Raw genomic sequence first — 115,343 nt, forward strand, 5'->3', positions numbered from 1 at the left:
GGAGGCTTCCGTGCCAGTTTTTCGATTAAAAAGGGCTGTCTTTGCCGAGCTCATTGCAAATCTCGACAATGGCAAGTGAGAGCCCTGACTTAATGATTTGTTGTTGACGTTGCAGTTGTAGCTGATAAAACTCAAGGTCGATGTCGTCATCTGGTTCGCTGACTTCCAGTTGTACCATGCCCATTTTCTTCACCAAGTGCAGTTTCTTAATTGGTTCTAGAATATTCGGGTCAGTGAATTCGTAATCTGAAGCGTCACTATTGAGTTGGTTTTTGAGTTTGATGATGTCTTCGATGTCGTGGTAAATGTCATCGGGGAGCACTCCCAAGCCAAACAATAACTTCAAACGAACAGACAGATCGCCCAGCGGTCCAGAGTCTTGTAGCAGCGGACCGACAACTGATTGAACAGCGAAGTTATCTTTACGAAAGATTCTTTGCACCAACCCGTCGATCGAATCGTTAAAAACGTCGACTGCTGCAATGAAAAAGCCTCGTACCGATGGTGCGCTGTTTAATCGCTCAATGATCTCGGTTTCGTTGATGTTATCTGCCATATACTGAATACATTTCTAATTATTAGCTATCCCAACTCTTCAAGCAGAGAAGGACATAGAAGGGGAGCCGAGCTCCCCTAGGTAAATCAAAGTTGGTTGTAAAGTGTCTCGATTTGAGCCACTTCATCGCTGTCTTCTGCAAGACCTGTGTATGTCGCTAGCGTCTTCTTCACTCCCACTTCTTTTAATGAGTTTTGTAGCTCTACGGCTTGTGGGTCAGTGTCGTTAGTGTACTTCAACGCAGCGGCAATGCCTTTCAAAAGTGTTTGATTTTCAGTGCCATACTCAATTGTACCGAGTAAAGGCTTCACTAATCTATCGTTTGCACCCAATTTTCGAATTGGTTGACGACCTACGCGATCCACCTCATCCACTAAGTATGGGTTGGCAAAGCGTCCTAAAATCTTCTCGATGTAGGCGTTGTGCATGTCACGGTCGAAGCCGTAGCGTTTGATCAGCACTTCACCACTCTCTTGCATCGCCTGTTTTACTTCAGCGTGAATGCTAGGGTCTTCAATTGCTTCACGAATGGTGCGATGGCCTTTCAAGCAACCTAGGTAAGCGGTAATGCAGTGGCCTGTATTGAGAGTGAATAGCTTGCGTTCTACGAATGCCATTAGGTTGTTGGTTCTTTCCATGCCAGCTATGTCAGGGATTTCGCCCTTGAATTGCTGCTCATCCACAATCCATTCGCTAAAGCTCTCTACCGTCACTTCTAGTGGGTCATCGTTCGCTGCTTCTGCTGGTGGCACGATGCGGTCTACCGCTGAATCGACAAAGCCAACCAATTCGTCTGCTTTCGCGTGCAATGATTCATCCAAGTGTTTGTACACTTCACCTTTTAGGTGTGTGGTGCCACGAACCATGTTTTCACACGCGATGATGTTCAATGGCTTATCGTTACCTACTGCAAAGCGCTTAGCAATGCCGGTAGCGATGGTTTTTGCAATGATGTCCAGTACGTTAGGGCCAACCGCTGTTGTGACCAAGTCGGTTTTTACAATGCGGTCAATGACATCTTTACTGGCTGAGTTTACCGCGGTGACGTGAGTTACTGTGTCGATTTGGCACTCAGTACCGACCACTTTTACTTTGTATTCTTGCTTGTGACTCAGTTGGTCGACGAGTGGAGCGTCAACGTCTGCAAATGTGACCTCGACTTCTGCATCTGCTAAGAGTTTTCCGATGAAGCCACGACCAATGTTACCTGCGCCAAAATGAACTGCGTTTTTCATAATTCTTACCTACCAATGTCTAAAATGTTGACTTACGAAACTAGGGGGAGGCCAACCGCATAGGGGGTGACAGCTGACCTCATTTGCCTCAGGAGCAAATTAAAGGGGTAATTAAGCCGCTTGTTGACCGCCAAGGATGTTTAGAATCTCTTCCACATCGTTGGTGCTGGTTAGCTTCTCAATTGCCTCCGGCTCATCGAGCGCGTTCGTAATGGTGGTGATCACCTGGATGTGCTCATCGTTCTTAGCGGCAATGCCGATAACCAGTTTCGCTACATCATCGTCGTCTTCAGTAAATTGGATACCCGATGGGTATTGGCAGATTACAATGCCGGTTTTCTTCACGCGGTCTTTCGCTTCTACCGTGCCGTGAGGCACTGCGATAGATTCGCCTAGGTAAGTTGGAACCAATGCTTCACGCTCAAACATCGCGTCTACGTATTCTGGTTCTGCGTAGCCAAGTTCGACCAACTTGTTGCCCGCGAAGCGAATCGCTTCTTCTTTGTTGGCAGCTTTCAAACCTAGGTGAATATTTTCACGCTGGATTTGGAACACCGACGTTTGCTGTGGTTCGAAGTTGTCGTCGTTTGCTGCCACGAGCGACACTTTTACCATTTGGTCGTCATTGGCTGCGGATTGGTTTTGTGCTGCTAGTAGTTTGGTGACTAGCTGGTTGTACATCTCGCTGTCTAGGAAGTTAGTCAATGAAATGTGGTGTGCGTTTGGAGCATGCTTACGTGCACGATCCGTTAAGTCTTTATGAGTAATCACGATATCTGCACTCTCTGGTAAGCTGTTAATGGCAAGGTTGGTTACGTGGATGTTCAGACCTGCGTCTTGAACCTTTTTGCGTAGCATGCTCGCGCCCATTGCACTCGAGCCCATGCCCGCATCACAAGCGACAATGATGCTTTGTACTGTCGCTAGGTCTACGTCACCTTTGCTTTGGTTGTTTACCACCGCATCGTTTTTAGATGCAGATTTCATGTCTTTCATTTGTGATGTTGCTTTTTCTAGTGCTGCTTCATCACCGTCTTCTTCTGTTGACGTTTGAGTCTTCATTAGCAGTGCTGCTACGGCGAATGACACGCCTGTTGCTGCTGCGATAGACGCTAGAACACCAACGATTGAGCCTTTCTGAGTCATCAACAAGATTGCAAAGATTGAACCTGGTGATGCTGGAGAAACGATACCTGCGTTAAACATTGTTAGAACGAATACGCCAGTCATACCACCTGCAATAGCTGCTAGGATTAGGCGAGGGTTCATTAGAATGTATGGGAAGTAAATTTCGTGGATACCGCCGAAGAAGTGGATGATTGATGCACCACCGGCAGTTTGACGAGCCGTTCCTTTACCAAACACCATGTAAGCCAGCAAGATACCTAGACCAGGACCTGGGTTCGCTTCGATTAGGAAGAAGATAGATTGACCTGTCTCAGACGCTTGTTGGATACCCAGTGGAGAGAAAATACCGTGGTTGATCGCATTGTTTAGGAACAGGATCTTCGCAGGTTCAACGAAGATTGAAGTCAGTGGTAGTAGGTGAGCAGAAACTAGGAAGTTAACGCCAGCCGCCAAGCCACCAGAAAGAATTTTTACGAATGGACCGATAAAGATGAAGGCAAGGATCGCACATAGCATGCCGATGATGCCCGCAGAGAAGTTGTTAACCAACATCTCGAAGCCACTTTTTACTTTACCATCGATGTAGTTATCGAATTTCTTGATAGCCCAGCCGCCCATTGGGCCGACCATCATTGCCCCCATAAACATTGGGATGTCTGTGCCGACAATCACACCCATTGTTGTGATTGCACCGACTACCGCACCACGATCGCCACCAACTAATTTACCACCGGTGTAACCGATAAGTAGTGGCAGCAAGTAGGTAATCATTGGGCCAACCATAGAGGCTAACGTTTCGTTTGGTAGCCATCCAGTTGGGATAAATAGAGCAGTGATAAAGCCCCACGCGATAAACGCGCCGATGTTTGGCATTACCATGTTTGACAGAAAACGACCAAAATTTTGTATCTTGATCTTGGCATCTGGTGATATCATAACAATTCCCCGTTCGATGTTCTGATGAATCTTGTTGTAGTAAACGGTTCGCCAAAACCGTTTGTTTGATTGCTTAGTACCCAATCAATTTACCACACATTTTCCAATTGGAACTGACAACGGGTTTTTTGTGATCTACGCCCGCATTTCTTAGGCTGAGAAACGGTTTTTAAGTGACCAAGTTCAACTTATTAACTTGTAACTTAATAACAAAAAACCACTTTCAAATCTGTCAATGAAAATCTTAGTGATCAATCCGATCTTCTGACAAATTTAAAATTAAAATACCTTGTGACTTTGATCGCTTTTAATTTTTTTTGAAATTCGAATTAAATACTTGTAATGATCAATGTCACGTTTTGTGTTGAGTTGTGGTGGATTTAAAGTGTGACTTGGATCTGTTTTTGTTTTTTGTGAAAGTTTGTGACGGAATTGGTGAGATAAATGCTATCTAGATCTTTCGATAGATTGTATCTATAAGATTCTTTTCGGCGCACTTCACGGAGTACGCCTAATTAGTTGATGAAAGAGTAAATAAAGAGAGTCGCCACACGGTTCTTCTTGTGATTCCCAACTCTCTACTTAATCACTGTTCTTAATCATCGTTGCTATTAGTATGATAGACGAGGTAGTCATGAGCTTGCTCGCGTCCCATATACCTTGCCAACGTCTTTTCTTGAACATCGCGCAAATCCACCATAATCAATCCATCTAGAGCGTTATTGAATGCAGGGTCGACGTTGAAGCATACCAGCTTGCCATTGAGGCTTAAGTACTGACGCAGCAAAACGGGCACTCCTTTCCCTTCATCGATTCTGGCAATGACACGTGACAATAGCTGTAAATCACCCAGAGCAGTGAGCATGCTGGTGTTCCAGTCACGGTGGTGCTCAGGAAGTGGGTTAGAAGGTGTGACGTACTCTGCGCAATTGTTGTCGTAGTGGTGCAGTGTCATTGATTGAGCCAGTAATTGACGTGCAGTATCGCTATAATCGTTGCTAATGCTTACCGGACCAAATAGGTGAGTGTAATCTGGGTTTTGATGAACGAACGTTGCGATGCCTTTCCACAGCAGCAGTAGCGCGCTCATGCTCTTTTGATATTGCTGTGCAATCACAGAGCGCCCCATCTCAATGGATTTACCCATTTGGTCGATAAAGCGTTGGTCATAGTTAAACAACGTTCGTGAATACAGACCTGCTACGCCGCGCTTTTCAATCAGTTGATCAACCAGACCTAAACGATACGCGCCCACCAAGCATTGATTCTCTCTGTCCCACACAAACAGATGCAGGTAATCATGATCGAAATGGTCAATGTCTATTGCTAGTCCCGTCCCTTCGCCAACTTGTCGGAAATTGAGCTCACGTAGGCGACCAATTTCATGCAGTAGGGAAGGGATATTCTGCGACTCCGCGCAGTAGACATCGAACTCACCACTTGTTAGCAGCTTGGACTCTTTTGGTAAGTTGTTCAGTTCTTCAAGCAATTCGCCTACGGGTAACCCTGCCGCTATTGGTGAGAGCCGTTCTGATGAGGAAGAGGGCTCCACCGATTGGATTTCACGATTGAGTAAGTAAGTGTTGAGCCGCAAATAGTTCACCACTTGATCATCGCTAAGTGTGTTCAGCTCTTTAAATTTTATCGCTTGGCCAAAGGATAAGTTGATGGTTTGCGCCTGTTTGTTCAGTAGCTCCCGCCCGAGCAGTAGGGTGCGCAAAAGTGGATGGATTTTCCCTGCCATATAGAAGCGTTTCGAGTTCTGACCACTGATGAATACTGGAACTGTCGTTGCTTTGTTTTTGCGGATTAGGCTACTTACGCTTCGACTCCACGCTTTATCTTCCAAGCGTTGCTGTTTGGCATCGACTAACTGGGAAACCTCACCGGCAGGAAAGACAAGCAATAAGCCGCCACTTGCTAGGTGTTTATTAGCCGCTCTGAGGGCCTTCATATTCGATTTGACGGCGTCTTTGCCTTCAAACACATCGACACCAATGAAGAGCTGATCTAACTCCGGCACGGTTTTCAGGTATTGATTGGCTAGAATTTGGATATCGTCTCGTACCATCAACAAGAGTTCGGCCAAGATGACGCCTTCCACACAACCAAGCGGGTGGTTCGCCACAATGACGGTAGCACCTTGTTTAGGTACTGAGTCGAGTGAACCATGAGTAATGCGATAATCGATACCTAAGATATCCAGCGTGAAGCGGAGAAAAGTTTTGGTATCGGCATTAACGGGGCGTTGGGCGTAGAACTTATCAAGTTGGTTTAAACCGGTTGCCCATTCAGCAACGTTTTCACCAATGCCAAACGGCGTTTTACGAGGGAGACGAAAAGGGGTTGAACTATCCATATTTACCTCAGCGTACAAGTTGCTGATTGGATAGTAGAAATTACAGATGACAGTTAAGAGGCAAAAGCATGAGCCTTTGGTGACAAACCAATGAAGCTTTATTGACTAAAGAAAACGGTATATCACTGTGCTATGAATCAAAACTCGCGTTATGTCTCCCTCTTAAAATAATAGATAGGCTATCTTATCTAGAACAAAGATTAAGCTAAGTTGATATTTATCAGGGGGAAATAATGGAACGAGTTTCCAATAAAGCAGCACTTTGGATTGGGCTAAGTTTGATACTTGGTCTTGGCATCCTTGGCTATTTTATGCAGCAGACGGCGGTGAAATACCGAGCCTATGAAAGAGTCGTGACAGTAAAAGGTTTGTCGGAGCGTGAGTATCCTGCTGATACGGTGATTTGGCCGATTCAATTTACTCTAGCGAGTAATGATATGGGGGCCATGTTTGATGAAATTGACCAGCAAACCCGTTTGATTTTGGACTTTCTAAGTGCCAAAGGGCTTCCTGAAACCAGCGTTTCCCTTTCTTCCCCAGCGGTCATTGACAGAAAAGCACAGCAATATGGGAGCGAGCAAGACATTGAGTATCGTTATTTGGCCTCGCGAACCGTTACGGTTTACAGCCAGAGTGTTGATGTTGTTCGAGCGGCAATCAATGAAATAGGTGAGCTAGGAAAACAAGGTGTTTTGCTTAACCAAGATCCTTATGCAAATCGTGTTGAGTACAGCTTTACTAAGCTGAATGATGTGAAGCCAGACATGATCGAAGAAGCGACTAAGAATGCGCGTGAAGTGGCTGAGAAATTTGCGAAAGACTCACAAAGTTCACTGGGTAAGATCAAACGTGCAACTCAAGGGCAGTTCTCGATTTATGACCGAGACAGCAACACGCCTTACATTAAGAAAGTACGAGTGGTATCGACGGTGCAATATTACCTTTCTGACTAAGTAAAAAGCCGCTCAGTACGAGCGGCTTTTTTAATGTGGTGACTTAAAGAATTGGATTAATGTCCTGAGTTGTCAGCTCTGCCTCGACAACATCAACTGGCGTGTAATGCTGGTAAATCAAGAAACCGTCTTCTGAAGTTTCATGAGCGTCTGGCGTATCAATATACGCAGTACATGTGTAGCCAATGCTGTAAGTACCCGGGCCGATGTAACCAAACTCGTAGCTGTAGGTTGTATTACCTTCTTCGTCTTGCGATTCATTCACGTTAGCTACCGCAACTGGCGCGTTGAGTGGATCTGTCGCACCCATATCGCCCATGGTTGAGCTATCCATTGAACCTGCATATAGGTAAACAGAGTGAACGGCAGGAACGTCATTTATTGCATTTGATGCTGCACTGTCTGCTTCACACGCTTGATACTGAATTTCACTGACTTCACCACTAATATGACCTGATTCTGATGCGTTTACTAAGCTTACCGCATTAGAGTTCATGTTCATGTAATCTTTGCCTGTTGGATCCGCCAGACCTTTGCGTAAGTCAAACTCGACAACATAGCTATTATGACCAGTATGAACTTTTACATACTGACCTTTTTGCGAAAACTTTAAGCGACCTTGATCGCTCGTATCTGGTTTAAAACCAAAACAGCTGCCTCGGCTAGGTACAACTAAGCCTTTGATATTGCCGTCTGTCTTCTCTACGTATGACAGTGTTGTATCGTTTAATTGTTTGCCGTCTTTAGCGTACACACACATAGCATAATCACCAGGAGCAATGTCCTGTTCGTGAATGATCGTTTTAGCGTTGCTTCCCTGATATTCCATTAGATCAACTTGGTGTAGTGCTCCATTGTCACTAGCATCTAACAGAATGTGTTCTCCAGTTTGCTCGCCAGTTTCAGGGTCAAATGGTACAAGGACAACATCTTGAAACGCTAAAACGACTTTGTTGGCATCGTCGACAGGAGCATCGGAAATGCTGAGAGAAAAAGTGGCTGCTTCTGTATCGGATGAAGAGTCGTCGCTACCGCAGCCCGTCAATAAAAGACCACCTGAGATAGCAAGTAAAGGATAGGTATATTTTTTCATTATGACCTCTTGTTTACACTGCTGATAAATGTAAAAGGCTAGTCTCAAAGTCGAGAAATGATGTCATTGTATTGTGATAGAGAGGTCAATCTTCAATGGTGCTATATACAAGTCCTTTTTTATAAAACTAAGTTCTTAACTGTGATGAGGGGAGTTTGATGATAGTCAAGCTGGCTTCTTTCTTATGAGCGTAAGTTAGTATGACTTATTGCTAGAAGGAATTAGTATCATGGCATACAAGCACTTTATTAGAGAACTACTGGGTTTAGCGATTGTTGTCTCTGTCGTCTTTGGCGTATTAGGCGTGATGTTAGAGCTCTTCGCACTGACGGCACTTTGGGAGCATCAGCAAACGATAGCCGATGTTTTCTTCCATGAATCTCTCTACTTCATCGTATTTTTAATCCCACCATACTTCCTCTGGAAGTTGATTAACCGTCCTGAGTTGGTTTCTGCTGACCAAGCTTATTTGGCAATGAAGTTAGAGGCTGAAAGTCGACAATGAGTCGATTTAGTGAGTAATGAAAAGAAGAGGCTATGAGAAAACATTAGCCTCTTTTCTATCTGATTCGTGGGCAAAGTATTCGCTGCTTTATTGATTAAAAAGCTGCTTCGATTGTGCCTTTGAAAGTGCGATCGAGATAATCACGAATCGCTTGAGATTGATAAATAGAAACGAACTTTTTATACGCTTCATTATTTTTGTCTGCGTCACGAGTGGCGATGACCATGACTGCTAATGGGGCGTCTTTTGCTTCAAGATAGATACTTTGTTTCTTCGGATCTAAACCAGAAGACATTACGTAGTTCATTGTAATCGCAGCCGCGTCCACATCATCTAATGTTCTTGGTAGCTGAGCGGCATCTACCTCGACAAATTCAAATGATTTTGCGTTTTTTGTGATATCAGTTAGGGCGGCTTTATGGCCAACACCCTGTTTCAGCTCAATTAAACCTGCATCGGCGAGTAGCAACAGACCACGACCACCGTTGGTAGGGTCATTTGGAAGCGCTATACGTGCATTGTTTGGAAGCTCTTGCAGTGAGCGATACTTATTGGAATAAAGCCCCATACGCATAAGAATGGACTGACCAATTGATACTAATTGGGCGTTATGGCTACTGTTGAAGTTGTCTAAAAATGGCTGGTGCTGATAGCTATTAATATCGATGCTACCATCGCTAAGAGCGGCATTAGGTGTCACGTAGTCAGAAAACTCAATGACTTCGACATTCAAACCTTGCTTTGCTGCCTCCTTCGCTACCGCCTCGACTACTTGTGCATGTGGTCCAACTGTCGCGCCCACTTTAATGACAGAGTCATCTTTTTCTCCACAAGCGCTTAAGCCGACTACTGCCGTGAGAATCAAAGCTAGTTTCTTTAAGTGACCAATACTTTTCATTGTAGCTCCATTTTTTGTTTTAGACGTCTATACGTTTGTATGTCCATCCTATCAGAAGTTGTCTGAGGGTCAATGGTTTAAATCACGAGCAGACATTTTGTTTCTATTGCTCGTATAGAGAGCCAGATAATAGTTAAAGAAGAGGGGAAGAGGAAAAGCTATTACGAGGTTAGTGACGAGTTACCGCAACTGTACCCAAAGATATAAGATACAAAAAAAGCGTAGTAGGTATTAACCTGCTACGCCTTTCGGAATATGGTGGCCCCTCGCAGACTTGAACTGCGGACCAATCGATTATGAGTCGACTGCTCTAACCACTGAGCTAAGGGGCCTTAATAGGACAACGATTATAGGGGAAGCGTTGCAAGGTGTCTAGATACCAACTAGGGCAATTGCGCTTAGTTTTTATCCACTTAGAACAGTAGATAATAAAAAAGGTGACCTAAAGTCACCTTTTTTGATTTCTAAAAGCTTGTATGCGCTGCGATTATTCGTCTAGGAAGCTGCGCAGAGTCTCTGAGCGGCTTGGGTGACGAAGTTTACGTAGTGCTTTTGCTTCGATCTGACGGATACGCTCACGAGTAACGTCGAACTGCTTACCAACTTCTTCTAGAGTATGGTCAGTGTTCATGTCGATACCAAAGCGCATACGAAGTACTTTCGCTTCACGTGGCGTTAGACCTGCAAGCACGTCTTTTGTTGCCACCTTAAGGCTAGTTGCAGTTGCAGAATCTAGCGGAAGTTCTAGCGTTGTATCTTCGATAAAATCACCTAGATGCGAATCTTCGTCGTCACCGATTGGTGTCTCCATTGAGATAGGCTCTTTAGCGATTTTTAGAACTTTACGAATCTTGTCTTCTGGCATTTGCATGCGCTCTGCCAGTTCTTCCGGTAGTGGCTCGCGACCCATCTCTTGCAACATTTGACGAGAAATACGGTTTAGCTTGTTGATCGTTTCGATCATGTGTACCGGGATACGGATCGTACGTGCTTGGTCCGCGATTGAACGAGTGATTGCCTGACGGATCCACCACGTTGCGTAAGTCGAGAACTTGTAACCACGACGATATTCGAACTTATCTACCGCTTTCATCAGACCGATGTTACCTTCCTGGATCAGATCCAAGAACTGTAGGCCACGGTTGGTGTATTTCTTCGCGATAGAAATTACAAGACGCAAGTTCGCTTCAACCATCTCTTTCTTCGCACGGCGAGCTTTTGCTTCACCGATAGACATACGACGGCTGATGTCTTTAATGTTCTGTACGTTTAGAGAAGTCTCTTCTTCAATCATTTTTAGCTTAGCGATTGAACGACGGATTTCTTCTTCGTTACGTTTGATCTTTTCAGCGTATGGCTTGTCTGAAGCAAGAACTTCATCCAGCCAAGCTTCACTTGATTCATTACCAGTGAACAGCGCGATGAATGATTTCTTCGGCATTTTGCCGTATTCAACCACTGACTTCATGATCAGACGCTCTTGAGTACGAACGCGATCCATAGCAGTACGCAGTTCATTCACTAGGTGATCAAACTGTTTAGGCGTTAGACGAAACTCGCGGAATACGTCTAGCATCATTTCATTAGCAACGGTTGCTTTCGGGCTGTTATAGCCGTACTCGTTGATTGCTAATTGAAGATTTTGATAGGTGCTGCGTAGTTGGTTGAATTTCTCTAGCGCTAATTCTGGATCGATACCTACATCTTCTTCAGAATCATCTGAATCGTCATCGCTATCTTCGTCGTCATCAACGTCTTCATCGTCTTCTTCTTCTAACTGAGATTCAGTCAGTTCAGAACCGATGTGTGTTGCCGTTGGTGCAGCGGTGTCGTCAGCATCTGGATCTACAAAACCTGAAATTAGGTCTGTAAGACGTAGTTCTTCAGCTTGAACTTTGTCAAATTGCTCAAGAATGTACGGAATTGTGCCTGGGTATTCAGCAACAGACGATTGAACTTGGTTAATACCTTCTTCAATACGTTTTGCGATGTCGATTTCGCCTTCGCGAGTTAGAAGTTCGACAGTACCCATCTCACGCATGTACATACGTACTGGGTCTGTTGTACGACCAATCTCACTCTCTACGCTAGAAAGTGCAGCGGCTGCAGCTTCGGCTGCATCTTCATCGGTAATATTTGTGTCATCGTTCAGTGCTAAATCATCAGCATCAGGAGCAGTTTCTACTACCTTAATGCCCATGTCGTTGATCATCTGAATGATGTCTTCTACCTGTTCTGAATCTACGATTTCAGCAGGTAGGTGGTCATTTACTTCGGCGTAGGTCAGATAGCCTTGTTCCTTGCCTTTAATAACAAGTGACTTTAGCTGTGACTGCGGATTGTGATCCATAGACGGTATCCAACTTCGTAATCTGGTGAAGGAATCAGTATGCGAAATGCAAACCACTTACTATAACAAATTAAATCGTTGCTGACTAATTAAACAGGGTTACGCTTTTAAATCTAGCATAAGTGCTAGCAGCTCCCTTTTCTCTTCGGCTGATAAACCGACACTTCTTGCTTTGGCCTGCAGGTTTTCAATTTGTTTTTCTACGCACTGGGCAATAATTTTATCCAGTGAGTCTAAAAAGATTTCTTCTTGGTTGTCCTCATCGAGTGGAATGTCCCAACTCGCGAGACGAGACAGAAGGGTCTCATTTTGGCTGTTTCGCCAATGCTCTAATAATTGGCCTGTGTTGATATGGGGATGCGCTTGGCATTTATCAAGTACATCAACAAATAAACTTAGACCAGGAATGGGCAAATCTCTAACGCTAGTTAGATCTGGCACCATACTTACGTATTGTGGGTTTTGAATCAGTAACGCGATCACTTCTCGCATCGGCGTTCGCTTGATTTCTTTATGAGGTTGAGGCCTTTTATCCTCTTTACCTTGTTTTGAAATTAGCTGCTGTAGTTGGCGTTCATCAACCAAACCCAAACGGCGGCCAAGCAATTCTCTCAAGTATAGTCTTAAAGTGCCGCCAGGGACTTTATCAATGAGAGGAACCGCAAGAGTACTCAGTTTTGCCATGCCTTCTTTCGTGCTCATATCGACTTGCTGAGTCAATGAGCTGAACATGAATTCAGACAAGGGCATCGCATTAGACACTTGCTGCTCAAATGCTTGTTTTCCGTTTTGTCGGATATAAGAGTCGGGATCTTCTCCATCCGGCAAAAACATGAATTTTAACTGGCGACCATCCGTTAGGTAAGGCAATGCATTTTCCATGGCACGCCACGCGGCTTCACGGCCTGCGCGGTCACCGTCATAACAACACACGACGGTGCTTGTTTGCCTGAATAACACTTGCAAGTGATCGCCCGTTGTCGAGGTTCCCAATGAGGCAACGGAATAATCTACGCCATATTGAGCAAGCGCGACAACATCCATATAGCCTTCAACCACTAAAATTTGTGGTGGCTCACGGTACGCTTGTAGTACTTCATAAAGGCCATACAACTCTTTACCTTTATGAAATATCGGGGTTTCGGGTGAGTTGAGATATTTTGGTGTCCCATCACCTAATACTCTACCACCAAAGCCTATTACTCGGCCGCGTCTGTCTCGAATAGGAAACATCACTCGACCACGGAATCGGTCGTAGCGATTGCCTTTATCGTTTTCAATCAACATGCCGCCAGTGACGAGCATGTCTTGGTTTTCTTTATTCTGGCCAAAGTTCTTACGAACTAAATCCCATTCATCAGCCACATAGCCGATGCCAAACTTCTGGACGATTTCACCAGACAGGCCGCGATCTTTTAGATACTCAATCGCCACCTTACTTGCTGGCTGTTTGAGTTGGTTACGATAAAATTGAGCAATGCTGCCCATTAAGTCGTATAGGTTACGTTTTTCACTGCTGCTTGCTTGTGGGCCTGACTGAAACGAACCATTACCGCCGCTACGTTGTTCGCGAGGAACATCTAAACCCAAGTATGAAGCGAGTTCTTCAATAGCTTCGACGAATTCTAGTCGGTCGAATTCCATCAAAAAATCGATGGCATTTCCATGCGCGCCACAACCAAAACAATGGTAGAACTGCTTTTCTTGACTGACACTGAATGAGGGTGTCTTTTCGTTGTGGAAAGGGCAGCATGCGCCGTAGTTTTTGCCTTTTTTCTTAAGTTTCACACGTGCGTCGATGATATCGACAATATCAAGTCGAGCTAGAAGGTCATCGATAAAACTGCGAGGGATGTGTCCAGCCATAAAACCTAACAAAAAAAGAAGATGATGAGTGGAGTGAATGCCTTAAAAGAATGAGCGTATTGCCCATTGATTTCATTCCATCCATCCAGATACAAACAAGCCGTGCGCTCCAAAGGATAGCACGGCTTGCTGCAATTGGGTGGGGTACCTTAAGCCAATTTAGAGCGAACTAAACCGCTTACTTTACCCATATCTGCACGCCCTTGAATTTGCGGTTTCAGAACGCCCATTACTTTGCCCATGTCTTGCATGCCAGCTGCGCCAGATTCAGCAATCGCGTTCTCGATGAGAGCCGCTACTTCTTCGTCTGTCAGTGGTTGAGGCATAAAGTCCTCAAGAACGGTAATTTCTGCTTGTTCCGCATCAGCAAGATCTTGACGACCCGCTGCTTCAAACTGCGCTACAGAGTCGCGACGTTGTTTAACCATCTTGGTCAATACTGCAAGAATGTCGTCATCGTTCAGAGTAATCTGTTCGTCAACTTCACGTTGCTTGATTGCTGATAGGGCTAAACGAATAGTACCAAGGCGTAATTTGTCCTTGGCTTTCATCGCTAATTTTTGCTCTTCTTTGAGTTGATCAATCAGAGCCATAACTAAATTCCTTTTGGAGCTCAGTTATTAGTACAGGCGAACGCGACGAGCGTTTTCGCGAGCTAGCTTCTTAGCGTGACGCTTTTGAGCTGCTGCTTTAGCGCGTTTGCGAACTGTAGTTGGTTTTTCGTAGTGCTCACGACGACGCACTTCAGAAAGGATACCTGCTTTTTCGCAAGAGCGCTTAAAACGACGTAGAGCAACGTCGAACGGTTCGTTTTCACGTACTTTAACTACTGGCATATGCCTTTCACCTCAGGGGTTATTCGTTAACGCTGGTATTCAACAGACCAAATCACAATTGTTAGGTCTCTTACCAGCTTGATCAAAAATGGTGCGGAATTTTAATCCGATCACAACTACTTTGTAAAGCCTTTTGTCGATTATTGTCTGTACAAAATTTGTTTGCAGCACCAAGGCAAGGTAATATGACGCCCAAATTTCCTCTATACAGAAAGCATACTGAGAAAACCATGCGCATTATTGGTATTGAAACCTCTTGTGACGAGACTGGCATCGCAATTTATGACGATGAAAACGGTCTCTTGTCACACAAGCTATACAGCCAAGTAAAACTGCACGCAGATTACGGCGGTGTGGTGCCTGAGTTGGCTTCACGTGACCACGTAAAGAAAACCATTCCTCTTATTAAAGAGGCACTAAAAGAAGCGAACTTAACTTCAAAAGACATCGATGGTGTCGCGTATACCGCGGGGCCTGGTCTTGTTGGGGCGCTATTAGTGGGTGCGACTATCGGTCGCAGTATTGCTTATGCTTGGGGAGTGCCAGCGGTACCTGTTCATCATATGGAAGGTCACCTATTGGCCCCAATGTTGGAAGATAACCCTCCACCGTTCCCGTTTGTGGCGGTATTAGTATCGGGCGGCCACTCTATGATGGTGGAAGTGAGAGGCATCGGTGAGTACAAAATTCTAGGTGAGTCGATTGATGATGCGGCGGGCGAAGCGTTTGATAAAACAGCGAAGCTAATGGGTTTGGATTACCCAGGCGGTCCACTATTATCTAAACTTGCGGAAAAAGGTACACCGGGCCGCTTTAAGTTCCCACGCCCAATGACGAATGTGCCAGGTTTGGACATGAGTTTCTCTGGTCTAAAAACCTTTACGGCTAACACGATTGCTGCAAACGGTGATGACGAGCAAACCCGCGCGGACATCGCATTGGCATTTGAAGAGGCTGTGTGTGCTACGTTGGCTATTAAATGTAAGCGCGCGCTTGAGCAAACAGGCATGAAACGCATTGTTATTGCTGGTGGTGTGAGTGCTAACCGTCGTTTGCGAGCTGAGTTAGAGAAGTTAGCGAAGAAAGTTGGCGGCGAAGTTTACTACCCACGTACTGAGTTCTGTACAGATAACGGTGCGATGATCGCTTACGCAGGCATGCAGCGCTTGAAGAATGGCGAAGTGGCTGATATGTCAGTAGAGGCTCGTCCACGTTGGCCAATTGATCAACTAACACCTGTCGCTTAATCAAATTTATGCGGTAAGTTTGAAACCGGTTCTGTGTAATAAAGGTCTCTGCTCCTCAGAGGCCTTTATTTTTAATTATTCAATGAACCGCCTCGTTTTACATTCTGACTGATGCGATCAGTTCGCTATTGTTTCAGTGCTAGGATGACGTGGAAGAATAAGAAATGGATATAACAATGAATAAGTTTGAAATTGAAGGTCAGCAACTTGCTTATCTAGATAAAGGTGAGGGCCCTGTGCTTCTATTTGGTCATAGTTACCTTTGGGATCGCCAAATGTGGGCGCCACAAGTTGAGGTTTTAAGCCAGTCATTCCGTTGTATTGTGCCAGATCTTTGGGCACATGGTGAATCGGACGCTGCACCTGCATCGACACAGTCATTGGCCGACTATGCACAACATATGTTGGCATTGATGGATCATTTAGATATCGAAGAGTTCTCGATAGTGGGCTTATCTGTTGGCGGCATGTGGGGAGCAGAGCTAACGGCTCAAGCGCCGCAACGTGTTAAGTCACTGGTATTGATGGATACCTTCATTGGCTGGGAGCCAGAAGTTACGTATAAGAAGTATTTTGCAATGCTTGATACCATCAGCCAAGTCCAAGCAGTGCCTGCGCCAATTATTGAAGCCGTTGTGCCATTGTTTTTTGCTGATAACGCTGAGCAGGTGAATCCTGAGTTGGTCGCTGCATTCAAACGCAGTTTAGAAGAGCTGAACGGTGAGCGTGCGGTGGAAGTAGCTCGCATAGGGCGCATGGTGTTTGGTCGCCGTGATGTGATTGAGGATTCGGAAAAATTTGCTCTGCCGACGTTAATTGCAGTGGGCTGTGAAGATAAACCCCGTCCAGTTTTTGAATCTTATTTAATGAAAGACTGTATCACAGGCAGTGAGTTGGTAGAAATTCCGCAAGCGGGACACATCAGTTGTTTAGAACAGCCGGAGTTCGTCAACCAGATGTTGTTGAACTTCCTGAATCGAGTTCATGCGTAACCAATACATCCTTCTTTAAACGAAAAACTCGGCATTAAGCCGAGTTTTTTTGTGTCAGTTTTTTCTCGCCGATTTTTGGCTCGTCGCCAGACAAAAGCCGACGAATATTTTGATGATGCTTAAATACGATTAAGCAGCACAGCATAGCAACAGGTAACGTGTATTGCGGTTTAAACATCCAAGTATAAAACGGAGTGACCAAAACCGTGACGAGAGCCGCTAAGGATGAATAGCGGAATAGCGCGGCTACTGACAGCCAAGTTAACATTACCAATCCTGTTAAGTCCAAACCAATCGGAGCGATAGCGCCAAGCGCGGTTGCGACACCTTTTCCGCCTTTAAAGTGGAAAAAGATGGGGTACATGTGGCCAAGACAGGCAGCAATGGCGATGACACCAAGAATGATAGGGTCGATACCAAGAAAGTATCCGCCCCACACGGGGATAGTGCCTTTGAGCATATCGCACAACAAGACTGAAACAGCGGCTCCTCGTCCGCCAATACGCAATACGTTCGTTGCTCCAGGATTGTTAGATCCCACACTGCGTGGGTCTGGCAGTTTTAAGAGTCGACAGATCAAAACCGCACTGGAAACCGAACCTAATAAATAGGCGGCCATTGTCATTATCAGTGCCAGTGCGTCCATAGAAGTCCTTGATGGATTGGAATTTAATGCTCGGTTCCCGCGTAGTTGCTATCATACCCCGAATTTACATAATGCAGAAATCCTCACTGTGATAGAGCTTGCATTATGTGATTTCTTGTATATAAAGATGCTTTCGCAGTTTATACCTAAGTAACATTGTGATGACCAAAGTAAATGTTACTTAGGTATAGAATACTACGATCAAATTACCCCTCACGGGTATCCGACCTCTGTAACAGAAGGACATAAGATGGCTCTGGATAAAGTTTTTATTGAACAGTTAGAAGTAATCACCACAATTGGCGTGTACGACTGGGAACAACAAATCAAACAAAAGTTGGTTCTAGATATTGAAATGGCACACGATAATAAACCTGCGGGCAAAAGTGATGATGTGCAAGATGCACTGGATTATTCGCAGGTGAGTGAGGCGGTACTTAACCACATTGAAAATGGTCGTTTCTTACTGGTCGAGCGCGTGGCTGAAGAAGTAGCAGAGCTTATCATGCAGCGTTTCTCTGTGCCTTGGGTGAAAATCCGCCTAGCGAAGCCTGGCGCCGTACCGCAAGCACGTGCTGTTGGTGTGGTGATTGAGCGAGGCCGAGCATGATCACCACTTATATCGGTGTTGGGACGAACGTAGAAAGAGAGCAACATGTGCTTGCTGCGTATCAGGAGCTGCAACGGCTTGGAGAAAATCTCCTCGTATCACCGATATATGAATGCGAACCTATTGGTTTTAGCAGCAAGAATTTCTACAACTTTGTCGTTGCAATGCGTACCGAGTTGTCATTAGAAGAGTTGAGCCATCAACTACGCGAGATTGAATTTAAGTGGGGACGCGAAGAAAACGCGCAAAAGTATCAGGATCGAACACTGGATCTCGATATAGTGTTGTTCGGTGAGCGCGTCTCCAAGAAAAAACCTGAGCTACCTCGCAGTGATATCTACAAATATCCTTTTGTCACAAAGCCGCTGTATGATCTCGAACCGCAATTAGTGATCCCAGGCGATGGACGCACAGTCGCAGACATTTGGCATGCTATGCAGCCAGTCGATTCGCTCAAACCCGTTTCCTTTCATTTTTAATTTGAGTTGTTTACATGAGTTATTTTGAAGCCTTTATTTTGGCTCTGATTCAGGGGCTGACAGAGTTTTTGCCTATCTCAAGCTCTGCCCATTTGATCCTGCCTTCCGCTATTTTAGGATGGGAAGACCAAGGTCTAGCCTTTGATGTTGCTGTTCACGTCGGTACATTAATGGCTGTCGTGATCTATTTTCGTCATGAAGTAATCACTTTGTTTCAAGCGTTATTTGCTTCGATCTTTAAAGGAGATCGCAGTAAAGAAGCTAAATTGGCTTGGATGATCGTGATTGCGACGATTCCAGCTTGTGTGTTCGGCCTATTGATGAAAGACATCATTGAAGTGTATCTACGTAGCGCTTACGTCATCGCGACTACCACGATCGTATTTGGCTTGTTGCTATGGTGGGTAGACAAAAACGCTGAACTCGTTGCCGATGAATACCAAACGGGTTGGAAGAAAGCTGTATTTATCGGTATTGCCCAAGCCTTAGCGATGATTCCTGGAACTTCACGTTCAGGGGCGACCATTACAGCAGCGCTTTACCTTGGCTTTACTCGAGAAGCGGCTGCCCGCTTTTCATTTTTAATGTCGATCCCAATCATTACATTAGCTGGTAGCTACTTAGGTATGAAGTTAGTGACCAGTGGTGAACCTGTCCATGTTGGTTTCTTACTGACTGGCATTATCACATCGTTTATCAGTGCGTACATCTGTATACACTTCTTCTTGAAGATGATTTCACGCATGGGCATGACACCGTTTGTGATTTACCGTCTGATTTTGGGCATCGGTTTGTTCGCTTTTCTATTAAGTTCATAATTGATGCTAACGAAAAACGCCCGCGAAATCCGCGGGCGTTTTTGTTTGTTCGTTACTTCTTAAGTGCTGCTTTCACTGCTTCAATACGTCGTTTTTCTTGCTCGTCACGAATCGCAGGGCCTTTAAAGCCCTCTTTGATTATGATTTGAACGTCAACTGCCGCTGCTGCTTGGTAGGCTTGCCTAAAAATATCCGCCTGTGGATATGGTTGCGTTTCCAGTCCTTTACGACCAGCATGATCCGCTTGACAGCAAAGCAAGATATCTTGCAGACGTTCGGACTTACGCCACACATCAAGCTTATTGAGTATTTTAATTATGGTTTGTGGTTTAAGTTCAGCCGCGCGATGAATATTGGAATGCTGTTCGCACACCATCAAGGCTAAATCACGAAACTCATTTGGTACCCGGACACGTTCGCACAGCTTTTTGATCAGTTTTAATCCTGTATGGCAATGCATTTTGTGGCTTGGCCATTCGCTCTCTGGCGTCACGCCTTTACCCAAGTCATGCACTTGGGCGGCAAACCTGACGGGGAGTGAGTTACTCAATTTTGCGGCTTGCTCTGCCACCATCAAAGTATGGATGCCAGTATCGATTTCTGGATGCCACTTCTCAGGTTGAGGTACGCCAAATAGTGCATCAATTTCAGGTAACACCACGGTTAATGCACCACAGTCTCGTAGAACCGATAAGAAAATATCAGGGCGAGGAGTAGAGAGAGATTTATGCCATTCTTGCCAAACACGCTCGGGAGTCAGTGTGCTCAGCTCTCCGGACTCTGCCATGTGACGCATTAACCGCATAGTTTCGTCGGCAACCGTAAAGTTTAGATCAGCAAGCTTTGCAGCGAAGCGAGCGACACGTAAAACGCGTAGAGGGTCTTCAATAAAGGCGTCTGATACATGGCGTAGCAGTTTATCGTTGAGATCTTGCTGGCCACCATATGGGTCATGGATCGTGCCATCACTCTCCATTGCCATCGCGTTAATGGTTAAATCACGACGTATCAAATCTTCTTCTAAGGTGACGTTTTGATCGAAGAAACATTCAAAACCAGTGTAACCAGAACCTGACTTTCTCTCTGTTCGTGCAAGGGCATGTTCTTCTTTACTTTTGGGATGCAGAAATACAGGAAAGTCTTTACCAACGGCGGTGTACCCTTGGGACAACATCATCTCAGGCGTCGCGCCTACGACCACCCAATCATTGTCATAATTATCAATTCCGAGCAATTTATCTCGAACTGCGCCACCTACTAAATAAACTTGCACGAATTACCTCTTAATTTATGGATATGCCGTTGGACATTGTAGCAAGCAATGGTACTTTTCTTTACTCCCGAGAGTAGATGCGGCTATGTTTATATTATATCTGACTATTCTCAGGTGGTTTTTTAGCTGGAGAGCCTAATGTATAAGGACTTTTTTGGGTTTGTCGAACAACCATTTTCGATTGTTCCAAACTCACGTTATTTGTATTTAAGCCAACGTCACAAAGAGGCAATCACACATCTCCAAGCTGGGCTAGGCGATGGCGGTGGCTTTGCTATGCTTACTGGCGAAGTAGGTACAGGCAAAACGACCGTCGCAAAAGCGATGCTGGCGAATTTGGGTGATAACACCAAAGCGGGTCTTATTCTCAATCCCACGTTTTCGAGTAGAGACTTGCTCGAAGCCATTTGTGATGAGTTCAAAATCACCTATCCGCCAGACGCAAACCTCAAACAGCTAAACCAGGTTATCCATCAATATTTGCTGCGTAATTATCGTTCAGGCTGGCAGACATTGCTGGTCATTGATGAGGCTCAACACCTTGCTGCCGACGTTTTAGAGCAGTTGCGCTTGTTGACTAACTTGGAAACCGATACCAGAAAACTGCTCAAAGTGTTGTTGGTCGGGCAGCCTGAATTGCAGCGGTTATTACAAACAACACAACTACGCCAACTTGCCCAGCGTATTACCGGGCGTTATCACCTGTTGCCGTTGGATGAAAAAGAGACAGAAGATTACATCGCATTTCGACTACATACAGCTGGTGGCGACCAGCAACTGTTTAATCGTGCTTCTTGTAAACTTATAGCCAAATACAGTCACGGTATACCGCGGCTCATCAACCTTATCTGTGACAAATCCCTCAACATCAGTTATCACCAGGGTAATGTGGTTGTGGATAAGCAAACCGTTCAGCAGGCCTGTGAAGAGGTGATGCAGTTTCAGGCAGATATTTATCAGCAAGATAAAAAAGAGCGCCGGACTTTCCGTTGGCCTGCTTGGGGCTCTGTCACGGTAGGCCTTATTGCTGCATTAAGTACGGGGTGGGCGATCGTGAATTATATGCCAGCTCAAGCGACGTCAGTGTTGACACAAGTGACGGAGCCAAGAGTAGAGCCAACACCAACCGTCGTCAGCCAACAGTTAACGGATGAGCAGCGTGCTTTATTGTTAACACAAAAACAGTCGAACCTCGCTGTAAATGATTTGTATCGTTTGTGGGGGTATCAAGCATCGGTTCGCGATAACCTTTGTTTGTCAGAACCGCAGTCGACTATGCGTTGTGAGCGTAAAATGGCGACTTGGCCGCTGTTGATGCAACAAAATCGCCCTGTGATCTTGGAGTTGAATTATCAAGGTGATGTTGGGTATGTCATTCTATATGCCGTCGGTAATGACCAAGCTGAAGTGCTCAATGGTAAGCAGCGTCTCCGTCTGCCAATTTCATGGTTAAAGCCGTTGTGGCAGGGCAATATTATCGAACTGTGGCATGCTCCGCTGAATGAAACATTACGTTTAGACATGGAAGGCCCTGCGATTGAAGTATTAGACCGATTATTAGCAGAAGCGGTGAGTGAGCCACTGCTTGAAACGTCTATTTTTGATGGTGCGATGAAAGAGCGAGTCGAGTTATTTCAACGCTGGCAAGGAATTGGTGTCGATGGTATTGCAGGTAAGCGAACGCTAGACCGACTTCAGCAAAATGTTCAGCCAGATGCGCCTCAACTGGCGAGAATAGAGAAGGAGGACGCATAATGTCAGCTGTGAAACATATAGGTCTGTTCTTGCTGCCAATCACTGCTTCTGCTATTGGAGTCGCTTGGTACTTAGATCTCTTTGCACCGAGTGTTGAAGTAGATACAACGTCCCCGATAGAAAAGGTCGAAGTGGTATCACCTTTCAAAGTATTAGACTATCCAGAGAACACCCAGTTGGCCCAATTGCCAAGAGAGTGGCCAAGTGCAGAGCTATCGCGTGATTTTGGTACATTTACCACCCCCGATGAATACACGAGCCATACACCAAGCAGAGATGAAACACGCAACTCAGCATCAACCCAAACGACTTCTGCTGCTGAAGAGGACCTCGGGTTGTCTTTGGATGATCTGGATTTATCCTCATTATCTCCTGATTTAGCTAGGAAGGTCGAAAATGCCTTATCCCGAGATGATGACAACTCTTCATCACAAACGGCACGCGTGAACGATTTAGAGCGCAACGCTCACCAGTGGCAAGGGCGTCTACCTGCGCTTAATTTGCAAACCCATATGTACGCTAGTGATGAAAATCGCCGTTGGGTGAAAATTAACAATGTTGAGTATCATCAAGGGGATGTCGTTGATGATCAGGTCACTCTAAGAGAAATACAACCGCAAGCTGTGATTGTTGAGTTCCAAGGTGAGCAAATTCGTATACCAGCGTTGTATGAGTGGAAAGGCTAACTCTTGTAGAAACACATCAAGCCAGCGAAATCATATCGCTGGCTTTTTATTTTTCAGAGCATCTTTTGCATCTATTCTGGTGATGATTTTTAGATACTCAAACAAGCAAAATATAGCTTTTCTCAGTCGTTTAAATAGCACCAATATCATTCATCTATTGATAGCGCGATTCCAGTCAGCGTTGTGTAAAAAGACACCATTTTCACGAACTTCGGAGTAATGACTTGGTCCACGTTAGACCCCATCACATAATAGGAGTCTAAACAGAGACACATGCGTATTCTGATTTTTTCTTTAAGCATTGTTGCATCGACAAGCTATGCAGCAAAGCCAGACCCATTCCCAGTTACACCAGATAGTCGCGGGCAAGATTTCATGGTCAGTGCGACGAATCCTTACGTGAGCAGTACCGGTTACTCAATATTGAAAGAAGGCGGTAACGCTGTTGATGCTATGGTCGCGATGCAGATGGTGATGTCTGTCGTTGAGCCAGATATGACCGGAATTGGCGGCGGGACTTTCGCGCTGTTTTATCAACATGACGAGAAAAAATTTCTGGCCCTTGATGGTCGAGATGAAGCGCCCTCTAGCGCGAACCCTGAAATGTTTGTTGAGAATGGGGAAGTACTCAGTCGCAACGAAATATTAGGCCCTCGTTCTGTTGCGGTTCCAGGCACGTTGCGGTTGCTTTACACCACTCATGAACAATACGGCAAGTTGCCATGGGCAGAGCTGATTAAGCCGGCGATTACATTGGCGAGCAATGGGTACGCGATGAACAGCTACACCTACGACATCGTAGTAAGAGAGCAAAGCCGACTTGAGCAAGATCCGGAAGTGAAAGCCTTGTATTGGCAAGGGGACGATATTAAGCCGACGGGAACCTTGATGAAGAACCCTAAGATGGCTGAGACGCTGAGGAAGATCGCGCAACAAGGCGATAGTTACCTTTATGGTGGTGAGCTTGGTCAGCACATCGTAGAGACGGTTAATAGTCGTATTGACGACCAACACGAGAAGTTGTCTTTAGAAGATTTTAAACATTACCAAGTGAAGCAGCGTGACATCATTGAGAGCGACTACCGTGGGAATAAAATCGTCTCTTTTGGTTACCCAGCTTCGGGCGGTGTGATGGTCGCTCAGAGTCTTGAACTGCTTGCACCCTATGACATTGCCCATATGGCGAAAACGGATGTGGAACCTTGGCGTCTCATGACTGAAGCGATGCGAATTGCAAAAGCCGATCGTATTGCGTATGCCGGAGATCCGGATTATGTGGAAGCGCCAGTTGAACAGTTGTTGTCTAAAGCCTATCTAGATCAGAGACGTGATTTAATCCCCGATAATGGCACTTCAAAAGAGGATCCAAAAGCAGGACAGATAACGCAAACTCAGTATGCGCAATATCAAGGCTTCGAGAGCAAAGATACAGGGCATATTTCTATCGTCGATAGAGATGGAAATGCAATAGCAATGACTAGTACGGTAGGAACAGGTATGGGCTCGGGTGTGATGGTCGATGGCGTTATCTTGAACGCGCAGATGGCTAACTTCTCACCTCTGCCAACGGTTAACGGCAAACCTACGCAAAACTCAATTGAAGCGGGCAAGCGTCCACGTTCGGCTATTACGCCATTAATGGTGATGGACAGTGATGATAATTTGCGTTTGGTGGTTGGGTCACCAGGTAGTTCACAAATCCCGGGGTATGTACTCAAAACCGTGGTTGGGGTGCTGGATTGGAACTTATCAGCGCAAGAGGCTATTGACTTACCAAACATCCAGTATGGCACTAAGATAGACCGCACCAAGTCTTATGACCCGACTGGTTTGCTGGTGGAAAAGAAAACGTTCGCAGAAATGTTGGTGCCTGAGTTTATGGAGCTTGGCTACCCAGTGCACGTTATTCCAGTGGTAAGCGGTTTGAATGCAATTGAGCTAAAAAATGGCAAGCTTTATGGCGCAACGGATCGTCGTCGAGCCTCTAGTTCAATGGGGGAGTAGTACTCACTTCTATCAAACGAAGCAAACTAAAAAGCCAGTCAATATCGACTGGCTTTTGCGTTCTTTTTAAAGATAAAAGCGTAAGGGTTTATGCCCAACCCGCAGGAGAGCGCTTTCTACGAGGCATGACATGCGGAAGAATCAAACCAAATAGTAAACCTAAACCTGCGACACCGCCGCCATAAGTGAAGTACTTAAGCAGCATGTCATCTTTTTGTGTATCCAGTTTTGCGCGTAGCTCGCGGTTTTCTGTTTCAACAGAAGTAAGCTGATCACTGATCTCAGAGTATTTATTTTCTAGATCTGAAATTTGTTGGTTACGTGTTTCGAGAGAGGTAACAAGACCGGCTTTCTCTGCATCAGAAGTTTGACGAGCATTAGCAAGCTGCTCTTTTACTTCGGCTAGCTCTTTCTCAATGCGAGGAAGGCGAATTGCCATGCTCTCTTGGTTTGTCACAAACTTGCTTTGTACCCAACCAGTGCGACCACGGTCATCACGAACTTGCGTGTAGCCAGTATCTCGGTTGGTTTTAATCAGTTGTACTTTAGAACCGGCGTTAACACTACCAATAATACGGTAGGTGTTATTTGGACCTGAGTGCATAAAAGTGAAGAGGTCATCAGAAATATAACGGTCTGCTGCTAGGGCCGCTGGCGCTGCTAGCAAAGTAAACAAAACCGTGATGATTAGTTTTTTCACAGTAAATCCCTTAACGATTTTTCTTGGAGACAGCGTTGGCACCGAATGATTGGAGCCGGAAATAGACGAATAGTATGCAGTTTCAAACCTCGGTGCAACAAAGAAGGGAGGCAAAGCCTCCCTTTCTGTGCGTTTGAGTCAATAATGACAAAGCGCTTACATTCTATTGACGAGTGTCTTAAGCGAACATCGCTTGAAGTCCGTAGAAGAATACTACGGCTAATAACGCACCCGCTGGTAGTGTAACGATCCATGATGCCACGATGTTACGAACTACGCCTAGGTTCAGTGCTGCGATACCACGAGCAAAGCCAACACCGAGAACCGCACCAACCAATGTTTGAGTGGTTGAAATTGGCAGGCCTGTACCAGACGCTAGAACTACCGTACATGCTGTTGCTAGCTGTGCTGCAAAACCGCGGCTAGGCGTTAGCTCAGTGATGCCTGTACCAACGGTTGCCATTACTTTGTGACCCAGTGTTGCAAGACCGACCACGATACCAATACCACCAAGAGGTAGAATCCACCAAGCGATGGTGCTTTTCGTGCTGATTTCGCCCATGTGTTCAACAGTCGATACGACAGCAGACAGTGGACCAATGGCGTTTGCAACGTCGTTTGAACCGTGTGCAAATGCCATCGCACAAGCGGTGATAACCATCAGAACGCTGAAGATACCTTCCACGCCAGAAAAGCTGCGGTCTTCTTCGCGATTAGCGAATTTTTTCTGGATGTATACGTAGCCGCCAATCATCACAAGTGCTGAAACTGCTGCTGCCCACATCCAGGCTTCACCATTGGTCAGGTGAAGACCAACGTGTTTTAGACCTTTTTTGATGGTTACAAGTGCAATCACCATTGTTGTGATGAACATGTAAACAGGTACAAAACGTTTCGCATTAAACAGAGGGTTCTCTGTATCAAAAATCAGGCGTTGTGCGCTGACAAAGATAACGTAAGCAAAGAAACCTGAAATCACTGGCGTAATAATCCAGCTACCAACAATGCCTTGAACGCTGCCCCAGTCAACCGCTTCAGTACCTACTGATACGCATGCAAAACCAATGATTGCACCGATGATTGAGTGAGTCGTTGATACTGGCCAGCCCATGTAAGAAGCAAGAAGCAGCCATGTACCTGCTGCTAAAAGCGCAGACATCATGCCGTAGACAAGAACATCTGGTTGACTAGCAAATAAAGAAGTTTCGATTACACCTTTACGGATAGTGTCGGTTACTTCACCGCCTGCAAGGTAAGCACCTGCAAATTCGAAGATCATCGCAATGATGATAGCTTGTTTTACAGTTAGCGCTTTTGAACCTACAGATGTACCCATCGCATTAGCAACGTCGTTCGCGCCAATACCAATCGCCATCATGAAACCAAAAATCGCTGCAACAATAATCAGGACAGTGCCGTAGTTCGCAAGGATATCCATCGTAATACCTAGTTGTTTTATAACAAGCGGAACAAAATTTTACGCGCGCCAAACCATAAGACGATGAAAATAGTCATCGTCCCTATGACACGTGTTAATTATGCTCTTCGTTATGTCGTTAACTTTATGTTTTAAGATCGAGATAGCATGACTTCCAAACGAGCACCTACGCGCTGCGCTTGGTCGGCAATACCACCTACCCATTCAAGAATCTTGTACAGGAACATGACATCGATAGGGTTCATGTCAGCTTCAATCACCATCAACTGTTGGCGAAGTTCAATCTGCATGGCATCGGTATCATCTTCGATAACGTCTAATTGATGAATCATTTCAGCGACGAGCGTCACTTCACGGCCTTTGAAGCCGGTTTCTAGCAATTCATCAAGTTCATTGATTACCTTTTGCGCCTGATCGGCAGCATCAAGACAACGTTGAACGTAAGCGAGGAAGTTTGGTTGGAGAGCCTCAGGGATGACAAGTTGACGACCATATACACGGCCAGCAATGTCTTTTGCCAGGTTTGCAAGTTTGTCCTGTTGAGTCAAAAGCTCAAGCATGTCAGTACGGTCGACTGGCATGAACAAACCGCGAGGCAGTTTTAGACGGATTTCACGTTTCAGCACATCCGCTTCTTTCTCTAAGTGAGAAATTTGTGCACGGATTTCTGCTGCTTTTTCCCAATCACCCTTTGAAGATACTTCAAAGAATTTCACCAAGTGTGAACAACATTCGTTGACACACACAACGTGGCGTTGCAAAGGCTTAATTGGGGACTTTGCAAATAACCCCATAATTGTATTTACTGGCATGGTCATTCAACCTAATAACTATAACCTTAAAAAAACATACACCATTTCTGAGTGCTTGGCGAAATGTTGAACGATGGCTATAAAGGCGCGCATGGTAACGCATTAAATCGCTCATTAAAACTGTTTTAGATCATCATTCCGGCGATATTTCTCTCTTGCCGTGTGAGAAATTACGCAATATCCTGTTTCTATCTGCTTTGAAAGGTATAGCTATGGAAACCGAAATAGAACTGAAGTTTTTTGTTTCTCCTGAATTTTCAGAAACTTTAAAAGAAAAAATTTCTGAGACAAAAGTACTTCAGCATAGTTGTCGTGACTTGGGTAACACCTATTTTGATACTGCCGATAAATGGCTTAGAAAGCACGACATTGGTTTAAGAATTCGCCGTTTTGATGATGTATTCGTCCAAACCGTAAAGACAGCAGGACGCGTCGTCGCAGGCTTACATCAAAGACCAGAATACAATGCTGAGCACACTAGCGACGAGCCTAATCTGTCGCTTCATCCTCTAGATATTTGGCCTCCAGGTAAAGATGCAGAAACGCTGCAATCCGAGCTTATGCCATTATTCTCGACCAACTTCACACGTGAACAATGGCTGATTGGCATGCCCGATGGCAGTCAGATTGAAGTTGCCTTTGACCAAGGCTTAGTTGTAGCCAAAGGTGAAGACGAAGAAGAGAAGCAAGAGCCGATTTGCGAAGTTGAACTGGAACTTAAGTCTGGCCAAACCGAAGCTTTATTCACGCTGGCACGCAGCTTTTGCGAGCAAGGCGGTATGCGTTTGGGTAACTTGAGCAAAGCGGCGAAAGGTTATCGACTTGCAAGCGGTTATGCGGGTGATGAAGTAAAATCATTGGCACTTGTGGACAGTAGTCCGACGGATACCGTTGAATTTTGCTTGATCAACTCTTTAGAGCACGCTTTGTCTCATTGGCATTATCACGAGCAAATTTATGCTGAGCGTGACAGCGTGGAAGCACTGCGTGAAATCAGTAATGCCATTCGTTTCATTCGTCAAACATTGACTATTTTTGGCGGGATTGTCCCTCGTCGCGCGAGTGCGATTCTGCGCCAAGAGCTTAAATGGTTGGAAGAAGAACTGAGTTGGTTAGATGAGCATGCACACCTTGAAGAGCTCTTAGATGACAAAGGCAATGTGCTGCGTAAGTTGGATGCGCGTAAGTTCTTAGTATCTGAGCTGACTCAGCAGTTACAAGAGTTGCCAAGCCGTGAAGAAGTGCTAGGGTTGCTCAATTCCGCGCGTTACACAGGGTTACTGCTGGATCTAAGCCGCTGGATCTTGGCGCGCGGTTGGCAGCCATTTCTTGATGAAAAAGCACGTGAAAAAATGGCAAGTAACATCATGCCGTTTTCAGTTACTCAGCTCGATCGCACTTGGGCTGAGCTAATGGAAGCTTTCCCAGCAGAGCGCGATTTGACGGCGCAAGAGTACGTTGATCAGCGTTATCGCTTATTGCGTAATCTCTATACCGGCATTGGTTTCGCGAGTTTGTATAACTCGGATGAGCGTAACAGCTTCCGTTTACCATGGGCGGATCTGGTGCATGGTATCGATGATCTGCTAATGCTGAACCACTTGCTCCCGTTGGTTGATATGCTGGAAGACGCAGAAAAAGAGCAGTTAGAACGCTGGTTGCACCGTCAAGAGCGCTCAATTTTGCATGCAATGGATCAAACCCGAGCGATCAGTGTGGAAGTACAGCCTTATTGGCGTGAATGATCGTTCTGGTGGTAACGACAAAAAAATAGGACCGCATGGTCCTATTTTTTTGTCTCTGTTTTACGTTGTTGTAGCTCTTTTTCCATGAAATCGAGTCGTTCTAGTATTTGCGCTTGTTGGGTTAGGAGCTGCTCGAGCATACGTTCTTTATTGATTGAACTGTGCGTCTGTTGTTTCGTTGGGGCAGTAAGGATAGAGGTGATAAGACCCGAGATCATACCAAAGATACCCACCCCGCAAACAATGATGATGACAGCCAAAAACTTTCCTATGGAGGTCACTGGATAATGATCGCCGTAACCAACCGTTGAGATCGTTACAAATACCCACCACAAAGCATCGGCGCCAGTGCGAATATTCGCTTCTGGGTTTTTCGCTTCGATAAACAGCATTGCACTAGAACCGAGCGTTATGAGGATAACCATCAATAGCAGTATAGAGGCGACCGTAGTTTCGCGGCGGTTTTCTTTGAGCTGATGCAAAATGAACTTTGACGAACGCAGTACTAATACCACTCGCATAATATGAAAAATACGCGCAAAGCGCAGGGGCTCTATCAATGGGATGCTCGCCACGAAATCTATCCAATGACGTTTAAGGAATAACCAGCGATCTGTGGACCGGATCAAATCAATGGTGAGCTGTAGTAGAAAAATACTACAGATTATGAAATCCAGACCGATAAGAACTTGACGGGTTTCGTGATCGATCGGGAAAAACAACAAGCCAGAGATCACAAATAGTGCCATAAAAGACAATATTAGTGACAACAGGCCCATCGGTCGTGTGCTGTCTTTGATATCATTGTTTTTCATACGAAGCTCAAAATAAATCGCGTAACCACGCAAAGCGCGAACATAACTATAAGTAATATAAAGATTATAGATAAAGACTATATAAGACTCGGTGGAGAACTGACAATGGAAAAGCTGGCATTTAAGCCATGGGAAAGGGTCATATCCGACATTCGACTGGTGCCTAAAATGGTCATGTTGATGGTCTTCAGTACTGTCCTGATCGTGGCAAAACAACTGTGGGACGCAAACACTTTTTACGACTCACTTTTAGCGGCGACACAAAACGCGCAAGTTGCCCAACAGCATTATGAAGCATACTTAACGCAAGTTGCTTGGCAAACCGCCTTATTGATAGTGGTTTTTGTCGTGCTCTTATTAGCGGCGGCTAGAGTGATGTTGCGTCAAACACAGTATCTGAGCGACGCGATCAAACTGATGGCGAGCAAGAACCTCTCTGTTCCATTTGGTATGGATTGTAAAGATGAATACGGAGACGTGGCACGTGAATTAGAAAAGACACGTCGACAATTGCACGATGTGATTCAAATGCAAATTAATGCGTCTGATGAATTATCAACGCTCACCGAAGTCATGACACTGAGCATGTCGGAAACGAAGGAATCGGCGCAAGAAGAGTTTAACGAAATTGATCAACTTGCTACGGCGATGAGTGAAATGTCGTCGACGGTCCAAACGGTTGCGGAACATGCCCAGACGGCATCTTCTCTGACAGAGCAAGCTTCCGCACAAGCAATTTCTGGTCAGCAGTTCTTGCAAAGTACAATGGCGAAAATGAGTGAACTTTCGTCGGATATCGCTTCATCGGCACAAGCGGTTAACCAAGTTGAAGAACGTGTTGAAGCCATTGGTAGCGTTGTAGGGACGATTCAAGGCATTTCTGAACAAACCAACCTGCTTGCACTGAATGCGGCGATTGAAGCGGCGCGAGCTGGCGAGGCTGGGCGGGGTTTTGCTGTGGTTGCAGATGAAGTTCGTAACCTTGCCCAACGTACACAACAAGCGACGGTAGAAATTCAAGAGATGATCGCACAGCTGCAAACCAGTGCTGAATCTGCGGTAGAACTCATGGAAAAAAGCGTTGTAGAAGCGGCAGATGGAAACGAGCTGGTTTCTAATGCTGGATCTGAGCTCGATGGTATTGTTGGGCAAGTGACGCAAATCAATGACATGAACTTCCAGATCGCGACGGCGTCTGGTCAGCAAAGCAGTGTTGCAGAAGAGATGAGCCAAAACCTCACCAATGTACGTGAGTTGGTGGAAGCCTCAGTTGTTGTTGTTACCGAGCTGCTAGAAACCTCTGAAATGATGCAAAATAACGCAGGTGAGCTAGACAAGAAGATCAAATCTTTCCAAGTTTAATATTCGATCCCGAACTTTTGATAAAACGCCCACAAACCTTTTGTGGGCGTTTTTATTTGCTTTCAGTCTGGTATAAAGAGTGAGTTACCGTGCTTTTCAAACAAGGAAGAAAAATGCAGCTGCCTTCGCCACTGATTTCTATCGCTGAATCTGCCGTACAAAACGCCCAAGACGCAGGTTATTTTCCCCTTTGGCCCGATGAGGTTGCGCAGCAATTTCGTTATGTGGCGGGCTTAAGCCAGTTTATAACTGAAGCCATTCATCGCGATGAAGTCCTAGCCCGTGAGTTGCCAAGTATGTTAACGCAGCCAAGTCGTCAGGAGTCTTACCGCTCACGCCTTGCTGAACTGTTGGAACAATGTCCTGATGAGATGTCTGGTCATCGCGTATTGCGTCAGTTTCGCAATCGAGAAATGGTGTACATTGCGTGGAAGGATTTCACGCATGCATGGTCTCTAGAGACGTCTTTAAGCCACTTATCTGAGTTGGCAGAAGCGATGATTTTTGAAACCTATCAATGGCAATATCAAGTGTGTTGTCAGGAGTGGGGCACGCCAACAAGTGAGGACGGTGAAGTGCAGCCGATGTTAATTATCGGCATGGGGAAACTGGGTGGTGGCGAGCTAAACTTTTCTTCCGATATTGATCTAATTTTCACGTACCCAGAGAATGGTGAAACCCAAGGCGCACGCCGAAGCATTGCCAATGCCCAGTTCTTTACTCGTCTTGGTCAACGCATCATCAAAGCGCTCGACCAACAAACCTTCGATGGTTTTTGCTACCGCGTCGACATGCGACTTCGCCCATTTGGAGAAAGTGGCCCCTTGGTAATGAGCTATGCCGCACTTGAAGATTATTACCAAGAGCAGGGGCGAGATTGGGAACGTTACGCGATGATCAAAGCTCGGGTGATGGGATGTGAGATGTACCCGCAGTATCAAGAGCTACGCCAAATGCTGCGCCCTTTTGTTTTTCGTCGTTATATTGATTTCAGTGCGATTCAATCTTTGCGTCGAATGAAGTCGATGATCAGTAGCGAGGTTCGCCGCCGAGGGTTGAATAACAACATTAAGCTAGGTGCGGGTGGCATTCGAGAAATTGAATTTATCGCTCAAGTTTTTCAATTGATTCGAGGTGGTCGAGAACCTTCTTTACGTAATCGAGGGCTGTTGGAAACGCTGCAAGGCATTGAAGAACTGGCATTGCTTACTCCACAAGAAGTCAGCGATCTAGAAGCCGCATACAAGTACTTGCGTCAATTAGAAAACTTGTTGCAAGCAATGGCGGATAAGCAAACCCAGACGCTGCCTGATTGCGAAACCGAACGCTTAAAGCTCGCCACCGCGATGAAAATGAGCTGTTGGGAGCAATTGATTGAGCAAACCCAGCAGCATATGGCAAATGTTCACCAAGTTTTTGAATCACTAATTGGTGATGATGAAGAAGACGAGGGGACTACCGTTGCTCGTCATTTTCATGAGCTATGGGATATGGCCGACAAACAAGACGTTCTTGAGCATATCTTGCAGCAGGATATTCAGATTGAAGACTTTGCTTCATGCGCGAAAACCATCATCAACTTTAAAACCGATCTGGCCAAAAAAACGTTAGGCCCACGTGGACGTGAAGTGCTCAACCGTTTGATGCCGAAAGTGTTTCATGCGGTCTTTGCCCATCCTGATGCACAGTTTGGTTTATCTCGTGTACTTCATTTGCTACACAACATCTGCACTCGCACAACTTACTTGGAATTATTGGATGAGCATCCAGCGGCTCTGGTGCAGCTCGTACGTTTGTGTACCGCAAGCCCAATGATTTCAGAGCAGCTGTCTCGTTATCCTATCTTGCTTGATGAGTTGATCGACCCTGCGCAGCTGTACAATCCCATTCCATTAGACAGTTACCGTACAGAGCTGCGTGATTATTTGGCACGTATTCCTGAAGATGATATGGAACAGCAAATGGAAGCGTTGCGTCAGTTTAAGCAAATTTGTATTTTGCGTATTGCAGCGGCAGATATTGCTGGCGCATTGCCAGTGATGAAAGTGAGTGACCATTTAACTTACTTAGCGGAAGCTATCGTGGATGCGGTGGTCAGTCAGGCTTGGTTGCAAGTGTCTGAAAAGTACGGCGAGCCAACGCATGTGAAAGATCGTGAAGGTAAAGGCTTTGCTGTAATTGGTTATGGTAAAGTCGGAGGGTGGGAGCTCGGCTATAACTCCGATTTGGATATTGTCTTCATGCATGACTGCCCCGTCAATGTCTACACTGACGGCAAAAAAGAGATTGATGGTCGTCAGTTCTACCTTCGTTTAGCACAGCGTATCATTCATATTTTCTCCACTCGCACCGCTTCCGGTATTTTATACGAGGTCGATACCCGATTGCGTCCGTCCGGTGCATCGGGTTTGTTGGTTAGCCCAACGGACGCGTTCGACGACTATCAACATCAAGACGCGTGGACATGGGAGCATCAAGCACTTGTCCGCGCGCGCATGATTTATGGTGATGAACCACTGGCAATTGCATTTCACAATACGCGGCATGATGTGCTGTGCAAAGCACGCGATCAAGCTGAACTGAAAAAAGACGTTGTCGAAATGAGAGAAAAAATGCGCGGTCATCTTGGGGGGAAAAAGCCAGGCCGCTTTATGCTCAAGCAAGATGTGGGTGGGATTACCGATATCGAATTTCTCGCTCAGTACCTAGTGCTCAACTATAGTCACGATAAGCCGAAATTGACGCGTTGGTGTGATAATGTGCGCATCTTTGAAACGCTCATTGCGCAAAATGTCATGGACGAAGACCAAGCAATGCAGTTGATACGTGCTTACACGACAATGCGCAACGAAATACACCGACGAAATCTACTCAATTTAGACGCTGATGTAGTGGAAGACAAGTTTGTTGCCGAAAGGGAGTGGGTAAAACAGGCTTGGAATCAGTGGTTCAGTTAAGACCATATATTTAGCCTCGATAAGGGCTGTGATAAACTCACTTCGATTTAATTTTTGGAGACCAACAATGAAACCAATTCTACCTGATTACAACAGCGCTGGTGTGCTCATCATCGGTGATGTCATGCTAGATCGTTACTGGTATGGCCCAACCGGGCGCATTTCTCCTGAAGCGCCGGTTCCTGTTGTAAAAGTAGAAAACAATGAAGAGCGTCCTGGTGGTGCTGCGAACGTTGCGATGAACATCGCATCACTAGGTGGCCATGCTCACATTGTTGGTCTAACTGGGGAAGATGAGCCTGCAAAAGTGCTGACGGAGACGCTGAGCTCACTCAATGTGAAGTGCGATTTCGTTGCACTGCCTGATTACCCAACGATTACGAAGCTTCGTGTAATGAGCCGTGGACAACAGCTTATTCGTCTCGACTTCGAAGACAAGTTTGAAAACACAGATTCTGCGCCAGTGTTATCTCGAATGGATGCCGCACTGCCAAACGTTAAAGCCGTGATTATGTCTGATTACGCAAAAGGTTCGTTAGAGCATGTTCAGGCATACATTCAAAAAGCGCGCGCAGCAAATATTCCGGTTTTCATTGACCCGAAAGGTGCGGATTTTGAACGCTACCGTGGCGCAACACTTCTTACGCCAAACATGAAAGAGTTCGAAGACGTTGTAGGTAAAGTGAAATCTGACCAAGAGCTAGTAGAGAAAGCACTGGCTTTGGTTGAAGAGTTTGAATTTGAAGCGCTTTTAGTGACACGCAGCGAAAACGGAATGACCTTGATTCGTCGTGGCCAGGAACCGTTCCACCTTCCAACTCAAGCGAAAGAAGTGTACGACGTGACAGGTGCGGGCGACACGGTTATCTCTGTATTGGCAGCGTCTGTTGCCGCAGGCAAATCATTTGAAGAAGCGTGTGCATTAGCAAACGCAGCGGCAGGTGTTGTGGTTGGTAAACTAGGCACGTCAACGCTTTCTGAGATTGAATTAGCAGAAGCGGTACATGGCAGCCAAGACACGGATTACGGTGTGATTTCAGAAAAAGCACTGATCGAAGCGGTGAAAAAAGCACGAGCTCGTGGCGAGAAAGTCGTTATGACAAATGGCTGCTTTGATATTCTGCACGCTGGGCATGTGTCTTACTTAAACCATGCTGCTGAACTGGGCGATCGCCTAATCGTTGCGGTAAATACCGATGAGTCAGTAAAACGCCTTAAAGGCCCTGGTCGTCCGGTAAACCCAACCGATCGCCGCATGGCGGTGTTGGCAGGTTTGGGCGCTGTGGATTGGGTTGTACCATTTAGTGAAGATACGCCGCAGCGTTTGATCTCAGAAGTTCTACCAAGCTTGCTAGTAAAAGGCGGTGACTACAAACCAGAAGAGATTGCTGGTGGTAAAGAAGTCATTGCGGCGGGTGGTGAAGTTCGTGTATTGAACTTTGAAGATGGCTGCTCGACCAGTGAGATCATTAATGCAATCAAAGGCGGTAAGGGCTAAGCCTGCTGTTTGTTAGCATTGAAATGCTATTTGCTCATAAAGGTCGCTAAGTGCGGCCTTTTTGATACTTGATGCTCAGAGACACTTTTAGGCTCTGAACTACAAGTAATAAAAAACGCCAGCTGATAACTCAACTGGCGTTTTTATTTATTAAGACCTGAAGTATTCAGTTAGCGGTTATTTTGCCGCTTTCAAACCTGCATCAACGTCCAAGATGTCTTGTTCGCTTAGCGTACCAACTGCTTGGCGTAGCTGAAGAACACTTAAAATGTAGTCGTAACGAGCGTTCGATAGGTTTTTGTTCGCATCGTATAGACGACGAGTCGCGTCCAGTACATCAACGATAGTACGAGTACCTACATCAAAGCCAGCTTCTGTTGCTTCTAGTGCAGAGCGTGCAGAAATAACCGCTTGCTCATACGCACGTAATGCGCCGATAGAGGCGTTAATGTTGTTGTTTTGTGCGCGAACATCTTTGACTACGCTACGGTACTGTGCTTCAAGATCTTCGCTTGCTGCCACGTATGCGTATTCAGCTTGTTTGGTTTGAGAGGTTACGTTACCACCTGTGTATAGCGGTACTGCAAGGTTCACACCAATATTGAAGTTGTCTGTCGTGTTGTCACGAGAGCTATGAGAAGTATCACCGTAGTTGTAACCACCGTCTAGAGAGAGCGTTGGTAGGTGGCCAGAGCTTGCTAGTGAAATATTGTCACGCGCAATGTCTTGAAGAATACGTGAAGATAGCAAGGTCAGGTTTTTGGTTTTTGCTTCATCAATGAGCGATTCAGCAGGTACGGTCGATGGGCTAGCAGTGAAGCGGCCAGTGTCCAAAATGTTGAGATCTTTGTGCTCTTGGCCTGTAATTTCACGCAGTGACTCGTAGCTATTAGTGAGCGCGTTTTCTGCCAACACTTCGTCCGCTAGCACTTGGTCGTACTGAGCTTGTGCGTCATGCACGTCAGTGATTGCAGACAAACCTACTTCAAAACGCTGTTTAGTTTGCTCAAGTTGACGGCCAACCGCGGCTTTTTCTGCACGTACGAAAACAAGATTATCTTGTGCGCGTAGAACTTCAAAATACGCTTGTGACACGCGAAGAATCAGTGCCTGTTGCGTCGCTGCGTAAGTTGCGTCTGCTTGGCGAGCACTTTTCTCAGCAGTATCTAGAGAGATCCAAGATGCGCGGTTGTAAAGTGCTTGTGAAAAGCTAACGCCAGCGGTTAGTGCGTTGCCATCGTTTGATACGTCGCTAATTAGATTTGAATCGTATTCAGTATCACCACGAGTTAAATTGTAACCCGCAGTAAGGTTAATTTGTGGTAATAGAGCACTACGGCTTGAGGTGATTGCTTCGAAAGCTTGGTCACGTTGTGCTGCTACACTGAGCAATTGTGGATCATTTTGTTTTGCCAAGTCGTAGATTTCAGCCAAAGAGTCTGCGAACGCAGACGTACTCATGCTACCTAGCGCTGCACTGATAAATAGTGGAAGCAATTTTTTCATTTTCTATTCCCGCGGTCCATAGATTGGTTAATTCTCAGTAGTTTAACTCAATTTGCACGATATTTACTCTAAAGTTTGCACTTTTTTACACGTAATTATCCACTTGTGCAATAAATTTTTAGCAAAGACTTAAATTAATTTGTAACTATTATACAAAAAGTTGAGCCAAGTCCTTTGAGCAAGCGAATAACAATGAGTAAACTACAGGATTCACTCAGAGAGGTGTTGAATGCAACAGCGTGACAAACAACAACAAGATTTTACTTCGCGAGATGTAAAAGTCATCTCGAAAGAAACCTTATTTGAAGGTTTTTTCAAAATGGTGAAATACCGCTTTCAGCATAGGCTATTTGCTGGTGGTTGGAGTGGAGTTGTCGAACGAGAAATGTTCGAGCGTGGTCACGCAGCAGCGATGCTTCCTTATGATCCAAAGACGGACCAGGTCGTAATCATTGAACAGATTCGTATTGGCGCGTTGGAACATGAACACCCTTGGCAGCTAGAAATTGTCGCCGGTATGATTGACCGCGATGAATCTGCTGAAGCCGTAATTCGTCGAGAGGCTGTCGAAGAAGCGGGGATTCAGGTGGGGCGCGTTGTACCTGTTACTTCCTATTATCCTTCGGCTGGTGGTTGCTCGGAAAAGCTAGACGTCTTTGTTGGTGAAGTGGATGCGTCTAAAGCGCACGGCATTCATGGTTTAGACTATGAGAATGAAGATATCCGCGTTCATGTCATGAGTCGTGAAACGGCGTATCAATGGGTGAAGGACGGAAAATTTGAAAATGGTGCGTCGATTATTGCGTTGCAATGGCTGCAATTACACCATCAAGAGTTAAAGTCAGAATGGGGACTATCCCAAACGGTGGAGAGTGAGTAATGGCACAATTGGCTGAAAAACAACAATATCATGTTGATTTAGCTGGTCTTATGAGAACGTATGAGACCAACTACGCTAAATTGAATGCCTTATTGCCTGCTTCTGCTGAAGTTGGGGATGTACGTTGCTACCAAGCGGCGAACATGGTTTACCAATTGACCGTGAATGAAATCACAAAATACACCACAGTTGTTGAGATATGTCAGAGTGATGAAACGCCAGTGTTTCCTTTACCGACGATGTCTGTCAGGCTTTATCATGATGCGAGAGTAGCCGAAGTATGCTCAAGCGGAGAGTTCTCTCGCATAAAAGCTAAGTATGATTATCCCAATGACCAACTGATGCAGAAAGATGAAAAGCATCAATTAAACACATTCCTCGGTGAATGGCTGACGTTTTGTTTACGAAGTGGTATCAGTAGAACACCACTTGCCTTCAATTGATCGTCACGTCACTAAAGGAAAATAACAAATAACGATATAGTGGACGAATCAGGTTTTCATTTTGCAATCATCTAGTGACAGCATCAAACTTTTACAAATTACGGATACTCATCTGTTTGCTGCCGATGAGGGAAGTTTGCTAAGCGTAAAAACAGTCGATAGCTTCAATGCTGTTGTTGCTGATGTTTTACGCCGCAACGTGGCGTTTGATTACATCTTGGCGACAGGCGATATTTCCCAAGACCATAGTGCAGAATCTTATCAGCGCTTTGCCAACGGCATTGAACCGCTAGAGAAAGACTGCTTTTGGCTACCTGGTAATCATGATTACAAGCCTAATATGGGCAGTGTTTTGCCTTCGCCACAAATCAAAGCCGCAGAGCATGTGTTGCTTGGCGAGCATTGGCAGTTAATTCTTTTAGACTCGCAAGTTGTTGGCGTTCCTCATGGGCGCTTGAGTGATCAGCAATTAACGCTACTCGAAGAAAAGCTAGCCGAACACCCAGAAAGACACACACTTGTTTTGTTGCATCATCACCCGTTACTGGTCGGAAGCGCGTGGCTTGATCAACATACTTTAAAAGATGCCGAAGCGTTTTGGCAGGTTGTCGAGCGTTTTGATAACGTGAAAGGCATTCTCTGTGGTCATGTTCATCAAGATATGAATGTGCTTTACAAGGGCATTCGAGTGATGGCAACACCCTCAACTTGTGTTCAGTTTAAGCCTAACTCGGATGATTTTGCCCTTGATACCACTTCGCCTGGTTGGCGGGAGCTGCAACTACACGCTTGTGGCGATATTACGACCCAAGTAGGTCGGCTTCCTGATGGCCAGTTCCAACCAGACTTCTCTTCTAACGGCTACTAACGCGCCCGAGCTCTCTGTTCGGGCTCGCTTTTTTGTGCGAGATATCTATGAGTAAACCTTCACTTCTTCTCTATATCCATGGCTTTAATAGCTCTCCACTCTCCATGAAAGCGAATGTGATGAGAGCCTACTGCGAGCAACATAGGCCTGATATTAAGGTGATTGTTCCCCAGTTACCTTGTTATCCTCAGCAAGCGGCGAAAATGTTGTTGGATATTATCGAGCAATATAAAGACGACTATAAAATTGGTCTAGTGGGCAGCTCATTAGGCGGTTTTATGTCAACGTGGCTAAATGACAAGTTTGGGTTTAAAGCGGTAGTGGTCAACCCCGCAGTCAAGCCTTATGAGTTGCTAGTAGATTATTTAGGTAAGCAAACTAACCCATATACGCATGAAACCTATACACTTGAAGCTTGTCATATTGACGAGTTAAAAGCTCTTGATGTACAAAGCATCGCGTCGCCACATTCTTTTTGGTTATTGCAACAAACAGAAGATGAGGTTTTAGACTATCGACAAGCGGTAGATAAGTTTGCAGACGCTAAGCAAACAGTAGAACAAGGCGGTGATCACAGTTTTGTAGGCTTTGAGCGTTATCCTGCACAGATTATCGAATTTCTAGAACTGTAATTCGAAAGCGATTGGAAAAGGCTCATAGTTTTTATTGATATATCCAACCGTTTCTTGACATGGGCGGTATGCTTTCCGACTATGTTTTGCCAAAAGATCTTAAGGGTCGAGGACCCTGGCTACTTTGTTATGCATCATGTTTACAAACTCTTAGTGATGTGAACAGGGTGGCTTTTTCGTTTCCTGAGTATGGGTACGCCCATTGGTGATACTCAGGCAACAAGTAAACTTTGAGAATAATTCCGTATTATGACTGAACAATATAATGCTGGTGCCATTGAAGTACTGAATGGCTTAGAGCCAGTACGTCGCCGACCAGGGATGTATACGGATACAGCGCGCCCAAACCATTTGGGCCAAGAAGTTATCGACAACAGTGTCGATGAAGCGCTAGCCGGACATGCCTCAAAAGTACAAGTCATCCTACATGCTGACCAATCACTCGAAGTGATCGATGATGGTCGAGGCATGCCTGTTGATATCCACCCAGAAGAGAAAGTATCAGGCGTAGAGCTAATTCTATGTAAGCTACATGCGGGTGGTAAGTTCTCTAACAAAAACTACCAATTCTCTGGTGGTTTGCACGGGGTAGGTATATCTGTAGTAAACGCGTTGTCAAAACGCGTTGAAGTAACAGTTCGTCGTGATGGTCAAGTGTATGAAATTGCATTTGAACACGGCGAGAAAGTGTCTGATCTGACCGTAACTGGCACATGTGGTCGTCGCAATCGCGGTACCAGCGTACATTTCTGGCCTGATGCGAAGTACTTCGATTCGGCTAACTTCTCTGTGACGCGCTTAGTCAACAACCTGCGCGCAAAAGCGGTTTTGTGTCCGGGCTTAGAAATCACATTAACCGACAAAGTTAATGACAAAGACTATAAGTGGTACTACGAAGATGGTTTGAAAGACTATCTTGCGGAAGGTGTAAAAGGCTATCCAGTTATTCCTGAAGAACCATTTACTGGTGAGTTCTTGGCGGATACTGAAGCGGCAAACTGGGCGGTAATTTGGCAGCCAGAAGGCGGTGAGATGATCACCGAAAGCTACGTTAACCTGATCCCAACCGCTCAAGGTGGTACACACGTTAATGGTTTACGCCAAGGCTTGTTGGAAGCGATGCGCGAATTCTGTGAGTTCCGTAATCTATTACCTCGTGGTGTGAAGCTAACGGGTGATGACGTTTTCGACCGCTGTTCTTACGTGCTGTCGGTTAAAATTCAAGATCCACAATTTGCAGGCCAGACCAAGGAACGTCTCTCTTCTCGTCAAACCGCGGCATTTGTCTCTGGCGTTGTAAAAGATGCGTTCAGTCTTTGGTTGAACGAAAAGCCTCAGCTCGCAGAGCAATTGGCAGAAGTCTGTATCGCTAACGCGCATCGTCGTATGCGAGCGGCGAAAAAAGTCGTACGTAAGAAAGTGGCTTCTGGCCCGGCACTGCCAGGTAAGTTGACCGACTGTTCTGCACAGGACTTAAGTCGCACGGAAATCTTCTTTGTGGAGGGTGACTCTGCGGGTGGCTCGGCAAAACAGGCACGTGACCGTGAATTCCAAGCCGTGATGCCACTGCGTGGTAAGATCTTGAACACTTGGGAAGTCTCTGCCGATCAAGTTCTTGCGTCTCAAGAAGTACACGATATCTCCGTTGCTTTGGGTATTGACCCAGATAGCGACAACCTCGAGAGTCTTCGTTACGGTAAGATCTGTATCCTTGCCGATGCGGACTCGGATGGTCTTCACATCGCAACGCTGCTTTGTGCTCTATTTACTCGTCACTTCCGCGCACTAGTGGAAGCGGGTCATATCTATGTGGCGATGCCGCCTCTGTATCGAATCGACTGCGGGAAAGAAGTGTTCTACGCCCTCGATGATGATGAAAAAGATGGCATTTTAGAGCGCTTGTCGAAGAAGAAAGCCAAAATCAACGTGCAACGATTCAAAGGTCTGGGTGAGATGAACCCACTTCAGTTGCGTGAAACCACCATGGATCCGAACACGCGTCGCTTAGTGCAGTTAACCATTGACGACTCTACGGCGACCATGGAAATGATGGACATGCTGCTAGGTAAAAAGCGTGCAGATGACCGTCGTTCTTGGCTACAAAACAACGGCGACTTGGCAGAGGTGTAACGGATGTCTACAGAAATTACCTACGATGGCGTCGAACAATTGCCAATGCGCAAGTTCACTGAAGACGCTTATCTGAACTACTCGATGTACGTAATCATGGACCGCGCCTTGCCATACATTGGTGATGGCTTAAAGCCGGTTCAACGACGCATCATTTATGCGATGTCAGAGCTTGGTCTCTCTGCATCAGCAAAATACAAAAAATCTGCACGTACCGTTGGTGACGTGCTAGGTAAATACCATCCGCACGGTGATTCAGCGTGTTACGAAGCGATGGTATTGATGGCTCAGCCATTCTCTTACCGCTATCCATTAGTGGATGGTCAAGGTAACTGGGGTGCGCCAGATGATCCGAAATCATTTGCGGCAATGCGTTATACCGAAGCAAAACTGTCTAAGTTTGCTGAAGTATTGCTTGGCGAACTTGGCCAGGGCACGGTTGAATGGCAACCTAACTTTGATGGCACAATGAAAGAGCCACAAATGTTGCCAGCACGTCTGCCTCACATCCTGCTTAACGGTGTAACCGGCATTGCCGTTGGTATGGCAACAGACATCCCACCGCACAACGTTCGTGAAATCGCAGATGCGACTATTCATTTGATCGACAACCCGAAAGCAGAACTGCCGGACGTGATGCAGTATGTCAAAGGTCCGGATTACCCAACAGAAGCAGAAATTATCTCGCCGCAAGCGGATATCGAGAAGATTTACCGCAACGGTCGTGGCAGCATCAAAATGCGCGCGGTTTGGCATAAAGAAGGTTCTGATATTGTTATCACTTCTTTGCCTCACCAAGTATCGGGTGCCAAACTGCTTGAGCAAATCGCTAACCAGATGCGTGCGAAGAAGCTGCCAATGGTTGACGATCTTCGTGACGAATCGGATCACGAGAACCCAACGCGTATCGTTGTGGTGCCTAAGTCAAACCGCGTCGATTGTGATTTGTTGATGAACCACTTGTTCGCATCAACGGATCTTGAGCGCAGTTACCGCGTTAACTTGAACATGATTGGTTTGGATAACCGTCCTCAAGTTAAAGGTCTGGTGCAAATTCTGTCTGAGTGGATCGAGTTTCGTCGTACGACTGTGCGTCGTCGTTTACAACACCGTCTAGACAAAGTAATGGCTCGTCTACACATCTTGGAAGGTTTGTTAGTTGCTTACCTCAACCTAGATGAAGTGATTGAGATCATCCGTACTGAAGACGAGCCAAAAGCGGTGCTGATGGAACGCTTTGGTATTACCGATATCCAAGCGGATGCAATTTTAGATACCAAACTTCGTCATCTAGCGAAACTAGAAGAGATGAAGATCCGTGGTGAGCAAGACGAGCTAGAGAAAGAGCGTGAGAAGCTAGAACAGCTACTCGGTTCTGAGCGTCGTCTGAATACACTACTGAAAAAAGAAATCAAAGCAGACGCAGAGAAATACGGTGATGACCGTCGCTCTCCAATGGTTGAGCGTGCAGAAGCAAAAGCGCTGACTGAACGTGACCTCGTACCAAGTGAGCCAATCACGGTTGTGCTTTCTGAGAAAGGTTGGATTCGTCACGCGAAAGGCCATGACGTGGATGCCGAAGGCTTAAACTATAAGTCGGGTGATAAGTATTTAGCGCATGCTCGAGGTAAGAGTAATCAGCCTGCGGTATTCCTAGGTAGTGACGGTCGAAGTTACTCTCTGGAATCGCACTCACTGCCTTCTGCTCGTAGTCAAGGTGAGCCGATTACCGGTCGCTTGAATATTACGGCTGGTAGCAGTATTCGCCAAGTCATCATGAGTGAAGAAGATCAGCTGTGGCTGGTGGGTTCAGATGCAGGTTACGGCTTTGTATGTAAAGGCGCGGACTTGCTGTCTAAAAACCGCAGTGGTAAAGCGCTCGTCACTTTACCTGCCAACTCTGAGATCATGACGCCAAAAGAGATTGAAGATTTAGACTCTGATGAAATCTTAGCAATCACTAACCAAGGTCGCATGCTGCTGTTCCCAATCAAAGACTTGCCACAACTGGCGAAAGGTAAGGGGAATAAGATCATCAACATTCCTGCTGCTAAAGCAAAAGAGCGAGAAGAAGTACTATCTCACTTAATGTCTTTACCAAAAGGTGCATCGTTAACGCTGTACGCGGGTAAGCGAAAGTTGGGTCTTAAACCGTCTGACCTTGATAACTTCCGTGGCGAACGTGGTCGCCGAGGTGGGTTATTACCGAGAGGTTTGCAGCGAGTCACTCGCATTGAAGTTGAGCTAGATGATTCCGATACGACGGAAACACCGAGCGATAGCGAGTAACGCACAAATAAAAATCCCAGCCAATGGCTGGGATTTTTTATGCTTCTTGCTTGTCTTCGGCAATGGTGACTTTCAAGGTCATCTCTTTTCCTTTGCGAATGATACCGACGTCCACGGTGGTGCCAGGACGTAAATCGGTGACGATATCCATAACGCTCTGACGCCCTTGCACTTTATTGCCATCAATACTGATAATGATGTCCTGCTTTTGGAAGCCTGCCGCATTGGCTGGACCATTTGGATCAATACCAAGTACGACAATACCACCTATGTGTTCATTTCCAAGTAAGCGAGCAGTGACCGCATTAATGTCTTGGCCGTCGATTCCAATGTAACCACGAATCACGCGGCCATCAGCGATGATTTTCTGCATGATCTTACTGGCTAGCGGCGCAGGGATAGCAAAAGAAATACCGTAAGTTTCTAAGTCTGTCGCTTGCTGAAAAGAGGCGGTATTAATGCCGACGAGCTCGCCTTGTGTGTTCACTAGGGCTCCACCAGAGTTACCTTCATTGATGGCGGCATCGGTTTGAATGAATGCTTGACGACCATCGCTAATAGATGAACGACCTGTGGCAGAAATAATGCCGAACGTTGTGGTTTGTCCAAGGTTGTATGGGTTACCGATGGCTAGTACTACATCGCCCACTTGTGGTTTGTAATTAGAGTTCAGAGGGATTACGGGCAAATTCGAACCTTCGACACGCAGTACGGCTATATCAGTACGTTTATCTGTCCCTACGAGCTGAGCCGCTGCGGCTCTGCCGTCTTGTAATGCCACAACAATTTGATCAGCTTGAGCAACCACATGATAGTTAGTAATGATGTAGCCCTTCTCACTAACAATGACACCTGACCCCAGGCCTTGAGTCGAGAGTTTACTGCGATCGTTCTCAACATACTTACGGCTGTAGATGTTTACCACGGCAGGCGCTGCTCTTCGGACCGCTTGATTAAACGTCAACTCGACTGATGCGATATTAACAGGTTGAGGATCAAGCGCGGCAGGAATTACGTTGTTGCGCAAAGATGGAACCGCCAGTAATACCACTGCGGCAGTAGCCAAGCCTAAAAAGACAGAACGTAATAAAAAGCTGAGCATATCCTCTCCATGCGTGAGCGCCAAAATGGCATCGAAGATGAAGAATAGCATTACATTGAAAAATAACAAAAGGGCAGCACGTCATCGCGCTGCCCTTTTCATTAGTTATTGAGCGATAAGGAAAAGTGATCGAGTCTTATCACTCAGTACTATGCATCGAAAACCTTATTTCCTATCACTTTGAAAGTGGTTAACGAATGACAAGATAAATAGTACGCTCACCACGTTGAATATTAAGAGCCAGTACACCTTTGTGTTTCTCTACGATTGTACGAAGCTCGGCAAGGTTTTTCACTCGTTGACGGTTCACACCGATAATAATGTCACCTTGTTGTAATTGATATTGAGCCGCTGGAGAGTTATCTGTAACGCTCGATACTTTAACACCTTGGATTACATCACTTGGTGTTGTATTGCTTAACTCCGCACCTTTGAGTCCCTCATGTAATGTCTCCGCTTTAGCTTTCATATTCGTAGATTCGCCAAGCGTTACATCAAAGGTTTTATTCTTACCATCTCGAACCACACCTAATGTGATTTCTTTACCTGCGCCCAGTGTTGCCACTTTTGCGCGGAGCTCTGAGAAAGTATTAATCGCTTTGCCGTTCACCGATACAATTACGTCACCGGCTTTTAACCCTGCTTTATCGGCTGCGCTGTCCGGTACGACTTGACCAATAAAGGCCCCTTTACTCGACTCGTAACCCAATGCATCAGCTAGCTCAGAGGTTACTTCGCCACCTTGCACACCCAACATGCCGCGTTTGACTTCACCAAACTCTAGAATTTGATCAGTGAGGTTTTTCATCATGTTTGATGGAATCGCAAAGCCAATACCCACATTACCGCCGTTAGGGCCTAAAATTGCAGTATTAATACCGATCAGCTCACCATTAAGGTTGACCAATGCACCACCAGAGTTACCGCTGTTAATTGCGGCATCGGTTTGGATGAAGTTTTCGAAGTTTTCAACGTTTAAGCCACTACGACCAAGGGCTGAAACAATACCCGAAGTTACGGTTTGACCGAGCCCAAATGGGTTACCAATCGCAACCGTAAAGTCACCGACACGCAGTTTGTCGGAATCCGCGACTTTAATCTGCGTTAAGTTTTTCGCTTTCTCTAATTTAAGTAACGCAACATCGGCCATTTCATCACCGCCAACGAGCGTAGCGTCATACTCGCGCCCGTCAAAGAGGCGAACTCGAATCTCATCTGCGCCCTTGATCACATGGTAGTTAGTGACAATATGGCCTTTCTTCGCATCAATAATGACACCAGACCCTAAACCTCTGAACGGGCGCTCTCGCCTTTGTTCCATAGGAAAGTCTGGGCCAAAGAAAAATTGAAATTGCTCGGGAATGCGGCTGGTTTGTACTTGTTTACCTTCTACAGCAATACTCACAACAGCTGGGGTCACCTTCTCAAGCATTGGTGCCAAGCTAGGTAACTGTTGGCCATCCACATTCAAAGGTAATGCGGCAGTGGCTTGAACTGGGGCAATAATCGAACCCAAACTCAGAGATAGAACGGTGAGCGCAAGCAGTGGTTTTTTCATCCAATAACTCCTCTTGAAACATGTCTGCCAAAAAGAAATATCCGAACGGTTAGTTCACTTTGTTAATAACTAATATAGGGTCTAGTTCGGACAATCAAAAGGGGAGGCAGTGCACATCCAAGTTAGAGCGAAGGTGAGGTGAAAAAGTTCAAAAAAGGGCCGATACAAATGTATCGGCCCTAGATAGAAGTAAGAGAGGATTATGATGCTTTTGCGGTTACCGCTTCGGGAGCATTAATGATTTCTTTCTCTTGATCCTTCAAAAGACCGGTGGCGCCATTAGCGTAGTCTTTTGGTTGTTCGTTAAACTCTGGTTGATCTTCTGCAATAGTTTCAGACGACATTGCCGTTTTCTTATCAAACGGGTTGTCTTGTTCTGGTAAGTTTGGCAAAAGCTCAGAAGAGGTCTTGGCCATATGTTGGTATAGCTTGGTGTAATCTTTACCTAGGGTGTCCAACATTTCTGCGGTTTGTGCAAAATGATCGACGAGCTCTTGACGTTGTTGCTCTAATTCAAACTTGGCCGCTTCAAGTTCTTTCTGCACAGACTTTTGTTTCTTGTATTCAGGGGTGGTTAGTCTACTAATGACTACGCCTACGATTGTACCGACCAGCAAACCCACAATGGCATAAATCCAAGGCATAACTGCTCCTTATAGTTGTTTTAACAAGTCTTTTACTACTTAGTTACACGCGGTGCTCGTCCATGTTACTATGGCTTGAACAGCCGATAAAGAAAAATAGCAGTATGTCTTCGGGGACTGATAACTACTTCTCTCTATTCTCAAAGTTGACCCCGAGGTAACCCTTTTCTCTATACCTCTATACGACTTAATACGATGACACCACTACAACAATATCAAAAAGACATAGCAGAACACGGGTTTCAGCGTGATGAAGCTCAGTATCAAGCGGTCGTTGCATTAGACAAGCTTTACCATGCTATCGTTGAATTTCAGTCAGCGCCTGTGCCTCAGCTTTCCAAATGGCAAAAGCTAATAGGGAAAAAAATCGACAAGCCTGAACCACCAAAAGGCCTTTACTTTTGGGGGGGCGTAGGTCGCGGTAAAACCTACCTTATGGATGCATTTTTTGATGCTTTACCGACCCAAAGAAAAATGCGCGTCCACTTCCATCGATTTATGTATCGAGTACATGATGAGTTGAAGCTGTTAGGTGATGTCGAAAATCCTCTATCAAAAGTGGCGGATAAATTTAAAGAAGAAGCCGATGTGGTTTGCTTTGATGAATTTTTTGTTTCCGACATTACTGATGCGATGATCCTTGCAACGCTACTTCAAGAAATGTTCAAGCGGCAGATGATCCTAGTCGCGACTTCAAACATTGAGCCGCAGAACTTATATCGTAACGGTTTGCAAAGAGCGCGCTTTTTGCCCGCGATCGATATGATTTTGGCGCGTTGTGAAGTGTTGAATGTCGATAGTGGCGTTGATTATCGCTTAAGAACGTTAGAACAGGCTGAAATATACCATTACCCGCTTGATGAGCAGGCTAGCATAAACCTTAACAAATATTATCAGCAGCTGACTGGAGAGCGTAAGTTTGTTGCTCATCAAATCGAAGTTAACCACCGTCAACTGGTGGTGATTGAGGCAAGCGACGGGGTGCTGCATGCGTCGTTTGCTCAGTTGTGTCAAACTGCTCGCAGTCAAAATGACTACATTGAATTGTCTCGTATTTACCACACGGTATTACTGGCAGATGTTCAACAAATGAACCGAAAAATAGATGATGCGGCGAGACGCTTTATCGCGCTGGTCGATGAGTTTTACGAGCGCAATGTTAAGTTGATTATTTCTGCTGAAGTGCCAATGGCCGACTTATATACTGACGGGCAGTTAGAGTTCGAATTTAAGCGCTGTTTGTCTCGGCTTACTGAGATGCAAAGTCATGAGTATCTCGCGCGTGAACATTTGGCCTAGATCCAATGGATTCTTAAAAAAGTGAAGAAAAAATTAGTGATTTGGCGCAAAAAAAGGTGATTTTTTCTTCGCTCTTCTCTATAATCCTGCGACCCACCGTTACTGCAGACCTGATTATCGAAGTTATTTCGAAATTGAAGGTCGAGAGTACCAACGACTCGAAGGGGTGATGACTGGGCTCTTAGACAGTGTGGGAGCACTATTGGGTGTTCCTTTAAAGTTTAAAATTTAATTAACGGGTTATTGTTAGCATGAAAACTTTCGTTGCTAAACCAGAAACTGTAAAACGCGACTGGTACGTTGTAGACGCTGAAGGTAAAACTCTTGGCCGTCTAGCAAGTGAAATTGCATCTCGCCTACGTGGCAAACATAAAGCTGAATACACTCCTCACGTTGACACTGGTGATTACATCATCGTTATCAACGCTGAGAAAGTTGCTGTAACTGGTAACAAAGCTAAGAACAAAGTGTACTACCGTCACTCTGAATTCCCAGGTGGTCTAAAATCTATCACTTTTGAAAAGTTGATCGATCGTAAACCTGAGATGGCTCTTGAGCTTGCAGTTAAAGGCATGCTTCCACGTGGTCCTCTAGGCCGTGCTATGTACCGTAAGCTAAAAGTTTACGCGGGCGCTGAGCACAACCATGTTGCTCAACAACCACAAGTACTAGACATCTAATTGGGGATTTCGAAAATGGCAGAGAATCAATACTACGGCACTGGCCGTCGCAAAAGCTCAGCTGCACGTGTTTTCATTAAACCAGGCAGCGGTAACATTGTAGTAAACAAGCGTAACCTTGACGAATACTTCGGTCGTCCAACAGCACGTATGGTTGTACAACAACCTCTAGAGCTAGTTGAACTAACTGAAAAGCTAGACCTTTACGTAACAGTTAAAGGCGGCGGTATTTCTGGTCAAGCTGGTGCTATCCGTCACGGTATCACTCGCGCGCTTATGGAATACGATGAGTCTCTACGTCCTGCTCTACGCGCAGCTGGCTACGTTACTCGTGACGCTCGTTGCGTTGAACGTAAGAAAGTTGGTCTACGTAAAGCACGTCGTCGTCCACAGTTCTCTAAGCGTTAATTTCCTCTTATCGGGAATTATGCTTTTCAGAGTTACTCTGGAAACTGTGTACCAAAAGCTCGGCTCTATGCCGGGCTTTTTTGTATTTAAATACATCATACTTGTCTTCAAGCAACGAACAACCTTCACTTATCATCACATTCCGAGTAGGCCTTCTTGTTCGTCCTCTTCGTCGAAAGGTTGCCAGTGCCGTTTTATATGTGTGCCTTATTTAATCGCGACTCACCACGCTTTCTCTTGCGATGCAGCATAGATGTATTCATCAGCAAGAATGTCTTTGTATCTTATTCTTCCTGTAACATGTTTTAAAATGACTTACGCTCCTTTTTGAGCATTCTGCGTGCTACAAAATTGAAAATATAAACACAGTAAGCTGAACGCGTAATACGAAATATTTCTCTGTGTAATTAACTGAAAACTACCAAGATAAAAGGTTTTATCTGCTTTCAGCGGGGCTTCTATGTGGTGCTTTCTTGTTACAAATCACATCAATTTTTTATAATTCTGCCGCTTTTGTGACGACGCGAGCGATTTGCCTCACAAATGTTACAAAAAGGTAGCTTTATCTTGTCAAAAAGTAGGGTTTTCTTTATCATTTCCCTCCAATAAATAGAACTAAATTCATTATTTGTTAGCCATGCTCTTATAAGCGGAATAATAACGATCCAAAGGGAGCAAATGGGAGAATGTTTGGATGAGCAACGCGCCTTTAAATAACGGTCGCAGGCGTTTTCTAACCGCTACAACGGCAGTTGTTGGTGGGTTAGGGGCAGTCGCCGTCGCCGTGCCTTTTATCAAATCATGGAATCCGAGTGCTAAAGCCAAAGCGGCGGGCGCACCGGTGGAAGTGGATATAAGTAAAATTGAACCAGGTCAGCTGGTTCGTGTTGAGTGGCAGGGAAAACCTGTATGGATTGTTCGCCGCACTCAAAGCGTTCTGGATAACTTAAAATCGATCGGTGATAAGCTTCGCGATCCACAATCTGAAATGGAGCAGCAGCCTGAGTACGCTCAGAATGAGTTTCGTTCGATTAAGGAAGAGTTTTTCGTCGCAGTTGGTTTCTGTACCCACTTAGGTTGTTCACCAACCTATCTACCTGACTCTTTCTCTGAGCAGGTGCAGGGCGTAAGATCTGGCTTCTTCTGTCCTTGTCATGGTTCTAAGTTCGACATGGCTGGTCGAGTGTTCCAAGGAGTACCTGCTCCGTTGAACCTTGTCGTTCCTAAGCACATGTATTTGAGCGATACCAAGCTCATTGTGGGTGTTGATGAGGGAGATGCATAATGCAAGCAATGTTAGATTGGGTTGAAAAGCGTATTCCTGCAATGAATGCTTATAAAAAGCATTTGTCTGAATACCCAATGCCTAAGAACTTCAACTTTTGGTACCTTTTCGGTTCTCTGGCGATGCTGGTTCTTGTTAACCAAATCCTAACGGGTATTTGGCTAACGATGAACTATGTTCCTTCAGGTGACGGTGCATTTGCGTCTATCGAATACATTATGCGTGATGTAGAGTACGGTTGGCTTCTGCGTTACATGCATTCCACTGGCGCGTCAGCGTTTTTCGTTGTTGTGTATCTTCACATGTTCCGTGGTTTGATCTACGGTTCATACCAAAAACCTCGTGAACTATTGTGGATCTTCGGTATGTTGATCTTCCTTGTTCTCATGGCTGAAGCGTTCATGGGTTACCTACTTCCATGGGGTCAGATGTCATACTGGGGTGCGCAGGTAATCATTTCCCTGTTTGGCGCTATTCCTGTTATCGGTGATGACCTAACGCTTTGGATTCGTGGTGACTACATCATCTCTGGTGCAACGCTAAACCGTTTCTTCGCACTACACGTTATTGCACTGCCTATTGTTTTGCTTCTTCTTGTTGTTCTGCACGTATTGGCGCTGCACGAAGTAGGCTCAAACAACCCGGATGGTATCGAAACTAAGCTGCCAAAAGGCTCAATGGGCGACGATTACAAAACGCAATTCAAGTTCCACGATTACTACACGAAGAAATATGACATCATTGATTCGATTCCTTTCCATCCGTACGGCACGGTTAAGGACTTGGTCGGTGTTGCTGGTTTCTTGTTCTTCTTCTGTTACGTGCTGTTCTTTAACCCAGAAATGGGTGGGTACTTCCTTGAGCCGCCTAACTTTGAAGCTGCAAACCCATTGAAGACACCAGAGCATATTGCTCCGGTATGGTACTTCACGCCGTTCTACGCAATCCTACGTGCGGTTCCAGACAAACTATTAGGTGTTATCCTAATGGGTGCGTCAATTGCAGTGCTGTTTGTTCTACCTTGGTTGGATCGTTGTAAAGTTCGTTCATACCGTTACCGTAGCAAACTTCATCTATTGAATATTGTACAGTTCACTATCGCCTTTATCGCTCTAGGTATTTTAGGTGCGTTACCAGCGACACCAACGTACACACTACTATCTCAGATCTTTAGCTTGTGTTACTTCATGTTCTTTGTGTTGCTGTTCTTCTACAGCAAAAATGAAGCAACCAAACCATTACCAGAGAGGGTGACATTCAAATGAAGAAGTGGATTGTAATTCTATTTGCTATGTTGCCATCACTAGCGATGGCAGCTGGGGCCAATGTTCCGCTGGATAAAGCGAATGTTGACCTTACGGATAAAGCTTCGCTACAAAACGGCGCGAAGTTGTTCATGAACTACTGTTTTGCTTGTCACTCTACGCAATACCAGCGTTACGAGCGTGTAGCAACAGACTTGGAAATTCCAACAGACTTAATGAAAGAAAACCTGATTTTCAATCCTGAAGCGAAAATCGGTGATCTAATGGTCAATGCTATGCCACCGAAGCAAGCGGCAAACTGGTTTGGTGCTCCACCACCAGATCTTACGTTGGTTGCACGAGTTCGTGGTGCTGATTGGTTATACACTTACTTACGCTCTTTCTATGTTGATCCATCTCGTCCATTCGGCGTGAACAACATCGTCTTCCCGAGTGTTGGTATGCCGCATGTGCTTGAAGAGCTACAGGGCATCCCGACGCCGATTTACGATACGAAAATCGTAGATGGCGAAGAAGTACAAGTTGTTGTTGGTACTGAAACCGATGGCACCGGTGAGCTGAGTGAAGGCGAATATGACAAAGCGGTTGGCGATCTCGTTAACTTCTTAGTTTATTCAGGTGACCCAGTGCAGCTTGAGCGTCATGCTCTAGGCTGGTGGGTAATGGGCTTCTTAGTGCTTCTAACCATCGTTGTTGTGATGCTCAAGAAAGAGTATTGGCGCGATGTGCATTAATTGTGCTAAAATACCGTGCTAATTCCCAATTTTAATTGATGTACAATGGAGGCTTAGCCTCCATTGTTTTTATTTGTAAGTGTACTGGAGGGCTCCATGGCTGTAGCTGCCAATAAACGTTCTGTGATGACTCTTTTCTCAAGTGCATCAGATTTGTATAGCCATCAGGTTCGCATTGTACTAGCTGAAAAAGGCGTAAGTGTTGAAGTTGAGCTTGTTGACGAAGCAAACCTTCCTGCTGAGCTTGTTGAGCTAAACCCATATAAATCAGTGCCAACTCTTGTTGACCGTGAGCTAGCTCTTTACGATTCAAAAATCATCATGGAGTACTTGGACGAGCGCTTCCCTCATCCACCTCTAATGCCGGTTTACCCTGTTGCTCGTGGCAACAGCCGCTTGATGATGTACCGTATCGAACGCAACTGGTATTCACTCGCTGAAAAAGTGATGAAAGGTAATGCGGAAGAATCAGAAAAAGCACGCACAAAGCTGCGTAATGATCTTCTGACGTTAGCGCCAATTTTTGCTGAATATGAGTACTTCATGAGCGAAGAATTCAGCTTGATCGATTGTTACCTAGCACCACTATTGTGGCGTTTGCCTCAACTTGGTATCGATCTTGTTGGCCCTGGTTCAAAAGAAATCAAGGTATACATGAACCGCGTATTTGAACGTGATTCGTTCCTTGCTTCTTTGACTGAAGCTGAACGTGAAATGCGCCTAGTTCGCTAAGCGATTTAAAACACGTTATGGATATTGCAAAAATGACTGCTCGCCGCCCGTATATGCTTCGCGCATTTTACGATTGGTTAGTAGACAATGACTTGACTCCTCACTTGGTTGTGGATGCAACAATGCCAGGGGTGCGTGTCCCGGTTGAATTTATTCAAGATGGTCAAATTATTTTGAATATTGCGCCACGTGCAGTGGGTAATCTTGAGTTAGGTAATGATGCGATTACCTTCCATGCTCGCTTTAGCGGTCGTCCGCACTCAGTGATCGTGCCTGTGTATGCTGTTCAAGCTATTTATGCACGTGAGAATGGTGCTGGTACTATGTTTGAACCAGAAGAAGCGTACACTCACATCGAAGAAGAAGCGATGACCGAGGAAGAATCATCCCCATCGTTCACAACGGTTAGCGATGAGCCTTCTGAGTTAGTTTCTGATTCAGATGCCGAAGAGGACGATGCTCCTCGACCAAAAGGCAAACCAAGCTTAAGAGTGATTAAATAATAAAAAAGCAGCGTAACGCTGCTTTTTTCTTTTTAACTTGTTGAAGATGATTTCAAGCCAGACTTTGGAAATTACTCACTAATCGTAAAGACTTCGACGTTCTCTTCACTTTCTGTACTTGCCTCACTTTCTATTGTTTGTACACCGTCACTCGGTAAGTCTACTTCAACAGGCTCCATTTCGCCGTATTGGAACCCTTTAATGACTTGTTTTACGCCTGAGATATTACGCGCGATTTCTGTCGCTCGATCGCCTTGCTCTGGCGTGACATAACCAAACAGAAAAACGTCGCCATCTTCGGTGATCACTTTAACCTTAACACCATTAAGCTCAGAATCAGTAAGCAAAGCTGACTTTACTTTGGTTGTGATCCAGCTGTCATTGCTAATCTGGGTAACAGTGAGTGGCTCTTTTTGTTTGATTTGATTGTGTATGACTTTTACACCACTAACTTCTCGAGCCCTTCGCTCTAAAGCAAGGATAAGGTCTTGTGTCGGAGCTTGTCCCATAAGGACTACAGTCCCATTATATGAACTGGCAACGACACGTACTTCACCTTTAAACGGTGCTTTATTGCCGATCGCCGCAACTTCGAATTCAATGTTATTGTCCTGCCAGATTTGTTTTGTCGTGCGTGTGTCCGTGACAATATTCGCTGTGGTTGCTGCACCTGCGATAAACAAACCTGCGCAACCACTTAAACTCAATGCTGTTAATAAGATAACAAGGCTACGTATCATAATTCTGACTCTCAGTCTTGGTTACTCTTCGTGAGCAGGGAAAAGCACCTGGTCAATAAGATCACAAAGGCAATGGAGTGTTACCATATGTACTTCGTGAATACGTGCAGTGCGGTGTGATGGAATACGAATTTCGACGTCGTTCTCACCGAGCAGTCCTGCCATCTCTCCGCCATCTTTTCCTGTTAGCGCGATAATCGTCATGTCTCGAGTTACGGCTGCTTCCATCGCTTTGATAATATTTTTACTGTTACCGCTAGTCGACATGGCAAGCAAAATGTCGCCTGGTTGACCAAACGCTCGTACCTGTTTTGAGAAGATTTCCTGGTAGTGGTAATCGTTGGCCACTGCGGTTAGGGTGGTATTATCGGCGGTTAAGGCCATTGCTGGTAGGCTAGGGCGCTCAGTTTCAAAACGGTTTAAAAGACAAGAAACAAATTGTTGAGCGTTTGAAGCACTGCCGCCATTACCACAACATAAAATTTTATTGCCATTAAGCAGGCTCGACACCATCGCTTGAGCTGCATGAGTAATGGCATCAGGCAGCGCCTCTGCTGCTGCGATTTGAATTTGAATACTTTCTGTAAAGCTGTCTTTAATGCTGTCTAGCATCGCTTATCCTTCAGAGATTGCGTTTTCTATCCAGTTGATATCTCGACCATTATCATGAATGGCGATGACATCAAATCGATAATCGATATTGTGTTTTAAGCGCTTTTGTTGGCTAAGCCAAACTTGTGCGGTTTTGACTAGCTTGCGCATTTTAGCGTGCGTCACCATTTCTGCTGCCGAGCCAAAGTGATTGTTCTTACGGTATTTGACTTCAACAAACACAATAGTTTCACCTTGTTGGAAGATTAAATCAATCTCACCGACCTTAGTCAGAAAATTTTGTTCAATAAAGTTTAAGCCCTGGCGTTGTAAATACTGCTTCGCCAGAGCTTCATATTGATTTCCGATTTGGCGCTTGCTAAAGAGCCCCACGCTCAGCCCAGCTTAGCTCACGCTGTACAACACAATTATTGTCGATACTTAAAATACCGGTTTGGCCGCCAACTGAGTAGCCCGGAACGACCTTCATTTGTGGCAGCTCCCCAATCAATTTATACGCATCCATACCCAGTGCTTTCAAACGTTTTTCCATGTTAGATTGCTCTGACCACAACTCGTTCATTTCAGCGGTCACGCTAGGGTCTGGGTCAATCAGCAATGGAATATCGCTGTAGATGATGCCTGTTAGATCTTCGTAAGTCGCGCCGCCACTGTTGCTACGCGAGCTAGAGAAAATTTGTGGCGCTTTGGCGTCTGGATTAATCGCTACCTCAATAAACGGCTTAATCAAAGTCAGTTCCGTGCTTCTAGCAACAATATAAACCGCATCGACATCACGACGGCTACGTGGCTGTGTTTCAAGCTTGATACGCATTAGTGATTGCATCTGAGCAATACGTTGTTTGCTTTCTTGCAGACCAAATACTTCATTGATGTCTTTTTGAAGTTGGCGCTTGTCACCAAAATAACTTGCTGCGACTTTATTAGAGCTGTACTTGCGCCACTCTTTGTTGAACGCTTCAGTTACACGTTCACCAAAGCTGCCCTTTGGTGCCAGAATCAGAGGGAAGTTATAGCCTTCGCTGAACAAGTGTTTCGCTGCTTGTGCGGCTTCTTGTTCCGGTGATAATGCCAAGTAGCAAATATTGCTATCTGGTTGCACATCTTCGGGAATATTTAGCGCAAGGGCTGGAATCGTAGGACCATTTTCTGAGCCATCCATGGTTGTGTGCAATAGCTCAACGTTCTCTTTTTCTAGAGGACCAACAACAAAATCGATGTTTTCATTGATCAAACGTTGTTTAATTTGGTCGGCGTTATACGCATTAGTGTCTATTACCGTGAGGGTAGCGCTTGGATCACGGTTACGATCATTCATCATCGCAAACACAAAACCATCACGAATTAATTGCGCTTGTGGCGAGAATTTACCAGTAAGCGGCAGTAACAAAGCGGTGTTGTTTGGTTTAACAATGTCTAGAGAGAGAATGTTTTGAATCTCTTCTGGTGTGTAGATAGCGGCTGGGTGAGATGGGTTCTCGTTTAACCAGCGTTCTAGGGTATTTTTTAGTTGGGATAAGTTGCCCGACAGCGTTTTCGCATAAATAGCGAGTTGTAGCCAACCATCCAAAACATCTTCATTTGGCTCTGTTTCTAATGAGGTCAGTTCGTACTCGGAATAGCTGCCAAAGTTCATCCAAATACGGCTAGAAATCTCTCTCTGCTCCGCGGACGATGCATATTGGCCAAATGCAACCAGTTGGCGGTTTGCCTCAAACGCTTGGTTAAGACCTTGATAAGCGTCGGCACGCATCAAGTAATAGTCTTTCCATTGCTCATTTGGTAACTTCCACCAAGGTTTAAAATTCAACAATTGCAGCAACTGAGAGTAATTACCCTGTTTTTGCTGTATGGTCGCACGCGCTAGTTGCCACTCTGCTTGCTGAACTTCGGTTAACTGTTGACGAGCCAGGCGCTTGATCAACATTTCTGCTTGATCAAACTGGTTTGCTTGAATCGCGGCTTTGGTTGCCATGATCAACCAGTCATTTTGTAAACTGCCTTCCGTGCTATCAGCTTGGATCATATAGTTCTGAACAGACTGAGTAGGCTCAAGTGTTACATCAACGCCATCAGGCTGTCTTGGACCTGAAGAACAGGCGGCGAGCGTAATTGCTAGTGCAACAGGAGTAAGTATGCGTGGTACACTGAGTCTCTTATGGTTAATCATTGCCGTGAGTTCTCTATAATTTTGTACAAAATTGTCTCTATATTAATCGTTGAAGTGATGGTAAACAAATGACAGATAAAAATAAGTTGCCGAATGAGGGGCCAACTCTCTATATCGTACCGACTCCAATCGGAAATTTAGCGGATATCACCCAACGTGCTATCGAAATTCTGTCGACTGTGGACATCATTGCCGCTGAGGATACTCGACATACGGGCAAATTACTGTCTCACTTCAATATTCAAACCAAAACTTTTGCTCTACATGACCACAATGAGCAGCAAAAAGCACAAGTTTTGGTAGAAAAGCTGCTTTCCGGTCAGTCTATCGCATTAGTTTCTGACGCTGGTACGCCACTTATCAGCGACCCAGGATACCATTTGGTGACAAAATGTCGTCAAGCGGGCGTTAGAGTTGTGCCTCTTCCAGGTGCCTGTGCGGTCATTACGGCGTTAAGTGCCTCTGGCTTGCCATCTGATCGCTTTAGCTTCGAAGGTTTTTTACCACCGAAAAGCAAAGGTCGTAAGGATAAATTCCTAGAGATTGCTTCGGTAGAGCGTACGTGTATTTTTTACGAGTCACCGCACCGTATTTTAGACTCTCTACAAGACATGTTAGACGTTCTTGGCCCAGATAGAGAAGTTGTGTTGGCAAGAGAGCTAACAAAAACCTTTGAAACCATTCAAGGCATGCCGTTAGGTGAGCTGATTAAATGGGTGAAAAGTGACGATAACCAACAGCGTGGTGAAATGGTATTGTTGGTACATGGCCATCGTGAAACAACAGACGACTCACTACCTGAAGATGCTTTACGCACGTTAGGGATTTTGACCAAAGAGCTGCCTTTGAAAAAAGCAGCTGCTTTGGTGGCAGAAATACATAACTTGAAGAAGAATGCGCTATATAAATGGGGCTTAGAAAACTTAGACTAAGTGCCGCTAGCGAGATAAATGGTCAATGAGGGCTGATGTTTAGGAATCGGCCTTTTTATTATCTATTTTTGGCGCGCTGACTAAAAAGTCATCACTTAGTGCATTCATCTCATCATATCTGTGATCTAACTAGACTCTGAAGTGAGAACTCTATACAATCCGCCCTCGGAGCTGACTGGGTAGTCGCTGCTTTGTTGATGTCCTTCGGGAGACTGACGTCGAAGTCCCTTTGGGAGACTGACGTTGACGTCCTTCGGGAGACTGACAAAGGGGAGGAAAGTCCGGGCTTCATAGAGCAAGGTGCCAGGTAACGCCTGGGGGGCGCAAGCCTACGACAAGTGCAGCAGAGAGAAGACCGCCGATGGCCTTAGGGCACAGGTAAGGGTGAAAGGGTGCGGTAAGAGCGCACCGGACGACTAGCAATAGTTCGTAGCAGGGTAAACTCCACCTGAAGCAAGACCAAATAGGCCTCCACATTGCGTTGCTCGCGTAAGGAGGCGGGTAGGTTGCTCGAGCCAGTGAGTGATTGCTGGCCTAGACGAATGGCTACCGCCGCGCAAGCGGAACAGAACCCGGCTTATGTGTCGGCTCCACCTATTCGAGACCCATCTCTACTTCGGTAGTGATGGGTTTTTTGCATTTAATTGACGCAAACTATGTCATTACCAATAAACTTGGCGTAAATCACGTCTAACTTTAGACTTGTGGTGGCGATGATGTAGGAAATCAGTACACTAAAGAATCGCTTCAAGATCATTCAACGAGAAAGCTATGACCGAAACCTTCCAACATATTTCCGTGTTATTAAATGAATCCATTGATGGCTTAGCTATCAAACCAGACGGCGTCTATATTGATGGAACATTTGGCCGTGGCGGTCACAGCCGGACAATTCTATCTAAACTCGGTGAAAATGGCCGACTGTACAGTATCGACCGTGACCCTCAAGCGATCGCTGAGGCAGGCAAAATCAATGACCCTCGCTTCACCATTATTCATGGTCCATTTTCTGGTATTGCTGAGTATGCTGAAGAGTATGGGCTAGTTGGAAAAGTGGATGGTGTTCTGCTGGATTTAGGCGTTTCTTCTCCTCAGTTAGACGACGCAGAGCGTGGCTTTAGCTTTATGAAAGATGGTCCGCTAGATATGCGTATGGACCCGACATCAGGTATTCCAGTATCTCAATGGTTGATGGAAGCAGACCTCGATGATATCACTTGGGTCATTCGCGAGTTCGGGGAAGATAAACATGCGCGCCGTATTGCAAAAGCGATTGTTGCCTACCGTGAAGATGAAGAAAATGAGCCAATGGTTCGCACAGGTCAGCTGGCAAAATTGATTTCAGATGCCGCACCGAAAAGTTTTAAAGAGAAAAAACACCCTGCGACTCGTGCTTTCCAGGCTTTTCGTATTTACATCAACAGTGAGTTAGAAGAAATTGATACGGCACTTAAAGGCGCGGCGAGCATTCTGGCTCCTGAAGGCCGTTTATCTGTGATTAGCTTCCACTCTCTGGAAGACCGTATGGTCAAACGTTTTATCCGTAAAGAGAGCAAAGGGCCTGAAGTGCCACACGGTATTCCAATGACGGAAGAGCAAATTCGTGCTCTTGGTAGTGCGAATATGAAAGCGGTGAGCAAAGCGATTAAGCCAAGCAAACAAGAAATTGAAATGAACCCTCGCTCGCGCAGCTCTGTGTTAAGAATTGCGGAAAAGCTTTAATTATTATGACGAAACCCACTCCTAATCTTGCTAAGTTGATTGCGACGGATCTCCTCACCGTTGGTCGCTGGCCATTACTGTTGTTGCTATTGATCGTGGCATCGGCAATGGGAGTGGTATTTGCTACCCACCATGCGCGTCAAGCGATCACTGAGAAAGATCACACGTTGGTTGAACGAGAACGGTTAGATAGCGAATGGCGTAACTTAATGTTGGAAGAAACTGCCCTCGCGGAACACAGTCGTGTTCAAGACCTTGCCAAAAAAGAACTTGAAATGAAACGACCTGATGGCGATAAAGAAGTGGTTGTCACGCTCAAATGATTAGAAAAAAATCCAACACGAAACAAGCCAATAAGCGTAAACCTGTAGCAAAAGATAAAGCGGCTAGGGGGGATAAGAAAACCGATAATAAAGCAGTGAAAGTGGCGGTCGAAGAATCTTTCTTGATTCGTTGGCGCTTCCATCTATTACTGTTTTTTGTTTTTTGTGCATTTGCCCTTTTGGTGGCACGCGTAGCCTACATCCAAATCATTGAGCCAGATAACCTGATTAAACAAGGTGACCTACGTTCGGTTCGTGTTAAATCCATTCCTTCTGCTCGCGGTATTATTTCGGATCGAAATGGTGAGCCGCTTGCTGTCAGTGTACCGGTTGAGGCGGTTTGGGCAGATCCTGCCACGATATTTAAAGAAAACGCGTTAAGCCAGACCAAAAGTTGGCATGCATTAGCGGATGTTCTTGGTATTGACCGACAAGGGTTAATAGACAAAATTAAGCGCAATGAAAAACGCCGCTTTATCTACTTGCAGCGCCAGGTCAGTCCGGCCATGGCGAACTATATTCGTGAGCTAAAGCTGCCAGGTGTTGGCCTTAAGTCGGAATCTCGTCGTTATTATCCTGCCGGTGAGGTTAGTGCTCACTTAGTCGGTGTGACAGGCATTGACGGGCATGGCCTAGAAGGTGTGGAGCGTAGCTACGATGAGTGGCTCACTGGCGCGGCGGGTAAGAAAACTATTCGTAAAGACCGTTATGGTCGTGTTGTGGAAAACATTGCTTGGCAAGACAAGCAAGAAGGTAAATCACTTCAGTTAACCATCGATCAGCGCCTACAGGCGATTGCGTATCGTGCGATTAAGCAAGCCGTTGCGGACCACCGCGCCACTTCAGGTTCCGTTGTCATGTTGGATGTAAAAACGGGCGCCGTATTGGCCATGGTTAATGCTCCTTCTTACAACCCTAACAATCGTAGCGATTGGCAAAGCTATCAAATGCGTAACCGAGTGATCACGGACTCAATGGAGCCCGGTTCGACCATTAAGCCTTTCGTTATTTTAGCCGCCTTAGAAAATGGGATAGCTGATAAAGATACCATCGTAGATACCGGTAATGGTGTCCTACGTTTAGGTGGTAGTCGAGTCAGAGATGTCTCTCGTGTAGGCAAAGCAAGCTTGACCACGATCCTTAAAAAGTCGAGTAATATCGGTGTGACGAAGCTAGCAATGCAAATGCCGGTAGAGGCGCTTCTTGGGCTGTACAGTTCAGTGGGTTTTGGTGAGCTTTCTGGCCTAAACCTAGTTGGGGAAGTGACGGGTATTTTTCCTACACGAACTCGTTGGTCGCCAATTGAACGCGCCACGATTGCGTTTGGTTATGGTCTATCAATTACACCAATCCAGCTAGCCCATGCTTATGCGACGCTTGGAAACCTTGGCAAATACGAGCCTATTCATATTATCGAAAGCAATGATCATGACATGTCACGCCAAGTGGTGAGTGCGAAGTATGCGCGTCAAGTATTAGACATGTTGGAAACCGTAACTCAAAAAGGGGGCTCGGCTCGCAGAGCGGCAGTTCCTGGTTATCGAGTGGGAGCGAAAACAGGTACATCACGTAAAGCTTCTGCCGGTGGGTACAGCGACGAGTACATCACCTACACGGCTGGGCTTGCTCCGGTTAGCGATCCGCGAATTGCTTTAGTAGTGATCGTAAACGAGCCTCAAGGTGATGACTACTATGGTGGTTCGGTAGCGTCTCCTGTCTTCTCTGAAATCATGAAAGGCGCGCTACAAATACTCAATGTTGCACCTGACGAAAACAAATTCCAACAGTAAGCCCTGTGGTTTACTGAGCAAACAAAATTAAGAAAACCTGAGCCAAAGCTCGGAGAACAAATATGACTAAAGCCATCAGTATGGACGTGCTGCTTTCCCCTTGGGTGGATTGCCCTAGCTTATCGTCCGTTCTTGTTTCTGAATTGGAGCTCGACAGCCGAAGAGTTCAACCTGGAACCACGTTTGTAGCAGTGATTGGCCATGTTGTGGATGGGCGTAAATTCATTGCCTCTGCAATTGAGCAAGGTGCAAATGCAGCCCTGGCGCAAGCCTGCGATGTCAAAACACATGGTACGGTGGAAATCATTGATGATGTTCCCGTCATTTACATTGATAGGTTGGACCAACGTTTATCCGCGATTGCTGGAAAGCTTTATGCTTACCCTGAGATGGATTTGATTGGTGTCACCGGCACCAACGGCAAAACCACTATTACCCAGTTAATAGCGCAATGGCTAGAACTGCTTGACCATAAAGCGGCGGTAATGGGAACAACAGGAAATGGCTTCCTCAATAACTTGCAACAAGCTGCGAATACAACGGGGAATGCCGTTGAAATTCAGAAAACGCTCTCCTCTCTCGCAAATCAACAAGCCACATACACCGCGCTAGAAGTATCTTCTCATGGCCTGACGCAAGGTCGTGTCAAAGCATTATCATTTGCGGCGGGCGTGTTTACTAACTTAAGTCGTGACCACTTAGATTATCATGGCACGATGGAAGCGTATGCCAATGCAAAGCTTGGGTTGTTCACGCAACACCAATGTGAACGTGCCATTATCAATGTTGATGATGAAGTCGGTCATCAATGGGCGTCGCAGTTAAGTAATGCGATCGCTGTCTCGCTCAAGCCGTACACTGAATTTGAAAGCGCAATTTGGGCGACGGAAGTCAGTTACGCGGAGTCAGGGATTACTATTAAGTTCGATGGTAAATTTGGCTCAGGTGAATTGCACGCGCCTTTGATTGGTGAGTTTAATGCAACCAACTTAATGCTCGCTTTTGCGACCTTATTAAGCTTAGGTAAAGAGAAACAAGCGTTACTCGAAACCGCAGGTCAACTGCAACCTGTACTCGGCCGAATGGAGTTATTCCAAACTGAGGATCGTGCCAAAGTCGTGGTCGATTATGCCCATACTCCTGATGCTTTAGAAAAAGCGCTGCAAGCTTTACGAGTTCATTGTGAAGGCCAGCTGTGGGCTATTTTTGGCTGCGGTGGCGATCGCGATGCAGGTAAGCGCCCAATGATGGCGGAAATTGCAGAGCGTCTAGGTGACAGAGTGGTGTTGACTGACGATAACCCACGCAGCGAAGATCCGGTTCAGATTGTGAAAGACATGTTAGCTGGGCTGTCAAAACCTGCTGAAGCGATTGTTCAGCATGACCGCTTCAAAGCACTGTCTTATGCCATTGAAAATGCTTCGCCAAACGACATTATCTTGTTAGCAGGGAAGGGCCATGAAGATTATCAGATTCGTAATGGCGAAACGATTCATTACTCCGACCGCGAGTCCGCAATGCAACTTTTAGGATTGACCTCATGATCAAAGTAACGTTATCTCAAATTGCAGACATCACTCGTGGCAAGCGATTCGGCGACGATCTATTTATCGACGCGGTTTCTACTGATACACGAACGATTGATCGTGGGGCTCTATTTGTCGCGTTAGTAGGGGAGCGCTTTGACGCGCACAACTTTTGCCAACAAGCGGTAGATGCAGGTGCCGGTGCTTTACTCGTAGAAAAACGCTTAGATGTGAATGTGCCGCAAATTGTGGTGTCGGATACCAAACTTGCATTGGGTGAGTTTGCTTCTTGGGTGCATCAAGCATGCAAAACACCTACCGTTGCCATCACCGGAAGTTGCGGTAAAACTACCGTAAAAGAAATGGTTGCGAGTATCCTGCAATTGAAAGGCAAAGTGTTATTCACGGCGGGTAACTTCAATAATGATATTGGTGTTCCGTTGACATTATTGCGCTCACAGCAGGATGATGATTATGCCGTGATTGAGCTTGGTGCTAACCATATAGGTGAAATTGCTTACACGACTCAGTTAGTAAAACCAGATATCGCGTTAGTGAACAATGTAGCCGCCGCTCACCTTGAAGGCTTTGGTTCTATCGATGGCGTGAAACAAGCCAAAGGTGAAATCTACCAAGGCCTTTCAGCTGGTGGTATTGCGATTGTTAACCTAGACAGCAATGGTGAAGCCAAGTGGGATGAAGTGTTAGCAGATAAGAAAGTCATTACTTTTTCACAAAGTAATACTGATGCAGACTTCTTCGCTTCTAACATCGTATTGAACGCCGCAGGTGAAGCAAGCTTTGACTTACATATCGCAGCAAGCTCACAAGAAATTGAACTGTCTCTGGGTATTATAGGTCAACACAACGTTGCGAATGCGATCGCTGCTTCTATTATTGCGTTACGAATGGGAGCCACATTAGAAGAGGTTCGTGCTGGCCTTAAACATTTGAACAAAGTGAAAGGTCGCGTCGAGGTTGAAGCGCTGAGCGAAAAGATAAAATTGATTGACGACAGCTACAACGCGAGCGTACCAGCCATGAAAGCGGCAGTTGATTTATTGGCCGCTTTCCCAGGTCAACGCTGGCTGATTTTAGGTAATATGGCGGAATTGGGCGAGGAAAGTCTTGCACTTCATCGTCAAGTCGGGGAACATGCTGCCCCACAAAAATTTGAACATGTTCTCACATATGGTGCAGACGCCAAGGTGATCAGTGATCTTTGCCAAGGCATTCATTTTGAGACGCACCAAGAGATGATTGAATACATCAAGCAGCATCTAGACCAAGCCGTTCCTGAAAACCATACGATGTTGGTGAAAGGAGCGAACGGTGCACGTATGTTTGAAGTCGCTGCTGCTTTGAAGGAGTATTATTAATGATTATTTGGCTTGCCGAGCTGCTACAGCCATACCTGTCTTTTTTCCGATTGTTTGAATACTTGTCTTTTCGAGCAATCCTAAGCGTATTAACCGCTCTAGGTCTGTCATTATGGATGGGACCAATCATGATCAAGCGTTTGCAAATGCTGCAAATTGGTCAGGTAGTGCGTAACGAAGGTCCTGAATCTCACTTTAGTAAGCGTGGTACCCCAACAATGGGCGGTATCATGATCTTAGCGGCCATCTCAATCACGATTTTGCTATGGACAGACTTATCCAACCCTTACGTATGGGCGGTACTTACGGTCTTACTTGGCTACGGTGCAGTCGGATTTGTTGATGACTATCGTAAAGTGGTACGCAAAAATACCGATGGCTTGATTGCGCGTTGGAAGTACTTCTGGCAGTCGTTGATCGCGTTTGTCGTCGCTTTCGCATTGTATGCTTACGGTAAAGACACAGCAGCAACTCAGCTAGTGGTGCCATTCTTTAAAGACATCATGCCGCAGCTTGGTTTGATGTATATCATTTTGACTTACTTTGTCATTGTAGGTACAAGTAACGCGGTTAACCTGACTGATGGTCTAGACGGTTTGGCAATCATGCCAACGGTTCTTGTTGCAGCAGGCTTCGCGGTTATTGCATGGGCGACCGGTAACGTTAACTTCTCTGAATACCTTCATATACCATACTTACCACATGCTTCTGAGTTAGTTGTCGTATGTACAGCAATCGTAGGTGCAGGCCTTGGTTTCTTGTGGTTTAACACTTACCCAGCACAAGTGTTCATGGGCGATGTAGGTTCACTAGCGCTTGGCGGGGCATTGGGCACCATTGCTGTTCTAGTTCGTCAAGAGTTGGTGTTGGTGATCATGGGTGGCGTATTTGTGATGGAAACGCTATCAGTCATCCTACAGGTAGGTTCTTACAAATTACGTGGTCAGCGCATTTTCCGTATGGCACCAATTCACCACCACTACGAATTGAAAGGTTGGCCAGAACCTCGCGTAATCGTGCGCTTCTGGATTATTTCTATGGTTCTTGTTCTGATTGGTCTTGCGACATTGAAAGTGCGTTAATCGCGCTTTCCAAGAACAAGATTTACAGTGTGATCAAATATGGAACGTTGGCAAAACATACATAGTGTTGTCGTCGTAGGGCTCGGTATTACCGGGCTCTCTGTCGTTAAACACCTAAGAAAAAATCAGCCACAACTTGTGGTCAAAGTCATTGATACTCGTGTAAACCCTCCAGGTGCAGAGCGCTTGCCGGAAAGTGTTCAACTGCATAGTGGTGGTTGGAATACGGACTGGCTTTCTGACGCGGATCTTATCGTGACCAACCCTGGTATTGCGCTAGCGACACCAGAGATCCAAGCCGTCTTAGCAAAAGGTACGGCAGTAGTTGGTGATATCGAGTTATTCGCTTGGGCGGTGCAGAAACCCGTAATTGCGATTACGGGCTCAAACGGTAAGAGCACAGTAACCGACCTCACAGGTGTGATGGCTAAGGCTGCAGGTTTGGATGTTGGCGTTGGTGGTAACATCGGTGTGCCTGCTCTGGATTTGTTAGAACAAGACGCAGACCTATATGTACTCGAACTCTCGAGCTTCCAGTTAGAAACGACGTCAAGCTTAAAGCTCAAAGCCGCTGCGTTTCTGAATCTTTCTGAAGATCATATGGATCGTTATCAAGGCATGTCTGACTATCGACAAGCTAAGTTGCGTATTTTTAACCATGCTGCTCTTGCAGTCGTGAACCGTGATGATCAAGAAACCTTCCCAGACGCAGAGATGCCATTGGTGACATTTGGCAGCGACAATCAGGACTTTGGTCTCGAGGTGGATGGCAACCGTACTTGGCTGCTCGATCACGGTCAACGAGTTGTCGCAAGTGATGAGCTTAAGTTGGTTGGTAAGCACAACTTATCTAACGCTCTGGTTGCTTTAGCGCTATTAAAAGCTGCGGACGTAAACTATCACAAAGCATTGAATGCACTTAAAAATTACACGGGACTGACACACCGATGCCAGGTGGTTGCGGATAATCAAGGCGTCAAATGGGTGAATGACTCTAAAGCAACTAATATTGCCAGCACTATGGCTGCGCTATCTGGTTTGGAATCGACAGGCAAGCTCTACTTACTCGTTGGTGGTGTTGGCAAAGGTGCTGACTTCTCGCCATTAAAACCGATCTTCGCGACGCTTAACTTGCAACTGTGTTGCTTTGGCGCTGATGGCGATGAATTTATGCCACTGCATGAATCTGCAATACGTTTCGACACTATGGAAGATGTGATTCAACAAGTATCTTCGCAGTTAAAACCAGGTGATATGGTGATGCTGTCTCCTGCATGTGCTAGCTTTGATCAATTCGACAACTTTATGGCAAGAGGTGATGCTTTCGCTGCTCTTGCTCAGAAATATGCATAATTAAAGGTTACACACTTCGTGGGTTTAGGTAACGTTAAACGCAGTATTGGCAATTGGCTCAAGCATCCAGCCCCAGAGGCGATGTTTGATCGTCAGTTAGTGTGGATTGCACTGGGTTTGATGTTGACTGGTTTGGTCATGGTAACCTCTGCATCATTTCCAATCAGCTCTCGATTAACGGAACAGCCGTTCCACTTTATGTTTCGTCATGCGACGTTTCTCGTGCTGGCGTTAGGGACCTCCGCTGTTATTTTGCAAGTGCCTTTGCAAGAGTGGTTTAAGAAGAGCCATTACTTACTTTGGGCTTCTTTCGCACTGTTGATCATCGTGCTCTTGGCGGGTAAGTCGGTTAATGGTGCGTCTCGTTGGATTCCCCTTGGGCTGTTTAACCTTCAGCCAGCGGAAGTCGCGAAGCTATCGCTGTTTATCTTCATGTCTGGTTACTTAGTTCGAAAGCAAGACGAAGTACGACAAACGTTCTTTGGTGGCTTTATGAAGCCAATCATGGTGTTTGCCTTCTTCGCAGTATTACTACTTGGTCAGCCAGACTTGGGGACGGTCGTCGTGATGCTGGTCACGCTGTTTGGCATGCTTTTTATCGCAGGTGCAAAACTAACCCAGTTTCTCGCCTTGATGGTGGCAGGTATCGGCGCTGTGGTAGGTTTGATTCTCGTCGAGCCATACCGTATGCGACGAGTAACCTCCTTCCTTGACCCGTGGGAAGACCCATTTGGCAGTGGCTATCAGTTGACTCAGTCTTTGATGGCGTTTGGTCGTGGTGAATGGTTCGGTCAAGGTCTCGGTAACTCAATTCAAAAACTGGAATATCTACCGGAAGCGCATACCGACTTTGTGTTTGCCGTACTTGCTGAAGAGCTTGGTTTCGTAGGCGTAGTGCTGGTCTTAATGCTGATTTTTAGCTTGGTGCTAAAAGCGGTTTACATCGGCAAGCGTGCATTTGAAGAAGGCGAAATGTTCGGAGGTTATCTGGCTTTCGGAATTGGTATTTGGTTTGCGTTTCAAACCTTGGTTAATGTTGGAGCTGCCGCCGGTATTGTTCCAACTAAAGGTTTAACACTTCCACTCATCAGTTATGGTGGTTCTAGTCTAATAATTATGTCCGTCGCAGTGTCCATACTACTGCGTATCGATTACGAATGCCGCTTGAAACGCGAGCAACAACAATCAGAACAACAAGCTAATGAAACAAAATAAACGTTTGATGGTGATGGCTGGTGGTACTGGCGGTCACGTATTCCCAGGTTTGGCGGTAGCAAAACAGCTTCAAGAACAAGGTTGGGAGATCCGTTGGTTAGGTACGGCGGATCGAATGGAAGCGGATTTGGTGCCAAAACATGGCATTGAAATCGACTTTATCAAAGTGAAAGGGTTACGAGGTCAAGGCGTTAAACGTCTTCTTGCAGCACCATTTCAAATTATCAATGCCATTATGCAGGCTCGTGCTCACATGAAACGCTGGCAGCCAGACGCAGTGCTTGGTATGGGCGGTTATGTTAGCGGCCCGGGCGGTATTGCCGCTTGGATGAGTGGCATTCCTGTTGTTCTGCATGAACAAAATGCAGTAGCAGGTTTAACGAACCAATGGTTATCGAAAATCGCTAAGAAGGTTTTTCAGGCTTTCCCCGGCGCTTTTCCAAATGCCGAAGTGGTTGGGAACCCAGTTCGTGAAGACGTGACTCAATTAGCAGCGCCAACTGAGCGCATGCAAGAGCGCCAAGGTCCAATTCGCATTTTGGTGATGGGTGGCAGCCAAGGCGCACGTATTCTTAACCAAACTCTGCCAGAAGTGATGTCGAAATTGGGCGAAGATTACTGTATTCGTCATCAAGCGGGCAAAGGTGCCGCCGAAGAAGTGAATGCAGCATACCAAGCTAATGGTGTGGTAAATGCAGAAGTAATGGAATTCATTGATGACGTGGCAGAAGCTTACGCATGGGCTGACCTTTTAGTTTGTCGCTCTGGAGCGTTAACCGTATCTGAAGTCTCGGCGGCAGGTGTAGGCGCTATTTTTGTTCCATTCATGCACAAAGACCGCCAGCAAGCACTTAATGCAGACCACTTGGTGGATTGCGGCGCGGCGAAAATGATTGAACAACCAGATTTAACCGTTGAGTCTCTGACTCTGCAGATCCAACAATTGGATCGCCAAGCTTTACTTACAATGGCTGAGCAAGCGCGTGGCGCTGCAAAATTGAATGCTGACCGAGTTGTCGCACAAGCCATTGTCGCTTTGACCGAAAAGCGTTAACCGAATTATTGAGAATAGAATTGATGACAATCCAACATACACAAGACTTAGCTCAGATTCGCGCAATGGTGCCAGAGATGCGCCGCGTGAAATCCATCCACTTCATCGGTATTGGTGGTGCGGGCATGAGCGGCATTGCAGAAGTGCTGTTGAACGAAGGCTACCAAATCACAGGTTCTGATCTATCAGAGAACGCTGTGACAGAGCGTTTGGTATCAAAAGGTGCGACGGTATTTATTGGTCATCAAGCCAGTAATGTAGAAAAAGCCAGTGTGGTTGTTGTGTCAACGGCGATCAACGAAGAAAACCCAGAAGTGATGGCGGCACGTGAATTACGTATCCCTATTGTACGCCGCGCAGAGATGTTGGCTGAATTGATGAGATTCCGTCACGGTATTGCCGTTGCGGGTACACACGGTAAAACCACGACGACCGCTCTTGTTACTCAAATCTATTCTGAAGCCGGTCTTGATCCAACGTTTGTGAATGGCGGTTTGGTGAAAAGCGCAGGTACAAATGCGCGTCTAGGCTCGAGTCGTATTCTAATTGCAGAGGCAGATGAAAGTGACGCGTCATTCCTGCACTTGCAACCAATGGTGAGCATTGTTACCAATATCGAAGCCGATCATATGGATACCTATGGTGGTGACTTTGAAACCTTAAAGCAAACCTTCATCGATTTCCTTCATAATCTACCGTTTTACGGCCAAGCAATAGTTTGCATTGATGATCCTGTGGTTCGAGAGTTAATCCCACGTATTAGTCGTCAAGTGATAACTTACGGTTTTTCTGAAGATGCCGACGTACGTATTGAAGATTATCGTCAAGAGGGGCAGCAAGGCAAATTTACGGTAGTACGTAAAGGGCGAGCTAACTTAGATATCACGCTGAATATTCCAGGTCGTCACAATGCATTGAATGCGTCTGCTGCGATTGCGGTTGCTACTGAAGATGACATTGAAGACGATGCGATCCTAAAGGCAATGGCTGGTACGCAAGGTACGGGAAGACGTTTTGATCACCTTGGCGAGTTTGATACTGGCAACGGTCATGCAATGCTTGTTGATGATTACGGCCATCATCCAACAGAAGTGGATGTAACCATTAATGCAGCACGCAGTGGTTGGCAAGACAAGCGTTTGGTGATGATTTTCCAACCGCACCGTTATAGCCGTACTCGTGATTTGTACGATGATTTCGCGAATGTGCTTGAACAGGTGGATGTATTGATCATGCTGGATGTTTACGCAGCGGGTGAAAAGCCGATTGCAGGTGCTGATGGGCGCGCTTTATGTCGCACAATTCGCAGCCGAGGCAAGGTAGACCCGATTTTTGTTCCAGAAATCGAGCAATTACCTTCAGTTTTAGCTAACGTTATACAAGACGGCGACCTAATCTTAACGCAAGGTGCGGGTGATATTGGTAAAGTGGCGAAACAGCTGGCAGGTCTTAAATTGAATATAAACAAGATGCTTGGCTGACACATATTGTTGATGCGAAGGACAGATAAAGACTCAGATCTCGATTTTGCGTCAATATCATTGTGATTTATTGCTATCAGTGTTTGATAGTTTACAAGAGCTCAGTATAATCCCAAGGTTAAAGTCAAGACTTTTACCTCTGCGTAATTATATGGGTAAAAAGTACACGACAAAAGTCAGGAAACGAAGACGTTGTTGAATATTGCACTGAATGACGAGCGACCAAATACGGGTAACAACCCTGGTCGCCAAGAAAAAATCTTGGGTGCGTTATTTTTCGTTGTGGTTGTGACTTTAATTAGTTCTGTTTTGTACGCGGCGATCAGTTGGATGTGGGATGACCAAAGGTTACCTCTCTCCAAAATAGTACTTCAGGGGAAACTGGAGTATGTCCAAGCTGACGATGTGCAGGCTGCATTTAGTCGAATTGATCACATCGGTACATTTATGTCCCAGGATATTGATGTATTACAGCAAAGTGTCGAAGCTCTGCCATGGGTAGCGCATGCCGCAATCCGAAAGCAGTGGCCGGATACAGTAAAAGTTTTTTTGACGGAGCATCAACCAGAAGCCATTTGGAATGGCAACGAACTGTTAGATAAAAACGGGTTCGTTTTTGATGGAGATGTTGCTCTGTTGCAAGAAGAAAAAGTGAAGCTGTACGGACCCAAAGATAGCGGACCGGAAGTCTTACAGACTTACCGTGATTTGAGTCCTAAGTTTCAGCAATTGGGTTTAGCGATATCGTCTCTGGTATTAAACGAGCGACGAGCTTGGCAAATCATCCTTGATAACGGTATTCGATTAGAGCTCGGTAAAGAGTCTCTTCTTGAGCGTATAGAGCGCTTTTTTAAGCTCTATAACAAGCTTGGCAGTGACACGCAAAGAATCAGTTATATCGATCTTAGGTACGATACAGGAGCCGCAGTTGGTTGGTTTCCTGAACAAGAGTTAGAAGAGAGTACAGATGACTAAGGCCGCTGATGACAACATTATTGTTGGTCTTGATATAGGCACTGCAACCGTATCGGCTCTAGTGGGTGAGGTTTTACCAGACGGTCAAATTAATATTATTGGCGCAGGTAGTAGCCCCTCACGCGGCATGGATAAAGGTGGCGTGAATGATTTGGAGTCGGTTGTAAAATCAGTACAACGTGCAATTGATCAAGCTGAATTAATGGCAGAGTGCCAGATCAGCCGAGTCTTCATTTCGTTGTCTGGTAAGCATATCGCAAGCCGAATTGAAAAAGGTATGGGCACGATTTCTGATGAAGAGGTGTCTCAAGAAGACATGGATCGCGCTATCCATACCGCAAAATCGATTAAAATCGGTGATGAACAGCGAATTCTTCATGTGATCCCGCAAGAGTTCACCATTGATTACCAAGAAGGAATCAAAAATCCGCTTGGTTTATCTGGGGTAAGAATGGAAGTGAGTGTCCACCTTATCTCATGCCATAATGACATGGCACGCAACATTATTAAGGCGGTAGAACGCTGCGGCCTTAAAGTAGAACAACTCGTATTTTCTGGGCTTGCTGCTAGTAATGCAGTAATCACCGAGGATGAAAGAGAGCTTGGAGTTTGTGTGGTTGATATTGGCGCCGGCACGATGGATGTGGCCATCTGGACTGGCGGTGCGTTACGTCACACAGAAGTATTTTCGTACGCAGGAAATGCTGTAACCAGTGATATTGCTTTTGCTTTTGGCACGCCAGTGAGCGATGCTGAAGAAATAAAAGTCAAATATGGCTGTGCTTTGAGTGAACTGGTCAGTAAGGATGACACGGTTAATGTACCAAGCGTAGGTGGACGACCATCACGTAGCCTGCAACGTCAAACGTTGTCAGAAGTGATTGAGCCACGCTACTCTGAGCTTATGGGACTGGTTAACCAAACTATCGACTCTGTACAAGCAAAATTGCGCGAAGAGGGTATCAAGCACCATCTGGCTGCGGGAGTTGTACTCACCGGCGGTGCTGCGCAAATGGACGGAGTGGTAGAATGTGCGGAACGCGTATTCCGCAATCAAGTAAGGGTCGGCAAACCGCTCGAAGTCAGCGGATTAACTGACTATGTAAAAGAGCCGTACCATTCTACGGCAGTTGGATTACTTCATTACGCAAGAGACATGCAGTCTAGCGACGATAGCGATTATAATGAACCTAAACGCTCATCTGTAACTGGCTTTTTCGATAAATTGCGTAACTGGATACAAAAAGAGTTTTAACCTGAGTTGCAGGATAAACGGAGACAACACATGTTTGAACCGATGATGGAAATGTCTGACGATGCAGTAATCAAGGTCGTTGGGGTTGGTGGCGGCGGTGGTAACGCCGTTGAACACATGGTGCGTGAATCCATCGAAGGTGTGGAATTCATCAGCGTCAACACTGATGCGCAAGCACTTCGTAAGACAAGCGTTGGCAATGTAATTCAGATCGGTGGTGATATCACTAAAGGTCTGGGTGCAGGTGCTAATCCACAGGTTGGCCGTGACGCAGCTCTCGAAGACAGAGATCGAATTAAAGATTCCCTGACTGGCGCCGATATGGTGTTTATCGCAGCTGGTATGGGTGGCGGTACCGGTACTGGTGCAGCGCCTGTTATTGCGGAAGTGGCTAAAGAGCTTGGCATTCTAACAGTAGCGGTAGTAACTAAACCGTTTAGTTTTGAAGGTAAAAAGCGTTTGGCATTTGCTGAGCAAGGTATCGATGAGCTCTCTAAGCATGTTGACTCTTTGATCACGATTCCAAACGAAAAGCTACTTAAAGTACTTGGTCGTGGTGTAACACTACTAGAAGCTTTTGCAAGCGCTAACGATGTTCTTAAGAATGCCGTTCAAGGTATTGCTGAGCTAATTACTCGCCCTGGCATGATCAACGTCGACTTTGCGGACGTAAGAACTGTAATGTCTGAAATGGGTCACGCAATGATGGGTAGCGGCATCGCCAAAGGTGAAGACCGTGCTGAAGAAGCGGCTGAAATGGCAATTTCTAGCCCACTTCTGGAAGACATCGATCTAGCGGGCGCTCGTGGTGTTCTTGTCAATATTACTGCTGGTCTGGATATGCGTCTTGACGAGTTTGAGACGGTTGGTAATACAGTGAAGGCATTCGCTTCTGACAATGCGACTGTTGTTATCGGTACTTCTCTAGACCCTGATATGACTGACGAAATCCGCGTAACAGTTGTAGCGACAGGTATTGGTAATGAGAAAAAGCCAGATATCACGCTAGTTGCGGGTGGTAAAGCGAAAGTGGCACCGACGCCGCAAGCTCAACCACAGCAACAAGCAGCGGCAACGCAAGCTGAAGAAAAACCGGCACAGACCTTGCAAAATAATCAAGTGCAAGAGAAGCCACAGGTAACTCCTCGGCCGACAAACACTGCTCCTTCTTCTCCAGCTTCGTCGAGCCAAAGTTCTGCGGCTCCAAAGCAAGAAAAGGAAAGTGGTTATTTAGATATACCGGCATTTTTGCGTCGTCAGGCTGATTAATCTTTAACCCATAAATTTGACATGGCTCAAAATTATGGTAGCATTCACGGTCGACGTTACAGACGGCCGTGTTTTGTAGCAAATTTTTGAGAGGCAAGCAGATGATCAGACAACGTACTCTGAAAGAAATAGTGAAAACAACTGGTGTGGGTCTCCACTCTGGTCGTAAAGTCACACTTACTCTGCGCCCGGCTGCTGCAAATACAGGTATCATTTACCGTCGTACAGATGTAAATCCACCTGTAGATTTTCCAGCTGATCCAGCTTCGGTTCGTGACACCATGCTTTGTACTGCATTGGTAAACGATGAAGGTGTGCGTATTTCAACTGTTGAGCACTTGAATGCGGCACTTGCTGGTATGGGCATCGATAACATTGTTGTCGAAGTAGACGCACCTGAAATTCCGATCATGGATGGTAGTGCAAGCCCATTTGTATACTTGCTACAACAAGCAGGTATCGAAACGCAAAATGCGCCAAAACGCTTCATCCGTATCAAAAAGCCAGTTCGTTTTGACGATGGTGATAAATGGGCAGAATTTGTACCATTTAACGGCTTCCGTATGGACTTCGAAATAGAGTTTAATCACCCAGCGATTGAATCAGACGAGCAACGTTTGCTGTTTGATTTCTCGTCAAAAGGCTTTGTTCGTGAGATTTCTCGAGCACGTACGTTTGGCTTTATGCGTGATATCGAATATCTACAATCTCAAAACCTAGTTTTGGGTGGTAGTTTTGACAATGCTATCGTTTTGGATGATTACCGTATTCTTAATGAAGAAGGTCTACGCTTTGAAAATGAGTTTGTGACTCACAAAGTGTTGGATGCGATTGGTGACCTTTACATGTGTGGCCACCCAATCATTGGTGAATTCCGTGCCTTTAAATCTGGCCACGGTTTAAATAACCAACTGTTACGTGCTGTTCTTGCAGATCAGGAAGCGTGGGAGTGGACTACATTCGAAGAAGAAGTCGGCTCACCAGTAGCATTCGCAGAACCAAATATGGTGCTTGCGTAAATACTTGGCATTAGAATTAATAAAAAACCAGGCTTATGCCTGGTTTTTTGCTATTTGGCTTTAATTTTCGACTTATCAATAACATTCAAGCTTTCAGCATATTGAAATAACGTTCACTTACGATCTTCCTTTTCTGCCATATCGGCTAATCGTTTTAAACGCTCTTGAATTTTAGGTGGCGCCATGTCGGCAATCGTCATTAATGACTTTGCTGCAGATTCTGTTAGTGGTGGACGCTTAGGTCTGTCGTCTTGTTGAAAGCGGTTTCTATATAGTGAAGGATTGATCCTCACTTCAACGCTCATCAGCTTGGCAAAGCCTTGAGTACGAAGTTTATTTAGGATCATGAGGCGATCGTAATCGATCTTCATTTTGATTGCGGCACTAGAGACATCGATCAATAGATGGCCGTTACGAACATTCGCTACTCGGCAATGATCGGCCGTCCCCATGGGTAAGACCTCTTGCAAAGCTTGGTTAAGCTGTAAGATTTCTCCAGCATGTTCTTGAATCTGCTTGAACTGTGACTCAGCAATAACATCTTCAGTCGAGGTTGGACGGTGATCACGCATAGGTAAAATCTAATTTTGTTGAGATATAGCTATTCTAGAGCAGCTTTCTATCAAGGTATAGTTTACATTAACGTCTTTAGCTTCAGTTTTACAATGTAGCAAGGTAAAAAGCAAAGTTTGTTCTGGATGGATTACACATATTGCGGTATGCAATATCGGCTAATCAGTCACCACTTTAAGTAAAAACTTCAGAGTGCTTCAAACAAATACGTCTATTTATGGTTGTATCGATTAAAAATCCTTACACTAAGCCACATTGTTTCAAAACTTAGCCTTGAAATATGGATGTTTGAACTCAATATCTTTGATAAATGATTTATCTCAGTATTCTTAGTTCCAAACTGGCAGAGACTGAAGGCATTATGAGTAGATCGGGAACGGTCTGAATAAAGAGAGATTCACGAAAAATGATAACTAAGCTACTGACAAAAGTGATTGGCAGTCGCAACGACCGAACACTGCGCCGCCTTAGAAAAATTGTAAAAGAAATTAATAACTATGAGCCAACATTCGAGGCTCTAAGTGATGAAGAGTTAAAAGCAAAGACGGTTGAATTCCGTGAGCGCCTAGAGAAAGGTGAAACTCTTGATAAACTACTTCCAGAAGCTTTTGCTACGGTTCGTGAAGCATCTAAGCGTGTCTACGGTATGCGCCACTTCGACGTCCAGCTTATCGGCGGTATGGTTCTAAATGCGGGTCAAATCGCTGAAATGCGTACGGGTGAAGGTAAAACGCTGACGGCAACGCTTCCTGCTTACCTAAATGCCCTGGCTGGTAAAGGCGTTCACATTGTAACAGTGAACGATTATCTAGCTAAACGTGATGCAGAGACAAACCGCCCTCTATTTGAATTTTTAGGTATGACTGTTGGCGTAAACGTGCCAAACATGCCTCCTCAAGAGAAAAAAGAAGCGTACCAAGCTGACATCTTGTACGGAACGAACAATGAATTTGGTTTTGACTACCTTCGTGACAATATGGCTTTCCGTAGCGAAGATCGCGTACAACGTGAACGCTTCTTTGCAGTTGTCGATGAGGTGGACTCAATCCTAATTGATGAAGCTCGTACCCCTTTAATCATTTCTGGTCCTGCTGAAGATAGCTCTGAGCTATACACCCGAATCAACCTTTTGATCCCGCATCTTAAAAAGCAAGACAAAGAAGACTCTGAAGAATATCGTGGTGATGGTCACTACACTGTTGATGAGAAATCAAAGCAAGTATACCTCACAGAAACGGGCCAAGAGTACGTTGAAGAACTGTTGGTGAAAAATGGTCTTATGGAAGAGGGTGACACACTTTACTCTCCGACTAACATCAGCATGTTACATCACGTGAATGCCGCTTTGCGTGCTCATGTGTTGTTTGAGCGCAACGTTGATTACATCGTTACTGACGAAGGTGAAGTAGTAATTGTTGATGAACATACTGGTCGTACAATGCCAGGTCGTCGTTGGTCTGAAGGTCTTCACCAAGCAGTAGAAGCGAAAGAAGGCGTTAAGATTCAAAACGAAAACCAAACTTTGGCTTCGATTACCTTCCAGAACTACTTCCGCTTATACGAAAAACTGTCTGGTATGACAGGTACTGCGGATACTGAAGCGTTTGAGTTCCAATCTATTTATGGCTTGGAAACGGTGGTTATCCCAACCAACAAACCAATGATTCGTAACGATATGCCGGATGTGGTGTACCGTACCGAAGCTGAGAAGTTTGCTGCAATCATTGAAGATATCAAAGAGCGCGTTGCGAAAGGTCAGCCAACATTGGTTGGTACAGTATCGATTGAAAAATCAGAACTTCTTTCTAACGCATTGAAGAAAGCGAAGATCAAACACAACGTATTGAATGCGAAATTCCATGAAAAGGAAGCGGAAATTGTTGCTGAAGCGGGTATGCCTGGTGCGGTAACTATCGCGACCAACATGGCCGGTCGTGGTACGGATATTGTGCTTGGCGGTAGTTGGCAATCAAAAGTGGAAGCTTTGGAGAACCCAACTCAAGAACAAATCGATGCGATTAAAGCAGAGTGGAAAGTGGTACATGATCAAGTACTAGATGCTGGTGGTCTACACATCATTGGTACTGAGCGCCACGAATCTCGCCGTATTGATAACCAGCTACGTGGTCGTTCTGGTCGTCAAGGAGATGCAGGTTCATCTCGCTTCTACCTATCTATGGAAGACTCTTTGTTACGTATTTTCACTTCTGATCGTATGGCGAGCCTTATTCAAAGTGGTATGGAAGAAGGTGAAGCTATTGAATCGAAAATGCTTTCTCGCTCAATTGAAAAAGCACAGCGCAAAGTGGAAGGTCGTAACTTTGATATCCGTAAGCAGCTACTAGAATACGATGATGTGGCGAACGATCAGCGTAAGGTTGTCTACGAGCTGCGCGACGAATTGATGAACGTTGAAGACATCAGCGGTATGATCGAGCAAAACCGTGAAGATGTGCTAACAGCGGTTATTGATGAGTACATCCCGCCACAATCACTAGAAGATATGTGGGACGTTGAAGGTCTGCAAGAGCGCTTGAAAGCAGACTTCGATCTTGATGCGCCAGTGAAGCAATGGCTTGAAGAAGACGATAAGCTTTACGAAGAGGCGCTACGCGAGAAGATCATCAATCTATCCGTTGAAGTGTACAAAGAGAAAGAGGAAGTGGTGGGTGCCCAAGTGCTTCGTAACTTCGAGAAATCGGTTATGCTTCAAACTCTGGATACGCTTTGGAAAGAGCACTTGGCAGCAATGGATCACTTGCGTCAGGGTATTCACTTACGCGGCTATGCGCAGAAGAACCCGAAACAGGAATACAAGCGTGAATCGTTTGAACTGTTTGAAGGTCTACTAGAAGCGCTGAAAACTGATGTGATTACTGTTCTATCTCGCGTTCGAGTTCAGCAACAAGAAGAAGTTGAACGTATGGAAGAGCAACGTCGTGCGCAAGCTGAAGAGGCCGCTCGTCGTGCTCAAGCGCAACACGCAGCAGCACAAAACCCTCTTTCTGAAGGTGAAGAATCTGAAGAAGGTTCAAGTCAGCCAATGGTACGTGATGAACGCAAAGTAGGTCGCAATGAGCCTTGCCCTTGTGGTAGTGGTAAGAAGTATAAACAGTGCCACGGCAAAATCGACTAACGTATTAGTCAGATAATTTTTTAAAGAGTCGCCTAGGCGGCTCTTTTTTTAAGCAAATTCTGTGGCTGTCGAATTTCATAAGTTTTGATAGCATCGGATAGTTTTAGAGATTCAAAGACCGTTGAAGTGTAACGGCTTGAGAGTTAGGAACCCCTATGAAAAGAATTCACATAGTCGCGGCTATTATTTTTAACCAAGACAAATCAAAAATTTTTATTACAAAGCGTCCAGACGACAAGCATAAAGGCGGGTTTTGGGAGTTTCCCGGCGGGAAAGTCGAGTCAGGAGAAAGTATTGAACATGCTCTAGCAAGAGAACTTGAAGAAGAGGTAGGAATTGAAGTTACTGAGCAAGCCCTTTTCGAGCATTTGGAATATGACTATCCAGACAAATCACTTAAGTTTGATTTTATTACGGTATCTAAGTTCAGTAATGAGCCTTACGGCCGAGAAGGTCAAGAAGGTCGCTGGGTTGAGATAAGAGAATTGGGTAACTATGCCTTTCCTGAAGCGAACGTGCCTATCTTGGAGCGTGTCGTAAAAGAGTTCGCTTAAGCCTGATGAACTTGCTTGTGGTAACCACGGTATGTTGTTAGTTTAAACAGATTAAGCGAAACGAGAGAACGAGAGCAAACCTCGTTATCCAGAGAAGGAGAGAAAGCGCAATGGTTCGTATTGCAATCGCAGGAGCAGCAGGCCGAATGGGCCGTAATTTGGTTAAAGCTTCACACCTTAACCCAGAGGCGACAGTGAGCGCGGGATCAGAACGACCTGAGTCCTCACTTGTCGGTGTCGATATCGGTGAACTTTGTGGTGAAGGCAAATTCGATGTGTTCTTAACGGATGATCTTGCTAAAGACGTCGATAATTTTGATGTAATCATCGATTTTACTGCCCCAGTAAGTACGTTGGCGAATCTTGAACTGTGTAAGAAGCATGGAAAGAGTATTGTGATTGGGACGACTGGTTTCAGTGATGCAGAGCGTGAACTGATTGACGAAGCCGCTAAGCAAGTGCCTGTTGTCATGGCTCCTAACTACTCTGTTGGTGTGAACCTAGTATTTAAGCTTCTTGAGAAAGCAGCCAAAGTGATGGGCGACTACTGTGATGTTGAGATTGTCGAAGCACATCATCGTCATAAAGTTGATGCTCCTTCTGGTACCGCTATCGGGATGGGCGAAGCCATTGCTGGTGCGATGGGCAACAAGCTGAATGATGTAGCTGTCTATGCGCGAGAAGGTATCACAGGTGAACGTACTAAAGATGAGATCGGCTTTGCTACAATTCGCGCTGGCGATATCGTCGGTGAGCACACAGCCATGTTTGCTGATATCGGGGAACGAGTGGAGATAACGCACAAAGCGACCGATCGTATGACGTTTGCTAATGGCGCCGTCAAGGCCGCTGTTTGGTTGAGTGCCAAACCAGCGGGCTTTTATACCATGACAGATGTTTTGGGATTGAATGAACTCTAAATACATAATTATTCGCCGGCGGTAGCCGGCTTTTTTATATCTATAGAATTATTTGTAAATGAAATGATTCTAACAGAAAGTATTTTGGTGCTTACTTTTGTCGTTATTTTGGTTGTTTTGTGGGTATTTTGGGTTTTGATGTCTAAAAACTAATGTCTTTTTTGTCGAGTGAACGTTTGCGTGAAAAACTCATACTTTTTTGTGATCTCTAAAAAGTTCAAATTTGTAAAATTCATTAAACCTCTATGCCTCTCTATGTAATAGCATGTAAAAGTTATCTTTTTGGGCCTTACTGATTCAAAATGACCTTACTCGCTAGAAATTAATCATTTATTTTTGATTGTAGGTTGACAGGTTTCGAGTCCAACTTTAGAATACCGCCAATTTGTCTGAAATACCTATTTATGTAGATTTTATAGGTAAAGGAAGGCATGTTTGCAGTTTGATTTATTTTTTTTGCATTTTTATTCTGGAGGTTGTCTTGGGTAAATTAGCACTGTTGGTCCTAGAAGATGGGACAGTGTTCCGCGGAGTGTCCATAGGGGCAGATGGTCTTTCCGTTGGTGAAGTCGTTTTTAATACCTCGATGACGGGGTATCAAGAAATCCTCACTGATCCTTCCTATTCTCAGCAAATCGTCACTCTCACTTATCCTCACATTGGCAATACCGGAACCACTTCCGAAGATGAAGAATCCTCTTCCATTCATGCACAAGGCCTTGTGATTCGCGATCTTCCTCTAATCGCTTCTAACTTCCGTAACGAACAATCCCTCTCTGATTATCTTAAGTCTCAAAATATCGTTGGCATCGCTGATATCGATACTCGTAAGCTCACTCGTATCCTGCGTGAAAAAGGTGCTCAAAACGGCTGTATTGTTGCGGGCAACAACCTAGACGAAGCTTTGGCACTAGCGAAAGCAAAAGAATTCCCAGGCTTAAAAGGAATGGACCTTGCGAAAGAAGTTACAACAAAAGAAGCGTATCAATGGAAGCAAGGTTCGTGGACGCTTGAAGGTGGACTTCCAGAGGCGAAAGATGACAGCGAGCTGCCATACCACGTTGTCGCTTACGACTTTGGCGCAAAACGCAACATCTTACGAATGTTGGTTGACCGTGGCTGCCGCTTAACGGTTGTACCTGCAGAAACGTCAGCGGAAGAAGTTCTGGCACTAAATCCAGATGGCGTATTCTTATCAAACGGCCCTGGTGACCCAGAACCATGTACTTACGCGATTGAAGCAACCAAAGTGTTCCTAGAAAAAGGCCTGCCAATTTTTGGTATTTGTCTAGGTCACCAAATTCTGGCGCTAGCATCAGGTGCGCAAACGGTGAAAATGAAGTTTGGTCACCACGGTGCAAACCACCCAGTAAAAGATTTAGAGCGTAACGTTGTGATGATTACCTCGCAAAACCACGGCTTTGCGGCAGATGAAGCAACATTACCGGAAAACTTACGTGCTACTCACGTATCGCTATTTGATGGCTCTTTGCAAGGTATCCACCGCACAGACAAGCCAGCATTTAGCTTCCAAGGTCACCCAGAAGCGAGCCCTGGTCCACATGACGCGGCACCGCTATTTGACCACTTTATCGAACTAATCAAAAAACACAGCGCTTAATTCGGAGTAGTAGATAATGCCAAAACGTACTGACATTCAAAGTATTCTAATTCTTGGTGCTGGTCCGATTGTTATCGGTCAGGCATGTGAGTTTGACTACTCTGGCGCACAAGCGTGTAAAGCTCTTCGCGAAGAAGGCTACCGAGTTATCCTAGTTAACTCTAATCCAGCAACGATTATGACTGACCCAGAGATGGCAGATGCGACTTACATCGAGCCGATTCAGTGGGAAGTTGTACGCAAGATCATCGAGAAAGAACGTCCTGATGCAGTTCTGCCAACTATGGGTGGTCAGACAGCACTTAACTGTGCGTTAGATTTAGAGAAGCACGGCGTTCTCGCAGAGTTTGGCGTAGAGATGATTGGTGCAACGGCTGATGCAATCGACAAAGCGGAAGACCGTTCTCGTTTTGATAAAGCGATGAAGTCTATCGGCCTTGAGTGTCCTCGCGCAGATACAGCGAAGAGCATGGAAGAAGCTTACAAAGTTTTAGATATGGTTGGCTTCCCTTGTATCATTCGTCCATCGTTCACCATGGGTGGCACTGGTGGTGGTATCGCGTACAACAAAGAAGAGTTCGAAGAAATCTGTCGTCGCGGTCTGGACTTATCTCCGACCAACGAACTTCTTATCGATGAGTCATTAATCGGTTGGAAAGAGTACGAAATGGAAGTCGTTCGTGACAAAGCGGACAACTGTATCATCGTATGTTCAATCGAGAACTTTGACCCAATGGGTATCCATACGGGCGACTCAATCACGGTTGCTCCAGCACAAACACTGACTGACAAAGAATACCAGCTTATGCGTAATGCATCGCTAGCCGTTCTACGTGAGATTGGTGTTGAAACAGGTGGTTCAAACGTACAGTTTGGTATCAACCCGAAAGATGGTCGTATGGTCATCATCGAGATGAACCCACGTGTATCTCGCTCTTCTGCGCTAGCATCAAAAGCAACAGGCTTCCCAATCGCGAAAATTGCCGCGAAACTGGCCGTTGGCTTTACGCTAGACGAACTACAAAACGACATCACAGGTGGTGCAACACCTGCGTCATTTGAACCAACTATCGACTACGTCGTAACTAAGATCCCTCGCTTTAACTTCGAGAAATTTGCTGGTGCAAACGATCGTCTGACAACTCAGATGAAATCGGTTGGTGAGGTAATGGCGATTGGTCGTAACCAACAAGAATCTCTTCATAAAGCACTGCGTGGCCTAGAAGTTGGCGCAACTGGTTTTGATGAGATGGTCGATCTGGAAGCGCCAGATGCACTGACTAAGATTCGTCACGAACTTAAAGAAGCAGGTGCAGAGCGTATCTGGTACATCGCCGATGCATTCCGAGCGGGTATGTCAGTCGACGGTGTGTTCAACTTGACTCAAATCGACCGCTGGTTCCTGGTTCAAATCGAAGAAATTGTAAAACTCGAAGAACAAGTCAAGGCGGGCGGCTACGCAGGTTTGACCAAAGAAGTGCTTCGTCAGATGAAACGCAAAGGCTTCTCTGATGCTCGCTTGTCTAAATTGCTTGGTGTCGCTGAAAGTGAAATTCGCCGTGCTCGTGAGCAGTTTGATATTCATCCGGTTTACAAACGTGTGGATACATGTGCAGCAGAGTTTTCTTCTGACACGGCTTACATGTACTCATCTTACGATGAAGAATGTGAAGCAAACCCAACAGACAAAGATAAGATCATGGTTCTTGGTGGCGGTCCAAACCGTATCGGCCAAGGTATCGAATTCGATTACTGTTGTGTCCATGCATCACTTGCGCTGCGTGAAGACGGTTACGAAACCATTATGGTTAACTGTAACCCAGAAACGGTATCTACTGACTACGATACGTCTGATCGTCTGTACTTCGAACCAGTAACTCTGGAAGATGTACTGTCTATCGCTCGCGTTGAAAAACCAAAAGGTGTGATTGTTCAGTACGGTGGTCAAACGCCACTTAAACTGGCTCGTGCTCTAGAAGCGGCTGGTGTGCCAATCATTGGTACTAGCCCAGATGCTATCGACCGTGCGGAAGACCGTGAACGCTTCCAAGCCGCTGTTGACCGTTTAGGTCTACTTCAGCCAGAAAACGCGACAGTAACAACGATGGAGCAAGCGGTTGAGAAATCGAAAGAAATTGGCTTCCCATTAGTTGTTCGTCCATCTTATGTACTCGGTGGTCGTGCGATGGAAATCGTATACGATGAGCAAGACCTGCGTCGCTACTTCAACGAAGCAGTAAGCGTATCGAACGAGTCTCCAGTTCTGCTAGACCGTTTCTTGGATGATGCAACCGAAGTTGATATTGATGCTATCTGTGACGGTGAACGCGTCGTTATCGGCGGTATCATGGAGCACATCGAACAAGCGGGTGTTCACTCTGGTGACTCTGCATGTTCACTGCCTGCATACACGCTAAGTCAGGAAATTCAAGACAAGATGCGTGAGCAAGTTGAGAAGTTAGCATTCGAACTCGGTGTACGCGGTTTGATGAACACGCAGTTTGCTGTGAAAGACAACGACGTTTATCTAATTGAAGTGAACCCTCGTGCTGCTCGTACGGTACCATTCGTATCGAAAGCGACAGGCGCTCCTCTAGCGAAAATCGCTGCACGTGTAATGGCGGGTCAATCTCTAGAGTCACAAGGCTTTACTAAAGAGATTATCCCTCCTTACTACTCAGTGAAAGAAGTGGTTCTGCCGTTCAACAAATTCCCTGGTGTTGACCCTCTATTGGGCCCTGAAATGCGCTCAACAGGTGAAGTAATGGGTGTGGGTGCAACGTTCGCAGAAGCTTACGCGAAAGCAGAGCTAGGTTGTGGTGCGGTTTATCCTGAAGGTGGTCGTGCGCTACTGTCTGTACGTGAAGGTGATAAAGAGCGTGTTGTTGACCTAGCTTCTAAGTTAGTGAAACTGGGTTACCAGTTGGATGCGACACACGGTACTGCTGTAATTCTGGGCGAAGCGGGTATTAACCCACGTTTGGTAAACAAAGTACACGAAGGTCGTCCACACATTCTTGACCGCATCAAGAACAACGAATACACCTATATCGTAAACACGGCTGCTGGTCGTCAAGCGATTGAAGATTCGAAAGTTCTACGCCGTGGTGCACTGGCAGAAAAAGTGAACTACACAACGACACTGAATGCAGCGTTCGCTACATGTATGTCTCATACTGCAGACGCAAAAGCGTCAGTAACTTCGGTTCAAGAGTTACACGCTAAAGTGAAAGCGAGTCTAGACGCGTAACAGATAAAAATCAGTAAGCTCATTAATCAGGGCTTACATGACAACCTCATTGCCCGCTCATTTGAGCGGGCTTTTTTATATCGAGGTTTTTCTAAAATGAAGAGCATTAAAGTGTGCTAGGAACGATTGGTATGCTTCGCTTTTGAAGATCATTAAGCTAATGATGGCAAGCAATGTGCCCAAAGATGAAGCAATAGAACTACCACTTGCTGCAACAAAATTAATGCTGTAGGACTGAGGTATTAAGCCGACCATAACTCTTTAAGCAGATAGGTAATTAGAAAAAGTTAAAATAAGCAGTGTCGAGCTTAAAGACATACTAACTATGGAGTGCTTCGATATGTTCTTTTTTCTAAGACTAAGTTATAAGTTGATTCTTCAGTATCAAGAGAGTATCCGTTACTTTTTGCAAAAACATCTGCTGCTAGTAGCGAGGGATAAAGAAGAAAAAAACTAGTTACCGATATAGTTAGGAATATCTTACTAGAGCTTTTAAACTCACTTTTAGTTAGGAAATTATTTGATTTTAATGTTTTTACGGACATTCTAGAGCATTCAAATAAGATCAAACTAGAGCCTATAATCAAAATATCAGCCTGATCAAAAGATGAATAACTTTCATTATTATAGATGTTAAGATAAAAGTCTGACAATCCATCAAAACCATATATTAACAGTGATATTGCTGATGCTAATAAAATTATTAAATAAAAAAACACTTGCGTTCGGTCGTAACTCCCTTTTTTCATCGTAACAAACCTCGCTGTATTTCTTGCGAGAAAATCATGCTTTGAGTTTTACGTTGAATCTCATTATATTCTTCTTTTGCTCTTCTCTTTGCTTCTATATCTCTTTGCTTTAAGTAAATATCTATAGAGGCTATTAACTTCTGTGTTAAACCTCGTTTATCATTTTCTCTATTCAATAAAAGACCTACAGCCGAGCTTATCAAAATAGCCCCTAATAATGGGCCAGCACTTAAAGTTACAACACTGCCACCCACTGCTGCGGCAAAGTTTACAAATATAGCTGCTGCAGCTGACGATAACCCGATAGTGATTATATCACTAGCTAAAGTACCAAATAGTTTGGCTAAGGTTTGACGGTCATTGAGGAAAAAGTCAATCACTCTGTATGTGGATATTAAGATAATTGTTATTATGCCCCCACTTCTAATGGATTGTAATGCCCCTTCTGGTCCAACAGCGAACTTTGCCACAGTTGGAGTGGGAAGAAATTTTCCTAATCCAGAAAGCTTTGAGTGCATAGCAGGGGAGCCTGTGAGTATGATATGTGGAGCTCCAGAATAATTTTTAACGATAACAGAGCTATTATTTCCGTACAAATAGTTTGATAAGTTGGTTATAAAAACTAAGTCCTGTCCTGTAGCATAATAGTTTGCTGTATTTTCAAACATTCCCTTTATCTTTTCCCAACGTTCTAATTTCGCTTTATCTTTTACATTGTTCTTGACAACGATATCGAAGCTCTCGATAGATAAGATAATGGTTTCTTGATTTCGATGTTGATGATTTGATTTATAAAGTGGGTAGGTGCTTATACTACCACTATTTTTTGAGGATTGATGTCGTGATAAAGGGTAGTTGCTAGTCATGTATTTTCCTCAGATATCGGGCCTTGAGAGCTGACAATGTAAACTCTACATGCTGAACAGAACTTTCATATTCGTCTAGTTTTATATTTAAAGGTAAGCGTTTGATCTCATTATCAGGAATAGATTTGTGACAGTGATTCAATTCTTTCTGACAACTAAATTTTATATAAAAGTTTGGAGTCAAGTTTAAGCATTAATTCTATGAAAATTAGGAATAGATTGGTGTCTTGACTTTCCATTGGTAGTTTTGTGAATAAGTGCTACCGTTTCTTCCTCTTTGATACCTCTTCAAAAAGGAAGTGTAGTGGAAATCACGGTTGAGATTTTGTTGGCCTTATTTTTGGTTGCGACTGCCGCAGGCTTTATTGATGCGATGGCTGGTGGGGGAGGGCTCATTACGCTCCCTGCGCTTTTGGCTGCGGGGTTGAGTCCGACTCAAGCTCTAGCAACCAATAAGTTACAAAGTTCGTTTGGCAGTTTCTCTGCTAGCTGGTATTTCGTGCGTAACGGTATTGTCAGCCTAAAGGAAATGCGTTTCGCGATACTCTGTACTTTTATTGGTGCAGCGATCGGTGCCGAGGCTGTGCAGTTTATTGATGCTAGCGTACTCACCAGTTTGATCCCTGTTCTTTTGATAGCCATTTCCCTCTATTTTTTACTCGCGCCAAGTACGAGAAAAATCGATGGAGAACCAAAGTTATCTGAAGCGATGTTTGCGCTATGCATTGGTGGCGGGATTGGCTTCTATGATGGCTTTTTTGGCCCTGGGACTGGATCTATTTTTACTGTTTGTTTTGTTGCACTAGGTCACTTTTCTTTGGTCGAAGCCACAGCTAGAACCAAAATCCTCAATTTCACGTCAAACATAGCGGCACTACTCTTTTTTATCTTAGCTGGGTTGCCAGTGTGGAAGCTTGGCTTAACTATGGCTGTTGGCGGTTTTCTTGGTGCTCAGTTAGGGGCGAAGGTCGTGGTAAGTAAAGGGCAAAAATGGATTCGTCCTCTTGTTATAGTAATGTCGATGCTTATGGCAACGAAACTTCTTTGGCAACAACATCAGCAATGGATTCTGTCAGTGCTTTAACTCGTTCGCTACGATATGTGCTGTGACGTAAGCAGATATGTATTGGTCGAACTAACTGATCTAGCTCTTCAAAGTCATAGCAGAACTTAGATGTGATATTAAGTGTCGTTAGGATAGATTTAGGGATTAAAGCAGGAGCCATACCTCCCAAAGCCAGTTGTGCTGCCGCAGTATACGAATCCATTTCCATCAAAGGTTCGATTCCGTGTTTGGATAAAATAGCTTGTTGATATGTGTTGGCAGGGTTAGTTAGGTCATTGGTCAAAATAGCTTTAGGTAGTTGTGAAAGTGAATGTCGGCTGACAATTGAGAAAGGTTCATCGGCGAGGTGAAGGCTCATTAATCCATGATGAGGTGGTAGATAGCCAGCGCAAAATCCCAATGTTGCTTTGCCTGATTTCACATTCTCAATAATGCGTGGCGTATGATTGGTCGATATTCGTATGTACTGATCATGGGCAAAGTGTTCTGCCATGATCATGCTGAGGTATCCAGCGACTAAGGTTTCAGAGCAGTCTATCTTGATCAAAGAAGTATCTTCTATTTGTTGTTGATCATAGATCTGACCTCTTAACTCATTGAACGTGGGTTCTATTGTGTTTATGAGGGCAAGGCCATCGGAGGTCAGCTTTATGTGCCGACCATTTGGCTCTATCAATTTTTTTCCTAACTTCTTCTCTAGATTTGAAATACGTTTACTCACGGCAGACTGACTAATATAGAGTTGACTGCCCGTGCGGCTCATGGTTTTTTCTTTACTGAGGACAAGTAACGTTTCAATACCTTCAAGCAACATAATGATTAATGAAAGTTAGGAATGGTTGAGATAATTTAGCGAATTGCCCAAGAATTGGCGAATCAAATGAGCATAAATGAGAGGAGCCGACACTTGGTCGACTCCATGATGAGTGATGTTGTTGGTGTTTAACGGTTAATGGCGAAAGTTGGCAGGGATAGATGCCAACGAATCGCACCGAGACGTATAATGAGCGTTGAGATTACACCAGCGAGCAAAGCCGTTGAGTGGTCATAACCCATGTTTACCGCCATCGTATGGAAGATGCCGCCAATAATACATGCCGTAGCATAGACTTCACTTCTTAATACCATAGGAACTTCGCGAGCCAGCACGTCTCGTATAATGCCACCGCCACAGCCAGTAATAACCCCCATTATCACCGCGACCATCCCAGAAGCATTGTAGGCGAGTGCCTTTTCTACTCCTATTCCTACAAATACAGCGAGACCGATGGCATCACAAACGGGTAATACCCACCATGAGAGTCGCTTGGGTCTTCGAATAACAAGCATGGTTAGTAGACACGTAACAAATATCACCCATAAGTAAGTCGTATCTGTTATCCAAAATACGGGAGTGGCACCAAGCGCCATGTCTCGGATTGTTCCGCCACCTATAGCAGTCACACTGCCGAGTACGATAACGCCGAATGGATCCATTTTTAAACGGCCAGCCAGTAATACGCCAGAGATAGCGAAAACAGCGGTACCGAACAAATCGATCATATAAAGCAGCATGGAGTCCATGTTACTTAGTACCTTTAAATAGTGTGAGAAAAAATGGGCGGAAATTGTACGGTATTTGCCACGAAATCGTTAGCGTTTTTGACGAACGCTTTTAAAGTGCTCACACACTTCCTTGATCGCGTTCAATGTGCGTGGTGTCGGACGGTTAATCCAATCAGAGTTTAGGGACCAGATGTGTTTGTTTTTAAGAGCAAGAAGCTCATTACTCCACTCAGTCCACATACCATCGTTACTCATTGCGTGACGAGAAGTAAAAATAACCTCTGGCTGGCGAGTAATGACTTGCTCGATGCTAACTTGAGGATAAGGCGCGCTGGATGCGGCGAAAATGTTCTCACCACCGCAAAAAGTAAAGACTTCACTTGGCCAGTTCTTTCCAGCGACAGTGATGATAGGCTTTTCACTCAACTGATAAAAGTAACGAACTTTCTCGTTCGTGTTGTACTGTTCTTTTAGTGTACTCAGCTGCGTTCTAAAATCTTCAGCGGCCTTTTTTCCTACTTGTGGAGTTTCGCTGTATTGGCTGAGTTGCTCGATATTATTGGCGATATCTTCTAATGAACCTGTAGTGGAGTAATAGATAGGAATACCGAACTGTTTAATTTTCTCCAACTCTTTAGCGGGGTTTCCGGCTGGCCAAGCAATCACTAAGTCCGGTTGAAGAGCAATAATGCGCTCTAATTTAATTCCTTGATAATTTGAGACTCTTTCTAGCTGCTTTGCCTGTTCTGGATAATCGCTCATTTCGCTGACAGCAACAAGCTGGTCTCCTAGCCCTGCTGCAAAGGCAATTTCGGTGGCATGTGGAGCTAAACTTATAATGCGTTGAGCGGGTTGAGCGAAGGTCGCTGTCGAAACAAACAGCGTTAATGCGAAGCATAATTTATTCATCATAATCCTTGATAAATTATTCCTAAAAGCAAACTTTGGATTGCGATCCAAGCCAGGACGCGCCAAACGAGCAGCGTATGTATTTGTGAAAGGTGAATAGCCGATGGCGCAATGCGCCCACCGATTTTTGCGCGCTCTGCACGCACACCTTGATAGATAGCAGGGCCGCATAAAGACAGTTGTAGTTTGTGTCCGATAGTACATAACACCCAGCTAGGTCCTGGTAAGGACCAAGATTTCGCTTGCTGTTGTATTCCAGAGAGCACATTACTTGTATTCTTTCCGGCAGCTAAAAGTATGGCAAAGAGACGAAGTGGAATAATATCCAGAGTAGCAACCAGTTGAATCACAGGTTTACCAAACGGCAAATATTGGCGTCGGCTAGGGGACCACACTCGCGCTAATTCTGTTGTGAGTCGATACATTAACGCACCAATGCCACCTGTTAGTGCGTACCAAAATAGCACACCGATCACGTTGCGGCTGTATCCCATAATCAGGGTTTCTGAGCCAGCTTTACCTATGCCAACGATCGAGAGGCTACCAGTATCGCGATTAAGGTATGGTCTCAGTAATGCTCGACACTGAGCTTTGTCTTCCGAAGACATACTAGTTACGAGCTGTTTCGTTAACGTTTCGCTGTTGCGCCAGTCTAGCGCAAGGATCAATAGAACCAGTTCATATAAAGGGATTTGCCAAACAAATGGCTTTACTGCAATCAGTAATATCAAACAAGGAAACAGCATCAAGCCTAGTGCAAGACTGCCTGAGATTACACTCTGTGAGTAATTGTGATTATTGTTCACTTTGTTGGCTAGCTGTTCTGCTAGCTTTCGCCATAAAGTGATGGGGTGCGCTGAATGGGGGATTGGCACTAGAAGGTGCAAGAGCAGTGCGCCCCACATTATAAGGAGCGCACCGTTGGCATAAAATGACTGAAAAACTTCTTCCATGAATGAGTCGTTTACTTAATGAGTTCCAGCATTTTGAATACCATTTCGGAAGAGCTTTTTGCTGCTAGAGGTAGAAACTCATCAAAGCTCATTGGTGATTCTTTATCAGCGACATCAGAGATTGCACGCACAACAACAAACGGTGTGTTGAATTGGTGACAAGTTTGAGCGATAGCAGATGCTTCCATTTCTACAGCGATAACAGACGGAAAGTGTTTACGAATAAACTCTTGACGCTCAGCAGTACAAACAAACGCATCGCCAGTACAAATTAGGCCGCGAACCGCATGAGTGTTTTCCATTTGTGCTAGGGCTTTTTCGGCTAAGTCCATTAGCTTGTCATCCGCTTTGAATGCAGCTGGTTGACCGGCCATTTGGCCAATCTCATAACCAAAAGCGGTTACGTCTGCATCGTGATGACGAACTTCTGTAGAGATAACTACATCGCCAAGGTTTAAGCTTGAATCGAAACCGCCAGCAGAGCCTGTGTTAATCACAACGTCTGGTTGGTATTCATCAAGAAGGATTGTCGTGCCCACTGCCGCTGCAACTTTACCGATGCCCGATTGTAGTACGACGACTTCAACATCGTTAATTTTACCAGAGAAAAACGTACAACCTGCTTTATTTACAGTTTTGCAGTTTGTAATTGCTTGCTTCAGGATGGTCACTTCTTGTTCCATCGCACCGATGATACCAACTTTCATAACACTCTCTTTAAGTAAATATTTTAGTTGGCCGAGAGTATAGCACTCCCCGTTGGCAGTTTTCTATTTGATGAGCTTCGCTTGAGTGAGCTTTTCTCGTAATTGATCGGCGCGCTTTCTGTTTACGCCAAAGTCAGAGTAGCCCACACGAGATTCCGAGCGCACAATCAGTTGGTCTCCTGCTATTTTTAGTTCGAGGTCATCCACGAAGCGCATGATTTTAGATGTGCACTCGATACGAAGGTAGTTGCTTTCTTTCACCGCGGTTTTCGCGCCTGGCAGTTCAAGCGCAACTTGCTCAATAGCGTCGATGTTCGCTGAATCAACTAAGATAAATGGCGTTAGGTTGTATTTTTCTCGCGTGTCTTGGGTGGAGACGCAGTTTGGTTTGTCACCACAAGGTGATTGAGAACGATCCGTCATGGTTGTGACTCCTTGGCTACAAGCGGTTAAGCCGAGCAAAGTAATGGAAAGGAGAGCGGCTTTTTTCATTATATTTACTCTTATAATTTTGTTTCTAATTATATGGATACAAAAGAAAAAGGATCCAATAACAGGACCCTTTTTGTGAGGTTAGCTGAGATTAAACTTCGAGGTAATCGAGAATGCCTTCTGCCGCTTTTCGTCCTTCATCAATTGCGGTTACGACAAGATCAGAACCTCGTACCGCATCGCCGCCCGCGAAGATCTTTTCATTGCTGGTCTGGAATTGGAACTCTTGCTTCGCAGGGGCTTTGATACGACCCCACTGATCCAAATCGACATCAAACGGTGCTAACCAGTCCATTTTGTGCGGCTGGAAACCAAACGCCATGATAACAACGTCTGCTGGTAGAACGTGCTCGCTGCCTTCAACGGGCTCTGGGCGTCGGCGACCCGCTTCATCAGGTTCACCAAGTGCGGTTTTCACCACTTTGACCCCCGAGACTTTGCCTGACGCATCCACTTCAACTCCCAAAGGCTGAAGGTTGAACATGAACTTCACGCCTTCTTCCTTTGCGTTTTTTACCTCGCGACGAGAGCCCGGCATGTTGGCCTCATCACGACGATAAGCACAAACTACGTTGGAGGCACCTTGGCGAATTGAGGTACGAACGCAGTCCATTGCTGTATCACCACCACCCAGTACGACGACTTTCTTTCCTGCCATATCGATAAAGGGTTGGTTACTCTCAAGATCCATGACTTTGTAGGTGTTCGAAACTAAAAATGGCAGCGCGTCATACACACCCGGCGCATCTTCATTATCTAGACCAGCACGCATGTATTTATAGGTGCCAACGCCCAAGAAAACAGCATCGTATTCATCAAGTAGCTCTTGCATTTGGACATCTTTGCCTACTTCCATGTTCATGCGGAACTCGACGCCCATTTCAGTGAACACACGGCGGCGGTTTTCCATCACGCCTTTTTCAAGCTTGAAGGAAGGAATACCGAAGGTCAGAAGGCCTCCAATTTCAGGGTAGCGGTCAAACACGACTGGCTTAACGCCATTGCGCACTAGGATATCAGCGGCAGCCAAGCCAGCTGGGCCTGCTCCAATGATTGCGACCTTTTTATCGGTCCACTCCACCTTGGACATATCTGGCTTCCAGCCCATTTCAAACGCTTTGTCGGTAATGTACTTTTCTATGTTACCGATGGTGACGGCACCAAAGTCATCATTAAGCGTGCATGAACCTTCACATAGGCGGTCTTGAGGACAAACGCGCCCACATACTTCCGGTAGGCTGTTGGTTTGATGCGATAGTTCAACCGCTTCAAGAATACGACCTTCATTGGCAAGTTTTAACCATTGAGGGATGTAGTTGTGGACTGGGCATTTCCATTCACAATATGGGTTGCCACAATCTAAGCAGCGATCCGCTTGTGCAGTCGCCTGTTGTTTAGTGAACGGTTCATAGATTTCAACGAACTCGATCTTACGAACTTTGATAGGCTTTTTCGCAGGATCTACACGCTGCACATCGATAAATTGATAAACGTTCTGGCTCATGATTCAAACATCCTCCATGATTACTGTGCTTGAACACGCAGCTCTGCGGCACTGCGGCTCTGGTGACCAAGTAGCGTGCGAAGATCTGCCGCTTGTGGTTTCACCAAATAGAACTTTGGAATCCATTCATCAAAGTTCGCCAAAATATTTTCAGCATGACTCGACCCTGTTTCTTCAAGGTGTTCCGCAATTAGGCCACGCAAATGTTCTTGGTGGATGTAAAGATCGGACAATGAGATGGCTTCGACAGACTCAGTATTAACTCGACCTTCAAAGCTTTGGTTCTCATCCAGAACATAGGCAAAGCCTCCAGTCATACCCGCGCCAAAGTTCACACCTGTCGCACCAAGAATGGCAACAATACCGCCAGTCATGTACTCACAAGCGTTATCGCCAGCACCTTCAATGACGGCTATCGTACCTGAGTTTCGTACGCCGAAACGCTCACCTGCTTTACCGGCTGCAAATAGTTTACCGCCGGTCGCGCCGTACAGACAGGTGTTACCAATGATGGTTGCTTCATTACACTTAAATGCAGTGCCAAGGTGAGGTTTGATAACCACTTTACCACCCGCCATGCCTTTGCCCACGTAGTCGTTCGCATCGCCCGTGAGGTAAAGCTCTACACCACCTGCGTTCCAAACACCAAAGGACTGACCTGCGGTGCCGTCAAGATAGATTTTGATAGGGGAGGCCGCCAATCCTTGGTTGCCATAGCGTTTTGCTATTTCGCCAGATAAGCGTGCACCAACAGAACGATCAGTGTTGATGACATTGTAGAAGAAACTTGCCGATTGACTGTTTTCGACCGCATGCATGGCATCATCAACGATCTTTTGGTTGAGCTCAGCTTTATCAAACGGTTTGTTTGGCTCTGTCCAAAATAGCGGATGACCCTCAGGTGATACTGGAGCTTCTAGAATATTGGATAGATCCAGCTTGGTCTGTTTCGCTGTAAATCCCTCTACTGCCTCGAGTAAATCGGTACGACCAATCAAGTCCGTCAGCTTTTCTACGCCAAGTTCGGCGAGTAATCCGCGCACTTCGTCTGCCAAGCCGATGAAGTAATTCATCACCATTTCTGGTAGACCTTTGAAGTATTCTTTACGCAGTGTCTCGTCTTGAGTCGCAACCCCAGTTGCACAGTTGTTGAGGTGACAAATTCGTAGGAACTTACAACCCATAGCGACCATTGGCGCAGTACCAAAACCGAAGCTTTCTGCACCTAAAATTGCGGCTTTAACTACGTCTAAACCAGTCTTTAGACCACCGTCTACCTGTAAGCGGATCTTATGACGCAGACCATTAGTAACCAGAGCTTGTTGTGTCTCTGCCAACCCCAACTCCCAAGGGCTACCAGCGTATTTTACCGAAGTTAATGGGCTTGCTGCGGTACCACCGTCGTAACCCGAAATGGTAATAAGATCAGCGTAAGCCTTGGCTACGCCCGTTGCGATGGTGCCGACACCTGGCTCGGAGACGAGTTTTACCGAAACCAGCGCATTTGGGTTGACTTGTTTAAGGTCGAAGATCAGCTGGGCCAAATCTTCAATCGAATAGATATCGTGGTGCGGAGGAGGGGAGATCAGAGTCACGCCTTGTACCGAATAACGCAGTTTTGCGATTTCTGCGGTGACTTTGTGTCCTGGTAGCTGTCCACCTTCACCCGGTTTCGCACCTTGTGCCACCTTGATTTGCAGTACATCCGCATTAGTCAGGTAATGAGGCGTTACACCAAATCGGCCAGAAGCAATCTGTTTGATACGTGAGTTACGCTCAGTACCGAAGCGGCGAGGATCTTCACCGCCTTCACCCGAGTTAGAGTAACCACCAAGACGGTTCATCGCCGTTGCAAGTGCTTCATGCGCTTCTGGGCTAAGTGCGCCAATGGACATTGCCGCTGAGTCAAAGCGTTTGAACAGTTCAGTGCGTGGTTCTATTTGCTCAAGTGGCAGCGGTGAGTCTGATTTTTTCAGCGACATTAAGTCACGCAGCATGGCAACAGGGCGTTGGTTTACCTGCTTAGCAAAGCTCTGATAGTCGTTACTTTCGCCAGATTTAACGGCCTGTTGCAGCGTGCCGACGACATCCGGGTTGTAAGCATGATATTCACCTCCATGGACGTACTTTAACAAGCCGCCATGATCAATCGATTTGCGTTTCGCCCATGCTTTACGAGATAAGTTTGTAAGATCTTGCTGGAAGTCGTCAAAATTCGCGCCTTCAATTCGAGTTGTGACGCCTTTAAAACACAGATCGACCACATCTTGGCTCAAGCCAACTGCTTCAAATAGTTGTGAGCAGCGGTAAGAGGCGATGGTTGAGATCCCCATTTTCGACATGATCTTGTACAGGCCTTTGTTGATGCCGTATTGGTAGTTTTGCATCACATCGCGGTAGTCTTTCTCTAGCGCTTTATCATCAATCAGTTTACCTAACGCTTCATAAGCAAGGTATGGGTAAACCGCAGTGGCACCAAAACCAAGCAAGACGGCAAATTGGTGTGGATCACGGGCTGTTGCGGTTTCGACAACAATGTTGGCATCGCAACGTAAGTTCGCGTCAATCAGACGAGTTTGAACGGCGCCGACTGCCATTGCTGCCGGAATTGGCAACTTACCTTTGACCAAGGCTCTGTCCGAAAGCACCACTAAAACCGTGCCTTCACGAACGACTTGCTCTGCTTGCTCACACAGATCATTAATGGCTTGTTTAAGATCTTTTTGTTGTGGGTCGTAGTTGATATCGAGAATGGTATTACGGTAATGATCGTCACTCAGCTCTAGTAGTTGCTGCATGTCTGAATAGAGCAGTACTGGAGAATCAAAGGTTACACGATGCGCGTGGCCATCGGTTTCACAGAAGACGTTCATCTCTTGGCCGATGCTGGTCGCCAGCGACATGACGTGTTTCTCACGCAGCGGATCGATTGGTGGGTTGGTGACCTGCGCGAACTTCTGACGGAAGTAATCAGTCACCAAGCGCTCTTTCGAAGAAAGAACCGCCATCGGGGTGTCATCACCCATCGAACCGACGGCTTCTTGCCCCATATCACCGAGGACACGCAATACTTGATCGACTTCTTCATTGCTCATGGCAAACTGCTTTTGATAAGTCTTAAGCAAGTCTTCATCAAAGCTGCGCTCACCTACTTGATCTTCAGGCAGCTGAGAGAACGGTGTTAGTTTGCGAACGTTGTTCTCCATCCATTCGCGATAAGGGTGACGAGATTTCAGGTCATTATCGATCTCGCTAGACTGCCAAAGCTTACCTTTACGAGTGTCGATGACGAGCAATTCCCCCGGACCTACACGACCTTTTTTGGCAACTTCATCTGGGGCGTAATTCCAAATCCCTACCTCAGATGCCAGAGTGATCAGCTTGTCTTTGGTAATTACATAACGCGCAGGACGTAGACCGTTTCGGTCTAGGTTACAAGCAGCATAACGACCATCGGACAGTACGATACCTGCTGGGCCATCCCATGGTTCCATGTGTTTGGAGTTGAAATCGTAAAACGCACGCAAATCCGGATCCATATCCGGGTGATTTTGCCATGCTGGCGGTACGAGCATACGCATGGCACGGAAGATATCCATGCCGCCAGCTAAGAAGAGATCTAGCATATTATCTAAGCTAGACGAGTCTGAGCCTATCTCGTTCACAAACGGTGCTGCAGTTTGTAGGTCAGGCAGCAGTGGTGACGAGAACTTATAAGCACGAGCGCGTGCCCATTGTCGGTTACCTTCAATGGTATTGATCTCACCATTATGAGCAAGGTAGCGGAACGGTTGAGCTAATGGCCAACGCGGTTGAGTGTTGGTAGAAAAACGCTGGTGGAACAGACAGATAGCAGATTCCATACGTAGATCGGCAAGATCAAGATAAAAGCGCGGTAAGTCCGCAGGCATGCATAGGCCTTTGTACACCAAAACTTGAGTCGACAAGCTACAGATGTAGAAATCCGGATCTTCGGTGATTTGTTTCTCGATGCGACGGCGTGCGATGTAGAGACGACGTTCAATGTCACGCTCGCGCCAACCTGCCGGTGCAGAGATAAAGACTTGCTGAATATTTGGAAGCGAGTTGGCCGCAATTGGACCGAGTACTTCTGAATTAGTTGGTACTTCACGCCAACCAGCCACAGTTAGCGTCTCTTGCGCCAGTTCTTTGTTGACGATGTCTTTAGCGAGTTGAGCTTTGACTGGATCTTGGTTGAAGAAAATCATCCCTACGGCGTATTGCTTGCCAAGGTTGAAACCATTTTCTTCGGCAATAAGACGTAAATAGGAATCGGGCTTTTGTAATAGAAGACCACAACCATCACCAGTTTTACCATCGGCGGCGATGCCACCACGGTGAGTCATGCGGTCAAGTGCAGAAATTGCTGTACGTACCAGCTTGTGGCTTTGTTCGCCTTCCATATGCGCGATCAAGCCAAATCCACAGTTGTCTTTCTCAAGACTTGGATCATAAAGAGCCATTGCAATTCTCCCTTTGCTTATCCGTCATCCCGACAGATATATCAACACTGCTTACGTTGATATCGATGACTAACTATGCGTCATCTTTATAGCTTTATGTATAATTATTCAGTAAAAGTTGTGAAATATTTAACATTTTTTGAGTGTTTTATTTTCATCAACTTCACAAGCTATAGCTTATTGTAAAAAAGGTCAAGTTATTAGTGGATCATCACGTGAATATGCGATTTACCATTTAATAAGCTAAAATAGTTTAATAATTTCAAATAGATAGAAAATTGATTGTTACAAAAAAGTAACATTTGATTCTGTGGGAGATAAAAAAGACCAGCATAAAATGCTGGTCAAAATAGAAAGATTGGAAGGAATTGTTTTCTTTCTTCACCGATAGCCATCGATATTGCTGATGGCTATTAGGCAATTGAAAGAGAGAAGCATGACTGCTTCGTTAAGCAGAAAGCATCAGTGAATCTGCTTTTGCTTCTAGGTTTGTGCCACCCATTAAGTAATCATCGATAGCACGGGCACATTCACGGCCTTCGTTGATACAACGAACCACCAAAGATTGGCCTGTTCGCATATCACCAGCAGCAAATACGCCTTCTTGGTTAGTAGCAAAATCTTGAGTTGCTACGTTACCGCGATCGTCTAGTGCGATATCCAGTTGAGCAAGTACGCCTGTTGGTTCAGGGTGTAGGAATCCCATCGCTAGAAATGCCATATCACATGGAATCACACGCTCGCTGCCTTCTACTTCTTTGAAGCTTGGACGCTCGCCAGGTTTTGCATCTTGCCAAACGATATCAGCTAGACGAAGACCGGTAACTTCACCTTTGTCATTGCCGATGAACTCTTTGGTTAAGATGTTCCAGTGACGATCAACACCTTCTTCATGAGACGTCGAAGTACGTAGGATCATCGGGTACTGTGGCCATGGCATATTAGCAGGGCGTTTCTCTGGTGGAATCGGCATGATTTCAACCTGAGTGATGCTTGCTGCGCCGTGACGGTTTGATGTACCTACACAGTCAGAACCCGTATCACCACCACCGATAACGACAACGTGTTTACCCGCGGCGTGAAGTTCTTCACCCTTAAGATCCATGTCGTTGGCACGGCGGTTATTTTGACCTAGGAATTCCATTGCGAAGTGAACGCCTTTTAGTTCACGACCCGGAACTGGCAAATCACGAGGAACGGTTGAACCACCCGTTAGTAGAACCACATCGAACTCTTGACGCAGCTGCTGAGCATTCACATCAACACCAACATGTTGGTTAACTTTGAATTCAATACCCGCTTCTGCCATTAGGTTGATCTTACGATCAATCACATCCATACCCAGTTTGAAATCTGGGATACCAAAACGTAGCAGACCGCCTACTTTCTCGTCTCGCTCGAATACTGTCACAGTATGACCAGCGCTGTTTAACTGCTCAGCAGCCGCAAGGCCAGTAGGGCCCGAACCGATGATCGCAACGGTTTTGCCAGTTCGAGAGCGTGGTGTTTTTGGTTTGGCGTACCCTTCACGATAAGCCGTTTCCACGATGGTTTTCTCGATATTACAGATAGTGATTGGATCTTGGTTGATACCAAGTACACAAGCACTTTCACACGGAGCAGGGCAAACACGACCAGTGAACTCTGGGAAGTTATTGGTTGAGCTTAGAATGTTCCATGCTTCTTCCCAGCTATCACGATAAACCGCGTCGTTAAACTCTGGGATGATGTTACCGATAGGGCAGCCGTTATGACAAAACGGCACACCACAATCCATACAACGAGAAGCTTGAGTATTGATTTTGTCACCAAACTCCTCGTTCAGGACGAACTCTTTGTTGTTCTTGATGCGTTCAGCTGGGTCGATCTTCTGTGGTAGTTCACGACCATGCTCTAAAAATCCAGTAGGCTTACCCATTATACGGCCTCCACTTGAGTTTCGTTTCCTTGAGACTGTGCTTCAGCTTTACGCTTTTGAAGAACCGCTTTGTAGTCACGCGGCATTACCTTAACCATAGAGGCTAGGCTTGCTTCAAAGTTGTCTAGGAAAGACTGAGCGACTTCACTTCCTGTGAATTGAACATGCTTAGTTAGCATGTCGAGTAATAGATCTCTGTCTTCTTGCTCGATTGGATCTAGGTCTACTAGCTCTGGGTTCAGTTTTGACTCAAAGTCACCTGATCTATCCCATACGTAAGCCACGCCGCCACTCATACCAGCGGCAAAGTTACGACCTGTTGAACCAAGGATGATGGCTGCACCGCCAGTCATGTATTCACAACCGTGGTCACCGACGCCTTCTACTACTACTTTCGCGCCTGAGTTACGAACACAGAAACGTTCACCAGCCATACCGCGAATGAAAGACTCACCCGAGGTTGCACCGTAGAAACACACGTTACCAACCACGATGTTGTCTTCCGCGACAATGCTTGATTTTGCATCTGGGTAAAGTACTAAGGTACCGCCAGATAAGCCTTTACCCCAGTAGTCGTTCGCGTCGCCTTCTACTTCGAACTTCACGCCCTTAGTTAGGAATGCGCCGAATGACTGACCCGCAGAACCTTTGAACTTCACGTTCATTGGCTGAGGTAGACCGGCATCTTTGTACACTTTCGAGATTTCGTTCGACAACATGGTACCTGCAGAGCGGTCCGTGTTAACGATAGGGAACTCGGCATTCACCGCTTCGCCTTTCTCGAGTGCAGGAATCGCTGCTTGAATCAGCTTACGGTCTAGCACTTCTTCCAGGTTGTGATTCTGCTGAGCTTGGTTGAATACACCATCAGCTTCACGTGGTTGCTCAACGTGGAGAACAGGAGACAGATCTAGGTTCTTATATTTCCAGTGAGAAATGTCTTGGCGAATCTTCAGCTTCTGACCTTGACCGACCATTTCATCGATAGTGCGGAAGCCAAGTTCAGCCATGATTTCACGTAGACCTTGTGCCATGTATTGGAAGAAGGTTACGACGTCTTCTACGCGGCCATCAAAGCGCTCGCGAAGTGTCTTGTTTTGGGTCGCGATACCAACAGGACAAGTGTTCTTGTGACACTTACGCATCATGATACAACCTTCAACCACTAATGCTGCGGTTGCTACGCCCCATTCTTCTGCACCAAGTAGTGTTGCCACTGCAAGGTCGCGAGGTGTCTTCATCTGACCATCCGCTTGAACCACGATACGGTTACGTAGACCGTTCTTCAGTAGCGTTTGGTGCGTTTCTGCCAAGCCAAGTTCCCAAGGAAGACCGGTATGGCGGATTGAAGACATTGGTGATGCACCTGTACCGCCGTCGAAACCTGCGATTAGTACAACGTCCGCTTTCGCTTTCGCTACACCAGAAGCGATCGTACCTACGCCTGCTTCTGATACCAGCTTCACGTTTACACGGCCTGCGCGGTTCGCGTTCTTCAAGTCGTAGATAAGCTGAGCCAAATCTTCGATTGAGTAGATATCGTGGTGTGGTGGTGGAGAGATAAGGCCAACGCCCGGAGTCGAGTGACGCGTTGCACCGATCCAGTCATCTACTTTATCGCCTGGTAGCTGACCACCTTCACCTGGCTTCGCACCTTGAGCCATTTTGATTTGCAGCTCTTCAGCGTTAGTTAGGTAGTAAGAGGTTACACCGAAACGACCTGAAGCCACCTGCTTGATTGCAGAGCGTTCCCAATCGCCGTTCTCTTTGCGCTCGAAACGCATTGGGTCTTCACCACCTTCACCAGAGTTCGATTTCGCGCCAAGACGGTTCATCGCAACAGCTAGTGTGGAGTGTGCTTCGTAAGAAATAGAACCGAATGACATAGCGCCCGTCGCGAAGCGTTTCACGATGCTTTCAATTGGTTCGACTTCGTCGATAGAGATAGAACCTGCTGGGTTCTTAATGAATTCTAGCTGGCTACGCAGAGTTACTGCGTTGTCACCTTGTTTATCTACGGCTGTCGCGTACTGCTTGAACTGATCGTAGTTCTTGTTGCGCGTAGACTCTTGCAGTAGAGAAATGGTTTCTGGGTTGAATAGGTGCTTTTCACCACGCTGTTTCCATTGGTAAACACCACCAACATCCAGCATTTGAATTGGGATTTCGCGTTGTGGGTAACCGATGCGGTGACGGATCAGCACTTCTTTGGCGATATCATCAAGGGTTAGACCTTGGATACGAGAAACTGTACCTGTGAAGTATTTGTCTACCACGGATTTGTGGATGCCCAAGGCTTCGAAGATTTGCGCACCATGGTACGACTGTAGCGTTGAGATACCCATCTTCGAGAAGATCTTCAGAAGACCGCCATTGATCGCTTTACGGTAGTTGTTGAACAGATCACGAGGGTTCGCTTCTGGATCCAACTTCTTCGTACGTTGAAGTTCAATGATGGTTTCAATCACTAGGTAAGGGTTAACCGCATTCGCACCGTAACCAAGTAGCGTTGCAAAGTGGTGCGTTTCACGCGCGTCACCAGTTTCAACCACGATGTCACACTTCGCACGTAGACCTTTACGGATCAAGTGGTGGTGCACTGCGCCAACTGCCAGCATTGCTGGGATCGCAGCGTGGTTTGAATTCACTGCGCGGTCAGTGAGTAGGATGATTGAGTAACCATCGATAACCGCGTCTTCTGCGTATTGGCAGATACGTTTTAATGCACGCTCAAGTTTGCCTTGATCTTCACTAGCTTGGAATACGATATCCAACGTTTTCGCTTGTAGGTGCTCGTTATCGATCGCACGCAGTTTTTCAAGCTCAGAGTTGGCTAGAACAGGCGATTCCAATTCTACTTTCTGACAGTGAAGTGGTGTTTCAGTCAGAAGGTTTTGGTCTTTACCCAAGTAAGTGTTCAGCGACATAACCATGCGCTCACGGATCGGGTCGATCGGTGGGTTGGTTACCTGTGCGAACAGCTGCTTGAAGTAGTTAGAGAGATGTTGAGACTGATGAGATAGAACCGCAAGAGGCCAGTCGGCACCCATTGCTGATAATGGTTCTTTCGCGTCATTCGCCATTGGAACGATGATTTCGTTCACTTCTTCAGTGCTTACGCCAAACGCTTGTTGGCGGTGTAGAAGGTGTTCTGGCTTAGGTTGGCTGAACTGGTTGCTCGCATCTGGCAGCTTCTTCAAGCTCAGTAGGTTTTCTTCTACCCACTTCTCGTAAGGCTGCGCTGTTGCAATGGTGTCTTTCACTTCTTCATCGGAGATGATGCGACCTTGCTCTAGGTCTGCAACGAAGATACGACCTGGTTGTAGGCGACCACGGAACTCAACGTTTTCTGGTTCTATATCCACAACACCAGATTCAGATGCCATCACTAGGAAGTTATCTTTGGTCACTGTGTAGCGAGAAGGGCGCAAACCGTTACGGTCTAGTGTCGCACCAACTTGAACACCATCAGTAAAACATACGGAAGCCGGGCCATCCCATGGTTCCATGATGTTCGCATGGTACTGATAGAACGCGCGACGCTTAGGATCCATGTTTTTGTTTTCTTGCCATGCTTCCGGAATCATCATCATCAATGCGTGTGGCAGGCTGCGACCAGACAGAACTAGGAGCTCAAGTGCCATATCGAAGTTAGATGAATCCGAGCTGCCTTCCTGACAGATTGGAAGAAGCATGTCGATTTCAGCCTGAGTAAACAGGTCTGATTCTAGGATTGCTTCACGGGCTTTCATCCAGTTCAAGTTACCGCGAACTGTATTGATTTCACCGTTGTGGGCAATGTAACGGAAAGGCTGTGCAAGACGCCATTTCGGGAAGGTATTGGTAGAGAAACGAGAGTGTACCAGTGCCAGTGCAGTCACCATGGTCGGGTTTTGTAGATCAAGGAAGTACTGAGGTACTTGCTCGGTCGTTAACTGACCTTTGTACACCAATGTCTTGTAAGACATGGAGTTAATGTAGAAGTCGTCACCAATGTTCGAAACGCTTTCTAGGCAAACACGTACAGTATAGTTACGAAGTACGTACAGTTTGCGTTCTAGTTCTTCAGGTGTGATGCCAGGGCCACCAGAGATAAACACATGCTCAAACTGAGGCTCTGTGCTTAGTGGGTCTGCACCGATCATTGAGTTATCGGTTGGTAAAACGCGGTAGCCGATAACTTCAAGATCTAGACGCTGTGCATTACGTTCTAGAATGTCACGGCATTGCTCGCGTTTGTATTCGTCTTTCGGGAAAAGAACGACACCAACACCATACTTTTCAAACGAAGGCAGTTTAATGCCTAGCTTAACGGCTTCTTCTAATAGGAATTCATGAGGTTTTTGTAGCAAGATACCCGCACCGTCACCGCTGCATGGGTCACAACCTTGACCACCACGGTGTTCCATGCGAGCCAGCATATCCAATGCTTGAGTCACTACTTCATGAGATTTACGGTTTTTAAGGTGAGCAACAAAACCGATACCGCAAGCGTCATGCTCCAGTTCCGGAGTGTACAGACCCTGTGGATTTTGCTCTCTATCTACCATAGATACATCCTTCCAGTTCAATGTCGACGCAAAAGTACCGGGCAGCAAATACTACCTAGACTATTGATTACGTCTTGTCCTTTATATTTATTATCGCCACCGATCTAGGTTGACCGGTCTTGATTCCTTTCCGTATCTCGCAGGAAAAGTTTTGCGAGAAAAACAATCCTTGGTGGTATCCCTTTATTTATTATCACTATCTAGTGATTTATATAGGTAGGAGTGGGATAACACCGACAAATCCCGCAGTGTGCTTTGTAATAAAAGTCACAAAAATAACGGGGTTGTGTAAGTATCCTACAATTTTGTCACTTCAGAATGCAATGAAAAAGTCGGCGTTGTGACCCAATTTTTTCGTTTAATTATGCATTTTTAGTTTAACATTTACGCAACATGAACGATTTTTGCCTTTAATTATGCAAGTTTATTGATTTTGACCCGCATGATGGGTGTTTGAATTGATTAATATTGTGTGTTTTTTCTTGCAGGGATGTAATTTATTTACACAGATCGTAGTGAGATTGATTACGATTTATTGTTGGTGAGAATTTATGCAGTTACATGAGTTGGTCAATACAATCGGCCAAGATCTTCAGCGTCGATACGGTGAAAAGGTTCATAAGTTAACATTGCACGGTGGATTTAGTTGCCCTAACCGCGATGGCACGATTGGGCGGGGAGGATGTACATTTTGCAATGTGGCTTCGTTTGCAGATGAAGAAGTCCAGATAAAAAGCATTCACGAACAGTTAAAAGATCGCGCAGGTGAAATTCACAGAGCGAAGAAGTATCTCGCTTATTTTCAGGCCTACACCAGTACCTATGCAGAAGTACAAGTTCTCAAAAACATGTATGAGGAAGCACTAAAGGCTGCAGACATGGTTGGTCTTTGTGTGGGGACGCGTCCTGATTGCGTCCCTGATGCGGTATTGGATTTACTGTCGGGCTATGTACAGCAAGGTTATGAGATTTGGCTAGAGCTAGGTCTTCAAACTGCCAACAATGACACCCTCAAGCGTATCAACCGTGGTCATGATTTTGAGTGTTATGCCGAAATCACTAAGCGTGCGCGAACACTCGGAATCAAGGTTTGTACTCACTTAATTGTGGGTTTACCCAAAGAAACCCGCGCCGAAAATATTGAAACGCTGCAAAAAGTGTTGGCCGTGGGAACGGATGGCATCAAGTTACATGGCTTGCATATTGTCGAAGGTAGCACCATGGCGAAAGCTTGGCGTGCTGGAAAGCTAGAAGCCCCTGAATTAGAAGAATATGTTGCGATCGCCAGTGAAATGATTCGTATGACACCACCAGATGTGATTTATCATCGCGTTTCATCAGCAGCCAGGAGGCCCACGTTATTATCGCCTCTGTGGTGTGAAAACCGTTGGCTAGCGATGACGGAAATTGGTCGAGATCTCAGTGCTCATGGTGCTCAAGGGAGTCTTACGGGGAATACCTTTATCTATACTAAACCGGAATTAATAGCAGATCGCTCAATAAATAACTGATATATTTTAACCAGTGTTCTTTGAAGGTTTAAACGATGGATCAGTTACTCAATTGGCTTTGGGGTGGTCAAGGCGGTTATGGCTATGTCGTCTTGTTGTTAATCGCAGGCGTGTGCGCGTTAGCACTGATCTATTTGCACTTTCAGACATCACTTAAGCAACTAGTAACGGATTCTCCCTATCCAGTCATAGTGGTGGACACTAGCCATGCTCAGCTCTTGCTATCTAACCAGGCTGCGATGCAGTTGTTAGGCATTCGCTCTTTGGGAACGGGGTATTTGTATCCTGCTTTATTCGATATTCATGAGCTTGAGCAGTTTCTCGATCGCTTCTCTAGTCGTCATTTTCGTCAGCAGGCTTTTGACTGGCGACTATCTGATAGTGAATCTATTAAAGTGGAGCTGTCAGGCAGAAAGAGTTTATTGCGCAATCATCGAGTTTGGATTCTTTATGCTCAGCCATATCAAGCCACTCACCAAGAGCAGCAACAAGAACTTGCCCAATTAATCATCGCACGTTCGGCATTAGACTCACTTTCAGAGCTGATTTGTACCCAAGACCGCCAAGGCAATCTATTAACGACCAATCGAGCATTTGATCAATTCTGGCAAGGGCGAAGGGAAGAAGCTTGCGCATCCAAGGCCTTGGGTGAGATGACCAGAAAAAGCGAACGTAAATGGACAACGGATCCACAAGGTCGAAGTTGCTTATTGGAAGTCAATCAAAACTCTCTTGTTTCGCCGAGTGGTGAGCTTATCGGTACGCTGTCTATTAGTCATGACGTGACTGAATGGCACAAGATGCAACAGAATCTGCGAGATGAAATGGAGCGTCGCAAAGATACAGAGGTGGCGCTAGCGCAAAGAGATACTATCTTACAAACGATTCTGGATGCCAGTCCGGACTCTATTGGTATTTTCAATGAGAACATGGTCTATCAAGCGTGTAATCAGCCTTTTGTTAAGGCGTTAGGCATTTCAAAAATTTCTGATTTGATAGGTAAGCGCCTCCAAGACGTGATTCCTAAAGAGATGTACGCGCGCTTAGCAGACAGTGACTTAGAAGCATTACGCCAGTTAGAGCCAGTTCGATACATAGATAAAGTCGTGAGTAGTGATGGTAAAAGTACGTGGTTTGATGTGGTGAAATCGCCTTTTAAAGATAAAGCATCAGGAACGAATGGTGTGCTGATCATGGCGCGTGATATTTCTGAGCGTTATCTTGCAGAACAAAAGTTGGAAAAAGCCAACCTAGAGTTAGAAAAATTGAGCTTTATGGATAGCTTAACTCAAGTATCGAACCGACGCCGTTTCGACGAACAACTGCAGGTATTGTGGTACCACCATGCTAGAGAAAAGCTGCCGCTCACCATCATGTTATGTGACATCGACTTTTTCAAAGATTACAACGACTGCTACGGTCACCAACAAGGTGATGAAGCGTTAGTCAGTGTCGCTACCGTGTTTACACAAGTCATCAATCGTTCTTCGGATTGTGTTGCGCGTTATGGTGGCGAGGAGTTTGGTTTTATCTTGCCGAATACCACCACGGAAGGTGCGCGCAACGTAGCACAGCGTATTCATGAGAAAATTCTACAGCTTGATATGGAACACGACAGTTCAGAAGCATCTGAACGCCTTACCGTCAGTATCGGTCTGGTCTCTTACATTCCTCAGCATGGTGATGAACCCGAAATGGGCATCGCTATGGCTGACAGTGCGTTATACCAAGCTAAAGCTGATGGACGTAATCGCACCTGTATTCACCCCAGTTCTTGCTAACGCTTTGTGACCGCTTGCTCTAAGTTGATAGCTGATTGTTTAAATCACCGTATTAAACACGTTAAACTTACAGAAGCCTGTGCGCTCGTTGGTTTATCTTTCTATCTCGTGTCACAAGCGCAGATCGCACCGTGTGTTTTTCACTAATCAAACAGACCTAAATTGCGTTAGGTCGAGTGCATTTACCTGTTTTTCATCATCGAATGGCGCTATCTAGCCACCACCATGGAGTAGTTAATGAAACCCATGAAAAACCTCGCCCAGTATTATGTCGACTTGCTAGTCAAACTGGGGATTGTTCGCTTCTCTATTTTGCTAGCCCTTGCGCTGGTGGCATTAGCTGTTGTGGTGCAGGTAGGGATTACTTTAGCTCTCAAAGGGCGAGTAGATGATATCGACATTGTCCGTTCGGTGTTTTTTGGTCTATTGATCACCCCTTGGGCGGTTTACTTCCTCTCTGTGGTTGTCGATCAACTAGAAGAGTCTCGCCAGCGTTTAACTAAGCTGGTGTCCAAACTGAAGGACATGCGTTCGCGAGATCAAGAGCTGAATTACCAACTTCAACAAAACATTGAAAAGCTTAACCAAGAAATTGAAGAGCGTATTAAAGCGGAAGAAGCACGTGAAGAGGCGATGCAAGACCTCGAAAATGAGGTGTTCCAACGCGAACGTACTCAATTAGAGTTGGCAGAACGTACCGCATTACTGCGTTCATTTATTGATGCCTCACCAGACTTAATTTACTACCGCAATGCGGATGGTGTTTTCTCTGGCTGTAACCGCGCGATGGAAGAGCTAACGGGCAAGAAAGAGCACCAGTTAGTCGGATTAAGCCCTTGGGATGTGTATAGCAAAGAAATCGCCGAGCATATCGTTGATACTGACCAAAAGGTTTTTGCCGATAATCAAGCAATTACTTACGAGCAATGGCTCGAATACCCAGATGGTCGCAAGCATTACTTTGAGCTGCGTAAAGTGCCATTTTACAGCAAAGATGGCCGCCACCTTGGTCTCGTTGGGTTCGGTCGTGATATCACTGAACGTAAGCGCCATGAAGAGTCGTTAGAGAAAGCAAGCCGCGACAAAACTACCTTCATCTCAACCATCAGTCATGAGCTGCGAACGCCGCTGAATGGCATTGTAGGCTTAAGTCGTATGCTTCTAGATAGTCCGTTGACAGAAGAGCAGCGTAAACACATGCAGACCATCAATGTGAGTGCGATTACTCTAGGTAACATCTTCAACGATATTATCGATATGGATAAATTTGATCGCCGTAAGTTAGAACTATTACCTGCGCCACTTAACTTCGAAGACTTCGTCGCAGAGATTGAGAGTATCTCTGCTCTGATGGCGGAACAAAAAGGGTTACGCTTTGACTTAGAACGTTTAAGCGACTTGCCAAAAGCAATTGAAGTGGATGCAACCCGTCTACGTCAGGTGATTTGGAACTTGGTCAGCAACGCAATGAAGTTCACCAAAGAAGGTGGCGTTGTGATGACAGTGAGCGCGGATGTCGAAGACGATTTTGCGACCATTATTATGGAAGTGGAAGACACTGGTATTGGTATCCCAGACGAAGAGCTAGATAAGATCTTTGCGATGTACTACCAAGTGAAATCAGGCAAGGACAACCTGCATGCGGTCGGTACAGGTATTGGTTTGGCGGTATCTAAGCAACTGATCAATATGATGGATGGTGACATTACGGTTACCAGTGAGGAAGGATTTGGTAGCACTTTTACTGTATCGATCCACGTTCCGATTGTTGAACTAGCTGAGCCAGTCATTGATGCGAAACGCGACAATGTGCGCCTCAACATATTTATGGTCGAAGACATCGAGCTTAACGTAACTGTGGCTAAATCGTTACTTGAGAGCCTAGGGCACTCTGTCACCGTGGTAATGACGGGCCAAGAAGCGTTAGTGAACTTTGTGCCAGAAAAATACGACTTAGCGTTGTTGGATATCCAACTGCCTGATATGACGGGCTTTGATGTCGCCAATTATTACCGCAAGCATTATAACAATCTTCCTCCATTGGTCGCCTTAACTGCTAATGTAATGAAAGATCGTCGTGAATACTTAGATAACGGCATGGATGATGCGATCAGTAAGCCGCTGGCAGTGAATGCTATTCAGTCAGTGATTGATAAATTCTTCGCTCACCAGTTAGAACAACCTAAGGAAGTGGTGAGCGGTCCCGAAACAGTGGAAGAGCCAGTGCCTTCTCCTGTGATTGAGACACATTTGCTCGATATGGATATGTTAGAGTCTTACGTCGACATTGTTGGTGCAAAACCTGTCTACGACAGCATAAAAATGTTTGAAGATATGATGCCAGACTATATCGATGTCTTAGATTCGAACATGACAGCGAAAGATCAAGATGGGATTGTTTCTGAAGCGCATAAAATCAAAGGTGCTGCAGGTTCAATTGGCCTGAAACGTATCCAAAGTGTGGCGCAAAAAGCGCAATCGCCCGATATGCCTGCATGGTGGGAAAACATTTCAGACTGGGTTGAAGAGATCAAAAATGAATACCAAAACGATATTCAAGTCCTCAAAAGTTGGTTGGAACAAAGGAAATAACATGAAAAGAATCGCACCATTGGCGTTAGTCATGGCATTGATGGCAGGCTGTAGTTCCGTTCCAAATGTGAATTGGCAACAAAACAGTCAGATTACGATTAATGAGGTTAATGTTGAGCTCAAAAGTAATTTATGGGTGAACCTCATGCCGAATATTGGGGACGTGGAAGAGCAAAGTATTCAAGGTGCACTTTACCTCGAAGGAGATCAGTTACTTCCTGCAAATCTAACGGCAGAAGCTCTTATTATTAAACAGGGGCAAAAAGAGTGGTTGGTGGACAGTGCGTCTTTAGATACTCGAACGCACAGTGAAAGCCGATGGGAGGTGGCGTTCTCGTCTCACATTGATGTGAACACAGAAAAATCGGTTGATATCGCAGTGCTTCTAGACGATGCGGGTAAACAGCGTTGGTTAGTCGAAAAGTACGTGAAGATTAACAAGGTTTATTAACCGCAATGATGTTGCATTAGTCGTTAGACCTAAAACAAAAAGGGTTTGCTCAATGAGCAAGCCCTTCGGATATTAGCGGTTAAATCTAGTCTTCTAGATCGCCACAGAAGCGGTAACCTTCGCCGTGGATAGTGGCGATGATTTCTGGCGTGCCTGAAACAGACTCAAAGTGCTTACGGATACGACGAATCGTTACGTCTACAGTACGGTCGTGTGGCTTAAGTTCACGACCAGTCATCTTCTTAAGAAGATCGGCACGAGTTTGAATCTTACCCGGGTTCTCACAGAAGTGCAGTAGTGCGCGGAACTCAGAGCGAGGTAGCTTGTAGCTATCACCAGCAGGGCTTACTAGAGAGCGGCTGTTGATGTCTAGTACCCAACCGTTGAATTCATACTTTTCTACCGAGCGCTTCTCTTCTTGCACCGCGTTAGAGCTCATTGAGCGACTAAGTAGGTTACGTGCACGAATAGTTAGTTCACGTGGGTTGAATGGTTTAGTGATGTAGTCATCTGCACCAATCTCAAGACCTAGGATCTTGTCTACTTCATTGTCACGGCCTGTCAGGAACATTAAAGCAATGTTCGCTTGCTCGCGTAATTCACGCGCTAGTAGAAGGCCATTCTTGCCTGGAAGATTAATGTCCATAATAACCAAGTTGACTGAGTTATCAGACAACACTTGGTGCATCTCTTCACCGTCACTGGCTTCAAAAACAGCGTATCCCTCTGCTTCAAAAATACTCTTAAGAGTGTTACGAGTTACTTGCTCATCTTCAACGATAAGAATCTGCGGGGTTTGCATTGGCGGTACCTAAATTTGTGACAAAATTGTGCTAATAGAATAAATTCTAGGCAAAAATATAACATACAGGTAATGTGATTTTGATAATAAATCAAGTTGATCAAAAAAACACTTCTTTCAGTTATCCGCCCTCCATGGAATTTTGCCAACTCACCAGTATCCAATGGCGACGTTTATTCTAAAGGGCTTGTTTACCTTTCATTTCCTGCTTTCAGTGGGGCCTGAAACGTAAACACCCTAAGATATTGAGCGGATTTTATATTGTTAACAGCATGCTAACAATGCTCAAATGTTAATTCCATTCAGTTTGTTGATTTATATCAATTGATGAAATGTAACTGTTATTAATCGTTTAAGACTTATGATAGAAAAAAGTAATACGAACATAGACGCATCGTTATGGAATGCTTATTCAGAATCTTTTTTCAGATTCGAAGCCGAGTGGCGTGTTTCAAACTATGCTGTGATAACCGCTTGGAACCCATACAGTAACTTGAGGTCCAAAGAAGAGAACAGCATAAACAATCACGCGTTAGAAAAACAGCTACAGCACGTTAATTACGCGCCTGTCACGGTAGGTGATAGCGCTTTTACATGGTATGAGGAAAGCTTTGCCGTCGAGTTGTCGCCAGAGGTAGCCGTTGAATTGGCGAATGACTTTCAACAAAACGCGATTTATTACGTCATTAATGACCAACTTTATCTTATTGCGTGCTCGCAGCCGAAAGTTTTGCATACGTTAGGCTCCATTAAGCCTCGGCTCGTATAAAAGGTATAGAAAAGGATACTGCTCACTGAAGCAACGCTTGGGTGAGAAAATTCACGGAGGAAATATGAGAGACATTACACCCGATATTTGTGACCAATTTGAAGACCAAGTGAGCTTGCTTACTTTACCATTGCAAAACTTTGGTCAACGTAGCGCTTTTTACGGTGAAATCGTTACGGTGCGCTGCTATCACGATAACTCGAAAGTGCGTGAAGTACTGGGCGAAGATGGAA

The 115,343-nt window shown here is 45.5% G+C and carries 93 protein-coding genes, 1 tRNA gene and 1 other RNA gene (1 of these 95 only partly in view); 56 read left to right on the plus strand and 39 right to left on the minus strand.

Annotation, left to right across the window (positions count from 1 at the left end; all coding sequences use genetic code 11):
• Window positions 1-25: 25 nt before the first annotated feature.
• The 4 genes from R7R78_RS08440 to R7R78_RS08455 all read right to left on the minus strand — a co-directional run bounded on the left by R7R78_RS08440 (window position 26) and on the right by R7R78_RS08455 (window position 6,214).
• A complete protein-coding gene (locus R7R78_RS08440) occupies window positions 26-556 on the minus strand; it encodes an MltR family transcriptional regulator (protein WP_005379708.1) in 531 nt (176 codons plus the stop codon).
• Window positions 557-642: 86 nt separating this feature from the next.
• Entirely contained in the window at window positions 643-1,791 is a 1,149-nt protein-coding gene (locus R7R78_RS08445; RefSeq protein ID WP_225473415.1) for a mannitol-1-phosphate 5-dehydrogenase, read from the minus strand.
• A 111-nt stretch (window positions 1,792-1,902) separates the two neighbouring features.
• Window positions 1,903-3,855: a PTS mannitol transporter subunit IICBA gene (locus R7R78_RS08450; protein WP_225473417.1), complete on the minus strand. Its 1,953-nt coding sequence runs from the start codon at window positions 3,853-3,855 to the stop codon at window positions 1,903-1,905.
• 595 nt (window positions 3,856-4,450) lie between these two features.
• Window positions 4,451-6,214, minus strand: a complete 1,764-nt coding sequence (locus tag R7R78_RS08455) for a lysophospholipid acyltransferase family protein (RefSeq protein ID WP_225473418.1) — start codon at window positions 6,212-6,214, stop codon at window positions 4,451-4,453.
• Window positions 6,215-6,447: 233 nt separating this feature from the next.
• Between R7R78_RS08455 and R7R78_RS08460 the strand changes: the two genes are divergently transcribed.
• Window positions 6,448-7,167, plus strand: a complete 720-nt coding sequence (locus tag R7R78_RS08460) for an SIMPL domain-containing protein (RefSeq protein ID WP_005379714.1) — start codon at window positions 6,448-6,450, stop codon at window positions 7,165-7,167.
• Window positions 7,168-7,210: 43 nt separating this feature from the next.
• On the opposite strand, the gene R7R78_RS08465 is transcribed toward R7R78_RS08460, so the two are convergent.
• The gene (locus tag R7R78_RS08465; RefSeq protein ID WP_225473419.1) at window positions 7,211-8,260 is read right to left on the minus strand and encodes a DUF4382 domain-containing protein; all 1,050 of its coding nucleotides are present in this window, start codon (window positions 8,258-8,260) and stop codon (window positions 7,211-7,213) included.
• Between the two features lie 229 nt (window positions 8,261-8,489).
• On the opposite strand from R7R78_RS08465, the gene R7R78_RS08470 reads away from it, so the two are divergent.
• Entirely contained in the window at window positions 8,490-8,765 is a 276-nt protein-coding gene (locus R7R78_RS08470; RefSeq protein ID WP_005383040.1) for a hypothetical protein, read from the plus strand.
• 94 nt (window positions 8,766-8,859) lie between these two features.
• On the opposite strand, the gene R7R78_RS08475 is transcribed toward R7R78_RS08470, so the two are convergent.
• The 6 genes from R7R78_RS08475 to rpsU form a co-directional block, all read right to left on the minus strand.
• Window positions 8,860-9,663: a MetQ/NlpA family ABC transporter substrate-binding protein gene (locus R7R78_RS08475; protein WP_017633488.1), complete on the minus strand. Its 804-nt coding sequence runs from the start codon at window positions 9,661-9,663 to the stop codon at window positions 8,860-8,862.
• A 256-nt stretch (window positions 9,664-9,919) separates the two neighbouring features.
• Window positions 9,920-9,995 (minus strand) — tRNA-Ile (locus tag R7R78_RS08480).
• A 155-nt stretch (window positions 9,996-10,150) separates the two neighbouring features.
• Window positions 10,151-12,013 (minus strand): RNA polymerase sigma factor RpoD, encoded by a 1,863-nt coding sequence (rpoD, locus tag R7R78_RS08485; RefSeq protein WP_005395986.1) that lies wholly within the window; start codon window positions 12,011-12,013, stop codon window positions 10,151-10,153.
• Window positions 12,014-12,112: 99 nt separating this feature from the next.
• Window positions 12,113-13,879, minus strand: coding sequence for a DNA primase (dnaG, locus tag R7R78_RS08490; protein WP_005379719.1), 1,767 nt, complete (start codon window positions 13,877-13,879; stop codon window positions 12,113-12,115).
• 149 nt (window positions 13,880-14,028) lie between these two features.
• On the minus strand, window positions 14,029-14,472 hold the full coding sequence (locus tag R7R78_RS08495; RefSeq protein WP_225473420.1) for a GatB/YqeY domain-containing protein: 444 nt from the start codon (window positions 14,470-14,472) through the stop codon (window positions 14,029-14,031).
• 27 nt (window positions 14,473-14,499) lie between these two features.
• Entirely contained in the window at window positions 14,500-14,715 is a 216-nt protein-coding gene (gene rpsU, locus R7R78_RS08500; protein WP_001145625.1) for a 30S ribosomal protein S21, read from the minus strand.
• A 230-nt stretch (window positions 14,716-14,945) separates the two neighbouring features.
• On the opposite strand from rpsU, the gene tsaD reads away from it, so the two are divergent.
• A complete protein-coding gene (gene tsaD / locus R7R78_RS08505; RefSeq protein WP_005379854.1) occupies window positions 14,946-15,962 on the plus strand; it encodes a tRNA (adenosine(37)-N6)-threonylcarbamoyltransferase complex transferase subunit TsaD in 1,017 nt (338 codons plus the stop codon).
• 176 nt (window positions 15,963-16,138) lie between these two features.
• Window positions 16,139-16,954: an alpha/beta fold hydrolase gene (locus R7R78_RS08510; protein ID WP_171344386.1), complete on the plus strand. Its 816-nt coding sequence runs from the start codon at window positions 16,139-16,141 to the stop codon at window positions 16,952-16,954.
• Window positions 16,955-16,988: 34 nt separating this feature from the next.
• Here the strand turns inward: R7R78_RS08510 and plsY are convergent, their stop codons facing one another.
• Window positions 16,989-17,600 carry a glycerol-3-phosphate 1-O-acyltransferase PlsY gene (gene plsY / locus R7R78_RS08515; RefSeq protein ID WP_005379857.1) on the minus strand — a complete coding sequence of 204 codons (612 nt, stop codon included), beginning with the start codon at window positions 17,598-17,600 and terminating at the stop codon, window positions 16,989-16,991.
• Window positions 17,601-17,850: 250 nt separating this feature from the next.
• Between plsY and folB the strand changes: the two genes are divergently transcribed.
• The 3 genes from folB to R7R78_RS08530 are packed head-to-tail and all read left to right on the plus strand — an operon-like array spanning window position 17,851 to window position 19,507.
• Window positions 17,851-18,210 carry a bifunctional dihydroneopterin aldolase/7,8-dihydroneopterin epimerase gene (gene folB / locus R7R78_RS08520; RefSeq protein ID WP_005387458.1) on the plus strand — a complete coding sequence of 120 codons (360 nt, stop codon included), beginning with the start codon at window positions 17,851-17,853 and terminating at the stop codon, window positions 18,208-18,210.
• Window positions 18,207-18,689 carry a 2-amino-4-hydroxy-6-hydroxymethyldihydropteridine diphosphokinase gene (folK, locus tag R7R78_RS08525; RefSeq protein ID WP_005387457.1) on the plus strand — a complete coding sequence of 161 codons (483 nt, stop codon included), beginning with the start codon at window positions 18,207-18,209 and terminating at the stop codon, window positions 18,687-18,689. The genes folB and folK overlap by 4 nt, the downstream gene beginning before the upstream one ends.
• 14 nt (window positions 18,690-18,703) lie before the next feature.
• On the plus strand, window positions 18,704-19,507 hold the full coding sequence (locus R7R78_RS08530) for an undecaprenyl-diphosphate phosphatase (protein ID WP_167415005.1): 804 nt from the start codon (window positions 18,704-18,706) through the stop codon (window positions 19,505-19,507).
• Window positions 19,508-19,559: 52 nt separating this feature from the next.
• On the opposite strand, the gene R7R78_RS08535 is transcribed toward R7R78_RS08530, so the two are convergent.
• Complete coding sequence (locus tag R7R78_RS08535) at window positions 19,560-20,780, minus strand: multifunctional CCA addition/repair protein (RefSeq protein ID WP_154204852.1); 1,221 nt, start codon at window positions 20,778-20,780, stop codon at window positions 19,560-19,562.
• A gap of 138 nt (window positions 20,781-20,918) precedes the next feature.
• On the opposite strand from R7R78_RS08535, the gene R7R78_RS08540 reads away from it, so the two are divergent.
• The 3 genes from R7R78_RS08540 (at window position 20,919) to ggt (ending at window position 25,225) form a co-directional block, all read left to right on the plus strand.
• Window positions 20,919-22,535, plus strand: coding sequence for an ExeA family protein (locus R7R78_RS08540; protein ID WP_154204851.1), 1,617 nt, complete (start codon window positions 20,919-20,921; stop codon window positions 22,533-22,535).
• Window positions 22,535-23,221, plus strand: coding sequence for a general secretion pathway protein GspB (locus R7R78_RS08545; RefSeq protein WP_005387437.1), 687 nt, complete (start codon window positions 22,535-22,537; stop codon window positions 23,219-23,221). Before R7R78_RS08540 ends, R7R78_RS08545 begins: the two co-directional genes overlap by 1 nt.
• A 273-nt stretch (window positions 23,222-23,494) precedes the next feature.
• On the plus strand, window positions 23,495-25,225 hold the full coding sequence (gene ggt / locus R7R78_RS08550) for a gamma-glutamyltransferase (protein ID WP_225473421.1): 1,731 nt from the start codon (window positions 23,495-23,497) through the stop codon (window positions 25,223-25,225).
• 88 nt (window positions 25,226-25,313) lie between these two features.
• Here the strand turns inward: ggt and R7R78_RS08555 are convergent, their stop codons facing one another.
• The 3 genes from R7R78_RS08555 to R7R78_RS08565 form a co-directional block, all read right to left on the minus strand.
• Complete coding sequence (locus R7R78_RS08555) at window positions 25,314-25,925, minus strand: TIGR04211 family SH3 domain-containing protein (RefSeq protein ID WP_005379900.1); 612 nt, start codon at window positions 25,923-25,925, stop codon at window positions 25,314-25,316.
• A gap of 178 nt (window positions 25,926-26,103) precedes the next feature.
• Entirely contained in the window at window positions 26,104-27,363 is a 1,260-nt protein-coding gene (locus tag R7R78_RS08560; RefSeq protein ID WP_005379898.1) for an inorganic phosphate transporter, read from the minus strand.
• A gap of 131 nt (window positions 27,364-27,494) precedes the next feature.
• Window positions 27,495-28,175 carry a TIGR00153 family protein gene (locus tag R7R78_RS08565; RefSeq protein WP_005379896.1) on the minus strand — a complete coding sequence of 227 codons (681 nt, stop codon included), beginning with the start codon at window positions 28,173-28,175 and terminating at the stop codon, window positions 27,495-27,497.
• A 212-nt stretch (window positions 28,176-28,387) separates the two neighbouring features.
• Here R7R78_RS08565 and R7R78_RS08570 point away from each other — a divergent pair, with 212 nt between their 5' ends.
• Window positions 28,388-29,920 carry an inorganic triphosphatase gene (locus tag R7R78_RS08570; RefSeq protein WP_005379894.1) on the plus strand — a complete coding sequence of 511 codons (1,533 nt, stop codon included), beginning with the start codon at window positions 28,388-28,390 and terminating at the stop codon, window positions 29,918-29,920.
• Between the two features lie 41 nt (window positions 29,921-29,961).
• Here the strand turns inward: R7R78_RS08570 and R7R78_RS08575 are convergent, their stop codons facing one another.
• The gene (locus R7R78_RS08575) at window positions 29,962-30,735 is read right to left on the minus strand and encodes a potassium channel family protein (protein WP_025768395.1); all 774 of its coding nucleotides are present in this window, start codon (window positions 30,733-30,735) and stop codon (window positions 29,962-29,964) included.
• A gap of 105 nt (window positions 30,736-30,840) precedes the next feature.
• Here R7R78_RS08575 and R7R78_RS08580 point away from each other — a divergent pair, with 105 nt between their 5' ends.
• From R7R78_RS08580 to hldE, 3 genes are all read left to right on the plus strand, one after another.
• Entirely contained in the window at window positions 30,841-32,097 is a 1,257-nt protein-coding gene (locus R7R78_RS08580; RefSeq protein WP_005379890.1) for a methyl-accepting chemotaxis protein, read from the plus strand.
• A gap of 113 nt (window positions 32,098-32,210) precedes the next feature.
• Window positions 32,211-35,054 (plus strand): bifunctional [glutamate--ammonia ligase]-adenylyl-L-tyrosine phosphorylase/[glutamate--ammonia-ligase] adenylyltransferase, encoded by a 2,844-nt coding sequence (gene glnE, locus R7R78_RS08585; RefSeq protein WP_213895397.1) that lies wholly within the window; start codon window positions 32,211-32,213, stop codon window positions 35,052-35,054.
• 67 nt (window positions 35,055-35,121) lie between these two features.
• A complete protein-coding gene (hldE, locus tag R7R78_RS08590) occupies window positions 35,122-36,552 on the plus strand; it encodes a bifunctional D-glycero-beta-D-manno-heptose-7-phosphate kinase/D-glycero-beta-D-manno-heptose 1-phosphate adenylyltransferase HldE (RefSeq protein ID WP_017633601.1) in 1,431 nt (476 codons plus the stop codon).
• Between the two features lie 177 nt (window positions 36,553-36,729).
• Here the strand turns inward: hldE and tolC are convergent, their stop codons facing one another.
• Window positions 36,730-38,058 carry an outer membrane channel protein TolC gene (gene tolC / locus R7R78_RS08595; RefSeq protein WP_005379884.1) on the minus strand — a complete coding sequence of 443 codons (1,329 nt, stop codon included), beginning with the start codon at window positions 38,056-38,058 and terminating at the stop codon, window positions 36,730-36,732.
• 229 nt (window positions 38,059-38,287) lie between these two features.
• Here tolC and nudF point away from each other — a divergent pair, with 229 nt between their 5' ends.
• The 6 genes from nudF to parC all read left to right on the plus strand — a co-directional run bounded on the left by nudF (window position 38,288) and on the right by parC (window position 45,300).
• Window positions 38,288-38,938 carry an ADP-ribose diphosphatase gene (gene nudF / locus R7R78_RS08600; RefSeq protein ID WP_017633602.1) on the plus strand — a complete coding sequence of 217 codons (651 nt, stop codon included), beginning with the start codon at window positions 38,288-38,290 and terminating at the stop codon, window positions 38,936-38,938.
• The gene (locus R7R78_RS08605; protein WP_017633603.1) at window positions 38,938-39,381 is read left to right on the plus strand and encodes a DUF1249 family protein; all 444 of its coding nucleotides are present in this window, start codon (window positions 38,938-38,940) and stop codon (window positions 39,379-39,381) included. Before nudF ends, R7R78_RS08605 begins: the two co-directional genes overlap by 1 nt.
• Window positions 39,382-39,442: 61 nt before the next feature.
• Entirely contained in the window at window positions 39,443-40,249 is an 807-nt protein-coding gene (gene cpdA, locus R7R78_RS08610) for a 3',5'-cyclic-AMP phosphodiesterase (protein ID WP_005379877.1), read from the plus strand.
• Window positions 40,250-40,296: 47 nt separating this feature from the next.
• Complete coding sequence (yqiA, locus tag R7R78_RS08615; RefSeq protein WP_017820245.1) at window positions 40,297-40,881, plus strand: esterase YqiA; 585 nt, start codon at window positions 40,297-40,299, stop codon at window positions 40,879-40,881.
• A 249-nt stretch (window positions 40,882-41,130) separates the two neighbouring features.
• Entirely contained in the window at window positions 41,131-43,011 is a 1,881-nt protein-coding gene (gene parE, locus R7R78_RS08620; RefSeq protein WP_005379872.1) for a DNA topoisomerase IV subunit B, read from the plus strand.
• A gap of 3 nt (window positions 43,012-43,014) precedes the next feature.
• Window positions 43,015-45,300, plus strand: a complete 2,286-nt coding sequence (parC, locus tag R7R78_RS08625; protein ID WP_064376557.1) for a DNA topoisomerase IV subunit A — start codon at window positions 43,015-43,017, stop codon at window positions 45,298-45,300.
• A 37-nt stretch (window positions 45,301-45,337) separates the two neighbouring features.
• Here parC and degS read toward each other — a convergent pair whose 3' ends face one another.
• The 3 genes from degS to zapG all read right to left on the minus strand — a co-directional run bounded on the left by degS (window position 45,338) and on the right by zapG (window position 48,604).
• Complete coding sequence (gene degS / locus R7R78_RS08630) at window positions 45,338-46,402, minus strand: outer membrane-stress sensor serine endopeptidase DegS (protein WP_017633606.1); 1,065 nt, start codon at window positions 46,400-46,402, stop codon at window positions 45,338-45,340.
• 190 nt (window positions 46,403-46,592) lie between these two features.
• Window positions 46,593-47,960 carry a Do family serine endopeptidase gene (locus R7R78_RS08635; RefSeq protein ID WP_064376558.1) on the minus strand — a complete coding sequence of 456 codons (1,368 nt, stop codon included), beginning with the start codon at window positions 47,958-47,960 and terminating at the stop codon, window positions 46,593-46,595.
• A gap of 200 nt (window positions 47,961-48,160) precedes the next feature.
• A complete protein-coding gene (zapG, locus tag R7R78_RS08640; RefSeq protein ID WP_005379861.1) occupies window positions 48,161-48,604 on the minus strand; it encodes a Z-ring associated protein ZapG in 444 nt (147 codons plus the stop codon).
• A gap of 195 nt (window positions 48,605-48,799) precedes the next feature.
• Here zapG and zapE point away from each other — a divergent pair, with 195 nt between their 5' ends.
• The 8 genes from zapE to sspB all read left to right on the plus strand — a co-directional run bounded on the left by zapE (window position 48,800) and on the right by sspB (window position 55,510).
• The gene (zapE, locus tag R7R78_RS08645) at window positions 48,800-49,903 is read left to right on the plus strand and encodes a cell division protein ZapE (RefSeq protein WP_064376559.1); all 1,104 of its coding nucleotides are present in this window, start codon (window positions 48,800-48,802) and stop codon (window positions 49,901-49,903) included.
• Window positions 49,904-50,154: 251 nt separating this feature from the next.
• The gene (gene rplM / locus R7R78_RS08650) at window positions 50,155-50,583 is read left to right on the plus strand and encodes a 50S ribosomal protein L13 (RefSeq protein ID WP_005372872.1); all 429 of its coding nucleotides are present in this window, start codon (window positions 50,155-50,157) and stop codon (window positions 50,581-50,583) included.
• Between the two features lie 15 nt (window positions 50,584-50,598).
• Entirely contained in the window at window positions 50,599-50,991 is a 393-nt protein-coding gene (gene rpsI, locus R7R78_RS08655; protein WP_005372876.1) for a 30S ribosomal protein S9, read from the plus strand.
• A gap of 694 nt (window positions 50,992-51,685) precedes the next feature.
• Entirely contained in the window at window positions 51,686-52,276 is a 591-nt protein-coding gene (gene petA / locus R7R78_RS08660) for a ubiquinol-cytochrome c reductase iron-sulfur subunit (protein ID WP_005372877.1), read from the plus strand.
• Window positions 52,276-53,541 (plus strand): cytochrome b, encoded by a 1,266-nt coding sequence (locus tag R7R78_RS08665; RefSeq protein ID WP_005372880.1) that lies wholly within the window; start codon window positions 52,276-52,278, stop codon window positions 53,539-53,541. Before petA ends, R7R78_RS08665 begins: the two co-directional genes overlap by 1 nt.
• Complete coding sequence (locus R7R78_RS08670) at window positions 53,538-54,275, plus strand: cytochrome c1 (protein WP_005372881.1); 738 nt, start codon at window positions 53,538-53,540, stop codon at window positions 54,273-54,275. Before R7R78_RS08665 ends, R7R78_RS08670 begins: the two co-directional genes overlap by 4 nt.
• A gap of 96 nt (window positions 54,276-54,371) precedes the next feature.
• Window positions 54,372-55,007 carry a stringent starvation protein SspA gene (gene sspA / locus R7R78_RS08675; protein ID WP_005372897.1) on the plus strand — a complete coding sequence of 212 codons (636 nt, stop codon included), beginning with the start codon at window positions 54,372-54,374 and terminating at the stop codon, window positions 55,005-55,007.
• A 17-nt stretch (window positions 55,008-55,024) separates the two neighbouring features.
• A complete protein-coding gene (gene sspB, locus R7R78_RS08680; RefSeq protein ID WP_005387408.1) occupies window positions 55,025-55,510 on the plus strand; it encodes a ClpXP protease specificity-enhancing factor in 486 nt (161 codons plus the stop codon).
• A 71-nt stretch (window positions 55,511-55,581) separates the two neighbouring features.
• Here sspB and R7R78_RS08685 read toward each other — a convergent pair whose 3' ends face one another.
• From R7R78_RS08685 to R7R78_RS08700, 4 genes are read right to left on the minus strand one after another with little or no spacing between them, the layout of a single operon-like run.
• Window positions 55,582-56,250, minus strand: a complete 669-nt coding sequence (locus tag R7R78_RS08685; protein ID WP_017633609.1) for a BON domain-containing protein — start codon at window positions 56,248-56,250, stop codon at window positions 55,582-55,584.
• A gap of 21 nt (window positions 56,251-56,271) precedes the next feature.
• Window positions 56,272-56,862: a phosphoheptose isomerase gene (locus tag R7R78_RS08690; RefSeq protein ID WP_005372901.1), complete on the minus strand. Its 591-nt coding sequence runs from the start codon at window positions 56,860-56,862 to the stop codon at window positions 56,272-56,274.
• Between the two features lie 3 nt (window positions 56,863-56,865).
• The gene (locus tag R7R78_RS08695) at window positions 56,866-57,234 is read right to left on the minus strand and encodes a YraN family protein (RefSeq protein WP_005372903.1); all 369 of its coding nucleotides are present in this window, start codon (window positions 57,232-57,234) and stop codon (window positions 56,866-56,868) included.
• On the minus strand, window positions 57,221-59,032 hold the full coding sequence (locus R7R78_RS08700) for a penicillin-binding protein activator (RefSeq protein WP_005372905.1): 1,812 nt from the start codon (window positions 59,030-59,032) through the stop codon (window positions 57,221-57,223). The genes R7R78_RS08695 and R7R78_RS08700 overlap by 14 nt, the downstream gene beginning before the upstream one ends.
• A 68-nt stretch (window positions 59,033-59,100) precedes the next feature.
• Here R7R78_RS08700 and rsmI point away from each other — a divergent pair, with 68 nt between their 5' ends.
• The 16 genes from rsmI (at window position 59,101) to lpxC (ending at window position 77,407) form a co-directional block, all read left to right on the plus strand.
• Window positions 59,101-59,964, plus strand: a complete 864-nt coding sequence (gene rsmI, locus R7R78_RS08705) for a 16S rRNA (cytidine(1402)-2'-O)-methyltransferase (protein WP_047101994.1) — start codon at window positions 59,101-59,103, stop codon at window positions 59,962-59,964.
• Window positions 59,965-60,131: 167 nt separating this feature from the next.
• Window positions 60,132-60,560: RNase P RNA component class A (gene rnpB, locus R7R78_RS08710), an RNA gene on the plus strand.
• 175 nt (window positions 60,561-60,735) lie between these two features.
• Entirely contained in the window at window positions 60,736-61,686 is a 951-nt protein-coding gene (rsmH, locus tag R7R78_RS08715; protein WP_017633610.1) for a 16S rRNA (cytosine(1402)-N(4))-methyltransferase RsmH, read from the plus strand.
• A 5-nt stretch (window positions 61,687-61,691) separates the two neighbouring features.
• Window positions 61,692-62,009 carry a cell division protein FtsL gene (ftsL, locus tag R7R78_RS08720; RefSeq protein WP_005387405.1) on the plus strand — a complete coding sequence of 106 codons (318 nt, stop codon included), beginning with the start codon at window positions 61,692-61,694 and terminating at the stop codon, window positions 62,007-62,009.
• On the plus strand, window positions 62,006-63,799 hold the full coding sequence (locus tag R7R78_RS08725) for a penicillin-binding transpeptidase domain-containing protein (protein WP_155484586.1): 1,794 nt from the start codon (window positions 62,006-62,008) through the stop codon (window positions 63,797-63,799). The genes ftsL and R7R78_RS08725 overlap by 4 nt, the downstream gene beginning before the upstream one ends.
• A 62-nt stretch (window positions 63,800-63,861) precedes the next feature.
• On the plus strand, window positions 63,862-65,343 hold the full coding sequence (gene murE, locus R7R78_RS08730) for a UDP-N-acetylmuramoyl-L-alanyl-D-glutamate--2,6-diaminopimelate ligase (protein ID WP_169628317.1): 1,482 nt from the start codon (window positions 63,862-63,864) through the stop codon (window positions 65,341-65,343).
• Window positions 65,340-66,704 carry a UDP-N-acetylmuramoyl-tripeptide--D-alanyl-D-alanine ligase gene (locus R7R78_RS08735; protein WP_213971586.1) on the plus strand — a complete coding sequence of 455 codons (1,365 nt, stop codon included), beginning with the start codon at window positions 65,340-65,342 and terminating at the stop codon, window positions 66,702-66,704. Before murE ends, R7R78_RS08735 begins: the two co-directional genes overlap by 4 nt.
• Entirely contained in the window at window positions 66,704-67,786 is a 1,083-nt protein-coding gene (gene mraY / locus R7R78_RS08740) for a phospho-N-acetylmuramoyl-pentapeptide-transferase (protein WP_005372931.1), read from the plus strand. Before R7R78_RS08735 ends, mraY begins: the two co-directional genes overlap by 1 nt.
• Before the next feature lie 39 nt (window positions 67,787-67,825).
• Entirely contained in the window at window positions 67,826-69,139 is a 1,314-nt protein-coding gene (murD, locus tag R7R78_RS08745; RefSeq protein ID WP_017821485.1) for a UDP-N-acetylmuramoyl-L-alanine--D-glutamate ligase, read from the plus strand.
• 18 nt (window positions 69,140-69,157) lie between these two features.
• Window positions 69,158-70,354 (plus strand): cell division protein FtsW, encoded by a 1,197-nt coding sequence (gene ftsW / locus R7R78_RS08750; protein ID WP_005372933.1) that lies wholly within the window; start codon window positions 69,158-69,160, stop codon window positions 70,352-70,354.
• On the plus strand, window positions 70,341-71,408 hold the full coding sequence (gene murG, locus R7R78_RS08755) for an undecaprenyldiphospho-muramoylpentapeptide beta-N-acetylglucosaminyltransferase (RefSeq protein WP_031781122.1): 1,068 nt from the start codon (window positions 70,341-70,343) through the stop codon (window positions 71,406-71,408). Before ftsW ends, murG begins: the two co-directional genes overlap by 14 nt.
• A 23-nt stretch (window positions 71,409-71,431) precedes the next feature.
• A complete protein-coding gene (gene murC, locus R7R78_RS08760; protein WP_005387395.1) occupies window positions 71,432-72,889 on the plus strand; it encodes a UDP-N-acetylmuramate--L-alanine ligase in 1,458 nt (485 codons plus the stop codon).
• 192 nt (window positions 72,890-73,081) lie between these two features.
• Window positions 73,082-73,864: a cell division protein FtsQ/DivIB gene (locus R7R78_RS08765; protein WP_025768409.1), complete on the plus strand. Its 783-nt coding sequence runs from the start codon at window positions 73,082-73,084 to the stop codon at window positions 73,862-73,864.
• Window positions 73,857-75,119, plus strand: coding sequence for a cell division protein FtsA (ftsA, locus tag R7R78_RS08770; protein ID WP_005372946.1), 1,263 nt, complete (start codon window positions 73,857-73,859; stop codon window positions 75,117-75,119). The genes R7R78_RS08765 and ftsA overlap by 8 nt, the downstream gene beginning before the upstream one ends.
• A 30-nt stretch (window positions 75,120-75,149) precedes the next feature.
• A complete protein-coding gene (gene ftsZ / locus R7R78_RS08775) occupies window positions 75,150-76,388 on the plus strand; it encodes a cell division protein FtsZ (RefSeq protein ID WP_225473422.1) in 1,239 nt (412 codons plus the stop codon).
• 101 nt (window positions 76,389-76,489) lie between these two features.
• Entirely contained in the window at window positions 76,490-77,407 is a 918-nt protein-coding gene (lpxC, locus tag R7R78_RS08780) for a UDP-3-O-acyl-N-acetylglucosamine deacetylase (RefSeq protein ID WP_047102006.1), read from the plus strand.
• Between the two features lie 113 nt (window positions 77,408-77,520).
• Here the strand turns inward: lpxC and R7R78_RS08785 are convergent, their stop codons facing one another.
• The gene (locus R7R78_RS08785; protein WP_005381869.1) at window positions 77,521-77,979 is read right to left on the minus strand and encodes a DUF721 domain-containing protein; all 459 of its coding nucleotides are present in this window, start codon (window positions 77,977-77,979) and stop codon (window positions 77,521-77,523) included.
• A 407-nt stretch (window positions 77,980-78,386) separates the two neighbouring features.
• Between R7R78_RS08785 and secA the strand changes: the two genes are divergently transcribed.
• The 5 genes from secA to carB all read left to right on the plus strand — a co-directional run bounded on the left by secA (window position 78,387) and on the right by carB (window position 87,461).
• Complete coding sequence (gene secA, locus R7R78_RS08790; RefSeq protein WP_225473423.1) at window positions 78,387-81,116, plus strand: preprotein translocase subunit SecA; 2,730 nt, start codon at window positions 78,387-78,389, stop codon at window positions 81,114-81,116.
• Window positions 81,117-81,271: 155 nt separating this feature from the next.
• The gene (gene mutT / locus R7R78_RS08795; protein ID WP_005387387.1) at window positions 81,272-81,670 is read left to right on the plus strand and encodes an 8-oxo-dGTP diphosphatase MutT; all 399 of its coding nucleotides are present in this window, start codon (window positions 81,272-81,274) and stop codon (window positions 81,668-81,670) included.
• Between the two features lie 110 nt (window positions 81,671-81,780).
• Entirely contained in the window at window positions 81,781-82,590 is an 810-nt protein-coding gene (gene dapB, locus R7R78_RS08800; protein ID WP_005381860.1) for a 4-hydroxy-tetrahydrodipicolinate reductase, read from the plus strand.
• A gap of 481 nt (window positions 82,591-83,071) precedes the next feature.
• Window positions 83,072-84,211 carry a glutamine-hydrolyzing carbamoyl-phosphate synthase small subunit gene (gene carA, locus R7R78_RS08805; protein WP_017821483.1) on the plus strand — a complete coding sequence of 380 codons (1,140 nt, stop codon included), beginning with the start codon at window positions 83,072-83,074 and terminating at the stop codon, window positions 84,209-84,211.
• Window positions 84,212-84,227: 16 nt separating this feature from the next.
• A complete protein-coding gene (gene carB / locus R7R78_RS08810) occupies window positions 84,228-87,461 on the plus strand; it encodes a carbamoyl-phosphate synthase large subunit (RefSeq protein ID WP_005381854.1) in 3,234 nt (1,077 codons plus the stop codon).
• Between the two features lie 323 nt (window positions 87,462-87,784).
• On the opposite strand, the gene R7R78_RS08815 is transcribed toward carB, so the two are convergent.
• Together R7R78_RS08815 and R7R78_RS08820 are read right to left on the minus strand one after the other, a co-directional pair.
• Window positions 87,785-88,210: a hypothetical protein gene (locus R7R78_RS08815; RefSeq protein WP_017633621.1), complete on the minus strand. Its 426-nt coding sequence runs from the start codon at window positions 88,208-88,210 to the stop codon at window positions 87,785-87,787.
• Window positions 88,207-89,076, minus strand: coding sequence for a hypothetical protein (locus tag R7R78_RS08820; protein WP_017633622.1), 870 nt, complete (start codon window positions 89,074-89,076; stop codon window positions 88,207-88,209). The genes R7R78_RS08815 and R7R78_RS08820 overlap by 4 nt, the downstream gene beginning before the upstream one ends.
• Window positions 89,077-89,380: 304 nt before the next feature.
• Between R7R78_RS08820 and R7R78_RS08825 the strand changes: the two genes are divergently transcribed.
• Window positions 89,381-90,160 (plus strand): TSUP family transporter, encoded by a 780-nt coding sequence (locus R7R78_RS08825; RefSeq protein ID WP_017821480.1) that lies wholly within the window; start codon window positions 89,381-89,383, stop codon window positions 90,158-90,160.
• Here R7R78_RS08825 and R7R78_RS08830 read toward each other — a convergent pair.
• From R7R78_RS08830 to gltB (R7R78_RS08875), 10 genes are all read right to left on the minus strand, one after another.
• Window positions 90,102-90,956, minus strand: coding sequence for a LysR family transcriptional regulator (locus R7R78_RS08830; protein WP_017821479.1), 855 nt, complete (start codon window positions 90,954-90,956; stop codon window positions 90,102-90,104). The two genes, R7R78_RS08825 and R7R78_RS08830, sit on opposite strands and share 59 nt — an antisense overlap.
• A 128-nt stretch (window positions 90,957-91,084) precedes the next feature.
• Window positions 91,085-91,705 (minus strand): TRIC cation channel family protein, encoded by a 621-nt coding sequence (locus R7R78_RS08835; protein WP_005387377.1) that lies wholly within the window; start codon window positions 91,703-91,705, stop codon window positions 91,085-91,087.
• Window positions 91,706-91,774: 69 nt separating this feature from the next.
• Window positions 91,775-92,596: a vitamin B12 ABC transporter substrate-binding protein BtuF gene (gene btuF / locus R7R78_RS08840; RefSeq protein ID WP_171342773.1), complete on the minus strand. Its 822-nt coding sequence runs from the start codon at window positions 92,594-92,596 to the stop codon at window positions 91,775-91,777.
• On the minus strand, window positions 92,596-93,549 hold the full coding sequence (locus tag R7R78_RS08845) for a cobalamin biosynthesis family protein (protein WP_213966856.1): 954 nt from the start codon (window positions 93,547-93,549) through the stop codon (window positions 92,596-92,598). Before R7R78_RS08845 ends, btuF begins: the two co-directional genes overlap by 1 nt.
• Before the next feature lie 11 nt (window positions 93,550-93,560).
• A complete protein-coding gene (gene mtnN, locus R7R78_RS08850; RefSeq protein WP_225473424.1) occupies window positions 93,561-94,256 on the minus strand; it encodes a 5'-methylthioadenosine/S-adenosylhomocysteine nucleosidase in 696 nt (231 codons plus the stop codon).
• Window positions 94,257-94,319: 63 nt separating this feature from the next.
• Window positions 94,320-94,748 (minus strand): DUF1499 domain-containing protein, encoded by a 429-nt coding sequence (locus R7R78_RS08855; protein ID WP_025768418.1) that lies wholly within the window; start codon window positions 94,746-94,748, stop codon window positions 94,320-94,322.
• Window positions 94,749-94,839: 91 nt separating this feature from the next.
• The gene (locus R7R78_RS08860) at window positions 94,840-96,252 is read right to left on the minus strand and encodes an FAD-dependent oxidoreductase (protein WP_005381833.1); all 1,413 of its coding nucleotides are present in this window, start codon (window positions 96,250-96,252) and stop codon (window positions 94,840-94,842) included.
• Window positions 96,253-96,272: 20 nt separating this feature from the next.
• Window positions 96,273-100,736 (minus strand): glutamate synthase large subunit, encoded by a 4,464-nt coding sequence (gene gltB / locus R7R78_RS08865; RefSeq protein WP_225473426.1) that lies wholly within the window; start codon window positions 100,734-100,736, stop codon window positions 96,273-96,275.
• A gap of 448 nt (window positions 100,737-101,184) precedes the next feature.
• On the minus strand, window positions 101,185-102,654 hold the full coding sequence (locus R7R78_RS08870; protein ID WP_225473427.1) for a glutamate synthase subunit beta: 1,470 nt from the start codon (window positions 102,652-102,654) through the stop codon (window positions 101,185-101,187).
• The gene (gene gltB / locus R7R78_RS08875) at window positions 102,654-107,204 is read right to left on the minus strand and encodes a glutamate synthase large subunit (RefSeq protein WP_225473429.1); all 4,551 of its coding nucleotides are present in this window, start codon (window positions 107,202-107,204) and stop codon (window positions 102,654-102,656) included. The genes R7R78_RS08870 and gltB (R7R78_RS08875) overlap by 1 nt, the downstream gene beginning before the upstream one ends.
• A gap of 551 nt (window positions 107,205-107,755) precedes the next feature.
• Between gltB (R7R78_RS08875) and R7R78_RS08880 the strand changes: the two genes are divergently transcribed.
• The 4 genes from R7R78_RS08880 (at window position 107,756) to R7R78_RS08895 (ending at window position 113,539) form a co-directional block, all read left to right on the plus strand.
• Window positions 107,756-108,715, plus strand: coding sequence for a TIGR01212 family radical SAM protein (locus R7R78_RS08880; protein WP_017633631.1), 960 nt, complete (start codon window positions 107,756-107,758; stop codon window positions 108,713-108,715).
• 35 nt (window positions 108,716-108,750) lie between these two features.
• Complete coding sequence (locus tag R7R78_RS08885) at window positions 108,751-110,496, plus strand: GGDEF domain-containing protein (RefSeq protein ID WP_005381828.1); 1,746 nt, start codon at window positions 108,751-108,753, stop codon at window positions 110,494-110,496.
• Between the two features lie 237 nt (window positions 110,497-110,733).
• The gene (gene arcB / locus R7R78_RS08890) at window positions 110,734-113,088 is read left to right on the plus strand and encodes an aerobic respiration two-component sensor histidine kinase ArcB (protein WP_213886494.1); all 2,355 of its coding nucleotides are present in this window, start codon (window positions 110,734-110,736) and stop codon (window positions 113,086-113,088) included.
• 1 nt (window position 113,089) lies between these two features.
• Window positions 113,090-113,539 (plus strand): hypothetical protein, encoded by a 450-nt coding sequence (locus tag R7R78_RS08895; protein WP_054574283.1) that lies wholly within the window; start codon window positions 113,090-113,092, stop codon window positions 113,537-113,539.
• 85 nt (window positions 113,540-113,624) lie between these two features.
• Here the strand turns inward: R7R78_RS08895 and arcA are convergent, their stop codons facing one another.
• Window positions 113,625-114,341, minus strand: coding sequence for a two-component system response regulator ArcA (gene arcA / locus R7R78_RS08900; protein WP_005381824.1), 717 nt, complete (start codon window positions 114,339-114,341; stop codon window positions 113,625-113,627).
• A 361-nt stretch (window positions 114,342-114,702) separates the two neighbouring features.
• On the opposite strand from arcA, the gene R7R78_RS08905 reads away from it, so the two are divergent.
• Together R7R78_RS08905 and R7R78_RS08910 are read left to right on the plus strand one after the other, a co-directional pair.
• Complete coding sequence (locus R7R78_RS08905; RefSeq protein WP_151514429.1) at window positions 114,703-115,110, plus strand: DUF3293 domain-containing protein; 408 nt, start codon at window positions 114,703-114,705, stop codon at window positions 115,108-115,110.
• Between the two features lie 64 nt (window positions 115,111-115,174).
• Window positions 115,175-115,343, plus strand: partial view of a putative 4-hydroxy-4-methyl-2-oxoglutarate aldolase gene (locus R7R78_RS08910; protein WP_005381822.1) — the beginning only. The gene runs 314 nt beyond the window's last position; the window shows 169 of its 483 coding nt (coding positions 1-169); the start codon lies at window positions 115,175-115,177; the stop codon falls past the right edge of the window.

The organism is Vibrio sp. 2134-1 (assembly GCF_033339495.1).

Coding starts and splice junctions, on each gene's coding strand:
- R7R78_RS08440 (WP_005379708.1), bottom strand. CDS start 556: ATGGCAGATAACATCAACGAAACCGAGATCATTGAGCGATTAAACAGC.
- R7R78_RS08445 (WP_225473415.1), bottom strand. CDS start 1,791: ATGAAAAACGCAGTTCATTTTGGCGCAGGTAACATTGGTCGTGGCTTC.
- R7R78_RS08450 (WP_225473417.1), bottom strand. CDS start 3,855: ATGATATCACCAGATGCCAAGATCAAGATACAAAATTTTGGTCGTTTT.
- R7R78_RS08455 (WP_225473418.1), bottom strand. CDS start 6,214: ATGGATAGTTCAACCCCTTTTCGTCTCCCTCGTAAAACGCCGTTTGGC.
- R7R78_RS08460 (WP_005379714.1), top strand. CDS start 6,448: ATGGAACGAGTTTCCAATAAAGCAGCACTTTGGATTGGGCTAAGTTTG.
- R7R78_RS08465 (WP_225473419.1), bottom strand. CDS start 8,260: ATGAAAAAATATACCTATCCTTTACTTGCTATCTCAGGTGGTCTTTTA.
- R7R78_RS08470 (WP_005383040.1), top strand. CDS start 8,490: ATGGCATACAAGCACTTTATTAGAGAACTACTGGGTTTAGCGATTGTT.
- R7R78_RS08475 (WP_017633488.1), bottom strand. CDS start 9,663: ATGAAAAGTATTGGTCACTTAAAGAAACTAGCTTTGATTCTCACGGCA.
- rpoD (WP_005395986.1), bottom strand. CDS start 12,013: ATGGATCACAATCCGCAGTCACAGCTAAAGTCACTTGTTATTAAAGGC.
- dnaG (WP_005379719.1), bottom strand. CDS start 13,879: ATGGCTGGACACATCCCTCGCAGTTTTATCGATGACCTTCTAGCTCGA.
- R7R78_RS08495 (WP_225473420.1), bottom strand. CDS start 14,472: ATGGCTCTGATTGATCAACTCAAAGAAGAGCAAAAATTAGCGATGAAA.
- rpsU (WP_001145625.1), bottom strand. CDS start 14,715: ATGCCAGTAGTTAAAGTACGTGAAAACGAACCGTTCGACGTTGCTCTA.
- tsaD (WP_005379854.1), top strand. CDS start 14,946: ATGCGCATTATTGGTATTGAAACCTCTTGTGACGAGACTGGCATCGCA.
- R7R78_RS08510 (WP_171344386.1), top strand. CDS start 16,139: ATGAATAAGTTTGAAATTGAAGGTCAGCAACTTGCTTATCTAGATAAA.
- plsY (WP_005379857.1), bottom strand. CDS start 17,600: ATGGACGCACTGGCACTGATAATGACAATGGCCGCCTATTTATTAGGT.
- folB (WP_005387458.1), top strand. CDS start 17,851: ATGGCTCTGGATAAAGTTTTTATTGAACAGTTAGAAGTAATCACCACA.
- folK (WP_005387457.1), top strand. CDS start 18,207: ATGATCACCACTTATATCGGTGTTGGGACGAACGTAGAAAGAGAGCAA.
- R7R78_RS08530 (WP_167415005.1), top strand. CDS start 18,704: ATGAGTTATTTTGAAGCCTTTATTTTGGCTCTGATTCAGGGGCTGACA.
- R7R78_RS08540 (WP_154204851.1), top strand. CDS start 20,919: ATGTATAAGGACTTTTTTGGGTTTGTCGAACAACCATTTTCGATTGTT.
- R7R78_RS08545 (WP_005387437.1), top strand. CDS start 22,535: ATGTCAGCTGTGAAACATATAGGTCTGTTCTTGCTGCCAATCACTGCT.
- ggt (WP_225473421.1), top strand. CDS start 23,495: ATGCGTATTCTGATTTTTTCTTTAAGCATTGTTGCATCGACAAGCTAT.
- R7R78_RS08560 (WP_005379898.1), bottom strand. CDS start 27,363: ATGGATATCCTTGCGAACTACGGCACTGTCCTGATTATTGTTGCAGCG.
- R7R78_RS08565 (WP_005379896.1), bottom strand. CDS start 28,175: ATGCCAGTAAATACAATTATGGGGTTATTTGCAAAGTCCCCAATTAAG.
- R7R78_RS08570 (WP_005379894.1), top strand. CDS start 28,388: ATGGAAACCGAAATAGAACTGAAGTTTTTTGTTTCTCCTGAATTTTCA.
- R7R78_RS08575 (WP_025768395.1), bottom strand. CDS start 30,735: ATGAAAAACAATGATATCAAAGACAGCACACGACCGATGGGCCTGTTG.
- R7R78_RS08580 (WP_005379890.1), top strand. CDS start 30,841: ATGGAAAAGCTGGCATTTAAGCCATGGGAAAGGGTCATATCCGACATT.
- glnE (WP_213895397.1), top strand. CDS start 32,211: ATGCAGCTGCCTTCGCCACTGATTTCTATCGCTGAATCTGCCGTACAA.
- hldE (WP_017633601.1), top strand. CDS start 35,122: ATGAAACCAATTCTACCTGATTACAACAGCGCTGGTGTGCTCATCATC.
- tolC (WP_005379884.1), bottom strand. CDS start 38,058: ATGAAAAAATTGCTTCCACTATTTATCAGTGCAGCGCTAGGTAGCATG.
- nudF (WP_017633602.1), top strand. CDS start 38,288: ATGCAACAGCGTGACAAACAACAACAAGATTTTACTTCGCGAGATGTA.
- R7R78_RS08605 (WP_017633603.1), top strand. CDS start 38,938: ATGGCACAATTGGCTGAAAAACAACAATATCATGTTGATTTAGCTGGT.
- yqiA (WP_017820245.1), top strand. CDS start 40,297: ATGAGTAAACCTTCACTTCTTCTCTATATCCATGGCTTTAATAGCTCT.
- parE (WP_005379872.1), top strand. CDS start 41,131: ATGACTGAACAATATAATGCTGGTGCCATTGAAGTACTGAATGGCTTA.
- parC (WP_064376557.1), top strand. CDS start 43,015: ATGTCTACAGAAATTACCTACGATGGCGTCGAACAATTGCCAATGCGC.
- degS (WP_017633606.1), bottom strand. CDS start 46,402: ATGCTCAGCTTTTTATTACGTTCTGTCTTTTTAGGCTTGGCTACTGCC.
- R7R78_RS08635 (WP_064376558.1), bottom strand. CDS start 47,960: ATGAAAAAACCACTGCTTGCGCTCACCGTTCTATCTCTGAGTTTGGGT.
- zapG (WP_005379861.1), bottom strand. CDS start 48,604: ATGCCTTGGATTTATGCCATTGTGGGTTTGCTGGTCGGTACAATCGTA.
- zapE (WP_064376559.1), top strand. CDS start 48,800: ATGACACCACTACAACAATATCAAAAAGACATAGCAGAACACGGGTTT.
- rplM (WP_005372872.1), top strand. CDS start 50,155: ATGAAAACTTTCGTTGCTAAACCAGAAACTGTAAAACGCGACTGGTAC.
- rpsI (WP_005372876.1), top strand. CDS start 50,599: ATGGCAGAGAATCAATACTACGGCACTGGCCGTCGCAAAAGCTCAGCT.
- petA (WP_005372877.1), top strand. CDS start 51,686: ATGAGCAACGCGCCTTTAAATAACGGTCGCAGGCGTTTTCTAACCGCT.
- R7R78_RS08665 (WP_005372880.1), top strand. CDS start 52,276: ATGCAAGCAATGTTAGATTGGGTTGAAAAGCGTATTCCTGCAATGAAT.
- R7R78_RS08670 (WP_005372881.1), top strand. CDS start 53,538: ATGAAGAAGTGGATTGTAATTCTATTTGCTATGTTGCCATCACTAGCG.
- sspA (WP_005372897.1), top strand. CDS start 54,372: ATGGCTGTAGCTGCCAATAAACGTTCTGTGATGACTCTTTTCTCAAGT.
- sspB (WP_005387408.1), top strand. CDS start 55,025: ATGGATATTGCAAAAATGACTGCTCGCCGCCCGTATATGCTTCGCGCA.
- R7R78_RS08685 (WP_017633609.1), bottom strand. CDS start 56,250: ATGATACGTAGCCTTGTTATCTTATTAACAGCATTGAGTTTAAGTGGT.
- R7R78_RS08690 (WP_005372901.1), bottom strand. CDS start 56,862: ATGCTAGACAGCATTAAAGACAGCTTTACAGAAAGTATTCAAATTCAA.
- R7R78_RS08700 (WP_005372905.1), bottom strand. CDS start 59,032: ATGATTAACCATAAGAGACTCAGTGTACCACGCATACTTACTCCTGTT.
- rsmI (WP_047101994.1), top strand. CDS start 59,101: ATGACAGATAAAAATAAGTTGCCGAATGAGGGGCCAACTCTCTATATC.
- rsmH (WP_017633610.1), top strand. CDS start 60,736: ATGACCGAAACCTTCCAACATATTTCCGTGTTATTAAATGAATCCATT.
- ftsL (WP_005387405.1), top strand. CDS start 61,692: ATGACGAAACCCACTCCTAATCTTGCTAAGTTGATTGCGACGGATCTC.
- R7R78_RS08725 (WP_155484586.1), top strand. CDS start 62,006: ATGATTAGAAAAAAATCCAACACGAAACAAGCCAATAAGCGTAAACCT.
- murE (WP_169628317.1), top strand. CDS start 63,862: ATGACTAAAGCCATCAGTATGGACGTGCTGCTTTCCCCTTGGGTGGAT.
- R7R78_RS08735 (WP_213971586.1), top strand. CDS start 65,340: ATGATCAAAGTAACGTTATCTCAAATTGCAGACATCACTCGTGGCAAG.
- mraY (WP_005372931.1), top strand. CDS start 66,704: ATGATTATTTGGCTTGCCGAGCTGCTACAGCCATACCTGTCTTTTTTC.
- murD (WP_017821485.1), top strand. CDS start 67,826: ATGGAACGTTGGCAAAACATACATAGTGTTGTCGTCGTAGGGCTCGGT.
- murG (WP_031781122.1), top strand. CDS start 70,341: ATGAAACAAAATAAACGTTTGATGGTGATGGCTGGTGGTACTGGCGGT.
- murC (WP_005387395.1), top strand. CDS start 71,432: ATGACAATCCAACATACACAAGACTTAGCTCAGATTCGCGCAATGGTG.
- ftsA (WP_005372946.1), top strand. CDS start 73,857: ATGACTAAGGCCGCTGATGACAACATTATTGTTGGTCTTGATATAGGC.
- ftsZ (WP_225473422.1), top strand. CDS start 75,150: ATGTTTGAACCGATGATGGAAATGTCTGACGATGCAGTAATCAAGGTC.
- lpxC (WP_047102006.1), top strand. CDS start 76,490: ATGATCAGACAACGTACTCTGAAAGAAATAGTGAAAACAACTGGTGTG.
- R7R78_RS08785 (WP_005381869.1), bottom strand. CDS start 77,979: ATGCGTGATCACCGTCCAACCTCGACTGAAGATGTTATTGCTGAGTCA.
- secA (WP_225473423.1), top strand. CDS start 78,387: ATGATAACTAAGCTACTGACAAAAGTGATTGGCAGTCGCAACGACCGA.
- mutT (WP_005387387.1), top strand. CDS start 81,272: ATGAAAAGAATTCACATAGTCGCGGCTATTATTTTTAACCAAGACAAA.
- dapB (WP_005381860.1), top strand. CDS start 81,781: ATGGTTCGTATTGCAATCGCAGGAGCAGCAGGCCGAATGGGCCGTAAT.
- carB (WP_005381854.1), top strand. CDS start 84,228: ATGCCAAAACGTACTGACATTCAAAGTATTCTAATTCTTGGTGCTGGT.
- R7R78_RS08815 (WP_017633621.1), bottom strand. CDS start 88,210: ATGAAAAAAGGGAGTTACGACCGAACGCAAGTGTTTTTTTATTTAATA.
- R7R78_RS08820 (WP_017633622.1), bottom strand. CDS start 89,076: ATGACTAGCAACTACCCTTTATCACGACATCAATCCTCAAAAAATAGT.
- R7R78_RS08830 (WP_017821479.1), bottom strand. CDS start 90,956: ATGTTGCTTGAAGGTATTGAAACGTTACTTGTCCTCAGTAAAGAAAAA.
- R7R78_RS08835 (WP_005387377.1), bottom strand. CDS start 91,705: ATGGACTCCATGCTGCTTTATATGATCGATTTGTTCGGTACCGCTGTT.
- btuF (WP_171342773.1), bottom strand. CDS start 92,596: ATGAATAAATTATGCTTCGCATTAACGCTGTTTGTTTCGACAGCGACC.
- R7R78_RS08845 (WP_213966856.1), bottom strand. CDS start 93,549: ATGGAAGAAGTTTTTCAGTCATTTTATGCCAACGGTGCGCTCCTTATA.
- mtnN (WP_225473424.1), bottom strand. CDS start 94,256: ATGAAAGTTGGTATCATCGGTGCGATGGAACAAGAAGTGACCATCCTG.
- R7R78_RS08855 (WP_025768418.1), bottom strand. CDS start 94,748: ATGAAAAAAGCCGCTCTCCTTTCCATTACTTTGCTCGGCTTAACCGCT.
- R7R78_RS08860 (WP_005381833.1), bottom strand. CDS start 96,252: ATGAGCCAGAACGTTTATCAATTTATCGATGTGCAGCGTGTAGATCCT.
- gltB (WP_225473426.1), bottom strand. CDS start 100,736: ATGGCTCTTTATGATCCAAGTCTTGAGAAAGACAACTGTGGATTTGGC.
- R7R78_RS08870 (WP_225473427.1), bottom strand. CDS start 102,654: ATGGGTAAGCCTACTGGATTTTTAGAGCATGGTCGTGAACTACCACAG.
- gltB (WP_225473429.1), bottom strand. CDS start 107,204: ATGGTAGATAGAGAGCAAAATCCACAGGGTCTGTACACTCCGGAACTG.
- R7R78_RS08880 (WP_017633631.1), top strand. CDS start 107,756: ATGCAGTTACATGAGTTGGTCAATACAATCGGCCAAGATCTTCAGCGT.
- R7R78_RS08885 (WP_005381828.1), top strand. CDS start 108,751: ATGGATCAGTTACTCAATTGGCTTTGGGGTGGTCAAGGCGGTTATGGC.
- arcB (WP_213886494.1), top strand. CDS start 110,734: ATGAAACCCATGAAAAACCTCGCCCAGTATTATGTCGACTTGCTAGTC.
- R7R78_RS08895 (WP_054574283.1), top strand. CDS start 113,090: ATGAAAAGAATCGCACCATTGGCGTTAGTCATGGCATTGATGGCAGGC.
- arcA (WP_005381824.1), bottom strand. CDS start 114,341: ATGCAAACCCCGCAGATTCTTATCGTTGAAGATGAGCAAGTAACTCGT.
- R7R78_RS08905 (WP_151514429.1), top strand. CDS start 114,703: ATGATAGAAAAAAGTAATACGAACATAGACGCATCGTTATGGAATGCT.